This is a genomic window from Leclercia sp. (assembly GCF_036780805.1).
Lineage (GTDB): Bacteria > Pseudomonadota > Gammaproteobacteria > Enterobacterales > Enterobacteriaceae > Enterobacter.
The window spans coordinates 169,608-269,195 of record NZ_DAIQCE010000004.1 but is presented as its reverse complement, the minus strand read 5'-3'; the positions used below and the strand labels follow the sequence as shown (position 1 = coordinate 269,195).

The following is a 99,588-nucleotide window of genomic DNA, read 5'->3' as shown; positions in this document are numbered from 1 at the left end:
GAGGCGCATTATAGGGAGTTCTTCCGGGGCCGCAACCCTTAAATGACAGAAAAATAACTGACTGCTGCATTCCCCAGCAAAACCCCACCTTATACCTGATTACTCACAGACTTATCCACAACGCGACGAAAAAGTGAAAATGTGCGAGCGTTGCGCAAACGTTTTCGTTAAAATGCTCGCGCTAAATAAAGCGCCCCCGCCGGGTGTGTTAGTTGAGTTTTTATGTGGAAAATTCACCTAACGCTCTCTGTAATCGTCAAATCCAGGGGATTTACCATGCAACAACGTCGTCCAGTCCGCCGCGCTCTGCTCAGTGTTTCTGATAAAGCCGGTATCGTCGAATTCGCTCAGGCACTTTCTGCACGTGGTGTGGAGCTGCTGTCCACTGGCGGTACCGCTCGCCTGTTAGCAGAGAAAGGCCTGCCGGTAACCGAAGTGTCCGATTACACCGGTTTCCCGGAAATGATGGATGGACGCGTCAAAACCCTGCACCCGAAAGTCCATGGCGGCATTCTGGGTCGTCGCGGTCAGGATGACGGCATTATGGATCAGCACGGGATCGCGCCGATCGATATGGTTGTCGTTAACCTCTATCCGTTCGCCCAGACCGTTGCCCGTGAAAACTGCTCGCTGGAAGATGCGGTAGAGAATATCGATATCGGCGGCCCGACCATGGTGCGCTCCGCCGCCAAGAACCATAAAGATGTGGCCATCGTGGTAAAGAGCAGCGACTACGACGCCATTATTAAAGAGATGGATGCCAACGAAGGCTCACTGAATCTTGAGACCCGCTTCGACCTCGCCATTAAAGCGTTCGAACACACCGCCGCCTACGACAGCATGATCGCCAATTACTTCGGTAGCCTGGTGCCGGCTTACCACGGTGAAAGCAAAGATCCTTCCGGTCGCTTCTCTCGTACCTTAAACCTGAACTTCATTAAGAAGCAGGATATGCGCTACGGTGAAAACAGCCACCAGCAGGCTGCCTTCTATATAGAAGAAGAGGTAAAAGAAGCTTCCGTTGCCACCGCTCAGCAGGTTCAGGGCAAAGCGCTCTCCTATAACAACATCGCGGACACCGACGCGGCGCTGGAGTGCGTGAAAGAGTTCAGCGAGCCAGCCTGCGTGATCGTCAAGCACGCTAACCCATGCGGCGTAGCGGTCAGCACCTCGATTCTGGATGCCTACGATCGCGCGTACAAAACCGACCCGACCTCGGCGTTCGGCGGCATTATCGCCTTCAACCGTGAACTGGATGCCGAAACCGCTCAGGCGATCATCTCCCGTCAGTTCGTTGAAGTGATCATCGCCCCTTCTGCTACCGAAGAAGCCCTGAAAATCACCGCGGCGAAACAGAACGTTCGCGTACTGACCTGTGGCCAGTGGGCGGAACGCGTTCCGGGCCTGGACTTCAAACGTGTCAACGGCGGTCTGCTGGTTCAGGATCGCGATCTGGGTATGGTGACAGAAGCCGACCTGCGCGTGGTCAGCAAGCGTCAGCCGACCGAGCAGGAACTGCGTGATGCGCTGTTCTGCTGGAAAGTGGCGAAGTTCGTGAAATCCAACGCCATCGTCTATGCGAAAGAGAACATGACCATCGGGATAGGCGCAGGCCAGATGAGCCGCGTCTACTCCGCGAAAATTGCCGGTATCAAGGCAGGCGACGAAGGTCTGGAAGTAAAAGGCTCCGCCATGGCCTCTGACGCCTTCTTCCCGTTCCGTGACGGCATCGACGCGGCTGCGGCTGTGGGCATCACCTGCGTGATCCAGCCTGGCGGTTCTATCCGCGATGACGAAGTTATTGCCGCTGCCGACGAACACGGCATCGCGATGATCTTCACCGACATGCGTCATTTCCGCCATTAATTCCCGGAGCAGAGAATGAAAGTATTAGTGATTGGTAACGGCGGGCGTGAGCACGCCCTGGCGTGGAAAGCGGCGCAGTCACCGCAGGTGAAAACGGTCTTCGTGGCACCGGGCAATGCCGGTACCGCACTGGAACCCGCGCTGCAGAACGTCAACATCGGCGTGACCGATATTCCGGGGCTGCTGAGCTTTGCCCAGAACGAGAAGATCGACCTGACCATCGTCGGCCCGGAAGCGCCGCTGGTGATTGGCGTGGTCGATGCCTTCCGCGCGGCGGGCCTGACCATTTTCGGCCCGACCGAAGGTGCCGCCCAACTCGAAGGCTCTAAAGCCTTCACCAAAGATTTCCTCGCGCGTCACAACATTCCGACGGCGGAATACCAGAACTTCACCGACGTGGAGCCAGCCCTGGCGTATCTGCGTGAGAAAGGCGCGCCGATTGTAATCAAGGCCGACGGCCTGGCCGCCGGTAAAGGCGTGATCGTGGCGATGACCCTCGAAGAGGCGGAAGCCGCGGTTCAGGATATGCTGGCAGGTAACGCTTTTGGCGACGCCGGTCACCGAATCGTGATTGAGGAGTTCCTCGACGGGGAAGAAGCGAGCTTTATCGTGATGGTCGACGGCGAGCATGTCCTGCCGATGGCCACCAGCCAGGACCACAAGCGCGTTGGCGATGCGGATACCGGCCCGAACACCGGTGGGATGGGTGCCTACTCTCCTGCACCGGTGGTGACCGATGAAGTTCACCAGCGCACCATGGAACGCATCATCTGGCCAACCGTGAAAGGCATGGCGGCGGAAGGCAATACCTACACCGGTTTCCTCTATGCGGGCCTGATGATCGACAAGCAGGGCAACCCGAAGGTAATCGAGTTCAACTGCCGCTTTGGCGATCCGGAAACGCAACCGATCATGCTGCGCATGAAATCCGATCTGGTGGATCTTTGCCTGGCGGCCTGCGAAGGCAAGCTGGACACGAAAACCTCCGAGTGGGACGAGCGTGCGTCGCTGGGCGTGGTGATTGCGGCGGGCGGTTATCCGGGCAACTACAGCACCGGGGATGAGATCCATGGTTTGCCGCTGGAGCAGGTTGAAGGCGCGAAGGTGTTCCATGCCGGCACAACGCTGTCTGATGACGATCGCGTGCTGACTAACGGTGGCCGCGTTCTGTGCGCCACCGCGCTGGGTCATACCGTCGCACAAGCACAGCAGCGCGCCTATGCTCTGATGGCGGATATTCGCTGGAACGGCAGCTTCAGCCGTAACGATATTGGTTATCGTGCGATTGCGCGGGAGCAAGGGGAGTAACGGAGCAGTCTGTTCCCCCCTCACCCTGGCCCTCTCCCCATAGGGGAGAGGGGATCGTTCGTAGGCCGGATAAGCGTCAGCGCCATCCGGCTTAATCCACAGAACTTAAAAACTCTTCTCGGTCGGCTGCCAGGTGCAGAAATCTTCGTTAGCCACCAGCAGCAGCTGGGATCCTTCCGGCGCTTCCAGCCACGCTACGCTGACTTCCATGGATGAATGGCTCTGACGGCGTCCGATATGGCCCGTCGCCCAGCTATCAAGATCCGGTTTCAGAGTCTGGCCTTCGCAGGTGGTCACGGTGCCGTCGGCATGCCAGCGCCCCTGATGCAGTACCACCCGCCCCTGGCGTAGCGCGTCGCTGGTCTGACGAACCTGATCGGCACGGTAACGATAGAGGTCAATTTGATCGGTGGAGAGTTGCTGCTTAAGACCGCCGATTTCACGCTGCATAAAGCTCAGCTCACCGTGGTCGTCAAAACGCACCCGCACATGCTCGGGCACCTTGCTGTAGATATTCACATCGATAAGGGTAAGCGTATCACCCTGCCAGCTGTACTCGCTGGTAGTGGTACTGCCGCTGTGCCAGGGACTAAAGGCGGAGAGCAGATGGACTTCATCGTCCGTGTCTTTACGCCAGATTCGGACCGCGCCCTGATCGTCAGCGTAACCGCTGGCGGTAAACGGCGGCAGAGAGGAGTCATGGCTGCAGGCAGACAGCAAAAGTATGCCTGCCAGCGCCATTGCCTGGCGCCAGACAGACAAAAGGGGCGAAACCGCCCCCTCGATAAAACTGTTCACTGCTACGCGGCTTACTTAACTGCGTCTTTCAGTGCTTTGCCAGAAACAAATGCTGGCACGTTAGCTGCAGCGATTTTGATTTCGTTACCGGTCTGCGGGTTGCGGCCAGTACGCTCAGCGCGGTGGTTCACTTTGAAGGTACCGAAACCTACCAGTTGTACAGCATCGCCTTCTTTCAGAGACTCAGTAATAGCAGCCAGGGTGGATTCCAGAGCAGCTTTAGCCTGTACTTTAGACAGATCAGCCTTGTCCGCAATTACATCAATCAGTTGAGTCTTGTTCATAAGTTATCCTTTCAATGTGTTTATCGCTTGCTAAGCATCGAGTGCGACGAAAATGCCAAAAAAGCACTCTCCTGCATACACGCACCGATAGCCACTTTTTTTCGCCCCCCAAATGTAGACCAGACGGGGGGCAGAAGGGAAGAGTACAGGTATGACAAAACAGGCGTAAAATCACGTTTTATTGTTTCACTGGTGAAGATTTATACCAATGTTACTCTCGCCTGCCTCACGCAAGTCTGCACGCAGACCTTTAATCAGCTCGATATCGCGTTCTTCGCACTCTGCCAGCAAACGGAATATTTCCCACTGGATGTCCCATTCCTGCTCAACAGCCGGGTTTAAACGCAGCTCTTCATCGGTCATTTCACGACCTGCCTGGGTCATCTCCAGCATCGCCACGGAAGTAATGGAGGCCTTACTGACTTCGATGGCATGTTCCAGAGTTTCGCCACTCAGGCGCGAGTGAATCAGTTCACTTAGTGCCACACAGGCATCAATCGCCGGATAGACACCATAGACATCATAGTCATCAGCTGCGGGAATCGCCTCTTCCAGCTTATCGAGCTGAGAATCGAAGTTCACCTTCGCATCCTTGACCGTCAGCGTCTCCCACACCAGATCGAGAATACGGCGATACAGCTGGCCGTCACCAAATTCAGTCTGCTTGCAGAACATGGCGTAGTTCGGGTACATGCGTTCGCACAGGCAGGCCATAAAGGTGACATGCTGCCAGCTTTCCAGCTTCTCGAGGCGCAGGTGAATCGGGTTTTGTAACATGATGAAGTCTCGAATCGAAAATTAGCCGCAGTTTACCTGAATCAGCGCTGAATTTCCTGCCAACGAACAAAAGCCGGACGCCCGGAAGCCACCGCATCGGCCCAGCGGGTCGGCTCCGGTAATCGATAGCCCTTCATGCAGCGCTGCACCCACGCCAGTGCGGTGTCAGTACTGACGCGATGCCCGGTGGCGATGAATAGCGGATTGCAGCGCGCCTTACTGCGCCAGACCCACGCCAGCTGTTCGCCTTTGTCCATCAGCGGGGCCAGCGCGCCGGGCTCTGCCGACAGGGGTTCAAACTTACCGCAGAGGCGCTTCTTCGCCACTCCGATGGTCGGAACATCCACCAGCAGACCAAAATGGCTGGCCACACCGAGACGGCGCGGGTGGGAGATCCCGTGTCCATCGACGAACAGCAGGTCGGGTCTTTGCGAGAGCTGATCCCACGCCGCCAACAGCGCGGGATATTCACGAAAAGAGAGGAAGCCGGGGATGTAAGGCATGGTGGTGGCGATGCGCGCTACCTGGTACTCAACCAGCTCCAGCTCGGGCCAGGTCAGCAGTACTATCGCCGCCCGCGTCACCTCTCCGCCCTGCTCAAACCCGACATCCGCCCCGGCAATCAGCGTGGGTGGGTCTTTATCCAGCCGGTCTTCACGGGAAACCGACGCAGCAAGTTTAAGTTGTTGAGCGCGAAGTGACGCAAGATCCATAACGACTCCTTACAGGTGATACTGGGCAGAAAGTCGGTGCACCGCCTCCACAAACACGCCTGCATGTTCTGGCGGTACATCCTGATGAATACCGTGCCCCAGGTTAAACACATGGCCTTCGCCCTGACCGAAGCCCGCCAGAATGGTCGCGACTTCTTCTTCAATACGGGCGGCCGGAGCATACAGCATAGACGGATCCATGTTGCCCTGCAGGGCGACTTTGTCCCCTACGCGACGGCGCGCATCGGCAATATCGGTAGTCCAGTCAAGGCCCAGCGCATCACAGCCGGTCTCGGCCAGGGCTTCCAGCCACTGCCCGCCGCCTTTGGTGAAGAGGGTCACCGGCACGCGACGGCCTTCGTTTTCACGCAGCAGGCCATCGACGATTTTATGCATGTAGTAGAGCGAGAACTGCTGATAATCGCGGCCGGTCAGCACCCCACCCCAGGTGTCGAAGATCATTACCGACTGGGCACCCGCTTTGATCTGCGCGTTCAGGTACAGGGTGACGCTTTTCGCCAGCTTATCCAGCAGGGCGTGCAGCGCCAGCGGATCGGCGTACATCATCTTTTTGATCACGGTGAAGGCTTTGCTGCTGCCGCCTTCAACCATGTAGGTCGCCAGCGTCCACGGGCTGCCGGAGAAACCAATCAGCGGCACGTCGCCTTTCAGCTCGCGGCGAATGGTGCGCACCGCATTCATCACATAACCGAGCTCCTGCTCCGGATCCGGAATCGGCAGGTTGTCGATGTCCGCTTTGCTCTTAATCGGCGAGCTAAAGCGCGGGCCTTCGCCGGTTTCAAAGTACAGGCCAAGCCCCATCGCGTCCGGGATGGTCAGGATATCAGAGAAGAGGATCGCCGCGTCCAGCGGATAACGGCGCAGCGGCTGAAGCGTCACTTCGCAGGCCAGCTCCGCGTTTTTGCACAGCGACATAAAATCGCCCGCCTGCGCGCGCGTGGCTTTGTATTCCGGCAAATAGCGGCCCGCCTGGCGCATCATCCATACCGGGGTGACATCAACGGGTTGGCGCAGCAGCGCACGCAGATAACGATCGTTCTTCAGTTCGGTCATTTTTGCAGTTCCTTAAGCGTCTTATCTCCAGTGTAACATGTCTCACACATCGTCAGCCCGACACATTGCCACGGTATCTTCTATCAGGCGGCGCGCCACGGTGCCGGGCGGTGGCAGCAGTGGTAAATCGTCGTAGCGATACCAGTCGGCGGACAGCAGCTCTTTCTGATCGATAACGATCTCGCCGCTGTCGTACTCGGCCATAAAGGCGGTCATCAGCGACTGTGGGAACGGCCACGGCTGGGAGGTGACATAACGCAGGTTCTTCACCTTGATGCCGCTCTCCTCCATCACTTCCCGCGCCACGGCCTGCTCCAGGGTTTCACCCACTTCGACAAACCCGGCCAGTACGGTATGCACTCCGTTGCGATGACGGGTGTGTTGCGCCAGCAGGATGGCGTCATCCCGGCGGATGGCGACGATAATGCACGGCGCGATTTGCGGATAATAGCGTTCCCGACAGTGGCTGCAGAGCATCGCCCACTCGGTTTTGCTCGGGTGCATGGTGTGGCCGCAGTAGCCGCAGAACTTATGCGAGCGATAAAACTCGGCCAACTGCACAGCACGGCCCGCCAGCTGGAACAAGCCAACATCGAGATCGAGCACCTGGCGCACCGATCCCATGTCGTGACGGCGATTTTGCTGGATCAACCACACAGAATCGCCCTTCCACTCGCCGATATTTAGTGCGGGTTGTCCCGCAAGATCGAAATTATTTGCTTCGCCATAGGGTAATTCACCACCGGGCAACCATAATTTTTGTTCATGGCTGACTAACCACCAGCCGCGATCCGATTTTTCAATTATACGATCCATATCTATTGCACTACCTTTGCTTCACAGGCATGTTGGTAACAATACTATTACATTTTGGGTGGGCAGCTTTTAATCTTAACCTTGCGGAGTCAAACATGCTAAACCAGCTAGAAAACCTGACAGAGCGCGTTGGCGGAAGTAACAAACTGGTCGATCGCTGGCTGCACGTGCGGAAACATCTGCTTGTTGCCTATTACAATCTCGTTGGCATTAAGCCTGGCAAAGAGTCTTATATGCGCCTGAACGAAAAAGCGCTGGACGATTTCTGTCAGAGCCTGGTCGATTACCTTTCCAACGGTCATTTTAATATTTATGAACGCTTTATCCGTGAAATGGAAGGTAAGAGCCCGTATTTAGCGGCAACCAAACTCTATCCCCTGCTGGAAGCCAATACCCAGCAAATCATGGATTACTACGACTCGACGCTCGAAAACGCCATCGATCAGGATAACTACCTGGAATTTCAGCAGGCGCTTTCCGATATCGGCGAGGCGCTGGAGCAACGCTTTACGCTGGAAGACAACCTGATCGCCCTTGCGCTGGATCACAATCTGAAGGCAAGCAACGAAGATAACGTCGCCCGACCGGCTTGAGTTATTCCTCGTTAACGCGTAGTTTACATTCACTGCTCCCGCTGTAGGGGAGCCTATTCTTGTCGGAGTGCCCAGTGCGAAAGCCGGGCTGAGACCGTTAATTCGGGATCCGCGGAACCTGATCAGGTTAAGACCTGCGAAGGGAACAAGAGTCAATTTACTGTATCGCCTACGGGCGATCCTCTCTTGCTTCATCCGTCGTCTGACAAGCCACTTCCTGCACTTACTGGAACGAGCTATGTCTGCCACAAAAATGACCCGCCGCGAACAGCGCGCGCACGCCCAACACTTTATCGACACCCTGGAAGGCACCGCTTTCCCCAACTCGAAACGCATCTATCTGACCGGTTCGCAGGATGATATTCGCGTGCCGATGCGCGAGATCCAGCTCAGCCCGACATTAATCGGCGGCAGCAAAAACAACCCGCAGTTTGAAGAGAACGAAGCGGTGCCGGTCTACGACACCTCCGGGCCATACGGCGATCCGGATGTGGCGATTAACGTCCAGCAGGGTCTGGCGAAGCTGCGCCAGCCGTGGATTGCGGCCCGTAACGACTGCGAAGCCCTGAACGAACAAAGCTCGGCCTATACCCGGGAACGTCTGGCCGACGACGGTCTGGACGAGCTGCGCTTCACCGGTCTGCTGACGCCGAAGCGTGCCAGAGCGGGTAAATGCGTGACCCAGCTGCACTACGCCCGCCAGGGGATCGTGACGCCGGAGATGGAGTTTATCGCCATCCGCGAAAACATGGGCCGCGAGCGCATTCGTGGCGAAGTGCTGCGCCACCAGCATCCGGGCGAAGGCTTTGGCGCCCGCCTGCCGGAGAACATTACCCCGGAATTTGTGCGTGACGAGGTGGCCGCTGGTCGTGCCATTATCCCGGCCAACATCAACCACCCGGAATCCGAGCCGATGATCATCGGCCGTAATTTCCTGGTGAAGGTGAATGCCAACATCGGTAACTCGGCCGTCACCTCCTCCATCGAAGAAGAGGTAGAGAAACTGGTCTGGTCCACCCGCTGGGGCGCGGATACGGTGATGGACCTCTCCACCGGGCGCTATATTCACGAAACCCGCGAGTGGATCCTGCGTAACAGCCCAGTGCCGATTGGTACGGTGCCCATCTATCAGGCGCTGGAGAAGGTTAACGGCATTGCGGAAGATCTCACCTGGGAAGCGTTCCGCGATACGCTGCTGGAGCAGGCCGAGCAAGGGGTCGACTACTTCACCATCCACGCCGGGGTGCTGCTGCGCTACGTGCCGATGACCGCGAAACGCCTGACCGGCATCGTCTCCCGTGGCGGCTCGATCATGGCGAAATGGTGCCTGTCCCATCATCAGGAGAACTTCCTGTATGAGCATTTCCGCGAGATCTGCGAAATCTGCGCCGCGTACGACGTCTCCCTGTCGCTGGGCGATGGCCTGCGCCCGGGCTCCATCCGCGACGCCAACGACGAAGCGCAGTTTGCCGAGCTGCACACCCTGGGCGAGCTGACCAAAATTGCCTGGGAGTATGACGTCCAGGTGATGATTGAAGGCCCGGGCCACGTGCCGATGCAGATGATCCGCCGCAACATGACCGAGGAGCTGGAGCACTGCCACGAAGCACCGTTCTACACCCTGGGGCCGCTAACCACCGACATCGCGCCGGGCTATGACCACTTCACCTCCGGGATTGGCGCGGCAATGATCGGTTGGTTTGGCTGCGCCATGCTCTGCTACGTCACGCCGAAAGAGCACCTCGGCCTGCCGAACAAAGAAGACGTGAAGCAGGGGCTGATCACCTACAAGATTGCTGCCCATGCCGCCGACCTGGCGAAGGGCCACCCGGGCGCGCAGATCCGCGATAACGCCATGTCGAAAGCACGCTTCGAATTCCGCTGGGAAGATCAGTTCAATCTGGCACTCGACCCCTTCACCGCCCGCGCCTATCACGACGAAACCCTGCCGCAGGAATCCGGCAAAGTGGCGCACTTCTGCTCCATGTGCGGACCAAAATTCTGCTCGATGAAAATCAGCCAGGAGGTGCGCGACTACGCCGCGGCGCAGACCATCGAAGTGGGGATGGCCGACATGTCGGAAAGCTTCCGCGCTAAAGGCGGCGAGATCTACCTCAAAAAAGAGGAGGCGTAATGTATCAACCCAACTTCCCGCCGGTGCCCTTTCGTCTGGGACTCTATCCGGTCGTCGACAGCGTGGCCTGGATCGAACGTTTGCTGGCCGCGGGCGTAAAAACGATCCAGCTACGCATCAAAGATAAGCAGGATGACGAGGTCGAGGCCGATATCGTGGCGGCCATTGCCCTGGGGCGTCGCCACGATGCCCGCCTGTTCATCAATGACTACTGGCGGCTGGCGATTAAACATCAGGCTTACGGTGTGCATCTTGGTCAGGAAGACCTGGAGACCACCGACCTTGCGGCCATTCGTGCCGCCGGGTTACGCCTCGGCGTCTCGACCCACGACGACATGGAGATCGACGTGGCGCTGGCGGCGCATCCGTCCTATATCGCCCTCGGGCACGTATTTCCCACCCAGACCAAACAGATGCCTTCCGCGCCTCAGGGGCTGGAACAGCTGGCCCGGCATATCGAACGCCTTGCGGATTACCCTACCGTCGCCATCGGCGGTATCAGCCTCGAACGCGCCCCGTCGGTGCTGGCGACCGGCGTCGGCAGCATCGCGGTGGTGAGCGCCATCACCCAGGCCGCTGACTGGCAGGCGGCAACGGCACATCTGCTACAGCTGGCGGGGGCGGGCGATGAATGACCGTGACTTTATGCGCTACAGCCGCCAGATCCTGCTGGAGGATATCGCCATCGACGGGCAGCAGAAGCTGCTCGCCAGCCGGGTCCTGCTGGTCGGTCTCGGCGGCTTAGGCGCCCCGGCGGCGCTGTACCTGGCCGGGGCCGGGATCGGCACTCTGGTGCTGGCCGACGATGACGAGGTGCATCTGAGTAATTTGCAGCGGCAGATTATGTTTACCACCGACGATATCGCCCAGCCAAAAGCGCAGGTGACGCAGCGTCGGCTGCAACAGCTCAACCCGGACATTCAGCTGATTGCCCTGCAGACCCGTCTGGAAGGCAAAGCGCTGCAGGAGGAGATCGCCCGCGCCGACGTGGTGCTGGACTGCACCGATAACATGGCCACCCGCCAGGCGATCAACGCCGCCTGCGTGCTGCTCAACACGCCGCTCATCACCGCCAGCGCGGTGGGCTTTGGTGGCCAGATGATGGTGCTGACGCCGCCATGGGCGCAGGGCTGCTACCGCTGCCTGTGGCCGGAGGATGACGAGCCGCAACGCAACTGCCGCACCGCGGGTATCGTCGGGCCGGTGGTCGGGGTGATGGGAACCCTACAGGCGCTGGAGGCGATCAAGCTGCTCAGCAACATCGAGACCCCGCGCAACACGCTGCGCCTGTTCGATGCCCGGGCAGGAAGCTGGCGGCAGCTGGCCCTGCAGCGCGCCCGCGGCTGCGAAGTGTGTGGAGGGCAGCATGCGGATCCTGTTTAACGACGAACCGATGCAGTGCGTGGACGGCATAACCGTCGCCACCCTGCTCCACCAGCTGCGCCAGTTAAAACCCGGGGTCGCGCTGGCCCTTAATCAACAGATCCTGCCGCGCGAGCAGTGGGATAAACAGCAGGTCAGCGAAGGCGATCGGATCCTGCTCTTTCAGGTGATTGCCGGAGGCTGAGATGTTACGTATTGCTGATAAAATTTTTGATTCACATCTGTTTACCGGCACCGGGAAATTTGCCTCGCCGCAGCTGATGGTAGACGCCATTCGTGAGAGTGGCAGCCAGCTGGTGACGCTGGCGATGAAGCGGGTCGATCTGCGCAATCACAATGACGCTATTCTGGCCCCGCTGCTGGAGGCGGGCGTGAGCCTGCTGCCCAATACCTCCGGGGCGAAAACCGCGGAGGAAGCGGTGTTCGCCGCCCGGCTGGCACGCGAGGCGCTGGGGACGCACTGGCTGAAGCTGGAGATCCACCCCGATGCCCGCTGGCTGCTGCCCGATCCCATCGAGACGCTGAAAGCCGCGGAGATGCTGGTCAAAGAGGGGTTCACGGTGCTGCCCTACTGCGGCGCCGATCCGGTGCTGTGCAAACGGCTCGAAGAGGCGGGTTGCGCGGCGGTGATGCCGCTCGGCGCGCCGATCGGCTCCAACCAGGGGCTGGAAACCCGCGCGATGCTGGAGATTATCATTCAGCAGGCAACCGTGCCGGTGATCGTTGATGCCGGGATCGGCGTGCCCAGCCATGCCGCGCAGGCGCTGGAGATGGGTGCCGACGCGGTGCTGGTCAATACCGCCATTGCGGTTGCGGACGATCCGGTGAGGATGGCGCGGGCGTTTCGTCTGGCGGTGGAGGCGGATCCGGCAGCAAGGTCATGGGTTGGGTGTTCGTGGAGGCGGGCGTGCTGGCCCGCCAGTCTGGCCCCGGTTCGCGGCGCGCTGAAGCCCAGGCCACCAGCCCGTTAACCGGCTTTCTGGAGGCCTTCTGATGAACACCTTTACCGATCGCTGGCGCCAGCTCGACTGGGACGATATTCGTCTGCGTATCAACAGTAAAACCCCGGCGGACGTTGAGCGCGCTCTGACTGCCCGGCAGCCGACGCGCGAAGACATGATGGCCCTGCTCTCCCCCGCCGCCAGCGGCTATCTTGAGGCAATGGCGCAGCGGGCCCAGCGTCTGACCCGCCAGCGCTTTGGCAATACGGTGAGCTTTTATGTTCCGCTCTATCTCTCCAACCTGTGCGCCAATGACTGCACCTACTGCGGCTTCTCGATGAGCAACCACATCAAGCGCAAAACGCTGGATGAAAATGAGATAGCCCGGGAGTGTGCCGCCATCCGCGAGATGGGATTTGAGCATCTGCTGCTGGTCACCGGCGAGCATCAGACAAAGGTCGGGATGGACTATTTTCGCCGCCATCTCCCGGCCATTCGCCGCCGGTTCGCCTCATTACAGATGGAAGTGCAACCCCTGTCAGAAGCCGAGTATGGTGAGCTGAAAACGCTGGGGCTGGATGGCGTACTGGTCTATCAGGAGACCTACCACGAGGCGGTGTATGCCCAGCACCATCTGAAAGGTAAAAAGCAGGACTTCTTCTGGCGGCTGGAGACTCCGGATCGACTGGGCCGCGCCGGGATCGACAAGATCGGCCTCGGGGCATTAACCGGGCTTTCTGACAGCTGGCGAGTCGACAACTTTATGGTGGCGGAGCATCTGCTGTGGCTGCAGCAGCACTACTGGCAGAGCCGGTACTCGATCTCCTTCCCCCGGCTGCGCCCCTGCACTGGCGGCATCCAGCCCGCGTCGATCATGGATGAACGCCAGCTGGTGCAGACCATCTGCGCGTTTCGTCTGCTGGCACCGGAGGTGGAGCTATCCCTGTCGACCCGGGAATCTCCCGCGTTTCGCGATCGCGTCATTCCTCTGGCCATTAACAACGTCAGCGCCTTTTCAAAAACCCAGCCAGGCGGCTATGCCGACGATCATCCCGAGCTGGAGCAGTTTGCACCCCACGATAGCCGTCGCCCGGAAGAGGTTGCCGAAGCGCTCAGCCAGCAGGGATTGCAGCCGGTGTGGAAAGACTGGGACAGCTGGCTGGGACGCGCCTCGCAGCCAGGCTGAAAAAGAGTGTAACCCGATGAAGTTATTACGAGACGCCACGTAACTTCATCAACGGGCTATTGTCAGCCTGAGCATCTATTTTTTACGCTTATTACGTCAGCAGGGGATGCTGACCAGGGCGGAAAGCTTCTTCCTCGTTCCGCCCTGCCTTCCCCGTTCTGTAACAGTTGTAACCGGTTTCAGAAAATGCGGGTTTCTTTGTGATGCCTCACACACAATCGCGGTAACGCGGTTGTCGAAGCGGGCGGCGCGGGATAATTATCAATAAACACATGTACATTGGGGCTGACTATGAAGAACATCGTTTTATGCTGTGCAGCGGGAATGTCCACCAGCATGCTGGTTCAACGCATGAAAGACGCCGCGCAGAAAAAAGGGGTCGAAGTAACCATTAAAGCCGTACCGGTTGCTGAGTTTAAAGATGAAATTGCCGCAGCCGACATTGTGTTGCTTGGCCCGCAGGTCAAATACGAGCTCAATAATCTTCAGGCACAGGCAGAACCGCTGGGCAAAAAGGTCGCGGTTATCGACATGATGGATTACGGCATGATGAAAGGCGATGCCGTCCTCGAAAAAGCCCTCAAACTGCTGGAGTGACCCATGGCCGATTTAGAAACCATCATTATGGAGCTGCTGGTGAATGCCGGTGCAGCCCGCAGTTCAGCACTAACCGCCCTGCAGATGGCGCGCAAAGGCGATTTTGCCGATGCGGAAAAGGCGATGGAAGAGTCGCGTGAATTCGTTAAGCATGCGCATACCATCCAGACGAAGCTGATTGGTATGGATGAAGGCACCGGCAAGCTGCCGGTTAACCTGATTACCGTTCACTCTCAGGACCACCTGATGAACGCGATGGTGATTCAGGATCTGGCGGGAGATATGATCGAGCTCTATCGCCGGTTGCCGCTGGTGAACTAACCCGCCCGGTGGCGCTACGCTTACCGGGCCTACAACGACCCCGAACCGTAGGCCGGGTAAGCGCAGCGCCACCCGGCAACAGCCGCACCAGACACGCAAAAAAAAACCCGCCGAAGCGGGTTTTTTTATGGGCTGACGTCACGATTACTCGTTGTCAGAACCGCCCAGGCCTGCGTTCAGCAGCTCTGCCAGGCTGGCAGAGGCGTCTTCAGCAGTCACCTGTGGTGCAGCAGGGATTTCGCCCGCTGCGCGACGGCGCATACGATCCTGGTGGTACGCATAACCGGTACCGGCCGGGATCAGACGACCCACGATAACGTTCTCTTTCAGACCGCGCAGTTCGTCGCGTTTGCCCGCAACGGCTGCTTCGGTAAGCACACGAGTGGTCTCCTGGAACGATGCCGCGGAGATGAAGGACTCGGTTGCCAGAGACGCTTTGGTGATACCCAGCAGGTCACGTGCGAAGGTCGCACTGAGTTTGCCGTTCGCTTCAAGATCGCGGTTAGCAATCTTAACGCGGGAGTATTCAACCTGCTCACCTTCGAGGAAGTCGGAGCTACCGGCATTCACGATGGTGGCTTTACGCAGCATCTGACGAACGATAACTTCGATGTGCTTATCGTTGATCTTAACGCCTTGCAGACGGTAAACGTCCTGTACTTCGTTGGTGATGTAACGCGTTACCGCGTGGACGCCACGAAGACGCAGAATGTCGTGCGGTGCTTCCGGACCGTCGGAAACCACGTCACCACGTTCTACACGTTCACCTTCAAACACGTTGAGCTGACGCCATTTTGGAATCATCTCTTCGTACGGATCGCTGCCATCCAGCGGCGTGATCACCAGACGGCGCTTCCCTTTGGTCTCTTTACCGAAGGAAATGATACCGCTGATTTCAGCCAGGATTGCCGGCTCTTTCGGACGACGTGCTTCGAACAGGTCCGCAACGCGCGGCAGACCACCGGTAATATCTTTGGTACCGCTGGATTCCTGTGGAATACGCGCCAGAGCATCACCCGCACCGATCTGAACACCATCTTCCAGCTGGACAATCGCTTTACCTGGCAGGAAGTACTGAGCCGGCATGTCGGTGCCCGGGATCAGAACGTCGTTGCCGTTAGCATCAACGATTTTCAGTGCTGGACGCAGATCTTTACCACCCGCGGTACGTTCTGCAGAATCCAGAACCACCAGGGAAGAGAGACCGGTCAGGTCGTCGGTCTGACGAGTAATCGTCTGGCCGTCGATCATATCGGTGAAGCGAATGAAACCAGCCACTTCGGTGATTACCGGCATGGTGTGTGGATCCCAGTTCGCTACGGTTTCGCCGCCAGCAACCTGTTCGCCATCGCCTTTCGCCATAACAGCACCGTAAGGCACTTTATAGCTCTCTTTGGTACGACCGAATTCGTCGATCAGCTTCAGCTCGGTGTTACGAGAGGTCACAACCAGCTTACCGGAAGAGTTAACAACCGACTTCGCGTTGTTGAGCTTGATGCTACCTTTGTTTTTCACCTGGATGCTGGATTCAGCAGCCGCACGAGATGCCGCACCACCGATGTGGAACGTACGCATCGTCAGCTGTGTACCCGGCTCACCGATGGACTGTGCCGCGATAACACCGATCGCTTCACCTTTGTTGATGATGTGGCCACGCGCCAGGTCACGACCATAGCAGTGCGCACATACACCAAAGTCGGTGTCACAGGATACAACGGAACGGACTTTCACTGAGTCAACAGAGTTGGCTTCCAGCAGGTCACACCAGTGCTCGTGCAGCAGCGTGTTGCGTGGAACCAGGATGTCTGCTGTACCCGGCTTCAGAATGTCTTCCGCAGTCACACGACCCAGAACGCGATCGCGCAGTGGCTCTTTAACATCACCACCCTCGATAACCGGGGTCATGGTGATACCTTCGAGGGTGCCACAATCGTCTTCGGTAACAACCAGATCCTGTGCAACGTCAACCAGACGACGCGTCAGATAACCGGAGTTCGCAGTTTTCAGTGCGGTATCCGCCAGACCTTTACGCGCACCGTGCGTGGAGATGAAGTACTGGAGTACGTTCAGACCTTCACGGAAGTTCGCGGTGATTGGCGTTTCGATGATGGAGCCATCTGGCTTCGCCATCAGACCACGCATACCTGCCAACTGACGAATCTGTGCTGCAGAACCACGCGCACCGGAGTCGGCCATCATGTAGATGCTGTTGAAGGAAACCTGCTGCTCTTCGACGCCGTCACGGTTAATAACGGTTTCGGTCTGCAGGTTGTCCATCATCGCTTTGGATACACGATCGTTCGCCGCTGCCCAGATATCGATAACTTTGTTATAGCGTTCGCCCGCGGTAACCAGACCAGACTGGAACTGCTCCTGGATCTCAGCAACTTCGGCTTCCGCTTCAGAGATGATCTCGTGTTTCTTCTCTGGGATGACCATGTCATCGATACCAACAGAGGCACCTGAACGCGCTGCATAAGCAAAGCCGGTGTACATTGTCTGGTCAGCGAAGATAACGGTCGGCTTCAGGCCCAGGATGCGGTAACAGGTGTTCAGCATCTTGGAGATTGCTTTCTTGCCCAGCGCCTGGTTGACGATGGAGAAAGGCAGACCTTTCGGTACGATCATCCACAGAATGGCACGGCCAACGGTCGTGTCAATCAGGCTGGTTTTCGCAACGAGTTCGCCGTTTTCAGCTTTTTCATACTCGGTGATACGCACTTTTACACGCGCATGCAGAGAGGCCAGGCCAGCGCGATAAATACGCTCAGCTTCTTTCGGGCCAGTCAGCACCATGCCTTCGCCTTTGGCGTTAACACAGTCACGGGTCATGTAGTACAGACCCAGTACAACGTCCTGAGAAGGAACGATGATTGGTTCACCGTTCGCTGGAGACAGGATGTTGTTGGTAGACATCATCAGCGCACGCGCTTCGAGCTGGGCTTCCAGCGTCAGCGGTACGTGAACAGCCATCTGGTCACCATCGAAGTCGGCGTTATATGCCGCACAAACCAGCGGGTGCAGCTGGATAGCTTTACCTTCGATCAGTACTGGCTCAAAGGCCTGGATACCCAGACGGTGCAGGGTTGGCGCACGGTTCAGCAGTACCGGGTGTTCGCGGATAACTTCGTCCAGGATATCCCAAACGACAGCTTCTTCACGCTCAACCATCTTCTTAGCGGCTTTGATGGTGGTGGCAAGGCCACGCAGTTCCAGCTTGCCGTAGATGAACGGTTTGAACAGCTCCAGTGCCATTTTCTTCGGCAGACCGCACTGATGCAGACGCAGGTATGGACCTACGGTGATTACAGAACGACCGGAGTAGTCAACACGCTTACCGAGCAGGTTCTGACGGAAACGACCCTGCTTACCTTTGATCATGTCGGCCAAAGATTTCAGAGGACGCTTGTTAGAACCGGTGATCGCACGACCGCGACGACCGTTATCCAGCAGGGCATCTACCGCTTCCTGCAGCATACGTTTTTCGTTGCGTACGATGATATCTGGCGCAGCCAGATCCAGCAGACGTTTCAGACGGTTGTTACGGTTAATGACGCGACGATACAGATCGTTCAGGTCAGACGTCGCGAAACGACCACCATCCAGCGGTACCAGCGGACGCAGATCTGGCGGCAGAACCGGCAGAACGGTCAGGATCATCCACTCTGGTTTGTTACCAGACTGAACGAACGCTTCCAGCAGTTTGATACGCTTGGTCAGCTTTTTACGCTTGGTTTCGGAGTTGGTTTCGTTCAGCTCTTCACGCAGAGTTTCGCACTCTTGCTCCAGATCCATGCTCTTCAGCAGGGCCTGGATAGCTTCCGCACCCATCTTCGCGTCGAATTCGTCACCGAACTCTTCCAGCGCGTCCAGATACTGCTCTTCGGTCAGAATCTGGTTACGTTCCAGGTTCGTCATCCCGCCTTCGATAACCACATAAGATTCGAAGTACAGTACACGTTCGATATCGCGCAGCGGCATATCCAGCAGCAGGCCGATACGGGACGGCAGAGATTTCAGGAACCAGATGTGAGCAGTCGGAGACGCCAGCTCGATGTGGCCCATGCGCTCACGACGCACTTTAGTCTGGGTCACTTCAACGCCGCACTTCTCACAGATCACACCACGGTGTTTCAGGCGCTTGTACTTACCGCACAGGCACTCGTAATCTTTTACCGGCCCGAAAATACGCGCACAGAAAAGGCCGTCACGCTCAGGTTTGAACGTACGGTAGTTAATGGTTTCTGGCTTTTTAACTTCACCAAAAGACCATGAACGGATCATGTCTGGCGAGGCCAGAGCAATTTTGATCGCATCAAACTCTTCGGTTTTAGTTTGCGCTTTCAGAAACTTTAATAAGTCTTTCACGGATTTGCTCCCGTCGGAGTTAGCACAATCTGGTGCCGGAAACTACTCCGGCACCAGTGACCTGTTTGAGCGAGAGTTACTCGTCTTCCAGTTCGATGTTGATACCCAGCGAACGAATCTCTTTCAACAGTACGTTGAAGGACTCTGGCATGCCCGGTTCCATCTGATGGTTGCCGTCCACGATGTTTTTATACATCTTGGTACGACCGTTCACGTCATCAGACTTAACGGTGAGCATTTCCTGCAGGGTGTATGCCGCGCCGTATGCTTCAAGCGCCCACACTTCCATCTCCCCGAAGCGCTGACCACCGAACTGCGCCTTACCACCCAGCGGCTGCTGAGTAACCAGGCTGTAAGAACCGGTAGAACGCGCGTGCATCTTGTCATCAACCAGGTGGTTCAGTTTCAGCATGTACATGTAACCCACGGTTACCTGGCGCTCGAACTGCTCACCGGTACGACCGTCGAACAGTGTGATCTGGCCAGAACTTGGCAGGCCACCCAGCTGTAACAGTTCCTTGATTTCAGACTCTTTCGCACCATCGAAGACTGGCGTTGCGATTGGCATACCTTTTTTCAGGTTCTCAGCCAGACGCAGCACTTCTTCATCGCTGAAGGTGTTCAGGTCGACTTTCTGACGAACATCGGTACCCAGATCGTACGCACGCTGGATGAATTCGCGCAGTTTCGCGACTTCTTCCTGCTGCTTCAGCATGGCGTTGATCTTATCGCCGATACCTTTCGCAGCCATACCCAGGTGAGTTTCGAGGATCTGACCAATGTTCATACGAGACGGTACGCCCAGCGGGTTCAGTACGATATCTACCGGCGTACCGTTAGCATCGTGCGGCATATCTTCGATCGGGTTGATCTTAGAGATAACACCCTTGTTACCGTGACGACCTGCCATCTTATCACCAGGCTGGATCTGACGTTTAACGGCCAGATAAACCTTAACAATCTTCAGCACGCCTGGTGCCAGATCGTCGCCCTGAGTGATTTTACGGCGTTTCGCTTCGAGTTTTTTCTCGAACTCGTGTTTCAGTTCGTCATACTGCTCAGCCAGCTGTTCCAGCTGATTTTGTTTCTCTTCGTCGGCCAGGCCCAGTTCCAGCCAGCGGTCGCGTGGCAGCTTGTCGAGCTTCTCAGCTTCAACACCACCGGCAACCAGCACCGCGTAGATACGACTAAACAGGCCAGCTTCGAGGATCTGCAGCTCTTCAGACAGGTCTTTCTTAGCCTGCTTCAGCTGCATCTCTTCGATTTCCAGCGCACGTTTGTCTTTTTCTACGCCATCGCGAGTAAAGACCTGAACGTCGATAACCGTACCGGAAACACCGTTCGGTACACGCAGAGAAGAGTCTTTAACGTCAGACGCTTTCTCACCGAAGATCGCGCGCAGCAGTTTCTCTTCTGGCGTCAGCTGGGTTTCACCTTTCGGGGTAACCTTACCAACCAGAATGTCGCCGCCGGTCACTTCTGCACCGATGTAAACGATACCGGATTCATCCAGCTTGGAGAGCGCAGCTTCACCCACGTTAGGGATGTCAGCGGTGATCTCTTCTGGCCCCAGCTTGGTGTCACGAGACACACATGCCAGTTCCTGGATGTGAATAGTGGTGAAACGATCTTCCTGAACCACACGCTCGGAGACGAGGATGGAGTCTTCGAAGTTGTAACCATTCCACGGCATGAACGCTACGCGCATGTTCTGACCGAGCGCCAGTTCACCGAGGTCGGTGGACGGGCCGTCAGCCAGCACGTCGCCGCGCTCAATTGGCTCACCCAGAGACACACATGGCATCTGGTTGATACAGGTGTTCTGGTTAGAACGGGTGTACTTGGTCAGGTTGTAGATGTCGATACCTGCTTCGCCTGCATGCATCTCGTCTTCGTTAACTTTGATAACGATACGGGAAGCATCGACGTACTGAACAGTACCGCCACGTTTAGCAACTGCAGTAACACCGGAGTCAACGGCAACAGCACGTTCCATACCGGTACCAACCAGCGGCTTATCAGCACGCAGAGTTGGAACCGCCTGACGTTGCATGTTCGCACCCATCAATGCACGGTTGGCGTCATCGTGTTCCAGGAACGGGATCAGGGACGCACCGACGGATACCACCTGCTGGGTGGAAACGTCCATGTAGTCAACCTGGTCGCGGCTGAACAAGCTGGATTCGCCTTTGCTACGGCAAGTTACCAGGTCTTCTACAAAGTGGCCTTCGTCATCCAGGTTGGAGTTCGCCTGAGCGATGACGTAGTTACCTTCTTCGATAGCAGACAGGTAGTGAATTTCGTCGGTTACAACACCGTCAGTCACTTTACGATACGGGGTCTCGAGGAAACCGTATTCGTTTGTCTGTGCGTACACGGACAGGGAGTTGATCAGACCGATGTTTGGACCTTCAGGCGTTTCGATTGGACATACGCGACCGTAGTGGGTCGGGTGTACGTCTCGAACTTCAAAGCCTGCGCGCTCACGGGTCAGACCGCCCGGGCCGAGTGCAGAGATACGACGCTTGTGCGTGATCTCAGACAGCGGGTTGTTCTGGTCCATAAACTGAGACAGCTGGCTGGAACCAAAGAACTCTTTCACTGCTGCGGAGATCGGCTTGGCGTTGATCATATCCTGAGGCATCAGGGTATCCAGATCGCCCAGAGACAGACGCTCTTTCACCGCACGCTCAACACGTACCAGGCCAACGCGGAACTGGTTTTCCGCCATTTCGCCTACGGAACGGATACGACGGTTGCCGAGGTGGTCGATATCGTCCACTTCGCCTTTGCCGTTACGGATATCGATGAGCTTCTTCATCACTTCGATGATGTCTTCTTTGCTCAGGATACCGGAACCTTCGATCGCGTCACGCAGCAGAGAACGGTTGAACTTCATACGACCAACCGCGGACAGATCGTAGCGGTCTTCGGAGAAGAACAGGTTCTCGAACAGGCTTTCAGCCGCTTCACGAGTCGGTGGCTCACCCGGGCGCATCATGCGGTAGATTTCTACCAGCGCGCTCAGACGATCGGTGGTTGGGTCGACACGTACGGTTTCGGACATGTACGGACCGTGGTCCAGATCGTTGGTGAACAGCGTTTCGATACGCTTGTGGCCAGACTGGCTCAGCTTAGCCAGCAGATCCAGGCTCAACTCCATGTTAGCCGGGCAGATCAGCTCGCCAGTGGATGCATCAACGTAATCTTTTGCAGCTACTTTTCCAGCAATGTATTCAACCGGGACTTCGATGTGTTTGATATCATCTTTTTCCAGCTGACGGATGTGGCGCGCAGTAATACGGCGGCCTTTCTCTACATACACTTTACCGTCGGCTTCGATGTCGAACGATGCGGTATCACCACGCAGACGCTCAGGCACCAGCTCCATTTGCAGCTTGTTGTCGCGAATTTCAAAGACAACTTTCTCAAAGAACAGGTCAAGGATCTGCTCAGTGGTGTAGTTCAGTGCACGCAGAATGATGGTCGCAGGCAGTTTACGACGACGGTCGATACGGACAAACAGGTTGTCTTTCGGATCGAACTCGAAGTCCAGCCAGGAACCACGGTAAGGAATGATACGCGCGTTATACAGTACTTTACCGGAAGAGTGCGTTTTACCTTTATCGCTGTCGAAGAAGACGCCCGGGCTACGGTGCAGCTGGGAAACGATAACACGCTCAGTACCGTTGATAACGAAAGTACCGTTGTCGGTCATGAGCGGAATTTCGCCCATGTAGACTTCTTGTTCTTTAATGTCTTTAACGGTGCCTTCCGGCGCTTCGCGCTCGTAGATCACCAGACGCAGTTTAACGCGCAGCGGTGCCGAGTAGGTCACGCCACGGATTTGACATTCCTGAACGTCAAATACCGGTTCGCCAAGGCGGTAGCTGACGTATTGCAGCTCGGAATTACCGCTGTAGCTCTTAATCGGGAACACGGAACGGAAGGCTGCTTCCAGACCGTACTGCCCTTCAGGATCTTGCTCGATAAACTTCTGGAACGAGTCAAGCTGGATAGAAAGGAGATATGGAATGTCCAGAACTTGTGGACGTTTACCAAAATCCTTACGAATACGTTTTTTCTCGGTATAGGAGTAAACCATAGGGTTCCTCAGCTCGCTGACAAGTCGACCCATCTGTCCATTGGCGGACAGTTTGTGCAACACCATTTTGTTGATCGGAAAATCGAACACTTTCCGCAATGCCTGTTGCTATCACGCTTAAACCATTTCATTGCGATTTACCCAGAGCGAGCACCCTGTCGCAGTATATTAAGTCGTCGATAGAAACAAGCATTGTCAGGACAGCCAGCAGTCAAACAGTGTGAAACTCTACTGGCGCCTTACAGCGCAAAAAGGCTGGTGACTAAAAAGTCACCAGCCATCAGCCTAATTTCTCAGGCTGCAACCGGAAGGGTTGGCTTATTTAACTTCAACTTCAGCGCCAGCTTCTTCCAGAGATTTTTTCAGTGCTTCTGCGTCGTCTTTGCTCACGCCTTCTTTCAGCGCAGCTGGAGCAGATTCTACCAGGTCTTTAGCTTCTTTCAGACCCAGGCCAGTTGCAGCACGTACAGCTTTGATTACGGCAACTTTGTTAGCGCCAGCAGCTTTCAGAACTACGTCGAATTCAGTTTTTTCTTCAGCAGCTTCAGCCGGGCCAGCAGCTACAGCTACAGCAGCAGCAGCGGAAACACCGAATTTTTCTTCCATTGCAGTGATCAGTTCTACAACGTCCATTACGGACATAGCTGCAACTGCTTCAATGATTTGATCTTTAGTGATAGACATTTAAATTGTTCCTGAAAATCAGAATAAGTTTATACGTAAGCGAATACTTGATAAAGATGACTGCTATTAAGCAGCTTCTTTCGCATCGCGAACAGCAGCCAGAGTGCGAACCAGTTTGCCAGCCGAAGCTTCTTTCATGGTTGCCATCAGGCGTGCAATTGCTTCTTCGTAGGTCGGCAGGGTTGCCAGGCGATCGATTTGCGATGCCGGGATCAACTCACCTTCAAAGGCTGCAGCTTTAACCTCGAATTTTGCATTCGCTTTCGCGAACTCTTTGAACAGACGAGCAGCAGCGCCCGGGTGTTCCATAGAGTATGCAATCAAGGTTGGACCAACAAACGTGTCTTTCAGGCACTCGAACTGAGTACCTTCAACTACGCGGCGCAGCAGGGTGTTACGAACAACACGCATGTAAACGCCAGCTTCACGACCTGCTTTACGCAGTTCAGTCATTTTATCTACAGTAACGCCACGGGAATCCGCAACTACTGCAGACAGCGCGCCTTTGGCTACTTCGCTGACTTCAGCAACAATCGCTTGTTTGTCTTGAAGATTTAAAGCCATTAGCTTTGCTCCTGGATGTTTGCCGGGACTCATGTCCCGGAACTCACTTCACTCCTCCCAACGAGAGGAGCGTCTTAATACGGTGAGCAGAAACAAGCCAGAGTATCCAAAAATAATCTTAGCGTTCTGTCACCGTCTACGCAGGGCATTAAGTCTCTTGCGAAACACCTGCGGTCTTCGACGGAGGCCTGGATTAGGCCAGGCTCCAACGAACAAATCTTTTAGCCGCTAACTATTGTTAGCAAACGTGGGGGTAAGATTGTAGACAAATCCACCGCCCACGTAAAGGCATTAGTTTGCAGCAGCGCTCAGGCCAGCCTGGTCAACTGCAACACCTGCACCCATGGTGGTGGAGATGCTAACTTTCTTGATGTACACGCCTTTCGCCTGAGTTGGTTTTGCTTTTTTCAGCGCAACCAGCAGAGATTCCAGGTTTTCTTTCAGTTTGTCAGCGTCAAAGTCCACTTTACCGATGGTGGTGTGGATGATGCCGTTTTTGTCGTTACGATAACGAACCTGACCTGCTTTAGCGTTCTTAACCGCTTCAGCAACGTTAGGCGTTACAGTACCCACTTTCGGGTTTGGCATCAGGCCGCGTGGACCCAGAACCTGGCCGAGCTGGCCAACAACGCGCATTGCATCCGGGGAAGCAATAACAACGTCAAAGTTCATTTCGCCTTTCTTGATCTGATCAGCCAGATCTTCCATACCTACCAGTTCAGCGCCGGCAGCTTTAGCAGCTTCAGCGTTTGCACCCTGAGCAAATACAGCTACGCGTACGGAACGGCCAGTACCGTGTGGCAGTACAGTTGCGCCACGAACGTTCTGATCGGATTTACGAGCATCGATACCGAGGTTAACAGCAACGTCAACGCTTTCTACGAACTTAGCGGTAGCCAGTTCTTTCAGCAGAGCGATTGCTTCGTTGATGTCGTATTGTTTGGTCGCATCAACTTTGCCACGGATTACGGACATGCGCTTGGTCAGTTTAGCCATTTCTTAGTCCTCCACTACCAGGCCCATGGAACGTGCAGTACCTTCGATAGAGCGAGTCATCGCTTCAACGTCGGAACCAGTCATGTCGGCAGCTTTGGTCTGCGCGATTTCCTGCAGCTGAGCGCGGGAAATTTTACCTACTTTCTCTTTGTTCGGCTTGCCGGAACCAGACTTGATACCAGCCGCTTTTTTCAGCAGAACTGCTGCCGGCGGGGTCTTGGTAACGAAAGTGAAAGAACGGTCAGCGTAAACAGTGATTACGACTGGGATTGGCAGACCTTTTTCCAGGGATTCGGTTTTGGCGTTGAACGCTTTACAGAATTCCATGATGTTAACACCCTGCTGACCCAGAGCTGGACCAACTGGTGGACTTGGGTTTGCCATACCAGCTGCAACCTGCAGCTTGACATAGGCTTGTACTTTCTTAGCCATTGTAAAATCCTCTGATTGGGTTATAGCGCCTCAAGGAGGCTCCCCGTGATAAAATTCGTTTTACGGATGCAATCCATAAAAACAAAAGGCGCGAAATTGTAGTCCAATCTCGCGCCCTGTGCAACGATTAAATCGCCGCTTTTTTGATCGCTGCTTAGGCTTTTTCTACCTGGGCAAAGTCCAGCTCTACCGGGGTCGCACGACCGAAGATAGAAACGGAAACTTTGAGGCGGGACTTCTCGTAGTCCACTTCTTCAACCACGCCGTTAAAGTCAGCAAACGGACCGTCATTAACACGAACCATTTCACCCGGTTCAAACAGCGTTTTAGGACGCGGCTTATCACCAACCTGCTGCAGGCGGTTCATAATCGCATCAACTTCTTTGTCGCTGATTGGCGCCGGACGGTCAGACGTGCCGCCGATAAAGCCCATTACGCGCGGTACGCTGCGCACTAAGTGCCAGCTTGCATCGTTCATCACCATCTGAACAAGCACGTAACCCGGGAAGAATTTGCGTTCGCTTTTGCGACGCTGGCCGCCACGGATCTCGACCACTTCTTCGGTCGGAACCATAACTTCGCCAAACAACTCTTCCATATTGTGTAATTTGATATGCTCGCGCAGCGACGTTGCTACGCGGCCTTCAAAACCGGAAAACGCCTGAACGACGTACCAGCGCTTTTTAGGGGCTTCAGACATCTCAGAACCTCAGGCCAGTGATAAAGGATACCAGGCGAACCAGAATACCATCCAGTCCCCACAGGATCAGTGACATTACAGCGGTAACCGCAGCTACAATCAGCGTGGTGTGCAATGTTTCCTGGCGAGTCGGCCAAATGACCTTACGGACTTCGGTTCTCGCTTCGCGGGCAAAAGCGACGGTCGCTTTACCTTTGGTCGTCAACAGCGCGACACCACCCGCTGCAGCAATCAGAATTACCACTGCCAGCGCGCGTAGCGGCAGCATCATGTCGCGATAAAGGTAGTTGCCGACGATTGCTACAATCAACAATACGGCTACTACTACCCATTTCATCGCTTCCAGGCCGCGCCCGCTCCCTTGAGCTTCGGTATTCGCACTCATAAACCAACCTGTCAGAAGTATTCTACAAACATTTTCACCCCGCGATAGCGAGGCGAACCAAACCGAAATGCTCTGTTGCGTTTCGGACTAAAACGCCCTCTTCAGAGCCTGTCTCAGCAATGATTATGACAAATAAAATCACTGATGAGCCAGGTTCTGGTTCGAAAGCGTGCAAAAAGGGCATCAAATGATGCCCTTTTCATGCGCATTGCGTCAAATGTTATCAGCAATTAGCCGAGAACTTTAGCAACAACGCCCGCGCCAACAGTACGGCCGCCTTCACGGATTGCGAAACGCAGACCGTCATCCATCGCGATTGGGTGGATCAGGGTAACAACCATCTTGATATTGTCGCCTGGCATTACCATCTCAACGCCTTCTGGCAGTTCGATGGTACCGGTCACGTCAGTAGTACGGAAGTAGAACTGTGGACGGTAGCCTTTGAAGAACGGAGTATGACGGCCGCCTTCGTCTTTGGACAGGATGTACACTTCAGATTCGAACTTGGTGTGCGGCTTGATGGAGCCTGGCTTAGCCAGAACCTGACCACGTTCGATTTCTTCACGTTTGATACCACGCAGCAGAACACCAACGTTCTCACCGGCACGGCCTTCGTCCAGCAGTTTGCGGAACATTTCAACGCCGGTACAGGTAGACTTGGCAGTCTCTTTGATACCAACGATTTCAACTTCTTCGCCAACTTTAACGATACCGCGCTCTACACGACCGGTAACAACGGTACCACGGCCGGAGATGGAGAATACGTCTTCGATAGGCAGCAGGAACGGCTTGTCAATCGCACGCTCTGGCTCTGGGATGTAAGAATCCAGGTAGCCAGCCAGTTCGATGATTTTCTCTTCCCACTCTGCTTCGCCTTCCAGCGCTTTCAGCGCGGAACCGCGAACGATTGGGGTGTCGTCGCCCGGGAAGTCGTACTGAGACAGCAGCTCACGCACTTCCATCTCAACCAGTTCCAGCAGCTCTTCGTCATCAACCATGTCGCATTTGTTCAGGAACACGATGATGAAAGGAACGCCTACCTGACGACCCAGCAGGATGTGCTCACGGGTCTGAGGCATAGGGCCGTCAGTCGCAGCAACAACCAGGATCGCGCCGTCCATCTGCGCAGCACCGGTGATCATGTTTTTAACATAGTCGGCGTGGCCCGGGCAGTCTACGTGTGCGTAGTGGCGAGTCGGGGTGTCATATTCAACGTGGGAAGTGTTGATGGTGATACCACGAGCTTTTTCTTCTGGTGCGTTATCGATCTGGTCGAATGCACGAGCAGAACCACCGTAGGTTTTAGCCAGTACGGTAGTGATTGCAGCGGTCAGCGTTGTTTTACCATGGTCAACGTGGCCGATAGTACCGACGTTAACGTGCGGTTTTGTACGTTCAAACTTTTCTTTAGACATCGATTGTCCCTCTAAGACACGGATAAATCGGTGATATCACCACATCAACCAGGCGAAATGCCTGTACTGTTGAATACATTTAAATTGAAACAGAGAGAAACGGGAGGGAGAAGTGAAGTGGTGCTGATACCCAGAGTCGAACTGGGGACCTCACCCTTACCAAGGGTGCGCTCTACCAACTGAGCCATATCAGCACGTATTGGAGCGGGCAGCGGGAATCGAACCCGCATCATCAGCTTGGAAGGCTGAGGTAATAGCCATTATACGATGCCCGCATCCTGAAACTCGGCTACCCAGTTCTTTCTGTAACAAAAAAAGAGATTTCTCTCTTTTTAAGTTCGAGCTGGCTAATTTTTTCAACCAGCTCCGGCGGCGCTTAACGCTGCCAGAAAGTGGTGGTGGGGGAAGGATTCGAACCTTCGAAGTCTGTGACGGCAGATTTACAGTCTGCTCCCTTTGGCCGCTCGGGAACCCCACCGGACTTGATGGTGCCGACTACCGGAATCGAACTGGTGACCTACTGATTACAAGTCAGTTGCTCTACCTACTGAGCTAAGTCGGCATCAAGTAGCGCGCATTTTAGGGAGACCCGCGGGTTCATGCAACTAAAAATTTGCATAAATCGTTCTTTCGCTCACATTTTGTGCGAGGAGAGAGAATAACGCTGTAATTCCAGGCAAATGCGCGCAAATATCCATCATTTACCGACTGGAAAAGGGCTCAGACCCGGTCTGTGACGATTCGCGCTTAACGCAACACTGCGCCACTTTTTTTCTTATTATTCGGCCCATCTGGTGTTAACCTCCTGCGCATTGTCCAAAATTAACTATTATGTGATGTGCCCTACCCCGCACGGCTAGCCTCTACTGTGGGATGAGACGCCTCACTCAAGCATGCTTATGAGCAAAAAAGAGCAAACGTTAATGACGCCTTATCTCCAGTTTAGCCGCAGCCAGTGGGCTGCTCTGCGTGACTCCGTTCCCATGACCTTAACGGAAGGCGAAATCGCACGGTTAAAAGGGATAAACGAAGACCTGTCGCTTGAAGAAGTGGCTGAAATTTATTTGCCTCTATCGCGTTTGCTGAATTTCTATATCAGTTCTAACCTTCGTCGACAGGCCGTACTGGAGCAGTTCCTCGGTACGAACGGGCAGCGCATTCCTTATATCATCAGTATTGCCGGCAGCGTTGCCGTGGGTAAAAGCACCACCGCGCGTGTCCTGCAGGCATTGCTGAGCCGCTGGCCGGAACACCGCAGCGTGGAGCTGATCACCACTGACGGCTTCCTGCACCCTAACGAGGTGTTAAAAGAACGCGGGCTGATGAAGAAGAAGGGCTTCCCGCTCTCTTATGATATGCACCGTCTGGTGAAATTCGTGTCGGATCTGAAATCCGGTGTGCCAAACGTGACGGCGCCGGTCTATTCGCACCTGATTTACGACCGCATCCCTGACGGGGATAAAACGGTAGTTCAGCCGGACATCCTGATTCTGGAAGGGTTAAACGTACTGCAGAGCGGGATGGACTACCCTCACGATCCGCATCATGTCTTTGTCTCTGACTTCGTCGATTTCTCTATTTACGTCGATGCACCGGAAGATCTGCTGCAGAACTGGTATATCAACCGCTTCCTTAAGTTCCGTGAAGGGGCGTTCACCGATCCTGACTCCTACTTCCATAACTACGCCCAGCTCTCGAAAGAAGAGGCTGTTAATGTAGCCACCTCGCTGTGGAATGAGATCAACTACGTGAACCTGAAAGAGAACATTCTGCCGACGCGCGAACGCGCCAGCCTGATCCTCACCAAGAGTGAGAAGCACGCTGTCGACCAGATTCGTTTACGGAAATAACATTTCCCCCAATAAAAAAACCGGCTTATCGCCGGTTTTTTTATGACTTACGCCAGAGGCTTTTCGCCGTTTTCATCCTGATCCACGGCGAAGCAGGCCACCAGTTGACCGCCGTAGTCTTTTAACTGCGGTTGCAGCTGGGTGCAGGGCCCAAAACGACGGCGGCAGCGGGCGTTGAAGGCACAGCCCGGCGGCGGGTTAAGCGGACTCGGCAGCTCGCCGGTGAGCTTAATACGCTCCCGACGTTCATCCGGGTTGAGGCGCGGTGTCGCGGAGAGTAACGCCTGAGTATAAGGATGGCGCGGGTTATTAAAGATCTGATCTTTCGTTCCTTTCTCCACGCAGCGGCCCAGATACATCACCATCACTTCATCTGCAATGTGTTCCACCACCGACAGGTCGTGAGAGATGAAGACATACGACAGGCCCAAATCCTGCTGGAGATCCATCATCAGGTTCAGCACCTGCGCACGGACGGAAACGTCGAGGGCGGAGACCGGTTCATCGGCGATCACCACATCCGGGTCAAGCATCAGACCACGGGCGATAGCGATACGCTGACGCTGACCGCCGGAGAACATGTGCGGATAGCGATCGTAGTGCTCGGTCTTGAGTCCCACTTTCGCCATCATCGCCAGCGCCTTCTCACGACGCTGCTCTTTGCTCAACGTGGAGTTGATCTGCAGCGGCTCCTCCAGAATCTGTCCCACTTTTTTACGCGGGTTCAGCGAGCCATACGGGTTCTGGAACACAATCTGGATTTTCTGGCGACGCAGTTTCTGCGCATCGGGATCGTGCTTCAGCAGATCCTGCCCCTGATAGTACAGCTCGCCCCCGGTCGGGGTTTCAATCATGGTCAGCAGACGGCCGAGGGTGGATTTCCCACAGCCGGACTCCCCTACCACCGCCAGCGTTTTGCCGCGCTCGAGGGTAAAGGAGACGCCATCCAGCGCTTTCACCAGGCGTTCCGGGGCAAACAGCCCCTTCTTCACCGGGTAATGTTTTTTCAGATCGATAGCCTGCAACAACGGCTGTTGCAGGGTGGCCTCTTGCGAACTCATAGTGTGGGCCTCCCGGCGTCATCGAGTGGGTAGTGGCATTTAGACTGACGGCCGTCGCTCAGGGTATAGAGCTCCGGCTCATCAACGCGGCATTTGTCTGTGGCATACGGGCAGCGCGGGTTCAGCAGACAGCCGGTCGGGCGGTCGTATTTACCCGGAACCACACCCGGCAGTGACGCCAGACGCGCCTTGTCCTGGGCAAATTCCGGCAGCGCGCGCAGCAGCGCCTGGGTATAAGGGTGACGCGGCGCACGGAAGATATCCTGTGAGCTACCGGTTTCCACGACCTGCCCGGCGTACATCACGATAATTTTGTGCGCGGCTTCAGCCACTAACGCCAGGTCATGGGTGATCAGGATCAGCGCCATGTTCTCTTTCTGCTGTAGCTCCAGCAGCAGCTCAATGATCTGCGCCTGAATGGTCACGTCCAGCGCGGTTGTCGGTTCATCGGCAATCAGCAGCTTTGGACGACAGGCAATGGCCATGGCGATCATCACGCGCTGGCTCATCCCACCGGAAAGCTGGTGCGGATAGACATCCAGACGCGAGGCCGGGTCAGGAATACCGACCTGGGTCAGCAGATCGATCGCCCGCTGACGGCGGGTTTTCTTATTACCACCCTGATGCACCTTAATCGCTTCCATAATCTGGAAACCGACGGTATAGCACGGGTTAAGGCTGGTCATCGGGTCCTGGAAGATCATCGCCACTTCGGCGCCCACCAGGTTGCGGCGCTCTTTTTCAGAGATACGCTTAAGATCCTGGCCGTTGAACGCCAGGCTTTCCGCCATTACGCGGCCAGGAAAATCAATCAGTCCCATGATCGCCAGTGAGCTTACCGACTTACCGGAACCTGACTCACCCACGATGCCGACCACTTCACCCTGATTTACGCTGTAGCTGACCCGATCTACGGCACGAAACTCGGAGCCCACGTCACCGAAGTGCACCGATAATTTATCTACATTTAATAACGCCATCTCGTGCCTCTTACTGCTTCAGTTTGGGATCAAGTGCATCACGCAGACCATCACCCATCAGGTTAAATGCCAGCACCGTCAGGAGGATCGCCAGACCCGGGAAGGTCACGACCCACCAGGCGCTTTGCGCGAACTGCAACACGTCGGAGAGCATGGTGCCCCACTCCGGTGTTGGCGGCTGCGCACCCATGCCAAGGAAGCCAAGAGCGGCCATATCGAGAATGGCGTTAGAGAAACCAAGCGACGCCTGAACAATCAGCGGCGCAAGGCAGTTTGGAAGAATATTGACGAACATCTGGCGCATCGCGCCCGCACCCGCCACGCGCGACGCGGTAACGTAGTCGCGGTGCACTTCCACCAGCACCGCCGCGCGGGTTAATCGCACGTAGTGAGGAAGCGCCACGAACGTCAGGGCCAGGGCGGCGTTGCCGATCGACGGACCGAAGATCGCCACCAGCACCAGCGCCAGCAGCAGGCTCGGCAGGGCCAGCATGATGTCGACAATACGCATGATGGTGTTATCCACCAGCCCGCCGAAGTAACCCGCGACCAGACCGAGAACAACCCCAAGAACCAGCGAGAGTACGACCACCAGACAGCCAACCAGCAGGGACAGACGCGCGCCGTACATCAGACGGGACAGCACATCGCGGCCCACATCGTCGGTACCTAACAGGTGAGCGAATGTTCCGCCGTCCTGCCAGGCCGGCGGTGCCAGCAGCATGTCGCGGAACTGATCCGCCGGGTTATAGGGCGCTAACACGTTGGCGAACACGGCGATAAGGATCATGATGGTGACATACACCAGACCGACGACCGCGCCTTTGTTGCGTTTGAAGTAGTGCCAGAACTCCTGCAGCGGCGTCATTGGCACCGGCGCAGCAACCACTTTATTTTGAGTAACTTGTGACATGATGGCCCCTTACTTCTTATGACGAATACGCGGGTTCACCACGCCGTACAGCAAATCGACCAGCAGGTTGACGAGGATGATCATCGTCGCCACCAGCAGTACACCACCCTGCACCACCGGATAATCACGGCGTTGCAGGGCGTCAATCAGCCAGCGGCCCAGGCCCGGCCAGGAGAAGATGGTTTCGGTCAGGATCGCCCCTGCCAGCAACGTTCCCACCTGCAGGCCGATAACCGTGACGACCGGCAGCATGGCGTTACGCAAGGCATGAACGATGATGACCCGCATACGGGTCAGGCCTTTGGCGCGGGCGGTACGGATGTAATCCTCGCCCAGCACTTCCAGCATCGACGAACGGGTCATACGCACGATAACCGCCAGCGGGATCGTACCGAGCACCATGGCCGGCAGGATCATATGCGCCAGCGCATCGATAAAGTTGCCCTCTTCGCCCCAGATAGCCGTATCGATCAGCATAAAGCCGGTCAGCGGGTTGGAGTCATCAAGGAAGACCATATCACTGACGCGCCCGGAGACGGGAGTCAGGTTCCACTGTACCGATACCAGCATGATCAGCATCATGCCCCACCAGAAGATAGGCATGGAGTAGCCGGTCAGCGCCAGGCCAACGGCGGTATGATCGAAGATAGAGCCACGTTTCACCGCAGCCAGCACGCCCACCGGAATACCCACGGCGACGGCAAAAATCATGGCGCAGACACCGAGTTCCAGCGTTGCTTTAAATCGTGGTACGAACTCTTCCCACACCGGCAGACGGCTTTTCAGCGAAATACCCAAATCACCATGCATCACACCCCAGATATAGTGGAGATACTGCTGCCACATCGGCTTATCCAGCCCCAGTTCGGCTAACAGCTGCGCATGACGTTCAGGAGAAATTCCACGCTCGCCCGCCATAATCATGACCGGGTCACCGGGGATCATATGGACGAAGGCAAAGGTGAGAAGGGTGATACCGATAAACGTGGGGATAACAAGTCCCAGACGTCGGAGGATGAACTGCAACATAACCCGGATTCTCTCTAATGACGTACGCCTGGAGGCGCGACGTCTGTATTGCTCACAAATGTAAATTCCCTCTCCTGTGGGAGAGGGTTAGGGTGAGGGGATGCATGCACGCCCCTCACCCCTGCCCTCTCCCAGAGGGAGAGGGAGAACACCCTACTTATTATTCAACATACACGTTTTCGAAGTGGTGTTTGCCCAGTGGATCAACCACATAGCCTTTAACTTCTTTACGCACTGGTTCGTACACGGTTGAGTGAGCCACGATCAGCGCTGGCGCCTGGTCATGCATTACAACCTGAGCCTGTTTGTACAGTTCGATACGCTTGTTGTGATCCTCTGCAGCACGCGCTGGCTGAATCAGATCTTCAAACGGCTTGTAGCACCAGCGAGAGTAGTTAGAACCATCTTTCGCCGCAGCACAGCTGAACAGGGTGGCGAAGAAGTTATCCGGATCCCCATTGTCGCCGGTCCAGCCCATCATGACCGCCTGGTGCTCACCGGCTTTAGCACGCTTCAGGTATTCGCCCCACTCGTAGGTCACGATCTTGGCCTGAACGCCGATTTTCGCCCAGTCAGCCTGAACCATCTCGGCCATACGGCGCGCGTTCGGGTTGTAAGGACGCTGTACTGGCATCGCCCACAGCTCAACGGTAAAGCCTTTATCCTGACCCGCTTCTTTCAGCAGCGCTTTCGCTTTCTCAGGATCGTAGCTGTAGTCTTTCACATCGTCGTTGTAGCCCCACATGGTTGGTGGGATCAGGTTCTTCGCGGCAACGCCAGCGCCCTGATAAACGGCTTTGATGATCGCTTCTTTGTTCACTGCGTAGGTCAGCGCCTGACGCACTTTCACGTCATCAAACGGTTTCTTCTCGGTGTTGAAGGAGAGATAGCCGACGTTCAGACCCGCCTGCTCCAGCAGGTTGATGTTTTTGTCCTGCTTCATGCGCGCGATGTCAGCCGGGTTCGGGTACGGCATCACCTGGCACTCGTTCTTCTGCAGCTTGGCGTAACGCACGGAGGCGTCAGGCGTAATGGAGAAGACCAGACGGTCGATCTGCGGCTTGGTGCCCCAGAAACCTTCGAACGCTTTGTACAGAATACGGGAGTCTTTCTGATACTGCTGCAGCTGGAATGGACCGGTACCGATTGGGTTCAGGTCAACTTTCTCCGGCGTGCCGGCTTTCAGCATGTTGTCAGCATATTCTTTAGAGAGAATAGAGGCGAAGTCCATGGCCAGGTCAGCCAGGAACGGTGCTTCAGGACGCGTCAGCACGAACTGAACGGTGTTGTCGTCCACTTTTTTGATTTCGCTGATCAGGTCTGGCAGGCCCATCCCTTCGAAGTACTCATAGCTGCCGCCAGAGACTTTGTGGTACGGGTTCTGGGCATTCTTCTGACGATCGAAGGAGAACACCACGTCGTCTGCGTTCAGATCGCGCGTTGGTTTGAACTCTTTGCTGTCCTGCCACTTCACGCCCGGGCGCAGGTGGAAGGTATAGGTTTTACCGTCTTCGCTGATTTCCCACTTCTCTGCCAGGCCCGGAATCACTTCCGTGGTGCCGGTTTTGAATTCAACCAGACGGTTATAAATAGGTACAGAGCTTGCGTCGTACGTCGTACCAGAGGTAAAGAGCTGTGGGTTAAAGCCTTCCGGCGAGCCTTCAGAACAGTAGACCAGGGTTTTTGCCTGTACGCCTGCTGCGACGGTCATGGCCACCAGGCTCAGACCAAGCTTCAGCATCCCTGACTTCTTCAAGGAAATACTCATTGTTATTCTGCTCCAATGTGATGTTTTTGTTGTGTTACTCCGCCTGACCTTTAATTTATTTTTTACCCGGTCCGGTCGGTGTTGCCCTGAGGCGTTATAAGGGATGGAGATTCCTTTCAGAAGAGCGACTGAGTTGCAGCGCAGATCCTCCCTGAAGTGCCCCTCGTGCCCTACAATCTGTCAACAGAATGTGAAAACGTCAATACAGGTGACGGGGATTTACGCTAAGTGTGAGAATTGGCAAACAAAGATTAAAAAAACTGCCGGGGCCTATTTTCAGCAGGGAAATTTATGCTACCCGCCATGATGCAGCACAACTCTCTATTCATTCTGCTACAACCAGTGATTAACATTTATTCAACCGGGGTAAATTTTCTTTCAGAATGGCGATTATCTGCGCACTAAATGCCATGAACGTTAAAACGCACAGGGGAAAATGCTGAGGTTATCCATAAGCAACGCGAAAAAAGATCATTCCATATATAAAAAAATACAATGGAATATGTCACAAAATCGTTAGCAGGCAGGGGGAACGAGAGGTAGAGCGGATTTTAGTAAGTCTGAAAAGATAAAGCTTTAATGCGACAGATTTCTGCGGGTGATAAATGCAAAAAACCCCTGCTCAAAGAGCAGGGGTTTCGAATGTGGTCGGCGAGAGAGGATTACTCGTCACTTCGTGACTCGCCCTGCGGGCCGTTGCTGAAGCAACGTTCTCTCGCTTTGCTCGAGTCGAACCTCCTTCCCCGGAGGTCCTCATCCTTGCAACCTTCAGATGCAAAAAACCCCGCTCAAAGAGCGGGGTTTTCGAATGTGGTCGGCGAGAGAGGATTCGAACCTCCGACCCACTGGTCCCAAACCAGTTGCGCTACCAAGCTGCGCTACTCGCCGAATGCGGAGCGCATCTTACTGCTACGCTCTGCCTCCGTCAATCCCTTATTTTGCAAAAGCCTTTCGATCGGCTATAAAGTCGCCAGGCCTGCTACTTTGCGGCTTTCGCAGCGCCATCCGGCACTTTACACCAGTTGTTATTCTCGTTAATCCCGCCGTCTGGCGAGGTATAACCGAGGCAACCGAGGATCGTGTCGTACAGTTCCACATGACGATGCGCCACCTTCATGTCCGCCTGCTCTTTAAGATGAGCGAACATTTTGGCTTTATCCGGGTTCTCCAGATACTTGTCGGACATCCACACCATCATCGGCACGCGGAACTGCTCCGGCGGAGCCATCTTGCGCGGCGTACCGTGCAGGTGCTCTTTCTCGTTAATCGACTCACCATGGTCGGCGGCGTAGAAGACAATCGCCTTCTTATCGCGCACCTGGTCAATCACGCTGTCGATAAAGTGATCCACGTAGGTCACCGAGTTGTCGTAGGAGTTGATCAGCTGCGCTTTGCTGCAGTCTTTATCCACGCCCTTACACTCCGGCGTCCATTTAGCGAAGCTGCGCGGATAACGCTGGGTGTAATTAAAGTGCGATCCTTTGGTATGCAGGATAATTAAGTGCTTACCGTCCTGGTTGTCCTGCAGGGAGCGTTGCATCTCGTCGATCAGCAGCATGTCGTCCACGCTCTTGCCACGGTTACGCGGCTCGGCGCCAATCTGCTCGCGGTAGGCGATGTTGTTGGCCATGGTGTTGCTGTAGAACCACATCTCGCTCTGCATGGCGTAGAGATCGGAGCTAAAGCCCAGCTGACGCAGTACCGAGAAGACGTTCTGCTCTTTCAGCGTCCGCTGCGGGTTATCGCTCGCCCCACCCTCACGCACGAACATGCAGCGCAACGAGAGCTTGGTGGCGGTATCACAGGAGTAACCGCGGAAGGCGACGAGGTTTTTCTCCTGCGCCAGCTTCGGTGTGGTATCCCGCTCATAGCCCAGCATACCCATATGATCCCAGCGCGTCGTTTCGCCAATAATGAAGACCACATAGGTATCATCGATATCAGACGGTGCCTGATAGGTGAACTTTTTCGCCGGGTTCATCAGCGATTTATTATCGGAGGACTCATCCACCTGCGCCCAGGCATATAACCCCAGCGCGGAGATCCAGTTGGATGGCAGATAAGAGTTCGCCACCACGCCGCCGTAGCTCGGCATATCCACGCCAGAGGTACGTTCGTCGTTTTTCTGCTTAACTTCCAGCAGGCGAATCGGCCCCCAGACCATTAAGCCCGCCAGCAGCACCACCGCCACGCTTCGGATACGCAGACCCGGCGTACGCACCTGGCGCAGTAACGTATAGCGGCAGCGGTTGTTCCAGATAAGCAGCAGCGGCAGGATGCTGACGCAAACCAGCCAGAGAATGAAGTGCAGACCGACCACCTCTTTCGAGAGATCGATATCCGTGGTCATCACCGAGGCAATAATGCCGTAGCCAATCACCACGTTCATAAAGGTCATGTAATAACTGGCACCCGCCGAGCACAACACCACCAGCGAGGCGAGCACGCGCCAGATCCGCCGTCCAAACAGCGACAGCAGACGCAGCAAAAAGAAGGTGACCAGCACAGTGCCCACCAGTTCAACAACCGCAGCGACTCCTTTCCAGGCGGTAAAATCTTGCGCATAACCATCAAACCGACGGAAAAAAACCGCGCCATTCATAAACAGGCCGATGTACAACGCGAGCAAAAAACTGAGCTTTTGTTGCGTCATCGCTTTGATATATTTCATTAATGCAACCTGGAAAAAGGTAAAGTAGAGCCGCTTCACTTTTGGTCAAAAAGTGAACAGGATATTTCATTGCTCAGGGGACAGTTATCGGAAACGTCTTCAAGCGCGGTAAGTAGACCACAGGGAAAAGAAAAAGTGGCAGCAGAGAATGTGATCCCTGCAAATATTTACAAAAAAACAAGTCCGATGACATACCTGCGGCCTGTTCTTTACGGGTTGCAGAAACAAAAAAGGCCGGAATATCCGGCCCTTAGAGCGTATTTTACTCAGGCATGCGCCTCTTTAAATATTTCCCGCTGCGGTTGGCGAATAGTGGTTGAAAGCGCCAGAGAGAGGATTAATAAGGCGAATATCACGCAGAAGGTGACATAAAAACCACCGAACAGCGAAGCAATAAGCGAACCGCAAATACTGCCGATACCAAAGCCTAAATAAATAACGCCGTAGTTTTTCGCCAGGTTATTCAGACCGAAGAATTCACTTACCAGCGACGGGAAGACGGTAATAGTGCCGCCGAAGTTAAATGCAACGCAGGCGATGGCGGCAAAGAAGGTCACTTCGTTAAGCGGGGCGAATAACAGCGCCGCCATTCCCACCAGCGACACCACCTGGCCGATAGTAATTACGCGGATACGGGCGATCTTATCGGAGAGGATCCCCAGAACCAGACGACCAGAGAGGTTGGCGATGGAGATAATGGTGACCGCGTTGGCGGCCGTTGCGGCATCCAGTTTCACCATCCCCTGCGCAATATCTTTCGCCACGCCAATCACATACAGTCCACTCATGCAGGCGGTCAGGAACATCACCGCCAGCATCCAGTACTGCGGTTTACGCATGGACTGAGCCAGGGTGAAGTCGTTCTCAACCACACCGTTAACGGATTTCACTTCCTGCTGCGGCGCATCTTTCATCAGCGTGGCACCGAACAGAATCATCACCAGCACGATAACGCCCCAGATCATGAAGGTCTTTTCCAGGCCGACGGTAGCCAGCAGATGGCTGTCGATAAACTTAAAGCCGAGGCTGCCGAGGCCATAAGAGCCGATGGCGAAGGCGGAGATCAGCCCTTTACGCTCCGGGAACCACTTCACGCAGTTCGACAGGGTTAACAGGTAGCCCGCGCCATCCGCCAGCCCCACCAGCACCCCGGCGCTCAGCCACAGCATCATCAGGTTGCTGGAGTGGGCGGTCAGGAAGAAGCCGACCCCCAGCAAAATCCCGGAGGCCATGGTGACGCGTTTCACGCCGAAGCGTTCCTGTAATTTACCGGCGACGGACGATGAGAGCGCCAGGCCCAGGCTCAATAAGCCAAAGGAGAAAGCGACCTGGCTGACCGGGGCACCGAGTTTATCGGAAAGGGCGCTGTTAAACAGGCTCCAGGTATAGACAGAACCCAGAGCAAACTGGGTCACGATGGTACCGATAAGGGTCAGCCAGCGGGTGCGGTTGTAAGTTGAAGTGTTCATGGCAGTTGTCCTGCAGCAGAAAAAAGGGAAATTCACTGCTGACAACGATAACCAAAACCCTACATGAGCAGGGGTAAAACGGCATGAAATGCAGAGGCGCTGGAATGAAATGCCAAAAATCTGGAATGAATGACCTGGACTAACGTCTGAACCCGTCCCTGAGTAGGTCATTCATCCCCGGATTTCAGAACCTGGCGCTGACGCCGAGGGTATAGAGATAATCTTCTCCGGTGGACATGTTTTCGGCCTGCGACATCGAGGCATAGGCCGCCATATAGGGGTTGATCAGCATGTCGGCTCCGACGGTAACATCCATCCAGTTACCGTACTGCGTTGACGGCGCCAGGCGCCCCAGCCCGGACTGCATCTTCCATTGATTATCACCAAACTGCTGGTTATAGCTGATTTGCGCCCAGGGCCGCACATCGCCCAGCCGGGTATCAACGCGCCAGCCCAGGGTGCTGACGCTGGCATGCCATAGCGGGTCGGTCAGCGACTGCGTATTTACGCTGTCACCAAACTCGTTAACCATATTGGGCGTGGAGCCGTCATAATGCCAGGCGGCAACCGGTCCGGTGGTGAAACGGCGGGCAATGGGAATACTCCAGCCCACGCTCATCGTGCTGGTGGCTTCTGCCGGTGACGAATCGGGTAAATTCAGCGCCAGACCGGGCATATTCTGTGAAGAGATGATCCGCTCTTTGAGGATGTCCTCATAACGCGGTTGGTGATCGTCATCCCATGTATAACGCTCAGTAGTATTACTTTTTGTATCCGAAACGATATATTCCTGTTGCCAGGCATTTGCTGTGTTGCCTGTCAGCAGACAGGCCAAGAAACTCACCAGACCGGTTACGGCATGGCGGCCACTTATTTTTTTTATAATCATCAAAGCGACTCCAGAGAAGAGCCGAGTTCGGCGATATTTGTGATTGTTTATAGTGAGGCTACGCGGCTACATGAAGAATGTTGCGTATCAGCCTGTATTAACTATTGTCTCTTTAGATGACACGTCAAGCCGGGTCGATTGAAATTTTTGCAATTTCAGGAGCAACAAGGGAGAGAACCGATGCAACGTTGTGGCTGGGTTAGCCAGGACCCGCTCTACATCGCCTATCACGATAAAGAGTGGGGCGTGCCGGAAACTGACGGACAGAATTTGTTTGAGATGATCTGCCTTGAAGGCCAGCAGGCCGGATTGTCCTGGATCACCGTGCTGAAAAAGCGGGAAAACTACCGCCAGGCCTTCCACCGGTTCGATCCGGTTCTTGTCGCCGGGATGACCACCGCCGACGTCGACAGGTTAGTGCTGGATGCGGGGATTATTCGCCATCGCGGCAAAATCGAAGCCATCATCGGGAACGCCCGTGCGTACCTGGCGATGGAAGAGAACGGTGAGCGGTTTACCGATTTCGTCTGGTCTTTTGTTGATAACACGCCGCAGGTAACCCAGGCGGCAACGCTGGCGGAGATCCCCACCTCGACGCCTGCCTCAGATGCCCTGTCGAAGGCGCTGAAAAAGCGCGGCTTTAAGTTCGTCGGCACCACCATCTGTTACTCCTTTATGCAGGCCTGCGGGCTGGTTAACGATCACGTCACCGCCTGCCACTGTCATCCCGGAGGTCAACATGATCCGCAAATGGCTCAGTGACGATGTCGAGCCGCTGCTGACCCTCTGGCTGGAGAGCACCACCGTCGCCCACCCGTTTATCGATGCGCAGTACTGGCAGGAGAGCGAGGCGGTCGTGCGGGAGGTTTACCTGCCGTCGGCAGAGACCTGGGTATGGGAAGAGGAAGGTCAGCTTCGGGGCTTCATCAGCGTGATGCAGTCAGTCTATGTCGGGGCGCTGTTTGTCGACCCGGCGTATGCCGGACAGGGGATTGGGCATGCGCTGATCCACCATGTGCAGCAGCGCTACCCGTCGTTAAGCCTGGAGGTGTACCAGAAGAACAGTCGGGCGGTGAATTTCTACCATGCTCAGGGCTTTCGGATTGAAGACAGCGCCTGGCAGGAAGATACCCAACACCCGACCTGGCTTATGAGCTGGCAGGCGGATCAAACGCCGTCAGCGTAAGCGTCGGCCCCTGATATTTCTCCAGCCATGCCAGGGCTGTATTCCCCGCGCAGCCATTCCCCAGCTTCGAGCTGGGGAGATCCTTGGTCAGCACGTTGACCGCACCGTTTTTACAAATCCCACCATTTTCAGCATCCAGATCCGGCCACGCCCCCTGGTGAATGCAGATCACGCCCGGCTTAATGCCGTCGCTGACCACCGCTCCGGCCAGCACCTGACCGCGATGGTTCCAGACGCGCACCAGGTCGCCATCAGCAATGCCGCGCGCTTTGGCGTCATCCGGATGCAGCGTTACCGGTTCGCGTCCGGCCACTGCGTACTGTTCGCGCAGTGAAGAGTAATTCAACTGGCTGTGCAGACGGTGCGCCGGGTGAGCAGAGAGGATCTGCAGCTGCTCCGGCTCGGCATTGCCATGCCACTCGTCCGGCTCCAGCCACATCGGGTGCGGCGGACAGTCGGCATACTGGAAGCTGGCGATCCGCTCAGAGTGGATCACAATTTTGCCGCTCTCGGTTTTCAGCGGATGGCTCTCAGGATCGCGGCGGAAATCGGCGAAGCGCACGAACTTCGCGTTCTCGTCGGACTCCGGCATTTCAACGATGGCATTGGCTTCCCAGAACTCGGCAAAAGGCGCTAACGTCACCCCTTGCGCCGCCCCGCGCTGGCCGGCGATCTCATAGAAGGTTTCCAGCCACTCCAGATCGGTTTTACCTTCGGTAAAGCGCTCCCCGCCGCCCTGCTCCCAGCGCTCGCTCAGCTCGGCAAAAACCTCCAGGTCATCACGCGCTTCATCGCGCGGCGGCACGACCCGCTTCATCGGCACCATATGCTGGTTGCTGTAGTCGCCGGTCATGGTCATGTCGTTACGTTCAAACGAGGTGGTGGCCGGCAGGACGATATCGGCATGCTTCGCCGCTGCGGTCCAGAAGCACTCCGAGATCACCACCAGCTCCGGTTTTTGCCAGGCGCGGATCAGGCGGTTGGTGTCCTGGTGATGGGTAAAGTTGGCACCGCCCGCCCACCAGACAAAGCGAATGTCCGGGAAGTGGCGATCCAGTCCGTTGTGCTGATAGAAGCCGCCCGGGTTTTCCAGCGCCTCGACAATGCGGGCGACCGGGAATTTATCCACGGCGTCCGTCCCGCCCTTAACCGACCCCTGCATTGAGGCCAGTACCGCCGCGCGCCGTGTCGGGTTGCCACCGTTGGCGAAGTGGTACGAAAGACCAAAGCCGCCACCCGGGGTGCCAATCTGACCGAGCATCGCCGCGAGGGTGACCAGCATCCAGTGCTTCTGCTCGCCAAACTGCTGGCGCTGCATACCCCAGCCGGACATCAGCATGGTGGTGTTGTTGTGGAATAATGCCGCCAGTTCGCGAATTTTCGCCGCCGGAACGCCGCAGATGTCAGCAGCCCATTCGGAGGTTTTGGCGATACCGTCCGTCGCACCGAGAAGATAGTCGGCAAATTTTTCATAGCCGCTGGTACAGCGTGCGAGGAACGCCTCATCCTGCCAGCCGTTCTCCACCAGCGTATGGGCGATCCCGAGCATCATTGCCACATCGGTGCCCATATGTGGAGCAATCCACTCGGCACTCTCGCCAAAGAAGTCCATGGTTTCGGAACGCATTGGATCGATACAGATCAGGCGCTTGCCGCTTTTACGCAGCGCGTCAAAGTACGGGATCCCCTGTTCGTCGGTCGCGTTCCAGGCAATTTTCAGGGTGTTGAGCGGGTTGGCGCTCCACAGCACCACCACGTCGCTGTGCTCCAGCACCAGCGGCCAGCTGGTCTGTTGCTGGTACACCTCGTTGCCGCCCACCACATAAGGCATGATGGCCTGCGCTGCGCCGGTGGAGTAATCCCCCAGATGGCCGGTGTAGCCGCCCGCCAGGCTCATATAACGCTGAAGCAGGGTAGCCGCTTTGTGCAGCACGCCGTTCGATCGCCAGCCGTACGAACCGGCAAAAATCGACGACGGACCATAGCTCTCACGAATGCGTTTATGCTGCGCGTCGATAAGATCCAGCGCCTGATCCCAGCTGACGCGCACAAATTCATCCTGCCCGCGTACGCCCTGTGGGTTATCCGGCGACGCCAGAAAACCCTTACGGACCATCGGCCAGCGCACGCGGGTTTTGCTGTGCACCTGGTCACGCACCGCGGTTTGCAGGGAGTTAGGATGCTGCGTCGGCAACGCGCCACGGGACGAGATCACCGTGTCGCCGTCGGTTTCGACCAGCATGGGCCCCCAGTGGGCTGCCGTCAGAATGGTTTTTGTAGAAGTGGTCACAGCATGTGCTCCTGGATTGCCGGTTGCAGGTTTTCTCAGCCTTCATTGAGGCTGTTTATGATTAGTCACAAATTTAAGAGTTATCCCCGGAATTTTCTCCGTAACTGCACGTCATAATCAACCGCCACGTCCGTCGTGGCAAAGAATAAAAAAGCTTAAGGAAAGAAGATGAAAAAAAGCGCACTTATGATTGCCGCCGTAGTCAGCGGCGCACTGGTTGTTTCAGGCTGCACCACCAACCCTTACACCGGCGAACGCGAAGCGGGTAAATCAGGCATTGGCGCAGGTATCGGCTCCCTGGTAGGCGCAGGCGTTGGCGCCCTCTCCTCCTCGAAAAAAGATCGCGGCAAAGGCGCTCTGATTGGTGCCGCAGCAGGCGCAGCGCTGGGCGGCGGAGCCGGTTATTACATGGACGTGCAGGAAGCGAAGCTGCGCGAGAAAATGCAGGGTACCGGCGTGAGCGTCACCCGCAGCGGCGATAACATCATTCTGAACATGCCGAACAACGTCACCTTCGACAGCAACAGCGCGACGCTTAAACCGGCGGGTGCCAACACCCTGACCGGCGTGGCGATGGTGCTGAAAGAGTATGAAAAAACCGCGGTGAACGTGCTGGGCTACACCGACAGCACCGGCAGCCAGGATCTGAACATGCGCCTCTCCCAGCAGCGTGCTGACGCGGTTGCCAGCGCCCTGATCACCCAGAACGTCGCGGCGACCCGCATCCGCACCAGCGGCATGGGTCCGGCGAATCCGATCGCCAGCAACAGCACGGCGGAAGGCAAAGCGCAGAACCGTCGCGTTGAGATCACCTTAAGCCCGGTGCAGTAGGTAACAGCAAAACGGCAACCTGGTTGCCGTTTTTAGGGTTTGCCCCCTCTCCCCGTGGGAGAGGGCCGGGGTGAGGGCATCAGGCCGCACAAACCCCAGGCCCGGTAAGCGTAGCGCCACCGGGCATTTTCGCGCTAAGGTGTATGCACCAATAGCAAGGAAATCAGCGATGAGCAAATCAACACGGCCCACTATCAGCGACGTGGCGAAAGCCGCAAAAACCGGTAAAACCAGCATCTCACGTTACCTCAACGGCGAGAAACACCTGCTGTCCGACGCGCTGCTGGCCCGTATTGAACAGGCTATCGCCGAACTCGACTATCGCCCGAGCCTGATGGCCCGCGGTTTGAAGCATGGCAAAACGCGCCTGATCGGCCTGATCATCGCCGATATTACCAATCCCTACTCTGTTAACGTCCTCAGCGGCATCGAAGCCGCCTGTCGGGAAAAAGGCTTCACCCCGCTGGTGTGTAACACCAACAACGAAGTCGACCAGGAGCTGCACTACCTCGATCTGCTGCGCAGCTATCAGGTGGAGGGCATCGTGGTTAACGCCGTGGGTATGCGCGAGGAGGGGCTGAACCGCCTGCAGCAGTCGTCCCTGCCGATGGTGCTGATTGACCGCAAAATCCCCGATTTCGCCTGCGATGTAGTGGGGCTGGATAACACCCAGGCCGCCACCACCGCCACCGAACACCTTATCGAGCAAGGCTTTGAAGCGATCCTGTTCCTGAGCGAACCGCTGGGGATGGTCAATACCCGCCGCGAGCGCCTGAGCGCCTTTCGTTCCACCCTCGCCCGCTATGCAGGCGTGGTTGCCGAAAACGTCGAAATTCCGCTTCACGAGTCTGAGCAGCTGGACAACGCCCTGCGCCAGTTCCACACCCGCCATCGCGGGATGCGCAAGGCGGTCATCTCCGCTAACGGCGCGTTAACGCTACAGGTTGCCCGGTCGCTGAAGCGCATTGGCCTGCACTGGGGCAGTGACATCGGTCTGCTGGGCTTTGACGAGCTGGAGTGGGCCGAGCTGGCAGGCGTCGGTATTACCACCCTCAAACAACCCACCTGGCAGATTGGCTTTGCCGCCGTCGAGCAGGTTGTCCGCCGGATCAACGGTGCCGATGAGGCCGTGCGCGAGCAGGTCTTTTCCGGCGAGCTGATCGTGCGCGGTTCCACGGCGCGTTAAGCCCCCTTCGTGATGGCGATCATAAATCCAGCATCCTGAACTTTTCTTTGGAACCGGTTCCATCTAGCGTAAAGAGTATCAGCTACGTGATGGAGTCCGCCAATGGGCAGAAAAATTATTGTTGTCACCGCCGCGTATGGCGCTGACAAGGTACGTGAAGCAGGTGGCCAGCGCGCCATGCTGCACGTGATCGCCGGCGCGGGTGCCGACGGGGTCGAGATCCGCCGGGAGTTATTCAGCGACGCCGAACTGGCGTCCTTACCCACGCTGGCCGGGTCCATTGAACTGCTCGGCCTGCTGGCCTGCTACTCCGCCCCCGATGCCCTGTTTACCCCGGACGGCACCCTCAATCCTGAGCTGCCCCGCTACCTGGCCGAAGCCGCGACGCTCAACGCCCTGTGGCTGAAAGTCTCCCTCGGCCATTTCAGCGATAAACAGCAGCTCGATGCGCTGCGCGCCCTGCTCAATGAGACCGGCATGACGCTGGTGGTGGAAAACGACCAGACGCGCTGTGGCCAGCTGGCCCCGATGCAGCGTTTCAAGGCGGCCTGCCGGGTGATGAACCTCCCGGTCACGCTGACCTTTGATATGGGCAACTGGCTGTGGGTGGGTGAATCTCCGGAGGAGGCCGCGAAACATCTGGCACCGGCGGTGAGCTATATTCATGTCAAAGCCGCCGTTCCCCATCAGCAGCAATTTCGCGCCGTACCGCCGGACAACGACAGTGCCCGCTGGCAGGCGCTGCTGGATCAGCTCCCCTCCGACGCCCCGCGCGGCATCGAGTTCCCGCTGGAAGGGCCAGACCTGACGGCTGTCACCCGTCACTACGTCAATTTACTGCGCGAGGAGTAACGACATGCCGAACGCTCTGGATGTCATCACCATTGGCGAAGCCATGGCCATGTTTGTCGCCACGAAGACCGGCGAACTCAGTGCCGTCGACCAGTTTATCAAGCGCGTTGCCGGAGCTGAGCTGAATGTCGCCACCGGGCTGGCGCGCCTTGGCCTGAAGGTGGGCTGGGTAAGCCGCGTCGGCAATGACAGCTTCGGCCAGTTTGTGCTCGACACCCTGAAAAAAGAGGGGATCGAGACCGCAGGCGTGACCCTGGACGGCCGTTATCCGACGGGCTTTCAGCTGAAATCGAAAGTTACCGATGGAACCGATCCCATTGTGGAATATTTCCGCAAAGGCTCGGCGGCCAGCCACTTGTCCGAAGAAGATTTCAACCCGATCTGGTTTACCACCGCAAGGCATCTGCATCTGAGCGGCGTGGCGGCGGCGTTGTCCGCCAGCTCGTATGCTCTGCTCGATCGCGCTGCGGGCGCAATGAAAGCCGCGGGCAAGACCATTTCGTTCGATCCGAACCTGCGCCCGGTGCTGTGGAAGAGCGAAGCGGATATGGTCGAGAAGCTGAACCACCTCGCCTTCCAGGCTGACTGGGTATTACCCGGCGTGAAAGAGGGCCAGATCCTGACCGGAGAAAAAACGCCGGAAGGGATCGCTGATTTTTACCTGAACCGGGGCGTGAAGGCGGTGATCCTGAAAACCGGGGCCGACGGCGCCTGGTTTAAAACCGCCGACGGTGAGCAAGGCGCCGTGGCGGCGGTGAAGGTTGAAAACGTCGTTGATACCGTCGGCGCGGGAGATGGCTTTGCCGTTGGCGTGGTCAGCGCCCTGCTGGAGGGAAAAACGCTCCAGCAGGCCATCACCCGCGGCAATATCATCGGCTCGCTGGCGATCCAGGTTCAGGGCGACAGCGAAGGATTGCCGACGCGGGAACAGCTCGAAGCATAACGTCCCTCTCCCCAAAGGGGAGAAGGAATAACAAACAGACTACCCTGTACCCTACAGACAGCGGCGGTCATCTCCTCAACCACAGAGGCAAGCTTATGAACAATGCAACAAATGCAGTAAAACGCTGGTGGTACATCATGCCTGTCGTGTTCATCACGTACAGCCTGGCGTATCTCGACCGCGCAAACTTCAGCTTCGCATCTGCCGCAGGCATCACCGAAGATCTCGGGATCACCAAAGGCGTCTCCTCGCTGCTGGGCGCCCTGTTCTTCCTCGGCTATTTCTTCTTCCAGATCCCCGGCGCGATCTACGCCGAACGCCGCAGCGTGCGCAAGCTGATCTTCATCTGCCTGATCCTCTGGGGCGCCTGTGCCTCCCTGACCGGGGTGGTGAATAACATCCCGGCGCTGGCGGCTATTCGCTTTGTTCTCGGCGTGGTGGAAGCGGCGGTTATGCCCGCGATGCTGATCTACATCAGCAACTGGTTTACCAAATCCGAACGCTCGCGCGCCAATACCTTCCTTATTCTCGGCAACCCGGTCACGGTACTGTGGATGTCGGTGGTCTCCGGATATCTGATTCAGTCTTTCGGCTGGCGCGAAATGTTCATTATTGAGGGCGTTCCGGCGGTGATCTGGGCCTTCTGCTGGTGGGTGCTGGCAAAAGACAAACCGGCGCAGGCCAAATGGCTCTCTGAAGATGAAAAAACGGCCCTGCAGGCGCAGCTGGATAAAGAGCAGCAGGGGCTGAAAGCGGTGCGTAACTATGGCGAAGCCTTCCGGTCGCGCAATGTGGTGCTGCTGTGCATGCAGTACTTCACCTGGAGCATCGGGGTTTACGGTTTTGTCCTGTGGCTGCCGTCCATCATCCGTAGCGCGGGCGATAACCTCGGCATGGTCGAGGTGGGCTGGCTGTCATCGGTGCCGTATCTGGCGGCAACCATCGCCATGATTGTGGTCTCCTGGGCATCGGATAAACTGCAAAACCGTAAGCTGTTCGTCTGGCCACTGCTGTTGATTGCTGCCTGTGCCTTTATCGGCTCGTGGGCGGTGGGCGCAAACCACTTCTGGGTTTCCTATACGCTGCTGGTGATCGCCGGTGCCGCCATGTACGCCCCGTATGGTCCGTTCTTTGCCATCATCCCGGAAATGCTGCCACGTAACGTGGCGGGCGGCGCGATGGCGCTGATCAACAGCATGGGTGCGCTGGGCTCGTTCTGTGGTTCGTGGTTCGTGGGGTATCTGAATGGCGCAACCGGCAGCCCGGCAGCCTCGTACATCTTTATGGGGGTGGCGCTTTTCGCCTCGGTGTGGCTTACTTTAATTGTTAAGCCTGCTAATAATCAGAACCTTCCCGTCGGCGCACGCCACGCCTGAACCCTTTTAAAATCAACGGAGATTAGCATGAAGCCGTCCGTCATTTTGTATAAAGCCCTGCCTGATGCGTTACAGCAGCGCCTTGAAGATCATTTCACCGTGACCCGGGTCAACAACCTGAGCCCGGAGACGGTGCAGCAGCACGCTGACGCGTTCGCCGGTGCCGTCGGGCTACTCGGCTCCAGCGAAAAAGTGGATGCCGCGCTGCTGGAGAAGATGCCGGCGCTGCGTGCAACCTCCACCATTTCGGTGGGCTATGACAACTTCGACGTCGATGCGCTGAATGCCCGTAACGTCCTGCTGATGCACACCCCAACCGTGCTGACCGAAACCGTGGCCGATACGCTGATGGCGCTGGTGCTCAGCAGCGCGCGTCGGGTGGTGGAAGTGGCCGAGCGCGTTAAGGCCGGAGAATGGACCAAAAGCATCGGCCCGGACTGGTTCGGCACTGACGTGCACGGCAAAACGCTGGGTATCGTCGGGATGGGCCGCATCGGCCTGGCGCTGGCGCAGCGCGCCCACTTCGGTTTCAACATGCCGATCCTCTACAACGCACGCCGCCAGCATAAAGAAGCCGAAGAGCGTTTCAACGCCCGCCACTGCGACCTGGACACCCTGTTGCAGGAAGCGGACTTCGTCTGCCTGATCCTGCCTCTGACCGATGAGACGCATCATCTGATGGGCAAAGCGCAGTTTGCGAAGATGAAGAAGTCCGCCATCTTTATTAATGCGGGTCGTGGGCCAGTGGTGGATGAGCAGGCGCTGATTGCGGCGTTGAAAAACGGTGAGATCCATGCGGCAGGGCTGGACGTATTCGAGCAGGAGCCGCTGCCGGCCAGCTCAGAGTTACTGAAGCTGCCTAACGTAGTGGCGCTGCCTCACATTGGCTCTGCGACGCACGAGACGCGCTACAACATGGCGGCCTGTGCGGTGGACAACCTGATCGACGCCCTTCAGGGCAAGGTCGATAAAAACTGCGTTAATCCCCAGGCCAAGCCCTAAACGAAAAAAACCCGCCAGAGGCGGGTTTTTAAATTCTTTTAGCTGAGTTGGAAGCTTACAGGCTTACAACGTTACCAGCTGCTGGGCCTTTAGCGCCGCTTTCGATGGTGAAGGAAACTTTCTGACCTTCGTCCAGAGATTTGTAGCCATCGTTCTGGATAGCAGAGAAGTGTACGAACACGTCTTTTGAGCCATCGTCAGGAGTGATGAAGCCGAAACCTTTATCAGCGTTGAACCATTTTACCAGACCAGTCATTTTACCAGACATAGATATTACCTTTTTAAAAATTTGTTTTGCCTTCCGGCGCGATGATGGAATGTGTTACAGATTTTTAAGCGATGAAGGAAGGGTCACTACGAAGGGTATCTAAGGATAACGCATCTGGACTGCTTAACTAAACTGCTTTAGGTCTGTGTAACAAACCGACGAGGACTATTAAACATAGTTACGACATCAAAGACAAGCTTTATTTTCTGATGGAATAAAAAACCCGCTTTTCAGCGGGGTTTTTTATGGTGCATTCGCCCGGCGGCGCTTCGCTTGCGCGGGCCTACAGATTTTGTAGGCCGGGTAAGCGCAGCGTCACCCGGCAAAAAGGCGAGCACGGTGTCTGACGTTATTCCGTTGCGGCCGTTGCCGCGGCCCAGGCCTGGCTAAACGCCTGGTGCTGTGCTGCCAGCGGCCCAATCAGCGTATTGTACTGGCTGGCCTGCTGCGAGGTCGGGAACTGGATGCCGTTAGAGACAAAGCTCACCTGAGTGCCCTGCTGCGAGATAAAGTCCGCCACCTGTACCAGTTGCTGAGTAAAGATCTGCGCGGCCGGAATGAGCGGCTGCAGCGCATCGGCAGGCTTGGTCACCACCTTTTCATACGCTTTGTCGAACACAGGTTTCAGGTCTTCACCCTGTTTCAACGCTGAGCGCGCGCCATCGGCCTGCATTTTAGCGTTCTGCAGCTGCTGGCCCAGCACACCCAGCGCACCGTTTGACTGGCTCAGCGGCTCACGCTGGGTCACATAGTCCTGCGGGACGCGAATCGCATTCACGCTGTCCACTACCGGACGCAAACCCGCGTCCATCGCTTGATTCACCTGCTGTGAATAGCCATACAAAATGGCATAGTCGGAAACGAAGGGACCAAACTGTTTTTTCTGATCCGCAGTCAGCGTTGGCAAACGCTCGCCACTGCGCATCGCAGTATTTTGCAGGAAATCGATAAACGCTTTGCGCTGATCGCCTTCCTTATCGAAACATCCACTCAGGCTAACTACCATTAACAACGCCGCAAGCGGCGCAAACCAGCGAGAGCAGAGCTTTCCTGTCGCCATTGTTATTACTCCTTTCACCCAAAAAAGCGCACACCGGCACACGCGTGCCCGACGCTGCCAAGAATAGTCCAGGTCAGGCCTGCAAGATACTCTTTTCATGTAAAACGGCTATTGCCATATAAATTCTTACCATTTACAAAAAAATACCTGATGCTATTGCGCTACTGAATAATCAAGTCATTAGCATAAGTAATCAGGCCAAAAACAGACGAGCGAAACGTCTCTCCAGAAATTAATCACGCACGTTACGATCTCCTGTCAGTTTTACCGACTATTCTTAAATTGCTCTCTATGTTCACGATCCCGCAGTGTGATTTAAGAGGAGTTCTCAATGGAATTAAAAGATCCTATGTTCGATCTGCTAAGTAGTCTGGAACAGATTGTTTTTAAAGATGTACCGCAGACGGTGACCCGTTCGCAAAAGTCTAACCCCTTTACGGAATTTGAGCGCTTACGCAAAGGGACAGGGATGAAAACCGATGATTTCGCCCGAGCAATGGGTGTCAGCGTGGCAATGGTTCAGGAGTGGGAATCGAAAAGAGTGAAGCCCTCCATGACCGAGCTGAAGCTGATGAGCCTGATTCAGGCTAACCCGGCACTCCGCAAGCAGTTGACTGAATAAAGTTGTTTTTGCCCCCGCATTTGCGGGGGTTTATGTTTTTATCACCGCCGTTCACCGCGCCACTCTCCGTCCAGCCACACCAGTTCATGCGTCAGGTTCAGCCCCTCCAGAAAATGCTCGTCATGCGACACCACCAGCAGTGCCCCTGTAAAGCCCGCCAGCGCCGCCTCGATGGCCTGCGTTGAGGCCAGATCAAGGTGATTGGTCGGTTCATCGAGCAGCAACAGCTGCGTCGCCTCTTCCCGCCACAACACGCAGGCCAGCGCCGCTTTTAACCGCTCGCCGCCGCTCAGCTCGGCCAACGGCAGCGTCACTTTATCGGCACCCAGCTGCAGCTGTGCCAGACGGCTGCGCAGCACGCCCTCCTCCAGCGGCGTGTTATGCAGATTGAGATGGCTGATGACCGACTGGGTCAGATCCAGCTGCGACAGATGCTGGTCGAGATAGGCCATATTGACCGACACACGGCAGGTACCGGCGACGGGCGTGCACTCTCCGAGGATCGCTTTCAACAAGGTGGATTTCCCGCAGCCGTTTGGCCCCCGCAGGGCCACCCGCATGGGTCCGTCCATGCGCCAGGTGAGCGGCGGCATCGCGACATACGGCAGCACCAGCTCGTCCAGCACCAGCACCTGTTTGCCCTCCGCAATCTGGCTGCCCGGCAGGGTAAACATCACCGGATTGTCCTCTTCGACCCGCTCCCGCGCCTGGCTGACCGCCGCGTTCAACGCATCCTGTTGCTCTTGATGCTGTTTGCGCCATGCGCCCGGACGCTCCTTTGCCGCCCCTTTATATTTCACGCGCTCAAACGAGGCGATATTAAGGGTATCCACCGTACGCAGGGTTTTCGCCGAGCGGCGCAGGCTGTCATCGTGCTCTTTCTGCATGCGGACGCGGGTGCGTTTGCGCTCGTTAGCGGCATGCTCCAGCGCCGCGCGGGCGGCCTGCTGTTCCGCACCCCGCTGCCGCTGATAGTCGGCGTAATTTCCGCCGTAACTGTGCAAACCGGAAGCGCTGAGTTCCAGAATGCGCGGCACCTGCGCCAACAGCTCACGATCGTGGGACGCGACCAGCACGCCACCGGAATGCCGGGCCAGCTGAGCGTAAAACCACTCCCGCGCCTGCCGGTCGAGGTGGTTGGTGGGCTCATCCAGCAGCAAATAGTCCGCATTCGCCGTAAACGCGCCGCACAGCAGGGCACGGACCCGCTCGCCGCCGCTTAGCTCGGCGGCCAGCCTGTCGGGCGCAAAGGCCGGAAGCTGCGCGCCTCTGAACGCCTCGCTCAGCCGTTCGTCGATATCCCAGAACCCCTCGAGGCGCTCCAGGTCTTCAGGTTGATATTCACCGCTGTCGATCCGCGCCCGGGCCGCGAAGAGTTCCTGATAGCCAAGCAGCTGGGCCAGGGTGGTCTGGGGAGAAATATCGTGCTGTTGCGCAACATAGCTGTGGGTGCCGAAACGTTCAATATGGCCGCTGGCGGGCTCGTCCAGCCCGGCCAGCAGGCGCAGAAATCGGGTCTTGCCGCTGCCGTTGCGGCCAACCAGCGCACAGAGCGAAGGTTCCAGCGAGACATTCAGCGGACCAAAAAGGGTATCGCCCGTCGCAAACTGACAGGTGACCTGATGCAAAATAAATGAAGGGGATTGCGCAAAATGAGCCATAAGCACTCCTGAATGAAATCAAAACATCCCCTGCCGACGCGGTGGCGTTTAGCAAGGATCGAAATTCATCAGTCGTGTTTGTTCATTTTTGGGGGGCGCTCCAGGGGGAGAAAGTTAACGGGGGTAAGGATAACGGTAATTTGTTGACCGTTTCAAGGTTAAATTTTCAACGGCGCGACATAAAAAAACCCGCCGAAGCGGGTTTTTTTATCATTGTGAACCTTACTGCAGCAGCGAAATGTCCGCCACGCGCAGGAACAGCTCGCGCAGTTTTTCGAGCATGGAGAGACGGTTGATACGCAGCTCTTTATCTTCTACGTTCACCATCACTTTCTCGAAGAAGGCGTCGATGACTTCACGCAGTTCCGCCAGTTCAACCAGCGCTTCCTGGTAGCGACCTTCCGCAAAGACCGGCTCCAGCTTGTCGCGCAGAACAACAACCTGCATCGCCAGGGCGATCTCTTCCGGTTCTTTCAGCGTCGCGGCGTTGACACGCTCGTTCAGCTTCTCATCGGATTTCGCCAGAATGTTGGAGACACGCTTGTTAGCCGCAGCCAGCGCAGATGCCGCTTCCAGGGTACGGAAGTGCGAAACCGCCTTCATACGGGCATCGAAATCGGCCGGACGGGTCGGACGACGCGCCAGCACCGCCTGAATGGTATCGACGGTGTAACCTTCGTCCTGATACCAGGCGCGGAAACGACCCAGCATAAAGTCGATAACCTCATCCACCACGTTGGCGTTGGTCAGCTTGTCGCCGTACAGACGCACCGCTTCTTCCGTCAGGGTCTGCAGATCGAGGTTGAGGTTCTTCTCAACGATGATACGCAGCACGCCCAGCGCAGCACGACGCAACGCAAACGGGTCTTTATCGCCTTTTGGATGCTGACCGATACCGAAGATACCCGCCAGGGTGTCCATCTTGTCGGCAATCGCTACAGCACAGGCCACCGGATTAGACGGCAGATCGTCACCGGCAAAGCGCGGCTGATACTGTTCGTTCAGGGCCACGGCCACATCTTCCGCTTCGCCATCGTGACGCGCGTAGTGCATGCCCATCACGCCCTGGGTGTCGGTAAATTCGAACACCATGTTGGTCATCAGGTCGCACTTGGAGAGCAGGCCTGCGCGGGTAGCGTGGTTAACGTCGGCACCAATTTCACGGGCGATCCAGCCGGACAGCTCCGCGATACGGTCGGTCTTGTCGCGCAGCGTACCCAGCTGCTGTTGGAACAGCACGGTCTGCAGGCGCGGGAGGTGATCTTCCAGACGCTTTTTACGGTCGGTATTAAAGAAGAACTCCGCATCCGCCAGACGCGGGCGCACCACTTTCTCGTTACCGGAGATAATCTGGATCGGATCTTTCGATTCGATGTTGGCCACGAAGATGAAGTTCGGCAGCAGTTTGCCGTCGTTGGCATAGACCGGGAAGTACTTCTGGTCGCCCTTCATGGTGTGTACCAGCGCTTCTGCCGGTACCGCGAGGAATTTCTCTTCAAACTTCGCGGTCAGCACAACTGGCCATTCGACCAGAGAGGTCACCTCTTCCAGCAGGCTTTCGCTCAAATCAGCGTTACCGCCAATCTGACGTGCCGCTTCTTCCGCGTCTGCTTTGATACGAGCTTTACGCTGTTCGTAGTCAGCAATGACTTTACCGCGCTCGAGCAGAATTTCCGGGTACTGATCGGCATTGTCGATGGTGAACTCCGGCTCGCCCATAAAGCGGTGGCCGCGGATCACGCGATCGGACGCCACGCCCAGAATGGTGGCAGGGATTACGGTGTCGCCCAGCAGCAGGGTTACGGTGTGAACCGGACGCACGAAGTGCACGTCGCTTGCACCCCAGCGCATCAGTTTTGGGATCGGCAGCTTAGCCAGCGAGGTGGCGATCATGTTCGGCAGCAGCGCTTCTGCGCTCTCGCCTTTCACATGGGCGCGATAGAGCAGCCATTCGCCTTTGTCGGTGGTCAGACGCTCGGCCTGATCAACGGTGATCCCGCAGCCACGCGCCCAGCCTTCTGCCGCTTTGCTCGGCTTGCCTTCCGCGTCGAACGCCTGGGCAATTGCCGGGCCACGTTTTTCAACTTCACGATCGGGCTGGGACGCGGCCAGATTTGCCACTTTCAGCGCCAGACGACGCGGGGCAGCAAACCATTCAATTTTACCGTGTGCGAGGCCAGCGTTATCCAGCTCGGCAGTCACGTTCGCAGCAAAGGACTCCGCCAGGCTGCGCAGGGCTTTTGGTGGCAGCTCTTCGGTGCCGATTTCCACCAGGAAAGTTTTCTCAGACATGGCCGCCTCTTATTTGTTTCGGTTGCACATCGGGAAGCCAAGGGCTTCACGGGACGCATAGTAAGCTTCTGCAACGGCTTTGGTCAGGGTACGAATACGCAGAATGTAGCGCTGACGTTCAGTCACGGAGATCGCTTTACGGGCGTCCAGCAGGTTGAAGCTGTGGGCGGCCTTCAGAATACGCTCGTAGGCTGGCAGCGGCAGCGGAGTCTCCAGCGCCAGCAGCTGCTGGGCTTCTTTCTCGTACTGCTCGAAGCAGGTGAACAGGAAGTCCACGTCCGCGTATTCGAAGTTATAGGTGGATTGCTCCACTTCGTTCTGATGGAACACGTCGCCGTAGGTGGTTTTACCCAGCGGGCCGTCGCTCCAGACCAGGTCGTAAACGCTGTCTACGCCCTGAATGTACATGGCCAGACGTTCCAGACCGTAGGTGATTTCACCGGTGATCGGCTTACACTCCAGCCCGCCAACCTGCTGGAAGTAAGTGAACTGCGTCACTTCCATGCCGTTCAGCCACACTTCCCAACCCAGACCCCAGGCACCCAGCGTCGGGTTTTCCCAGTTATCTTCCACGAAACGAATGTCGTGAATGGTCGGATCCATACCCAGCTCTTTCAGCGACCCGAGGTACAGCTCCTGGATGTTGTCCGGAGAGGGCTTAATGACCACCTGGAACTGATAGTAGTGCTGTAAGCGGTTCGGGTTTTCCCCGTAGCGACCATCGGTCGGACGACGGGATGGCTGCACATAGGCGGTCGCCATTGGCTCAGGCCCCAGCGCGCGCAGGCTGGTCATCGGGTGTGAGGTGCCGGCGCCGACTTCCATGTCCAGTGGTTGAACAATGGTGCAGCCCTGGCGAGCCCAGTAATCCTGTAAGGTCAGGATCAGGCCCTGGAAGGTCTTAGTATCAAACTTTTGCATAGTATTTCGTGCTGGATACGTGTGGTTTTAAATGGAAGGGATCAGTATACCCGTCGGATGCAAGATATACAGTACGAAACGGGGTTGTTTAGGGAAAATTGGGAAATAAGCAGGGCTGACAACGCCCTCGAGGCGCAGCCAGCTCGTTACGCGGCGGCCTTAACGCATCGAAAGATGTAAAAAATGGCCTTCTGCATCAAAAGAACAGATGAAACTCTCGTTGCGGGCAGTGAAACCCTGCATTTCATAGCTACCCTGAAACTGTTCGAATGCAGTGACGTCGATTTTTTGCGCACCGGTATTGTAGCGCTGAGCCGCCCGATCCTTACACAGCTGTTCCATGTCCAGCGAACGCACCGGACTGACTCTCTTCGTTTGCGCTTTTTGCGCCGGGGTTGTCTCCTGAGCCGCGCAGCCGGCCAGTAACGCGGGAAGCAGGATCCACATTGCACGCATCATCATTTTTATTACCGCCCTGTGCTGTGGCTGTTATTTTTAAACTCTAAACTTTATAGATTATGGCCCGGCATTCTGCGAATCTCACCGCCCCGACACAAGCAGGGGGATGCAAACTCAGAATTTTCCACGGAGCGTCTGTAGCAATACCACAGTCAGACTCTTTTTAATGCCTAAACAGAGGGATGGATGCAGGAAAAAATTAACTGGATTGATAATCTGCGGGGAATTGCCTGTTTGATGGTGGTAATGATCCATACCACGACCTGGTATATTACCAATGCCGCAAGCGTCAGCCTTGTTAACTGGGATGTCGCCAACGTTCTTAACTCCGCCTCGCGCGTGAGCGTGCCGCTGTTTTTCATGATCTCGGGTTATCTCTTTTTTGGCGAGCGCAGCGCGCAACCGCGCCACTTTTTACGCATCGGGTTATGCCTGCTGTTTTACAGCGCCGTGGCATTCCTCTACATCGTGCTGTTTACCTCGATCAACAGCGAGCTTTCCCTGAAATACCTGCTGCAAAAGCCGGTGTTCTATCACCTGTGGTTTTTCTTCGCCATTATCGTTATTTACCTGCTCTCGCCTCTGCTGCAGGTGAAAAGCGCAAACGGCAAAATGCTGCTGGCGCTAATGATCGTGATTGGCATTGTGGCCAACCCCAACACCGTCTCGCAAAAAATTGGCGGATTTGAATGGCTGCCGATCAACCTCTATATCAACGGCGACACCTTCTATTACGTGCTGTACGGCATGTTGGGCCGCGCCCTGGGGATGATGGATAATCGCAAACGCTGGCTGAACGGTATTTGCGCCGCGCTGTTTATTGCTGCGGTTGCCGTTATCTCACGCGGAACGCTGCACGAGCTGCAGTGGCGCGGCACCTTCGCCGATACCTGGTACCTCTACTGCGGCCCGATGGTCTTTATCTGCGCGGTTTCATTATTTACCCTGGTGAAAAACACGCTGAATACACGCCCCCTGCCGCTGCTGGGGTTAATTTCACGTAACTCGCTGGGGATCTATGGTTTTCACGCGCTGGTGATCCACGCCCTGCGCACGCGTGGCGTGGAGTTAAAGAGCTGGCCGCTGCTGGATATCGTCTGGATTTTCTCGGCCACGCTGGTGGTCAGTCTGCTGCTATCAATGCTGTTGCAGCGCATTGATACGCGCAGGTTCGTCAGTTAAGTACGGCTTGCTTGCCCGGCGGCGCTTCGCTTGCCGGGCCTACGAGTTTGTACAAATGAAGCCGCCACCCGGCACTGTTTTACGACATCAGCGGCAGAAGCTGCTGATAGATCTTGCGGAACACTTCGCGTCGCTCGGCATAGCGGGCATGACGGACGGCATCCGGGGTGTGCTGCTGTTCCAGTGCCAGCTGTGGCAGCAGCGTCGACAGCGGTTTGCCCGGATTCATCGCGATCTGCGCCAGCCGCGCCGCGCCCAGCGCAGGCCCGACATCCCCGCCGGTACGGTAATCCAGCTGCTGCCCGCTGATATCCGCCAGCATCTGACGCCAGTACGGGCTGCGCGCCCCGCCGCCGATCAGCGTAATGCTGGTTGGTTTGAGCCCGCACTCATGCACCACATCCATGCCATCGGCCAGGGCATAGCCCACTCCTTCCAGCACCGCACGCGCCAGTTCGGCCGGACCGTGCTGATGGGTTAAGCCAAAGAACACCCCTTTCGCCTGCGGGTTGTTATGCGGCGTGCGCTCGCCGGAAAGATAGGGCAGGAACCACAGGGTGCCCGCGTTTTCGTCGGCCTGCTGCGCGGCATCGAGTAGGGCCGGAACGCTGGCTAATCCGGTCAGTTTGGCAGCCCAGTCAAGGCAGGACGCCGCGCTGAGCATCACCGACATCAGGTGCCATTTGCCGGGTAATGCATGGCAGAAGCTGTGCACCGCGCCGTCTGGGTTACTACGATAGCCGTCGCTCACGGCAAAGTAGACGCCGGAGGTCCCCAGCGACAGCATCGCCTGCCCCGCATCGGCCATCCCTACGCCAACCGCCCCCGCGGCGTTATCCCCGCCCCCTGCTACGACCGGAACGGCCGGCATATTCCACTGCTGTGCGACCGACGGCAGCAGCGTGCCGGTCTGCTCACAGCCTTCGAACAGGGCGGGCATGTGGTCGCGGGTGAGATGGCAGGCGTCGAGCATCGTCTCGCTCCAGTCGCGTTTAGCGACGTCGAGCCACATGGTGCCTGCCGCATCGGACATATCGCTGGCGTACTCGCCGGTCATCCGCAGACGCAAATAATCTTTTGGCAGCAGTACCTTCGCCACCTGGCTAAAAATCTCGGGTTCATGGCGCTGGACCCACAGTAGTTTTGGTGCGGTAAAGCCCGGCATCATCAGGTTACCGGTGATCTCCCGCGATGTCGGCACGCGTGCTTCCAGCAGGGCGCACTCTTCACCGCAGCGGCCATCGTTCCATAAAATGGCCGGGCGCAGCACGCGATTGTCCTTATCCAGCAGCGTGGCGCCATGCATCTGTCCGGCAATCCCCAGGGCTTTGACCTCCCTCAGCGAGTGCTGCTCGCCAAGTGCCTTCAGGGCGCGATCCGTCGCCAGCCACCAGGCTTCAGGATCCTGTTCAGACCAGAGCGGGTGTGGTCGTGAAACCTGCAGTTTCTCTGTTTGCGTTGCCAGCACCTCGCCCTGTTCATTTAACAGAATGGCTTTCACACCCGATGTGCCAAGATCGATCCCGATATACATACCCTGGGCTCCTTAAAAATTGTAGGCCGGGCAAGCGCAGCGCCGCCCGGTGGTACCCGTTATTTGTCGAACAGGTAATGATTCACCAGGTTTTCCAGCAGCTCCTGATGACCACTCTGGTGCTGCGGCGCCAGGTTATGCTGTTCAGCGTACTTCGCCAGTTCCGTCAGCGATAACTGGCCTTTCAAAATTTGCTGACCCAGCTCACTGTTCCAGCCGCCATAGCGTTTCGCCACGCGCTTATCCAGCTCACCGTCCTCAATCATGCGGGCAGCCACTTTCAGCGACAGCGCCATGGTGTCCATCGCCCCAATATGACCATAGAAGAGATCGTATTTATCGGTACTCTGGCGGCGCACTTTGGCGTCAAAGTTCAGGCCGCCGGTAGTGAACCCACCCGCTTTGATGATTTCGTACATCACCAGCGCGTTCTCTTCCACGCTGACCGGGAACTGATCGGTATCCCAGCCCAGCTGCGGATCGCCGCGGTTGGCATCCACGGAGCCGAAAATGCCCAGCGCGATAGCGGAGGCGATCTCGTGGTGGAACGAGTGGCCAGCCAGGGTCGCATGGTTGGCTTCGATATTCACTTTGATCTCTTTTTCCAGCCCGAACTGTTTGAGGAAGCCGTACACCGTCGCCACGTCGTAATCGTACTGGTGCTTGGTCGGCTCCTGCGGTTTTGGCTCGATCAGCAGCGTGCCCTGGAAGCCGATTTTGTGTTTATGCTCCACCACCATCTGCATGAAGCGGCCAATCTGCTCGCGCTCCTGGCGCAAATCGGTGTTGAGCAGCGTTTCGTAGCCTTCACGTCCGCCCCACAGTACGTAGTTTTCACCGCCCAGCTGATGAGTCGCGTTCATCGCCGTGACGACCTGAGTGGCCGCCCAACTGAACACTTCTGGATCCGGGTTGGTAGCAGCCCCTGCGCCATAGCGCGGGTGGGTAAAGCAGTTGGCAGTGCCCCACAGCAGCTTCACGCCGCTCTGCTGCTGTTTTTCGGCCAGCACGTCAACCATCTGCGCGAAGTTATTCAGGTACTCTTTCAGCGAAGCGCCTTCCGGGGAGACATCGACATCGTGGAAGCAGTAGTAAGGCACGTTCAGCTTGTGGAAGAACTCAAAGGCGACGTCCGCTTTGCGCTTCGCCAGCTCCAGCGCCTCGCCCGGCTGCTGCCACGGACGATCGAACGAGCCCACGCCAAACATATCGGCCCCGTTCCAGCAGAAGGTATGCCAGTAGCAGGCGGCGAAACGCAGGTGATCTTCCATGCGCTTACCCAGCACCAGCTCGTCAGGATTGTAATGACGAAACGCTAAAGGATTAGAAGATTTCGGGCCTTCATAACGAACGCGATCGAGTTGATCGAAATAAGCTTGCATATTGAGCTCCATAATCAGGGGTGCGGCGAAAAGTTGATTCTGGAGTAATACTGAATAGTGATCGCAGGTTGCTCAATTACGTTATTTCACACTGCTATTGAGAGAATGCACAAACGTGCGCTGGCTCGCAAAAACAATTTGCAGCCGAACGAATTTCACAGCGTAAATTCCAGATTCATGTGTAATTAATAAGTTATGTAATTTAAAATCAGATCGCGGTCATAAATTCGAAAATAAACCAAATATCATAACGAGAAGATAAAAATCTGTAATTGCTTGTCTGCCGTTCCCCGTTAAGAATTTGCTACGTCTCTTGCAATGATTGTTTCTTTTATCTCAGCAACCTAACCCTACAAAAGGCAATACAATTATGAAGATAAAGAACCTGTGCCTCACTCTTTGTGCATCGCTGCTGCTGGCGAGTACGGCGAGTCATGCAAAAGAAGTCAAAATCGGCATGGCGATTGATGACCTCCGTCTGGAGCGCTGGCAAAAAGATCGCGATATTTTTGTCAATAAGGCAGAAGCATTGGGTGCAAAAGTTTTTGTACAATCTGCTAATGGCAATGAAGAAACCCAAATGTCGCAAATCGAAAATATGATAAACCGCGGCGTCGACGTGCTGGTTATTATTCCTTATAACGGCCAAGTTTTAAGTAACGTGGTAAAAGAAGCCAAACGCGAAGGCATAAAAGTGCTGGCCTATGACCGCATGATTAATAACGCCGACATCGATTATTATATTTCTTTCGACAATGAAAAAGTCGGTGAATTACAGGCGCAAAGCCTGGTCGCGAAAGTGCCGCAGGGCAACTATTTCCTGATGGGCGGCTCGCCGGTAGATAACAACGCCAAATTATTCCGCGCCGGGCAGATGAAGGTGCTGAAGCCGTATATCGACGAAGGCAAAATCAAGGTGGTAGGCGATCAGTGGGCGGACGGCTGGTTGCCAGAAAACGCGCTGAAAATTATGGAAAACGCCTTAACCGCCAACAATAACAAAATTGACGCCGTGGTCGCTTCCAACGATGCCACCGCAGGCGGCGCTATCCAGGCGCTCAGCGCCCAGGGGCTGGCCGGAAAAGTGGCGATCTCCGGGCAGGATGCGGATCTTGCCGGGGTGAAACGTATTGTGGCCGGAACCCAGACCATGACGGTCTATAAACCGATCACCGAGCTGGCCACCACCGCCGCGGAAATTGCCGTTGAGCTGGGCAATGGCCAGCAGCCTAAAGCGGACGCCAGCTTAAACAACGGCCTGAAAGACGTGCCGTCCCGACTGCTGACCCCTATCGAAGTCAATAAAGAGAACATTGACGCCACCGTTGTGAAAGACGGTTTCCATAAAAAGAGCGAACTTTAATCCATCATCGCCCCTGCCTTGCAGGGGCGCATCGACTTGCACTATTTTCCTTCGGGTCATGTGGGGCAGTTATGTCTTATCTCCTTGAAATGAAAAGTATCACTAAGGCGTTTGGCGCGGTAAAGGCCGTAGATAACGTCAGCCTGCGCTTAAACCCCGGCGAGATCGTCTCACTGTGCGGCGAAAATGGCTCGGGCAAATCCACGTTGATGAAGGTGCTGTGCGGCATTTATCCCCATGGCAGCTATGACGGTGAAATCGTATTTGCCGGTGAAACTCTGCAGGCTACGCACATCCGTGACACCGAGCGCAAAGGTATCGCCATCATTCACCAGGAGCTGGCGCTGGTGAAGCACCTCACCGTGCTGGAGAACATCTTCCTCGGCGCTGAGATCACCCGTCACGGGGTGCTGGATTACGACACCATGACCCTGCGCTGCGAAAAGCTGCTGGCGCAGGTGAGCCTCGCAATCTCCCCTGATACCCGGGTGGGCGATCTCGGTCTGGGGCAGCAGCAGCTGGTGGAGATCGCCAAAGCGCTCAACAAACAGGTGCGGCTGCTGATCCTCGATGAACCGACCGCCTCCCTGACGGAACAGGAAACCGCGGTATTGCTGGACATCATTCGTGACCTGCAACACCACGGTATTGCCTGCATTTACATCTCTCATAAGCTCAACGAAGTGAAAGCCATTTCGGACACGGTCTGCGTCATTCGTGACGGGCAGCATATCGGCACCCGTGAAGCGCAGGGGATGAGCGAGGACGACATCATTACCATGATGGTGGGCCGTGAGCTGACCGCGCTCTACCCTAATGAGCCGCATACCCTGGGGGAAGAGGTGCTGCGCGTGGAGCATCTCACCGCCTGGCATCCGGTCAATCGCCATATCAAACGGGTGAACGACGTCTCCTTCTCTCTGCATCGCGGTGAAATTCTTGGCGTGGCCGGACTGGTCGGCGCCGGGCGTACCGAGGCAGTGCAGTGCCTGTTCGGGGTCTGGCCCGGGCGCTGGGAAGGTAACATCTTTATTGACGGGCAGCCGGTCGACATCAAAAACTGCCAGCAGGCCATTTCCCACGGCATTGCGATGGTGCCGGAAGATCGAAAAAAAGACGGCATCGTGCCGGTGATGGCGGTAGGTAAAAACATCACCCTCGCCGCGTTAGATCAGTTCAGCGGCACGCTGAGCAGCCTGGACGACGCCGCCGAGCAGCACTGCATTTTGCAGTCCCTGCAGCGGCTGAAGGTCAAAACGTCTTCACCGGACCTCGCCATTGGTCGTCTCAGCGGTGGCAACCAGCAGAAGGCGATCCTCGCCCGCTGCCTGTTGCTCAATCCGCGCATCCTGATCCTCGATGAACCCACCCGCGGGATCGACATCGGTGCGAAATACGAAATCTACAAGCTGATCAACCAGCTGGTTCAGCAGGGTATCGCAGTGATTGTGATCTCCTCGGAACTGCCTGAAGTGCTGGGTCTGAGCGACCGGGTGCTGGTGATGCACGAAGGAAAACTGAAAGCCAACCTGAACAACCAGAACCTGACGCAGGAGCAGGTGATGGAAGCCGCATTAAGGAGCGAACGCCATGTCGAAAAGCAACCCCTCTGAGTTAAAAGCCACGGCGCCCGCACCGGGTCTGTTTTCAGGGTTGAAAGCGCTTAATCTGCAGGTCTTTGTCATGATTGCCGCCATTGTGGCGATCATGCTGTTCTTCACCTGGACCACTGACGGCTCATACCTCAGCGCCCGTAACGTCTCCAACCTGCTGCGACAGACCGCCATTACCGGCATTCTGGCGGTGGGGATGGTGTTCGTGATTATCTCAGCGGAGATCGACCTCTCCGTGGGCTCGATGATGGGCCTGCTCGGCGGGCTGGCGGCGATTTTCGACGTCTGGCTGGGCTGGCCGCTGCCGCTGACTATTGTGGTGACTCTGGTGCTCGGCTTGCTGCTCGGGACCTGGAACGGCTGGTGGGTGGCCTACCGCAAAGTGCCGTCGTTTATTGTCACCCTGGCGGGGATGCTGGCTTTCCGCGGTATCCTGATTGGCGTGACCAACGGCACCACCGTCTCCCCCACCAGCGCCTCGATGTCGCAGATTGGGCAGAGCTATCTCTCCAGCGGAGTCGGTTTTAGCCTCGGCGCGATTGGCCTGATGGCGTTTGTTGCCTGGCAGTGGCGAAGCAGAATGCGTCGTCAGAGCTTAGGGTTAGCCACGGCACCGTCCACCTCGGTTGTCGGACGCCAGGCACTGACGGCAGTGATTGTCCTCGGGGCGATCTGGCTGCTGAACGACTACCGCGGCGTGCCGACGCCGGTGCTGCTGCTGGTTCTGCTGCTGCTGGCCGGGATGTTTATGGCCACCCGCACCGCCTTTGGTCGCCGCATTTATGCCATTGGCGGCAACCTCGAAGCCGCTCGCCTGTCCGGTATCAACGTTGAGCGCACCAAGCTGGCAGTATTTGCCATCAACGGCCTGATGGTTGCCGTCGCCGGGCTGATCTTAAGCTCGCGTCTCGGGGCGGGCTCGCCGTCGGCAGGGAATATTGCGGAACTCGACGCCATCGCCGCCTGCGTCATTGGCGGCACCAGTCTGGCGGGGGGGATCGGCAGCGTTGCCGGGGCGGTGATGGGGGCCTTTATTATGGCGTCGCTGGATAACGGAATGAGTATGATGGACGTCCCGACATTCTGGCAGTATATCGTTAAGGGTGCCATTCTGTTGCTGGCGGTATGGATGGATTCCGCGACTAAACGGCGCGCCTGAGGATGCTTTATCATCTATCACTGATTCTGGAAAAAGAGCGCCATGTTTGAGAAGCGTCACCGCATTACGTTGTTGTTCAATGCCAATAAAGCCTATGACCGCCAGGTCGTAGAGGGTGTAGGTGAATACTTGCAGGCGTCGCAGTCCGAGTGGGATATCTTCATCGAAGAGGATTTCCGCACGCGTACCGATAATATTAAAGAGTGGCTGGGTGACGGCGTCATCGCGGATTTTGACGATGCCGTTATCCAACAGCTGCTGGTCGATGTCGACGTCCCCATCGTCGGCGTTGGCGGCTCCTTCCATAAGCCGGAAAACTACCCCCCCGTTCACTACATCGCGACCGACAACCGCGCCCTGGTAGAGAGCGCGTTTTTGCATCTGAAGGAAAAAGGGGTGCACCGCTTCGCCTTTTATGGCCTGCCCGTTTCCAGCGGCAAGGGCTGGGCGGCGGAACGTGAGTACGCCTTCTGTCAGCTGGTGGCAAAAGAGAAGTATCGCGGCGTTGTCTATCAGGGGCTGGAAACGGCCCCGGAAAACTGGCAGCACGCGCAGAATCGCCTCGCCGACTGGCTGCAAACCCTGCCGCCGCAAACCGGGATAATTGCCGTAACCGATGCCCGCGCCCGGCACGTGCTGCAGGTGTGCGAACATCTGCACATTCCGGTGCCGGAAAAGCTGTGCGTGATTGGCATCGATAATGAAGAGCTTACGCGCTACCTGTCACGCGTGGCACTCTCTTCCGTGGCGCAGGGAACCCGTCAGATGGGCTATCAGGCCGCCAAACTGCTGCACCGTCTGCTGGATAACGAAAACCTGCCCCTGCAGCGCCTGCTGGTTCCGCCGGTGCGCGTTGTGGAGCGGCGCTCAACGGATTACCGCTCGCTGAACGATCCGGCGGTGATTCAGGCTATGCACTACATTCGTAATCATGCCTGCAAAGGCATCAAAGTGGATCAGGTGCTGGATGCGGTAGGGATTTCGCGTTCAAATCTGGAGAAGCGTTTTAAAGAAGAGGTGGGCGAGACGATCCATGCGGTTATTCACGCCGAGAAGCTGGAGAAAGCCCGCAGCTTGCTGATTTCGACCTCGCTTTCCATTCACGAGATCTCGCAGATGTGCGGTTATCCGTCGCTGCAGTATTTCTATTCGGTATTTAAAAAAGAGTACGACACCACGCCAAAAGAGTATCGCGATCGCTACAGTGAAGTGCTGATTTAAATAAAAAAGCCTTCCGTAAGGAAGGCTTTTTTTACTATTACATATGGGCGGCGATTAAGCGCTGGTTATCCTGGTACATCGCGAACAGATAGTTGTTATAGCTCTGTCCCTGGGTGGAATAACCTTTCAACTTGTGAATCATCGTGCTGGCCGTCACTTCCTGATCCGCTTTACGCAGCTGAGCGCGTGACTTACGGAACGAAGAGTAGGCCGGGTGCGTGTTCAGGTTCACAACATACGCATTCACTGAATCTTTGACCGATTCAAACTGTGAGTAGCCTTTCACTTTGCCCGGTGCATTGTTACAACGCCCTTTCGCACATTTCATGCCGAAGAGGTTGTTGTTACTGCGCGCAAGCTTCGAGGTACCCCAGCCACTTTCGGCTGCAGCCATTGTTGCGACCATGCTGCCTGGAATAATATCTACGCGCTCTAACAGCGAGTTCCACGGCACACGTCGCGTGTTTCCGTTCCAGCTCACCTTATAGCGTTTTGAAATTTCTTTCAGACGCGTGCGTTCTGACGGCGACCAGCGGCTGTCGTACTGCTTAGAAATAAGCCAGTTACGATCTGCCGTAATCGCGGCATTTTGACTTGTAATATAAGGCATTACCGTCCGGAGAAACGCTTTTTTCCTTGGTGTCCCGGAAGGGTATTTTCGCAAATCAGGAAGTGAACTACTCTTTGCACTATTGCGAGAATACTCTTGTTTACTGCTAACCTTACTACTTGTCGTCTTTATGACGTGGGCCTTTTTACTCGTTGTATCCGTGTGCGTCTTCGCAAGCACCTCACCAGAAATTGCCATGGTGAGTAACATGAGTATCGCGGCCCCATATCGTCGAATGGGAGTCGATATCATTAGGTCTCCTGGTCGGATAGAAACATTCCAACACCTTATTTTTTTCGTAAAATGAGAGGCGAATCTCAGATCCTAGCAAAAATAGACGAGAAGAGCATTCAAAGAAATAGTCTAAATCCGAAACCCTGTCATCCGGAAATCGTTCGCTTAAGCATCATTTTCACCAAAATGTGCTCAATATCGCAGTTAATACGCCCGTTTAGCGTGAGATCACTCACCCTCACTGCTCCTCCCTGCGCGTTAGCGCCAGGGGATGAGGTCGCTTTCTACAATAGAGAGCAAACTGAGCAAAACGCTGTGACAGGAAACCGGTATGAAACGTTCCGCTCTCGCTCTTCTCCTCTTGCCTGCCATGGCCAGCGCCGACTGGTCAGCACCGGGTTTTCCGACCTTTACCGCTGAAGGCTCGGGGGTCTTCACGGCACAGGCAAAGCTGACGAAGGGTACCCGTCCGCTCACGCTGAATCTTGACAAGACGTGCTGGCAGCCGACAAACGCGATAAAACTCAATGAGATGATGTCACTCAAGCCGTGCGAAGGCGATCCGGTGCAGTGGCGACTGTTCCGCGACGGCGATTATCAGGCACGGATTGATACCCGCTCCGGCACGCCAACCCTGATGCTGACCGTCGCCAGCGAGAGCGAAAAGGCGGTGACCCGCGTGGTGCGCCAGTGCCCGAAATGGGACGGCAACGCCCTGACGCTCGACGTCAGCAGCACCTTCCCGGAAGGGAGCGTGGTACGTGATTTTTACAGTAAACAGACCGCCACCGTGCAGCAGGGCAAAATCACCCTGCAACCTGCGCCGGGCAGCAACGGCCTGCTGTTACTGGAACGCGCAGAGACGGACAAGCCCGCCCCGTTCAGCTGGCAAAACGCCACCGTCTATTTTGTCCTGACTGACCGGTTTGAGAATGGCGATCCGGCCAACGACAACAGCTATGGGCGCCACAAAGATGGCATGCAGGAGATCGGCACCTTCCACGGCGGCGACCTGAAAGGGCTCACCAGCAAACTGGATTACCTGCAACAGCTCGGCGTCAACGCCCTGTGGATCAGCTCACCGCTGGAGCAGATCCACGGCTGGGTCGGCGGCGGCACCAAAGGCGATTTCCCCCATTACGCCTATCACGGTTACTACACTCAGGACTGGACCCGGCTCGATGCCAACATGGGCACGGAAGAGGATTTACGCCAGCTGGTGGACGAGGCCCATCGCCGGGGGATCCGCATCCTGTTTGACGTAGTGATGAATCACACCGGTTACGCGACGCTGGCTGACATGCAGGAGTACCAGTTCGGTGCCCTCTATCTGCAGGGTGATGAGCTGAAGAAAACCCTCGGCGAGCGCTGGACCGACTGGAAGCCTGGCGCCGGGCAGAGCTGGCACAGCTTTAACGACTACATCAATTTCAGCGATAAAGCCGCATGGGAAAACTGGTGGGGTAAAAAGTGGGTACGCACCGATATTGGCGACTACGACAACCCTGGTTTTGACGATCTGACCATGTCGCTGGCCTTCCTGCCGGATCTAAAAACCGAATCCACCACTCCCTCGGGCCTGCCGAATTTTTATCGCCATAAACCTGATACCGGGGCCAAAGCCATCGATGGCTACACGCCCCGGGACTATCTTACTCACTGGCTGAGCCAGTGGGTACGGGAATACGGGATCGACGGTTTTCGCGTTGATACCGCCAAGCACGTGGAGCTGGCGGGCTGGCAGCAGCTGAAAGACCAGGCCAATGACGCGTTGAAAGCCTGGAAAGCGGCCAACCCGGAGAAAAAACTCGACGATGCGCCCTTCTGGATGACCGGTGAATCCTGGGGGCACGGGGTGATGCAGAGCGATTACTACCGTCATGGCTTCGATGCGATGATCAACTTTGATTATCAGGAGCAGGCAGCCAAAGCGGTGGATTGTCTGGCCGACATCGACCTGACCTGGCAGCAGATGGCAGAAAAGCTGCAGGGCTTTAACGTCCTGAGCTACCTCTCTTCCCACGATACCCGCCTGTTCCGCGAGGGCGACCAGCGTGCAGCAGAGCTGCTGTTACTGGCCCCGGGCAGCGTGCAGATATTTTACGGTGATGAATCCGCGCGGCCGTTCGGCCCGACGGGCTCCGACCCGCTACAGGGCACGCGCTCGGACATGAACTGGCAGGATATCAGCGGCGCGCAGGCCGCCACCGTCGCCCACTGGCAGCTGCTCGGGCAGTTCCGCGCCCGCCATCCGGCGGTGGGTGAAGGGACGCAAACCACGCTGACGATGCCTCAGGGCTACGGCTTTGTGCGTGAGCATCAGGGTGACAAGGTGATGGTGGTCTGGGCGGGAAATCGCTGATCGCTACGCGCAGAATCCCTCTCCCGTCGGGAGAGGGAAAGCGCAGGATAATTTGCTGCCTGATGGCAAACTAGCAATACAAAACAGCCCTTCCCCGTTTCCACGCTGATTTGCACCCGCGCAGTTGTAGCGTTATGGTGACCCACACTTAGAACAAGCCCGACAGAACACCTGCTATGACTTTTTCACTTTTCGGCGACAAATTCACCCGCCATTCAGGCATTACCCGCCTGATGGAGGATCTCAACGACGGGCTGCGCACACCGGGCGCCATCATGCTCGGCGGCGGTAACCCGGCACAAATTCCGGAGATGAACGCCTATTTTCAGACGCTCCTCGCGGACATGCTGGAAAATGGCAAAGCCACTGATGCGCTGTGCAATTATGACGGTCCGCAGGGGAAAACCGAGCTACTCGCCGCCCTGGCGGAGATGCTGCGCGACACCCTGGGTTGGGAGATCGAACCACAGAATATTGCACTGACAAACGGCAGCCAGAGCGCGTTTTTCTACTTATTTAACCTCTTCGCGGGCCGACGTGCCGACGGCACCACCAAAAAGGTGCTCTTCCCGCTGACGCCGGAATATATCGGTTACGCCGATTCCGGCCTTGAGGATGACCTTTTCGTCTCTGCACGTCCGAACATTGAGCTGCTGCCGGAAGGCCAGTTCAAGTATCACGTCGATTTTGAGCACCTGCATATTGGCGAAGAGACCGGGATGATCTGCGTCTCGCGTCCCACCAACCCGACCGGGAACGTGATCACTGACGAAGAGCTGATGAAGCTGGATGCGCTGGCGAACCAGCACGGCATTCCGCTGGTGATTGATAACGCCTATGGCGTGCCCTTCCCTGGCATCATTTTCAGCGAAGCACGCCCGCTGTGGAACCCAAACATTGTCCTGTGCATGAGCCTGTCCAAGCTGGGCCTGCCGGGCAGCCGCTGCGGGATCATCATCGCCAATGAGAAAATCATCACCGCCATCACCAATATGAACGGCATTATCAGCCTGTCACCGGGCGGGATTGGGCCAGCGATGATGTGCGAGATGATTAAGCGCAACGATCTGCTGCGCCTGTCTAATGAGGTGATTAAGCCGTTCTATTATCAGCGCGTACAAGAGACGATCGCCACAATTCGCCGCTATTTACCGGAAAATCGCTGCCTGATCCACAAACCCGAAGGGGCGATTTTCCTCTGGCTATGGTTTAAGGATCTGCCGATCACCACCGAGCTGCTGTATCAGCGTCTGAAAAAGCGTGGCGTGTTGATGGTACCAGGAGACTACTTCTTCCCGGGGCTGGATAAACCCTGGCCGCACACCCACCAGTGCATGCGCATGAACTACGTGCCGGACCCGGAAAAAATCGAAGCCGGGGTGAAGATCCTGGCCGAAGAGGTTGAGCTGGCCTGGCGGGAAAACGGCCAGTAACGGTTTACGCCAGATAACGCAGCCGTTCGACGCGTAATCTGGCGGGATCGGCACAGCTTAACGCGTGAGTGGGACAGGCCGCCACACAGGCCGGTCCTGCTTCGCGATGCGCGCAGCGATCGCACTTCAGAGCCTGAACCAGTCCCGCACCCGCCGTTACCTGCATCGCGCCAAACGGACAGGCGACCATACAGCTTTTACAGCCGATACAGCGTGCCTGCTCCACCCGCCACACCCCCGCCTGACGCTGAATAGCCTGTGTTGGGCAGACGTTGGCGCAGGGCGCATCTTCACACTGATGACAGGTAACCGCTGTGGTAAACGTGCCGCCCTTCACCACCCGAATGCGGGAGATAAAGGTGCGTGGCGTTACGGCCGCACAATTCTGATCGTCCTGATGCGAGACTACGCAGGCCACCTCGCAGGTGCGACAGCCAATACATTTCGCCGGGTCGGCAACAATAAAGGGGTTCATCGCCTGCTCCATCCTTGCTGAAAAAAGTCAGGTTGCCAGAGTGATCGGGGCGAGCGCTTTGATCAGACAGGGTAAAAGACCCGATTTGTGCGCTCTGCCGTGAAAACTGGCCATCTGCCCCAAAAAAGACGAAGACCAAAATGAAAGCCGGGCGAGGCTACACATACCCACCCTGTCTGCCAGGTCAGGTATGGACAGCGCCGCCCGGGTGCATTCGGGAAGCCCTCGTCACCGAGGGCAACTTTCTGAAGAATTAAAACTTCCAGGAGAGGCCGGTCATCAGCGCGAAGCTGTCGTCACGGTCGATCATCGGGCTGTTTTTCACCTCGTCAGGCAGCACGGTATAGACTGCGCTGGCGTTCAGATACAGGTTCTGCGTCAGCTGATACTTCGCCGCCAGGCCGATATAGGGGGTTACGGTTTCGCCGGCGGTGTACTGCTGCAGACCGCTGCGACGCGACTCCTTCTCAGAGACGCCGTAGTAGTAATCGTTGAAGCTTTCGTCATAGTAGAACACGCCCAGTGACGGCGTCAGGGTCAGACTTTCCATGCGGATCGGACGGAAGTAAGACATCTCGCCCGCCACCCCGCCGCTTTCGTCCATTGCATCGGCTGCCAGCGCAAACTTCAGGCTGCCCCAGCTTTCGTGACGGTAATACGCCCCGCCCAGCATCGCGGAGGCTTTACGGTCATCCAGCTGCTTCATCGCGTGGTCATCGTTATCTTCCGGGTCGAAATGCAGCGGCATCCAGGAGGCGGTCAGGCTGAGTTCGTTTTTACCCTCTTTCCAGATAATCCAGCCGCCGGTGGTCTGACGTACGTAGAAGTGCTCGCCTTCGTAGCTCATTAACGGGACAGCGGAGACGTTCTCGTTATAGCCTTTATAGGGTGATTCATTAAATACTGCGCCAGCGCCAACTGAAAAGTCATCGGCCATTGCGGAAGTCGCCGTAAATAAAGCGGCCGCGATGAGTAAATTCTTTTTAAACTTCATTGTTTGCAATCCATTAAATGTCATACGACCCGGCGCATAATAATGGTTACAAAAATCGCGATGCAATGCGGTTATTTGTATAATATTATATATAAATTCATATAGATGGACGTCAGGCAATGCATAAGATGCAAATCAAACCGCGAGAATTAAAAATTATTTCCGTCATTGCCGCGACCCACAGCATTGGCGATGCTGCTGCATTGCTGGGAATGGCTCAGGCCAACGTCAGTAAATATCTCGCTGATTTCGAAACCCGCGTCGGACTGAAGGTTTTTGAGCGCACCACCCGCCATCTGGCGCTGACCCAGTTCGGTGAATCCTTACTGCCGTTCATCAACGTGTCGCTGGAAAAAAACGAGCAACTGATTAATTTCATTGCAGATTACAAACACGAGAAACGCGGCAAGGTCACTATTTATGCTCCGTCGGGGATCGTCACTTACCTGGCCCGCCACGTGGTTCATGAGATCGAAAATATTGGCGATATCCGTATCAGCCTGAAAACCTACAACCTGGATCGGAATGAGTTTTTTGAAGGCGTCACCTTTCCCGACGATGGCGATATTTTAATTACCTATGCCCAACCGAAAGATGAAAACCTGGTTGCCAGTACTTTAACAAAATATTCTGTTACCGCTTTCGCTACCCCTGAATATATTAAAAAGCACCCTATTAATCATCCTGACGATTTAATTAATCACTCCTGCATTCTTATCGACTCAATGATTATTGATGACGCCAACATCTGGCGTTTTCGCGTGAATAATAGCGAGCAGGTGCTCGATTATAAAGTCACGGGTAACTATATTTGCGACAACACCCAGACGGCGCTTGAGCTGGCCCGCAATCATCTGGGGATCGTCTTTGCGCCAAAAGAGAGTCTGCTCCGGGAGATCGAACAGGGCTCAATGGTGCCCTGTTTTACCCATCAGGAGGAGTGGTGGCTGGATCTGGTGGCGATCTTCCGCAAACGTGACTATCAACCCTGGCGGGTGCAGTTTGTGCTGGATGGGGTGCTGAATACCCTGCGGAAACAGATTGAGCAGACCCCCCTGGGGCGGCCTGCTCTCAGAGGTTAGAACAAGCCCAACGGTTTGTCGGAGTAGCTGACCAGCAGGCATTTGGTCTGCTGGTAATGCTCCAGCATCATCTTGTGGGTCTCACGGCCAATGCCCGACTGTTTGTAGCCGCCAAACGCGGCATGGGCCGGGTAAGCGTGATAACAGTTGGTCCATACGCGCCCGGCCTGGATCCCGCGTCCCATCTGATACGCCAGATTGCCGTTACGGCTCCAGACGCCCGCCCCCAGGCCATACTGCGAATCGTTGGCCAGCTCCAGCGCCTCCTCCATGGTTTTGAAGGTCGTTACCGCCAGCACCGGGCCGAAGATCTCCTCCTGGAAGACACGCATGTTGTTCTTGCCGGACAGGATCGTCGGCTCAAGGTAGTACCCCTCTTTCAGCTCACCGTCCAGCTGCTTGCGCCGTCCGCCGGTTAAGAGCTCGGCCCCCTCTTTCTTACCGATATCGATATAGTTGAGGATGGTCTCCAGCTGTCCGTGGGATACCTGGGCTCCCATCTGGGTGACGCTGTCCAGCGGGTTGCCGCTGCGGATCGACTCCACGCGACGAATGGCGCGCTCCATAAAGCGCTCGTAGATCGACTCCTGCACCAGCGCCCGGCTTGGGCAGGTGCAGACTTCGCCCTGGTTAAAGGCGAAGAGAGCAAATCCTTCCAGCGCCTTATCAAAGAAGGCATCCTCTTCGTCCATCACGTCGGCAAAGAAGATGTTCGGGGATTTGCCGCCCAGCTCCAGCGTCACCGGAATGATGTTCTGGGTGGCGTACTGCATGATCTGCTGGCCCACTTCGGTGGAGCCGGTAAAGGCCACTTTGGCGATCCGTTTGGAGGTCGCCAGATATTCACCGATTTCCCCCCCGGCACCGTTGACCACGTTCACCACCCCCGGCGGGAGCAGATCGCCCACCACTTCCATCAGCAGCAGTATCGACAGCGGCGTTAAGCGCGCCGGTTTCAGTATCACGCAGTTCCCGGCGGCCAGCGCGGGCGCCATTTTCCAGGCAGCCATCAGCAGGGGGAAGTTCCACGGGATGATCTGCCCGACCACGCCCAGCGGCTCATGGAAGTGATAGGCGACGGTGTCTTTATCCACCTCGCTGATGCCGCCCTCCTGGGCGCGAATACAGGAGGCGAAATAGCGGAAGTGGTCGATCGCCAGCGGCACGTCGGCGGCCAGGGTTTCGCGGATCGGTTTACCGTTGTCCCAGGTCTCTGCCGTGGCCAGCAGCTCCAGGTTCTGCTCCATACGATCGGCGATTTTAAACAGGATCGCCGCGCGATCCTGCACCGAGGTATGGGCCCATTTATCTTTGATCTTGTGGGCGGCATCCAGCGCCAGATCGATATCGCGCTTGCCGGAGCTGGCAATTTCGCACAGCGGCTGGCCGGTCACCGGGGTGAGGTTCTGGTAGTAATCGCCGTCGGCCGGGGGAACCCAGTCGCCGCCGATAAAGTTGTCATAACGGGCTTTCAGTTTGAGGGGGAAACCATATTCGCCGGGCAGGATACGTGCTGAGGGAGGGTTATTCGTCATGACTGTCTCCTTGCGTGAAGTGTCCTTCAAAGGTAGACCGCGGCGGTGAAAATATCGCCAGTCGTCGCCTGCTTTGCGAGCCCCTTCACGCATTACCTTACTTTACGTTTGGTTTCCCGCCCTGAGCCATACTTAAAGCGCACAACTCTGGCAGAGGGAAGGATAAATGCGGCTTTTTATCGGCTTCGACGTGGGCGGAACCCACATTAAACACGGCGTGATTGACGAGGACGGAAACGAACTCACCACCGATCAATTTGATACGCCGGAGGATGAGGAGAGCTTTAAGCAGCAGTGGCGCGAGGTGGTCGAGGCGTACCAGAACGAGCATGAGATTACGGCGATCGGCGTGAGCATCCCTGGCCATATTAATACCCATACCGGCGAGGCCGCAAAGGCGGGCGCGCTGGCGTACCTCGATAACGTCAACCTGTACCAGCTTTTCGCGGAGCTAACCGACCTGCCGCTGGTGGCCGACAATGACGCCAGCTGTGCCGCTCTGGGCGAACGCTGGCGCGGCGCAGGACGTGACTATGAGAATTTTGTCTGCATGACGCTCGGCACCGGGATCGGTGGCGGGATTGTGCTCGGGGGCGATCTTTATCGCGGCTCGCACTACCGCGCCGGGGAGTTCGGGGTCATCCCGGTCGGCAAACACGGCGAAGGGATGCATGAGGTGGCCTCGGCCAAAGGGCTGATGGAAACCTGTCGCCGGGCGCTGGGGGTCTCAGGGGATAACATGCCGGAAGGCGAAGAGCTGTTCGAGCGGATGGAAAACGATCTGCACCTGCGCGAAGCGGTGGAAGAGTGGGCCCTGTTTCTGGCTCGTGGGGTCTATAGCGTCATCTCGATGTTCGACCCGCAGGTGGTGTTGATTGGCGGCGGCATCAGCGAGCAGGAGAAAATCTATACCCTGCTCGACAGACACCTGCAAACCTTTGAAGAGTGGGAATCGCTGCAGGTGCCCATCCTGCCCTGCCAGCTGGGTAACCAGGCGGGCAGGCTGGGTGCCGTATGGCTGGCGAAACAGAAGTTCGCCAGCAAAAAGGATTAACGCTGCTGCCCCTCGTCGGCAAAAAGCTGGGCATCCCGCAGGAGGTGATCGTTACCGCGGCGGCGGGTAAAGCCAATGCGGTTGAAGTACTCCAGGATCTGGATCGCCAGCTTACGTCCGACGTTCAGCCGGTCGCGGAAATCGGCCGCGCAGGTGGAGCCGCGCTCGTGGTCCAGCGCGCGGATCAGGTTGGCAAAGGTGACGATCCGGTGGTGCCGGTAGTAGCGGTCTTTGACGATCGCGGTGATCAGCCCCTGCTGCGCCGCATGCTTCAGCACCTGACGCATGGTCTGCTCGTCGGTGGCCGTTTCACGGGCCAGGTCGCGCACCCACCAGGGGTCATCGCCAAACAGCGCGTCCACTTTTTCCCAGATGGCCTGCTGTGCCGGGGTAAAGCCCGCTTTGTGATCCGGCAGATGCAGCCAGCCGTGGTAGCTGTGTAGCTCCCCGCTCTCACGCATCCGCTCGATCAGCAGCAGGACCAGGGCCTCATCTTCCATCGGCAGCGCCATGCGCCGCAGGCGCTCGCGCCCCGGACCGGGTTCATCCTGATGCTGCAGATGATAGGTCGCCAGCACCTCCAGAAGCTTACGCTGCCAGCGCGCCGCGACAGCGGTGTTTAACAGGCTCGAACCGGCCTGGATAAACTCAGGCTGTTGGGTCAGCTGACGCAGCCCTTCCCGGCTGAGCTGGCGTGCCCAACCGAACGCATCCAGGTTCACCGCCCCGCGCTCCAGATGCGCCAGCAGGGCGGCGTGGTCATCCGCCGCCGGTGCCAGCGTTGCCAGCCAGTGCAGGTACTCCGGCTTGCGCTTCCCGCGGCGCGGCGGGTTAAGGGTAACGACTCGCGCCCCGGCGAGGGTGACGCGGGCAGAGATATCGCGCAACACCAGCCGATCGTTGTCGGCCAGCCACAGCGGAGCATCAAAGACCAGCTCCGCCAGCGCTCCCTCCAGCAGCGAGACGCGGCCGGTGACATGGCTGGCGGCATGGTGAATATGCAGCGGCTGCCACTGTGCCAGCGGCACGTCACCTTGCAGAGTGACGATAACCCGCGTGGTCGGTTCCGGCGGCGCGTCGGCCAGCAGCCAGTCGCCGCGGTTCAGCTCTGCTTTTTCCGTGTCGCCCACCAGGTTGAGGGCAATGCGCTGTCCGGCGTGAGCCTGTTCAACCGGCTGGTTTTGCGCGTGCAGGCCACGAATACGCACCGGCTTATTGACCCCGGTCAGCCACAGGCTGTCGCCTACCCGCACTTCGCCCGACAGCGCCGTGCCGGTAACTACCAGACCTGCCCCTTTTACGGTAAAGGCCCGGTCGATGGCCAGACGGAAGCGGTGGTGATCCGCATGGGCGCGGGCCGGGAGCTGTTGCAGATGGGCGCGCAGGGCATCAATTCCCCGCCCTTCGGTGGCAACGGTGACAAACAGCGTCGCATCGGCAAAGCCAAAGTCGCGCAGGGTGGCGAGCACTTCTTCGCGCACTGCCTCCACCCGGGCTTCGTCGACGCGATCGGCTTTAGTCAGGGCCACCGTCAGCTGCGGATTGCCGGTCAGCTGGAGGATCTGCAGGTGCTCGCGCGTCTGCGCCATTACGCCGTCATCACAGGCCACCACCAGCAGGGCGTGGTCGATCCCGCCGACACCGGCCAGCATGTTGGACAAAAACTTTTCGTGCCCCGGCACGTCGATAAATCCCAGCACCCGGCCATCCGGCTGCGGCCAGTAGGCATAACCCAAATCGATGGTCATGCCGCGCTTCTTCTCTTCCGGCAGGCGGTCGGCGTTGACGCCGGTGATCGCCTGCAGCAGGGTGGTTTTGCCGTGGTCAACATGACCGGCGGTGGCAATAATCATTTCAACAACATCTCCAGAAACTGTGCTTCATCTTCCAGACAGCGTAAATCCAGCCACAGACGCCCGTCCTTTATCCGGCCAAGCACCGGCACCGGCAGGGATCGCCAGCGTAACGCCAGCGCCTCCAGCTGCGCGCCGCGCCCGTCGCGCGGGATAAAGGTCAGGGCAGCGCCCGGCAGGCGATCCACCGGCAGCGATCCGCTGCCCGGCTGTGACAGGCAATCTTCCACGCGAACTTCAAAATCAGGGTAGTGCGGCGCGACCTCGGCCAGCAGCCTCTCCCCCTGATGATGGATCGCGGCGGCGTCGCGGCTCAACAGGCGCAACGTCGGCAGGCGTTCGGCCAGCGTCTCCGGGTGGAGATAGAGGCGTAAAGTGGCCTCCAGCGCGGCGAGGGTCATTTTATCCGCGCGCAGGGCGCGTTTCAGTGGGTGCTGTTGCAATCTGGCGATCAGGTCGCGCTTGCCGACGATAATCCCGGCCTGCGGCCCGCCCAGCAGCTTATCACCCGAGAAGCTCACCAGGCTGACGCCAGCGGCAATTAACGCCTGCGGCATCGGCTCTTTCGGCAGGCCATAGCGGCTGAGATCCACCAGCGAACCGCTGCCCAGATCGACGACCACAGGCACGTCTCTCTCCTGCCCGATGCGCACCAGCCCGGCCTCGTCAACGGCATGGGTAAAACCTTCAATATGGTAGTTGCTGGTATGGACCTTCATCAGCAGGGCGGTGTTGTCATTGATCGCCCCGGCGTAATCCCGCTCGTGGGTGCGGTTAGTAGTGCCCACTTCCCGCAGCTGGCACCCGGCCTGGGCCATCACGTCCGGAATGCGAAACGCCCCGCCGATCTCCACCAGCTCGCCGCGGGAGACCACCACCTCTTTACCGCTGGCGGTCGCGGCCAGCATCAGCAGCACCGCCGCGGCGTTGTTATTCACAATGCAGGCATCTTCCGCACCGGTGAGCTGGCACAGCAGCGCCGCCAGCGGTCGGTCGCGATGGCCGCGTCCGGCGCCGTCGAGATCGTACTCCAGCGTGACCGGCATCTGCATCGCCTGGGTGACTGCGGCTACCGCCTCCTGGGCCAGCAGCGCGCGCCCCAGATTGGTGTGCAGCACCGTGCCCGTCAGGTTGATGACCGGGCGCAGACCCGGGGCGTCATCCCTCGCCAGCCGCTTTTCGGTCTCCTGCGCCCAGTCGTCACACCACGCCGGGAGGCAGTTGTCGGCGCGGATCCCGGCGCGGGCTTCGTCCTGCAACAGGCGTAAGGTTTCGACCGTTCGGCTGTGACCAAACCGGGCAATAACGGCAGTAAGACGGGCGTCGCGAAGCAGACGATCGGTCGCGGGAAGTTGGCTATAGAGAGCGTGCTGAGTAGTCATGAAAGCGCCTGACGGTTGGGTATCTTCCCCCCTCCCGACGGGAGAGGGAGTCAATGTCAGGGCGATTGTACCGCGTCCGGCATGGAAGTGTTATCGACCACATCAAGCCTTTGGCGGTTCGGTGCGGGCGAAGCTCTCACGCTGGAACAGGGTTTCCGCCAGTTTGACCAGCAGCGGGCGATCCACGCACCAGCCCGGCGAGACGCGACGGAAATTGAGGTAGCCGATGGCGCAGGCAATGGCGATGGTCGCCAGGTTAACGCTGTCGGGGGCAATTTTTCCTTCGCGAATCAGCTGCTCACAGTGATCCAGACTGCGGATGATTTTCTCCCGCTGACGCAACAGCTCGGTCTCGGACTGCTGTGCCGCCGGACGCGCCTGTTCGCGCACCGAGGCCAGGGCCGCATCCATGATCCCGTCCGCCAGCGCCTCGATTTGTCGGATAGCCAGCGCGGCCTTTGGGTCACGAGGGATCATCGCCGGGGCGATATCCAGCAGCTCGATATAGCTGGCAATGATTGGCGAGTCGAACCAGTGCTCCCCATCATCGGTCACCAGCGCCGGGACTTTCCCCAGCGGATTGTACTGGGCGGCACCGCTGTCGGCCTGATAGGGCTGTTCATTCACAAATTCGAAGGTGATGCCTTTCTCCAGCAGGAGAATGGAGATTTTACGCACGAAGGGACTGGTATAACTGCCGATGAGTTTCATTGCCTGCTCCTTTTTCGCCAACAAAAGGATAAGTATGGCTCAGGCAAGGAAAAAAGGCAGGCCTTGCGTATCGCAAGCCTGCCCGGAAAGGAATTAATGGTCGAGATAGAGGTAGTGCATCCAGCTGGTCATACGCAGCAGGACTTTACGCATCACCGAGACGTGCGAGAAGTGGTCGGAGTAAACCGCTACCTGGGCGTAAATACCGTCCGGCAGCGCGTCCACGTCGGCATTCGGATCCAGCTCAATGGTGCCAATCACGCCATCGGTACCCGGGATCACCGTCAGGGACTGCAGTGCGCCCTGCGCCTGGTAGGAGCCGCCCGGCACCACCGGCAGAATGCTGGTGAGCTTACCGGAGAAGACCTGGCCCGGCAGGGCGTTGAATACCACTTCCGCTTCATCGCCCGGTTTCAGACGCAGTAAAGAGTTCTGGCGGAACTGGGCCACGATCTGACGTTTCTGTTCAGGAATAAACACCATCACCGGACGCAGCGGCAGCGAGGCGGCGTAGGTCCCCGGGCGAATCAGCACCTGGGTGACATAGCCGTTGCTTGGCGCACGAATGGTAGTCTGCTCAAGATTGTATTTGGCTTCTGCAAGTTGAGCGCGGAGGGATGCCACCTGCGATTGCTCACCGTTGACCATGCTGTCTAACTGGCTCTGAATCTGCGTCTGTTCAGCAACGGAGCCTTTCACCAGGGCATCCTGTGCCAGATAGTTCTGGCGCGCGTTGTCGATATCGCTTTCAGAGAACGGATTCACCTTCGCCTGGCTGCCTTTCAGGTAACGCTGATAATCTTTATACAGCCGGTCGCGCTCAGCGGACACACGGGTGGTATTGGCGACGGCTTCAGAAAGCTGCGCCTTCATATTGTCAATATTGTGCGTGGCTGTCACCAGGTCCGCCTGCACTCTGTCGACGCGGGCCTGATAGCGGGTTGGATCAATTTTAAATAACACTTCGCCCTTTTTAATGAGCTGGTTATTTTTTTCGGTAACTTCGCTAACTACCCCTGTAACTTGCGGCGTGATCGGAATAGAAATAACCGCTTTCTGCGCCGTAAAGGTATAAGGGTGGTTATAGTTCATTAATAAAATAAGGCCAGCCACGATAAATACGCCGCCTAAGGTCGCGGTCGCTAATGTCCACTGGTTTACCGGAATACGAAATATTTTAAAGATGGCCCATGCAAACGCGACATAGGTCAAGATGATCAGCAGATCCATGATTAGTGCTCCGGCGTGTTCTTATCAGCAGTGGGTTGCACTGCGGCCAGTTTTAGTTCCAGCTCGGCGACGCGCTTTGCCAGCGCATCAACGTCGGGGTTGCGTTCCGGCGGCGGCATGTGGTTCTGCATCCCCCATCCGCGCTCTGGCTGGTAGAGCGTGGCCCAGATCCACAGAAACGGCCAGATGGCATGCAGCGTAAACAGGCTTATCCATCCCGCCGTATGGATCGCATCGGCATGAGGATGGTTGCGTTTTTTGGCCATGTTATAGGGAATGTCATGAATCGCGATGATTCCATAAAAAAGAACCAGGAAGACGAAAATCAACACACCCAGCGCAAAATAGTTGAGAAACATATTTGCCTCACTAATTAAAACGTAAACTCATTAAAATAATTAAATGGTAAGCAACCAAATTAATTTATTGATAAGCACAGGGGCTTGTACTTATTAATTTCAGAGCCGGGGAGTATGATTTTTTATTATATCTCCATGCAAGTTTAATAGCGTGACAAAATATATCCTGAATAATAATAGACTTAAGTTTACAGTATCAGCGTAAACCAGATTTTTGCTTTTCGCCATAACACATTGCTGGCTACAGGTTTTAGCTAAAAATGTTACTTGCTTACATCCTGGCTGAGCCAGGTCAAGTCGTATTTGTCGGCGATCACATCCCGGAAAAATCACACGGCGATATTTTGTGATGCTCATCACACTACAGAAACAAACACCTCAACCGAAAATGTGATCAACCTCACAGATAAGGGGTATTTTAGCTGCTTTCTTGCCCATTGTATTTTTTTTACACTTCATATTTGTGACACACATCACCTCAATAATATCTCTACCCCCTACATTTACGTGATTTAGATCACACAAATTTTACCCGTCTGGACAGTTAAACAATTAAGTGCCAGATTTCACGTCATCAGAACAGGGCTGGGCAACCTCTGCCACCGCATTAACAACAAACCTCGGGCTTAAGGCCTGCGTAAACAGAAGAAGGGGTGTTTTATGTCATCCGATTTTAAGATCAAAGTACAAAGCTTTGGTCGATTCCTCAGCAATATGGTGATGCCAAATATCGGCGCGTTTATCGCGTGGGGTATCATCACTGCGTTATTTATTCCGACAGGGTGGTTGCCTAACGAAACGCTGGCGAAACTTGTTGGCCCAATGATCACCTATCTGCTGCCGCTGCTCATCGGTTATACCGGCGGTCGTCTGGTGGGCGGAGACCGCGGTGGCGTGGTCGGTGCGATTACCACTATGGGCGTGATCGTCGGTGCAGATATGCCGATGTTCCTCGGCGCAATGATTGCAGGCCCACTGGGCGGCTGGGCCATTAAGAAGTTCGACGTCTGGGTTGATGGTAAGATCAAATCCGGCTTCGAAATGCTGGTGAACAACTTCTCTGCCGGCATCATCGGGATGATCCTGGCGATTCTGGCGTTCCTCGGCATTGGCCCGGCAGTTGAAGTGCTCTCCAAAATTCTGGCGGCGGGCGTTAACTTCATGGTTGCCCACGACATGCTGCCGCTGGCGTCCATCTTTGTTGAACCGGCGAAAATCCTGTTCCTCAACAACGCCATCAACCACGGTATCTTCTCACCGCTGGGTATTCAGCAGTCTCACGACCTCGGCAAATCTATCTTCTTCCTGATTGAAGCTAACCCAGGTCCGGGTATGGGCGTCCTGCTGGCGTACATGTTCTTCGGTCGCGGTAGCGCGAAACAGTCTGCTGGCGGCGCGGCGATCATCCACTTCCTGGGGGGTATCCACGAAATTTACTTCCCGTACGTGCTGATGAATCCACGTCTGATCCTCGCCGTTATCCTCGGCGGTATGACCGGCGTGTTCACCCTGAGCGTGCTGAACGGTGGTCTGGTTTCTCCGGCGTCTCCAGGTTCTATCCTGGCGGTACTGGCGATGACCCCGAAAGGTGCCTACTTCGCGAACCTGGCCGCTATCTTCGCCGCCATGGCCGTCTCCTTCGTGGTCTCCGCTATCCTGCTGAAAACCAGCAAAGTGAAAGAAGAAGACGATATCGAAGCGGCTACCCGTCGTATGCAGGACATGAAATCCCAGTCTAAAGGTGTTGCTGCAACGCCGCTGGCCGCAGGCGATGTCTCTAACGACCTGAGCCACGTGCGTAAAATCATCGTTGCCTGCGACGCCGGTATGGGTTCCAGCGCCATGGGTGCAGGCGTACTGCGCAAGAAAGTGGCGGATGCCGGTCTGACGCAGATCTCCGTGACCAACAGCGCCATTAACAGCCTGCCGCCGGATGTTGACCTGGTCATCACCCACCGCGACCTGACCGAGCGTGCGATGCGCCAGGTTCCGCAGGCGCAGCACATTTCGCTGACCAACTTCCTCGACAGTGGTCTGTACACCAGCCTGACCGAACGTCTGGTGGCGGCGCAGCGTCACGAAAGCAACGAAGTGAAAGTGCGTACCAGCCTGCAGGACAGCTTTGACGAGAGCAATGCGCATCTGTTCAAACTGGGCGCGGAGAACATCTTCCTCGGTCGTACCGCGACTCATAAAGAAGAAGCGATTCGCTTTGCCGGTGAGCAGCTGGTGAAAGGCGGCTACGTGCAGCCGGAATATGTTGAAGCGATGCTGGAACGTGAAAAACTGACCCCGACCTACCTGGGCGAATCCATTGCGGTGCCGCACGGTACGGTTGAAGCGAAAGATCGCGTCCTGAAAACCGGCGTGGTGTTCTGTCAGTACCCGGCAGGCGTGCGCTTCGGTGAAGAAGAGGACGACATCGCCCGTCTGGTGATTGGTATCGCGGCCCGTAACAACGAGCACATCCAGGTGATTACCAGCCTGACCAATGCCCTGGACGATGAGACCGTTATCGAACGTCTGGCAAACACCACCAGCGTCGAAGAAGTCCTGGCGCTGTTGAACAAGTAATTTTTGCCCTTCCCTCTCCCTTTGGGAGAGGGTTAGGGTGAGGGAAAAGCCTCACCCCAGCCCTCTCGGGTCACAACATTGATGAAGGTTAATACAATGAAAGCATTACATTTCGGCGCAGGTAATATCGGTCGTGGTTTTATCGGCAAACTGCTGGCAGACGCGGGCATTACGCTGACATTCGCGGATGTGAATCAGACGGTACTGGATGCCCTGAATGCCCGTCATAGCTATCAGGTGCATGTGGTCGGTGAAAACGAGCAGGTCGAAACCGTGACCGGCGTGAATGCCGTCAGCAGCATTGGCGACGAGGTTATCGACCTGATTGCCAGCGTTGACCTGGTGACCACTGCGGTAGGTCCAGTGGTGCTGGAGCGTATCGCCCCGGCCATCGCCAAAGGGCTGGCAAAACGTAAGGCCCAGGGTAACGACGCCCCGCTGAACATCATCGCCTGCGAGAACATGGTGCGCGGCACCACCCAGCTGAAAGGCCATGTGATGGCCGCCGTGGCTGACGACGATAAAGCCTGGGTGGAAGAGCACGTAGGCTTTGTCGATTCCGCCGTAGACCGCATCGTTCCGCCATCTGCCTCCGCTACCCACGACCCGCTGGAAGTGACCGTGGAAACCTTCAGCGAGTGGATCGTCGACAAAACCCAGTTCAAAGGCGCGCTGCCTGAGATCGCCGGGATGGAATTAACTGATAACCTGATGGCATTTGTCGAACGTAAGCTCTTCACGCTGAACACCGGGCATGCTATAACCGCCTACCTCGGTAAATTAGCCGGTCATCAGACCATTCGTGACGCCATTCTCGATGAGAACGTTCGCGCCGTGGTAAAAGGTGCAATGGACGAGAGCGGCGCGGTCCTGATTAAACGCTACGGTTTTGATGCCGACAAACATGCGGCATATATTCAGAAAATCCTCGGTCGTTTTGAAAACCCGTATCTGAAAGATGACGTTGAGCGCGTGGGCCGTCAGCCGCTGCGCAAGCTGAGTGCGGGCGATCGCCTGATCAAGCCGCTGCTCGGCACGCTGGAATACGGTCTGCCGCACACCAGCCTGGTCAAAGGCATTGCCGCCGCGATGCACTACCGCAGCGAAGAAGATCCGCAGGCGCAGGAGCTGGCGCAGCTGATTGACGAGCAGGGTCCACAGGCCGCGCTGGCGCAGGTATCCGGTCTGGATGCCAATAGCGACGTGGTTCTGGAGGCGGTGACCGACTATAACGCAACCAAATGATGCAGGAACTGGCGCAGGTCATCCTGCGCCCGGAAGATAGATTGTCAGATATGCAGGCAATAATGGAACAAACCCAGGCCTTTGAAAACCGTGTGCTGGAGCGTCTGAATGCTGGCAAAACCGTTCGAAGTTTCCTGATATCTGCCGTCGAGTTATTAACCGAGGCGGTGAATATCCTGGTGCTTCAGGTGTTTCGCAAAGACGACTACGCGGTGAAATACGCAGTTGAACCGTTACTCGACGGCGACGGCCCCTTGGGCGATTTATCCGTGCGTCTGAAACTGATCTATGGCCTGGGCGTTATCAGCCGTCACGAGTATGAAGATGCCGAGCTGCTGATGGCGCTACGCGAAGAGCTGAATCACGACGGCAACGAGTATGCGTTCACCGACGACGAGATCCTCGGCCCGCTGGGCGAGCTGCACTGCGTGACCGCCCTGCCCCCGACGCCGCATTTTGATACCAGCGACCCGGAGCTGTACGCGATGCAGAAGCAGCGTTACCAGCAGATCGTCCGCTCCACCATGGTCCTCTCCCTGACTGAGCTGATTTCCCGAATCAGCTTAAAAAAAGCGTTTCAGAAGTAAGCCTGCGCACATTGGTGTATCCTTCCCTGTAATCTCCCCTGTTTTTAGAGCTATTTGTGATGAAAGAAGTCGAAAAGAACGAAATTAAACGCCTGAGCGACCGCCTGGATCTGATCCGCCACCAGCAGGCCAGCCTCTCACTGGTTGAAGCCGCCGATAAATACGCCGAGCTGGAAAAAGAGAAAGCGACGCTGGAAACGGAAATCGAACGCCTGCGTGGCGTTAAAGAGCAGAAGCTGAGCAAAGAAGCGCAGAAGCTGTCAAACATGCCGTTCCGCCGTGCGATCACCAAGAAAGAACAGGCCGACATGGGCAAGCTGAAGAAAAGCGTGCGCGGCCTGGTGGTTGTTCACCCGATGACCGAGCTGGGCCGTGAAATGGGTCTGAAAGAGATGACCGGCTTTAGCAAGACCGAGTTCTGATTTTTTGCCGGGTGGCGCGACGCTAACCCGGCCTACTTTCCCCTCCCTCTCATAATTGGCCCAACCAATTCCGCAACCAACCCTCCCTTGGTTCACATTTCCATAATCTTTGCTCACAAACACGTTGCTGACCAATAACATTTGGTTAACCATTTATTGTCATTAACCCTACATCACACTATTGGCAGGACCACTTTTACACTGAATGTGACGCCGAGATGAGCACAGACTCACCGCGTTGCAGACTCTGTGGTCCTCGGGAGACCTGCAATGAGCCTCTGGCAACAAAACTACGATCCGGCAGGCAATATCTGGCTATCGAGCCTGATTGCCTCGCTGCCTATCCTGTTCTTCTTCTTTGCGCTGATTAAGCTCAAGCTGAAGGGATACCTTGCCGCGACGTACACCGTGGCCATCGCCCTGATGGTGGCGCTGTTCTTCTACAAAATGCCGGTGGATCGTGCCCTGGCCTCGGTCATCTATGGCTTCTTCTACGGCTTGTGGCCGATCGCGTGGATCATCATTGCCGCGGTCTTCGTCTATAAAATCTCGGTGAAAACCGGGCAGTTCGACATCATTCGCTCGTCGATCCTCTCTATTACCCCTGACCAGCGCCTGCAGATGCTGATCGTCGGCTTCTCCTTCGGGGCATTCCTCGAAGGGGCAGCCGGATTCGGTGCGCCGGTGGCGATCACCGCCGCGCTGCTGGTCGGGCTGGGCTTTAACCCGCTGTATGCCGCCGGTCTGTGTCTGATCGTTAACACCGCACCGGTGGCCTTTGGCGCGATGGGTATTCCGATTCTGGTGGCCGGGCAGGTGACCGGGCTGGACAGCTTTGAGATCGGCCAGATGGTGGGCCGTCAGCTGCCGTTCCTGACCATTATCGTCCTGTTCTGGATCATGGCGATTATGGACGGCTGGCGCGGCGTGAAGGAGACCTGGCCTGCGGTAATGGTGGCGGGAGGCTCGTTTGCTATCGCCCAGTACCTGAGCTCTAACTTCCTTGGCCCGGAACTGCCGGACATTATCTCCTCTCTGGTCTCGCTGGTCTGCCTGACGCTGTTCCTCAGACGCTGGCAGCCGGTGCGTATTTTCCGCTTTGCCGATATGGGTGCCTCGCAGGTTGATATGACCCTGGCCCGCACCCGCTATACACCCGGACAGATTGTGCGCGCCTGGTCGCCGTTCCTGTTCCTTACCGCCACGGTAACCCTGTGGAGCGTGCCGCCGTTCAAAGCCCTGTTTGCCCCGAACGGCGCGCTGTACGACATGGTGGTCAATATCTCCGTGCCGTTCCTCGACAAGATGGTCGCCCGCATGCCGCCAGTGGTGCACGATGCCACGCCGTATGCAGCGGTGTTCAAGTTCGACTGGTTCTCGGCAACCGGCACCGCCATCCTGTTTGCCGCTATCCTTTCCGTAGTGTGGCTGCGCATGAAGCCTGCGGCAGCGGTACAGACGTTTGCTGCGACCATTAAAGAGCTGATGCTGCCGATCTACTCTATCGGCATGGTGCTGGCCTTCGCGTTTATCTCGAACTACTCCGGCCTGTCGTCAACCCTGGCGCTGGCCCTGGCGCATACCGGCCACGCGTTCACCTTCTTCTCGCCGTTCCTCGGCTGGCTGGGGGTATTCCTGACCGGGTCAGATACCTCATCGAACGCCCTGTTTGCGGCCCTGCAGGCAACGGCCGCCCAGCAGATTGGCGTGTCGGATGTGCTGCTCGTGGCGGCGAACACCACCGGCGGCGTAACCGGGAAGATGATCTCCCCGCAGTCCATCGCCATTGCCTGTGCGGCGGTAGGTCTGGTGGGCAAAGAGTCGGATCTGTTCCGCTTTACCGTGAAGCACAGCCTGATATTTACCTGCATGGTCGGGATCATCACCACCCTGCAGGCCTACGTCTTAACCTGGATGATCCCATGATAGTGATGCCCAGACGCCTGTCCGACGAGATAGCCTCTCGCGTGCGGGCGCTGATTGAAGAACAGCAGCTGGAGGCGGGCATGAGGTTGCCCGCCGAGCGCCAGCTTGCCGCCCAGCTTGGCGTCTCGCGTAACTCATTGCGCGAAGCCTTAGCGACCCTGGTCAGCGAAGGGGTGCTGCTGAGCCGTCGCGGCGGCGGGACCTTCGTGCGCTGGCAGCACGAGGAGTGGTCGGAACAGGCGATTGTTCAGCCGCTGAAAACCCTGATGGCCAACGACCCGGACTATAGCTTCGATATTCTCGAAGCCCGTCACGCCATCGAAGCCAGCACCGCATGGCATGCCGCCATGCGCGCCACGCCGGCCGATAAAGAGAAGCTGAAGGCCTGCTTTGAGGCAACCCACAGCAGCGATCCGGATATCGCCTCGCAGGCCGACGTGCGTTTTCATCTGGCGATTGCCGAAGCCTCGCACAACGTGGTGCTGCTCCAGACCATGCGCGGATTCTTCGATCTGCTGCAAACCTCCGTCAAGCAGAGCCGCCAGCGCATGTATCAGGTGCCGCCTGTTTTTGCACAGCTGACCGAGCAGCACCAGGCCGTTCTTGAGGCCATTCTGGCTGGCGATGCCGAGGCTGCCCGTCAGGCGATGATGGCGCATCTGGGCTTTGTGCATACCACCATTAAACAATTCGATGAAGATCAGGCCCGACAGGCGCGCATTACCCGTCTGCCTGGCGACAACGATATTTCCAGGGAGAACAAAGCATGATCATTTCCGCAGCCAGTGACTATCGCGCCGCCGCGCAGCGCATCCTGCCTCCGTTTTTGTTCCACTACATCGACGGCGGGGCCTATTCCGAATACACCCTGCGTCGCAATGTGGAAGATCTGTCCCAGGTAGCCCTGCGCCAGCGCGTGCTGAAGAATATGTCCGACCTGAGTCTTGAGACCAGGCTGTTCAACGAAACGCTCTCCATGCCGGTGGCGCTCGCCCCTGTCGGCCTTTGCGGCATGTACGCCCGCCGGGGTGAAGTGCAGGCGGCCGCGGCCGCGGATGCCAAAGGCATTCCCTTTACCCTCTCCACCGTCTCGGTCTGCCCGATCGAAGAGGTCGCCCCGACCATCAAGCGCCCAATGTGGTTCCAGCTGTACGTCCTGCGCGATCGCGGCTTTATGCGTAACGCGCTGGAGCGCGCCAAAGCGGCGGGCTGCTCCACGCTGGTCTTTACCGTCGATATGCCCACCCCCGGCGCACGCTATCGTGATGCGCATTCCGGGATGAGCGGCGCGAATGCGGCGATGCGCCGCTACTGGCAGGCGGTGACCCATCCGCAGTGGGCGTGGGATGTGGGCCTCAACGGTCGTCCGCACGATCTGGGAAATATCTCTGCTTACCTGGGTAAGCCAACTGGGCTGGAAGATTATATTGGCTGGCTGGCAAACAACTTCGATCCGTCGATCTCGTGGAAAGACCTGGAGTGGATCCGTGAGTTCTGGGATGGCCCGATGGTGATCAAAGGGATCCTCGATCCGGAAGATGCCCGCGATGCGGTGCGTTTTGGTGCCGATGGCATTGTGGTGTCGAACCACGGTGGTCGCCAGCTGGACGGGGTGCTCTCCTCTGCCCGCGCCCTGCCCGCCATTGCCGATGCGGTGAAGGGCGATATCGCGATTCTGGCGGACTCCGGGATCCGCAACGGTCTCGACGTGGTGCGCATGATTGCCCTCGGTGCCGACACCGTCCTGCTGGGCCGGGCGTATCTCTATGCGCTGGCGACCCACGGCCAGGCGGGGGTCGCGAATCTGCTCAATCTGATCGAGAAAGAGATGAAGGTGGCAATGACGCTGACCGGCGCAAAATCCATCCGCGAGATCAGCAAGGAGATGCTGGTGCAGGAGCTGAGTAAGATCCCTGCCGGGCTGGCCCCGCTGACCCAGGGGGACGCGGCTTAGGTTGGTGCGGTCTGAGCCCCTCACCCCGGCCCTCTCCCGAAGGGAGAGGGAGAAAAGAAAGTTCCCTCTCCCTCTGGGAGAGGGTTAGGGTGAGGGAAAAATTCTGCTATTCTGCCCGCGAAATTAAGGGGGCAGCATGCTTAACATCGTTTTATTCGAACCAGAAATTCCACCTAATACCGGCAATATCATCCGCCTGTGCGCCAATACCGGTTTTCGTCTGCATATCATCGAGCCGATGGGCTTTACGTGGGACGACAAGCGCCTGCGCCGCGCCGGGCTGGACTATCACGAATTCACCGCCGTGGTGCGCCATAAGGATCAGGCGGCGTTTCTGGAAACGGAAAAACCGGGACGGATCTTTGCCCTGACCACCAAAGGTACGCCTGCGCACAGCGCGGTGAGCTATCAGGAAGGCGATTATCTGCTGTTTGGCCCGGAAACGCGCGGCCTGCCGGCCACCATTCTCGATGCCCTGCCTGCTGAACAAAAAATTCGGATTCCGATGATGCCGGACAGCCGCAGCATGAACCTGTCAAACGCGGTGTCGGTGGTGGTGTATGAAGCCTGGCGCCAGCTGGGGTATGCGGGCGCGATATTACGGTAGAGCCAGGCCCGGTAAGCGTAGCGCCACCGGGCGTTTACTCAAATTCCGTCGCCATACTCAAAGGTATGGTGGCCGTTAAAGAACTGATCCATATCCATCGCCGGCTTATCGCTGTCCGGCTTGCCTACGATACGCGCCGGAACGCCTGCGGCGGTGGTATGCGGCGGCACAGGTTGCAGCACCACCGACCCGGCGCCGATTTTCGCGCCGCGCCCGACTTCGATATTGCCGAGGATCTTCGCCCCTGCGCCAATCATCACCCCTTCACGGATTTTCGGGTGGCGATCGCCGCTGGTCTTCCCGGTCCCGCCGAGGGTTACGGACTGCAGGATCGAGACGTCGTTTTCAATCACCGCCGTTTCACCCACCACAATACCGGTGGCGTGGTCGAGCATGATCCCGCGGCCAATCTTCGCCGCCGGGTGGATATCCACCTGGAAGCTCACAGACACCTGATTTTGCAGAAAGATTGCCAGTGCGCGACGGCCTTCGTTCCACAGCCAGTGGCCGATACGGTACGACTGCAGGGCATGGAAACCTTTCAGATAGAGCAGCGGCGTGGAGTATTTATCCACCGCCGGGTCACGATTGCGGACCGCCTGAATATCATAGGCCGCGGAGGCGATCATCTCCGGGTCGGCGGCATAGGCCTCTTCCACCACTTCACGAATGGCGATGGCCGGCATGATCGGGGAAGCCAGTTTGTTGGCAAGCATATAGCTCAGGGCGCTGCCGAGATTTTCGTGCTTGAGTAGCGTCGCATGGTAGAAACTGGCGAGCATCGGCTCACAGTCGGCCAGAGCCCGGGCTTCGGCTTTAATATTGTTCCAGACGATATCCAGTTCTTCACACGGCATTGCTTACTCCAGACGTAATGTAATGACCGGCCAGTTCTTTGCCAGCCGGGTCATTCAGGTGATAACGCTTTCCTGCAGTTAACTGCTGCTACGCTCGTCCTTGCGTGCGCGACCTAATAAGGTCAATGCTGCCTCGCGCGCATTTTTTCCGCAATACAATACCTGATAAATTTCCTCGGTTATTGGCATTTCGACACCAAAGCGGTGTGCCAACTCGCGGACTTCCTTGGTATTGCGGTAGCCTTCTACCACCTGGCCGATCTTCTCCTGCGCGCCGATCACATCCATGCCCTGGCCGAGCATCATGCCAAAACGACGGTTGCGCGACTGATTGTCGGTACAGGTCAACACCAGATCGCCTAACCCTGCCATCCCCATAAAGGTGGCCGGATCGGCACCGAGCGCCGCGCCCAGACGGGACATTTCGGTCAGTCCGCGGGTGATCAGCGCCGTACGCGCGTTCGCGCCAAAGCCGATACCGTCAGACATGCCCGCACCGATCGCGATAACGTTCTTCACCGCGCCGCCCAGCTGGACGCCGATAAAATCGGGGTTGCTGTAGACGCGGAAGCTTTTACCGCAGTGCAGAAGCTGCTGCAGATCGTCAGCGAAGGTCTCATCGGTTGAGGCCAGCGAAATGGCCGTTGGCAGCCCTGCCGCCAGCTCTTTCGCAAAGGTCGGGCCGGAGATCACCGCCAGCGGAATGGCATCGCCCAGCGCTTCGCGGGCAACATCCTGCAGCAGGCGGCCGGTCTCGGCTTCCAGCCCTTTGGTTGCCCAGACCACGCGCGCATCATCACGCATCAGCGGTTTAATCTGTCGCAGCACCTGACCAAACACGTGGCTCGGCACAACAATCAGAATATTGCGGCTCGCGGCCAGCGCGGTCGCCAGGTCGCTTTCGAGGTGCAGTGAGTCAGGGAAAGGCACATCGGGGAGGAACGCAACGTTGCAGCGATCGGCTTCTAACGTCGCGATATGTTTAGGATCGTGGCCCCAGAGAACCACTTCGTGACCATTTCTTGCCAGCGTGATAGCAAGAGCGGTGCCGTAAGAGCCGGCACCGATCACAGTCATTGACGCATTGACAGTACTCATCAGGCATCCTGATGTTGTTCAGTACCTTCGCCAGCTTGCTGCTGCAGATAGTTCATGAACAGCGCATCGAAGTTCACCGGCGCAAGGTTCAGTTGCGGGAACGTACCACGGGAAACCAGGCTGGTGATGCATTCGCGGGCATACGGGAACAGGATGTTCGGGCAGTATGCACCCAGGCAATGCGCCATCTGGTTACCTTCGATACCGCCGATGGAGAAGATGCCGCCCTGCTGTACTTCACACAGGAACGCAGTCTCTTCGCCCAGAGAGGCGGTTACGGTAACACGCAGTACGACTTCATACACATCATCCGCCAGCTGGGTGGATGCGGTATCCAGATCAAGTTTAACCTCTGGCTGCCAGTCTTTCTGGAAAACATGCGGCGCATTTGGTGCTTCGTAGGAGACGTCTTTGGTGTAAATGCGCTGGATCTGGAAAGTCATCTCGGTGTTGTTTTGTTCTGACATGGAAATACCCTTTTTTTATTGTCCTAAAACGCCTTAGCGCAGCAGGGGATCAAGTCCACCACGCGCATCAAGCGCATACAAGTCATCACAGCCGCCAATGTGCTGCGCATCGATAAAAATCTGCGGAACCGTCGTACGGCCACTACGTTTAATCATCTCTTCGCGCTTCGCAGCATCGCCATCAATAGGCAGTTCCTGGAAGGTAACGCCTTTGCTGTCCAGCAGCGCTTTCGCACGATGGCAGAACGGGCAGGTCGCTTTGGTGTAGATCTCGATATTGGCCATGACTTGACTCCTGTTTATTTACCGCGAACCAGAGGCAGATTCTCGCCGCTCCAGCCAGAGATGCCGTCTTTCAGGACAGTGACGTTTGCAAAGCCTGCTTTGACGAGGTTATTTGCGGGCTCCTGAGCCTGCATACCGGTGCCATCAACGACAATAACGGGTTTGTCTTTATGCTTTTCCAGTTCGCCAAGGTTATTGGCTTTGATTTCGGTCGGCAGCAGGTTAATGGCACCTGCAATATGGCCTTTACGGAAATCGTCACGCTGACGCAGATCGACAACCACTGCCTCTTCTTTATTGATAAGGCGCGTGGCTTCGCCGCGGGTGATCACCTTCACTTTAGAGGTGAGGCCTTTGAACGTGGTGAAAAGTACGGCTGCCAGTAGACCAATCCACGCGATACAAAGTATGGGGTGGCGGCTGACAAATTGCATAATTTCTTGCATGGGGGGTAACGACTCCCGACTGAGTGAATAAAAAACCAGGACAGGAGTATACCTGTGCGTTGTGGCAAATACAGCCAGCGACAATAAGCTAATCCATTTTCTGCGTGCTGCCACGAAAAAAAAGACCAAAATTCCCTTCACCGTACCCTTACCACGGTGGTTTCTTTGATCTTCTGCGGCTATTTGATCGATTCAGCTGTAGTAAAATTACGCAAATTTTTTGTCTTTTGAGCAAAGAGGTTGTCGCAATGTCGGTTTCTAAAAAACCTATGGTACTGATGATTCTGGATGGTTATGGCTATCGTGAAGATCAGCAGGATAACGCCATTTTCAACGCTAAAACCCCGGTCATGGATGCACTGTGGGCACAACGTCCTCATACATTGATTGATGCGTCCGGCCTGGAAGTGGGTCTGCCCGATCGCCAGATGGGCAACTCCGAAGTTGGACACGTCAACCTGGGCGCAGGACGCATTGTTTATCAGGACCTGACCCGTCTGGATGTTGAAATTAAAGAACGCACCTTCTTTGCGAACCCGGTGCTGACCGGCGCGGTTGAGAAAGCCACCGCCGCAGGCAAAGCGGTGCACATTATGGGTCTGCTCTCCGCCGGTGGCGTTCACAGCCACGAAGATCACATCATGGCGATGGTCGAGCTGGCCGCGGAAAAAGGGGCAGACAAAATCTATCTGCACGCCTTCCTCGATGGCCGCGACACCCCACCGCGCAGCGCTAAATCTTCCCTGCAAGCCTTTGAAGACAAGTTTGCCGCTCTCGGCAAAGGCCGCGTGGCGTCCATCATTGGCCGCTACTATGCCATGGACCGCGACAACCGTTGGGATCGCGTAGAGCAGGCCTACAATCTGCTGGTAGAAGCCAAAGGCGAGTTCCAGGCCAACAGCGCCGTTGCCGCGCTGGAAGCCGCTTACGCCCGCGATGAAAACGATGAATTCGTGAAAGCGACCGTGATCCGCGCCGAAGGTCAGGCCGATGCCGCGATGGAAGACGGCGACGCGCTGATCTTCATGAACTTCCGTGCTGACCGCGCCCGCGAAATCACCCGCGCCTTCGTCAACGCTGACTTCGACGGCTTCGCCCGTAAAAAAGAGGTCAAGCTGGGCGATTTCGTGATGCTGACCGAATATGCCGCCGACATTAAAGCGCCATGCGCCTATCCGCCGTCATCGCTGGCGAATACCTTCGGTGAGTGGATGGCCAAGCACGACAAGACCCAGCTGCGCATCTCCGAAACCGAAAAATACGCCCACGTCACCTTCTTCTTTAACGGCGGCGTGGAAGAGTCGTTCAAAGGCGAAGATCGTATTCTGATCAACTCCCCGAAAGTCGCCACCTACGATCTGCAGCCGGAGATGAGCTCTGCCGAGCTGACCGAAAAGCTGATCGCAGCTATCGAAAGCGGCAAATACGACACCATCATCTGTAACTACCCGAACGGCGATATGGTTGGCCATACCGGGGTGATGGAAGCGGCGATTAAAGCGATTGAAGCCCTGGATGCGTGCATTGACCAGGTGACCAAAGCCGTTGTCGCCGCGGGCGGTCAGATGCTGATCACCGCAGACCACGGCAACGCCGAACAGATGCGCGATCCGGCCACCGGTCAGGCGCACACCGCGCATACCAACCTGCCGGTTCCGATGATTTATGTCGGTGATAAATCAGTTAAAGCAGTGGATGGCGGCAAGCTTTCAGACGTTGCGCCGACCATGCTGACCCTGATGGGTATGGAAATCCCGCAAGAGATGACTGGCAAGCCGCTGTTCATCGTGGAATAATCCTTCCCCATGAGGGGAAAGGCGATTGTTTCAATCACATGGGTCGTGAAGCCGTTACGGTTATCAGTCAGGCCTTTACTTTACGCCAGCGTGCTCAGCGCTGGCGTATTGTTGTGCGCGGCATCCGCCCAGGCGGACGAGCGCGATCAGCTCAAAACCATTCAGGCCGATATCGCAGCCAAAGAGCGGGCGGTACGCCAGCAACAGCAGCAACGTTCTTCCCTGCTTGAGCAGCTTAAAAAGCAGGAAGAGGCGATCTCCGCGGCGGCACGCAAGCTGCGGGAAACCCAGAACACCCTCAGCGTATTGAATAAACAAATAGACGAGATGAATGCGTCTATCGCCAAACTTGAGCTTCAGCGTGCGGCTCAGGAGCGCAACCTCGCCGCGCAATTAGATGCTGCCTTTCGCCAGGGTGAACACACCGGCGTTCAGCTGATCCTCAGCGGCGAAGAGAGCCAGCGCGGCCAGCGCCTGCAGGCCTATTTCGGCTATCTCAACCAGTCCCGCCAGGAGACCATCGCCCAGTTGAAGCAGACGCGGGAAGAGGTCACCACGCAAAAAGCGGAGCTGGAAGAGAAGCAGAGCCAGCAGCAGACCCTCCTTTACGATCAGCAGGCCCAGCAGGCCAAGCTGGAGCAGGCGCGCAACGAGCGTAAGAAAACCCTTTCCGGTCTTGAATCCTCTATTCAGGAAGGGCAGAGCCAGCTGAGCGAAATGCGCGCCAACGAATCCAAACTGCGTAACAGCATCGCCCGCGCGGAAGCGGCCGCCAAAGCGCGTGCCGAGAAAGAAGCACGTGAAGCGCAGGCTGTTCGCGATCGCCAGCAGGAAGCTTCCCGCAAAGGCACCACCTACAAGCCAACAGAAAACGAACGCTCGCTGATGTCGCGCACCGGCGGTCTGGGCTCGCCGCGCGGCCAGGCCTACTGGCCGGTACGGGGCTCAATTCTGCATCGCTATGGCGAACAGCTGCAGGGTGAGCTACGTTGGAAGGGGATTGTTATCGGTGCATCGGAAGGTAGCGAAGTCAAAGCTATCGCCGATGGCCGGGTGATCCTCGCTGACTGGCTGCAGGGTTATGGCCTGGTGGTGGTGGTTGAGCACGGGAAAGGCGACATGAGTCTTTACGGCTACAACCAGAGCGCTCTGGTCAGCGTCGGCACCCAGGTACGCGCCGGTCAGGCTATCGCCCTCGTGGGCAGCAGTGGCGGTCAGGGCCGCCCGTCACTCTATTTCGAAATTCGTCGCCAGGGTCAGGCGGTCAATCCACAGCCGTGGTTGGGAAGATAAGTTTTGCTTCAATTTCGTCGTATGGTTCTCCCCTTCGTCAGCGCACTGGCGCTGGCGATGCCGGTTTACGCAGGTAAACTTGCTATCGTCATCGATGACTTCGGTTATCGTCCTCAAACAGAAAATCAGGTGCTGGCGATGCCATCCGCCATCTCCGTCGCCGTGCTGCCGAACGCGCCTCACGCCCATGAAATGGCCACCAAAGCCCACAACAGCGGACATGAAGTGTTGATCCATCTGCCGATGGCGCCGCTCAGTAAACAGCCGCTGGAAAAAGATACCCTGCGCCCGGAGATGAGCAGCGAAGAGATCGAGCGCATCATCCGCGAGGCGTATGGCAAAGTGCCTTACGCCGTGGGGCTGAATAACCATATGGGCAGCGCCATGACCTCCAGCCTGTTTGGTATGCAGAAGGTGATGCAGTCCCTGGCGCGCTACAACCTCTACTTCCTCGACAGCATGACCATCGGCAACAGCCAGGCGATGCGCGCCGCGCAGGGCACCGGCGTGAAGGTGATTAAGCGCAAAGTGTTCCTCGATGACACGCAGAACGAAGCCGATATCCGCTTCCAGTTTAACCGTGCCGTGCAGGTGGCCCGCCGCTCAGGTTGGGCTATCGCCATTGGTCACCCTCATCCGTCCACCGTTCGCGTGCTACAGCAGATGCTGCCCACACTGCCTGCGGATATCACTCTGGTGCCGGCGAGCAGCCTGCTCAATGAGCCGCAGGTGGATACCTCCCGTCCGGTCAGCCCGCCACCCGCCGGGACTGCGCCTGGCACAAAACCGCGCAATCCGTTCCGCGGCGTAACGCTCTGTAAGCCTAAGCAGCCGCCAGAGCCGGTCTATATGACCCGCTACTTCTCGGTGATTGGGGAGAGCATCAGCCAGAGTACGCTGGTGAAATATGTTCAGCTGCAGTGGCAGGGCTGGGGTAAGAAAAGCTAAACCCCGCCCTGAGGCGGGATCGCTTACTCAACGACATGAGAGTCTGCGTGCTTTTTGCCCGCAGACTCTTTTTTTTCCTGGTGCTGATACCAGGCTTTGAAGTATTTCAGGAAGCTGTAAGAGGTGGCGTAGAGGCCGGTTACTACCCCCACTCTCCCCTGACGCCACGCACCGCTGAACAGATACCACTTGAAGAATGCGCCAATAGCGCTAATCACGCCGCGCACAAGTGAAGGGCGCACGGTCTGGTACTTCACCAGACGGCTGGTGTAGCTGTTCAGCTTGTTAAAGACCTC

General features: G+C 56.7%; 87 protein-coding genes, 5 tRNA genes, 1 other RNA gene, 1 pseudogene and 1 riboswitch (1 of these 95 cut by a window edge). Of the genes and pseudogenes, 41 read left to right on the top strand and 53 right to left on the bottom strand.

From position 1 onward, the window contains the following. Positions 1-276 precede the first annotated feature (276 nt). Entirely contained in the window at positions 277-1,866 is a 1,590-nt protein-coding gene (gene purH / locus V7Q49_RS14105; protein WP_333852858.1) for a bifunctional phosphoribosylaminoimidazolecarboxamide formyltransferase/IMP cyclohydrolase, read from the top strand. A 15-nt stretch (positions 1,867-1,881) separates the two neighbouring features. Continuing rightward, a complete protein-coding gene (gene purD, locus V7Q49_RS14100; RefSeq protein ID WP_333852857.1) occupies positions 1,882-3,174 on the top strand; it encodes a phosphoribosylamine--glycine ligase in 1,293 nt (430 codons plus the stop codon). A gap of 105 nt (positions 3,175-3,279) precedes the next feature. Here the strand turns inward: purD and V7Q49_RS14095 are convergent, their stop codons facing one another. From V7Q49_RS14095 to nudC, 6 genes are all read right to left on the bottom strand, one after another. Beyond that, on the bottom strand, positions 3,280-3,972 hold the full coding sequence (locus V7Q49_RS14095) for a DUF1481 domain-containing protein (RefSeq protein ID WP_333852856.1): 693 nt from the start codon (positions 3,970-3,972) through the stop codon (positions 3,280-3,282). A gap of 11 nt (positions 3,973-3,983) precedes the next feature. After that, a complete protein-coding gene (gene hupA / locus V7Q49_RS14090) occupies positions 3,984-4,256 on the bottom strand; it encodes a nucleoid-associated protein HU-alpha (RefSeq protein ID WP_032615913.1) in 273 nt (90 codons plus the stop codon). A gap of 186 nt (positions 4,257-4,442) precedes the next feature. Further along, positions 4,443-5,033 carry a YjaG family protein gene (locus tag V7Q49_RS14085; RefSeq protein ID WP_333852852.1) on the bottom strand — a complete coding sequence of 197 codons (591 nt, stop codon included), beginning with the start codon at positions 5,031-5,033 and terminating at the stop codon, positions 4,443-4,445. A gap of 41 nt (positions 5,034-5,074) precedes the next feature. Further along, positions 5,075-5,746: a deoxyribonuclease V gene (nfi, locus tag V7Q49_RS14080; protein ID WP_333852850.1), complete on the bottom strand. Its 672-nt coding sequence runs from the start codon at positions 5,744-5,746 to the stop codon at positions 5,075-5,077. A gap of 9 nt (positions 5,747-5,755) precedes the next feature. Next, positions 5,756-6,820 carry a uroporphyrinogen decarboxylase gene (gene hemE / locus V7Q49_RS14075; protein WP_333852848.1) on the bottom strand — a complete coding sequence of 355 codons (1,065 nt, stop codon included), beginning with the start codon at positions 6,818-6,820 and terminating at the stop codon, positions 5,756-5,758. Between the two features lie 42 nt (positions 6,821-6,862). Then, positions 6,863-7,636 (bottom strand): NAD(+) diphosphatase, encoded by a 774-nt coding sequence (nudC, locus tag V7Q49_RS14070; protein ID WP_333852846.1) that lies wholly within the window; start codon positions 7,634-7,636, stop codon positions 6,863-6,865. 95 nt (positions 7,637-7,731) lie between these two features. Here nudC and rsd point away from each other — a divergent pair, with 95 nt between their 5' ends. From rsd to V7Q49_RS14025, 9 genes and pseudogenes are all read left to right on the top strand, one after another. Beyond that, the gene (gene rsd, locus V7Q49_RS14065) at positions 7,732-8,229 is read left to right on the top strand and encodes a sigma D regulator (protein ID WP_333852844.1); all 498 of its coding nucleotides are present in this window, start codon (positions 7,732-7,734) and stop codon (positions 8,227-8,229) included. A 53-nt stretch (positions 8,230-8,282) separates the two neighbouring features. Continuing rightward, positions 8,283-8,391, top strand: a riboswitch (TPP riboswitch). Positions 8,392-8,467: 76 nt separating this feature from the next. Next, positions 8,468-10,363, top strand: coding sequence for a phosphomethylpyrimidine synthase ThiC (gene thiC / locus V7Q49_RS14060; RefSeq protein WP_333852842.1), 1,896 nt, complete (start codon positions 8,468-8,470; stop codon positions 10,361-10,363). Next, a complete protein-coding gene (gene thiE / locus V7Q49_RS14055) occupies positions 10,363-10,998 on the top strand; it encodes a thiamine phosphate synthase (RefSeq protein ID WP_333852840.1) in 636 nt (211 codons plus the stop codon). The genes thiC and thiE overlap by 1 nt, the downstream gene beginning before the upstream one ends. Further along, on the top strand, positions 10,991-11,746 hold the full coding sequence (locus V7Q49_RS14050) for a HesA/MoeB/ThiF family protein (protein ID WP_333852838.1): 756 nt from the start codon (positions 10,991-10,993) through the stop codon (positions 11,744-11,746). Before thiE ends, V7Q49_RS14050 begins: the two co-directional genes overlap by 8 nt. Then, positions 11,730-11,930, top strand: a complete 201-nt coding sequence (thiS, locus tag V7Q49_RS14045) for a sulfur carrier protein ThiS (RefSeq protein WP_333852836.1) — start codon at positions 11,730-11,732, stop codon at positions 11,928-11,930. The genes V7Q49_RS14050 and thiS overlap by 17 nt, the downstream gene beginning before the upstream one ends. A gap of 1 nt (position 11,931) precedes the next feature. Then, positions 11,932-12,740: pseudogene (gene thiG / locus V7Q49_RS14040) on the top strand (thiazole synthase). Then, a complete protein-coding gene (gene thiH, locus V7Q49_RS14035) occupies positions 12,740-13,873 on the top strand; it encodes a 2-iminoacetate synthase ThiH (protein ID WP_333852834.1) in 1,134 nt (377 codons plus the stop codon). Before thiG ends, thiH begins: the two are co-directional and overlap by 1 nt. Before the next feature lie 291 nt (positions 13,874-14,164). Further along, positions 14,165-14,470: a PTS sugar transporter subunit IIB gene (locus V7Q49_RS14030; protein ID WP_039028885.1), complete on the top strand. Its 306-nt coding sequence runs from the start codon at positions 14,165-14,167 to the stop codon at positions 14,468-14,470. A gap of 3 nt (positions 14,471-14,473) precedes the next feature. Continuing rightward, positions 14,474-14,791: a PTS lactose/cellobiose transporter subunit IIA gene (locus V7Q49_RS14025; RefSeq protein ID WP_333852830.1), complete on the top strand. Its 318-nt coding sequence runs from the start codon at positions 14,474-14,476 to the stop codon at positions 14,789-14,791. Positions 14,792-14,935: 144 nt separating this feature from the next. Here V7Q49_RS14025 and rpoC read toward each other — a convergent pair whose 3' ends face one another. The 13 genes from rpoC to V7Q49_RS13960 all read right to left on the bottom strand — a co-directional run bounded on the left by rpoC (position 14,936) and on the right by V7Q49_RS13960 (position 29,002). Continuing rightward, on the bottom strand, positions 14,936-19,159 hold the full coding sequence (gene rpoC / locus V7Q49_RS14020) for a DNA-directed RNA polymerase subunit beta' (RefSeq protein WP_333852828.1): 4,224 nt from the start codon (positions 19,157-19,159) through the stop codon (positions 14,936-14,938). A 76-nt stretch (positions 19,160-19,235) separates the two neighbouring features. Then, a complete protein-coding gene (rpoB, locus tag V7Q49_RS14015) occupies positions 19,236-23,264 on the bottom strand; it encodes a DNA-directed RNA polymerase subunit beta (RefSeq protein ID WP_333852826.1) in 4,029 nt (1,342 codons plus the stop codon). 318 nt (positions 23,265-23,582) lie between these two features. Beyond that, on the bottom strand, positions 23,583-23,948 hold the full coding sequence (rplL, locus tag V7Q49_RS14010; RefSeq protein WP_142487805.1) for a 50S ribosomal protein L7/L12: 366 nt from the start codon (positions 23,946-23,948) through the stop codon (positions 23,583-23,585). Positions 23,949-24,014: 66 nt separating this feature from the next. Further along, positions 24,015-24,512, bottom strand: a complete 498-nt coding sequence (gene rplJ, locus V7Q49_RS14005) for a 50S ribosomal protein L10 (RefSeq protein WP_001207203.1) — start codon at positions 24,510-24,512, stop codon at positions 24,015-24,017. Between the two features lie 291 nt (positions 24,513-24,803). Beyond that, on the bottom strand, positions 24,804-25,508 hold the full coding sequence (rplA, locus tag V7Q49_RS14000; RefSeq protein ID WP_142487804.1) for a 50S ribosomal protein L1: 705 nt from the start codon (positions 25,506-25,508) through the stop codon (positions 24,804-24,806). Positions 25,509-25,511: 3 nt separating this feature from the next. Further along, the gene (gene rplK, locus V7Q49_RS13995) at positions 25,512-25,940 is read right to left on the bottom strand and encodes a 50S ribosomal protein L11 (protein ID WP_333852819.1); all 429 of its coding nucleotides are present in this window, start codon (positions 25,938-25,940) and stop codon (positions 25,512-25,514) included. A 154-nt stretch (positions 25,941-26,094) separates the two neighbouring features. Next, positions 26,095-26,640: a transcription termination/antitermination protein NusG gene (nusG, locus tag V7Q49_RS13990; RefSeq protein ID WP_003862341.1), complete on the bottom strand. Its 546-nt coding sequence runs from the start codon at positions 26,638-26,640 to the stop codon at positions 26,095-26,097. Between the two features lies 1 nt (position 26,641). After that, positions 26,642-27,025 carry a preprotein translocase subunit SecE gene (gene secE, locus V7Q49_RS13985; RefSeq protein ID WP_003862342.1) on the bottom strand — a complete coding sequence of 128 codons (384 nt, stop codon included), beginning with the start codon at positions 27,023-27,025 and terminating at the stop codon, positions 26,642-26,644. A gap of 230 nt (positions 27,026-27,255) precedes the next feature. Next, positions 27,256-28,440, bottom strand: coding sequence for an elongation factor Tu (gene tuf, locus V7Q49_RS13980; protein ID WP_142487803.1), 1,185 nt, complete (start codon positions 28,438-28,440; stop codon positions 27,256-27,258). Positions 28,441-28,558: 118 nt separating this feature from the next. Next, a tRNA-Thr gene (locus V7Q49_RS13975) sits at positions 28,559-28,634 on the bottom strand. Positions 28,635-28,640: 6 nt separating this feature from the next. Then, positions 28,641-28,715, bottom strand: a tRNA-Gly gene (locus tag V7Q49_RS13970). A 118-nt stretch (positions 28,716-28,833) separates the two neighbouring features. Continuing rightward, positions 28,834-28,918, bottom strand: a tRNA-Tyr gene (locus V7Q49_RS13965). Between the two features lie 8 nt (positions 28,919-28,926). Then, positions 28,927-29,002: transfer RNA gene (locus tag V7Q49_RS13960), tRNA-Thr, on the bottom strand. Positions 29,003-29,339: 337 nt separating this feature from the next. Between V7Q49_RS13960 and coaA the strand changes: the two genes are divergently transcribed. Then, positions 29,340-30,290, top strand: a complete 951-nt coding sequence (gene coaA, locus V7Q49_RS13955; protein ID WP_333852816.1) for a type I pantothenate kinase — start codon at positions 29,340-29,342, stop codon at positions 30,288-30,290. Between the two features lie 47 nt (positions 30,291-30,337). Here coaA and dppF read toward each other — a convergent pair whose 3' ends face one another. From dppF to V7Q49_RS13905, 10 genes are all read right to left on the bottom strand, one after another. After that, entirely contained in the window at positions 30,338-31,351 is a 1,014-nt protein-coding gene (gene dppF, locus V7Q49_RS13950) for a dipeptide ABC transporter ATP-binding subunit DppF (protein ID WP_333852814.1), read from the bottom strand. After that, positions 31,348-32,331, bottom strand: a complete 984-nt coding sequence (gene dppD / locus V7Q49_RS13945; RefSeq protein WP_333852812.1) for a dipeptide ABC transporter ATP-binding protein — start codon at positions 32,329-32,331, stop codon at positions 31,348-31,350. Before dppD ends, dppF begins: the two co-directional genes overlap by 4 nt. Before the next feature lie 10 nt (positions 32,332-32,341). Then, on the bottom strand, positions 32,342-33,244 hold the full coding sequence (dppC, locus tag V7Q49_RS13940; protein ID WP_333852809.1) for a dipeptide ABC transporter permease DppC: 903 nt from the start codon (positions 33,242-33,244) through the stop codon (positions 32,342-32,344). A 9-nt stretch (positions 33,245-33,253) separates the two neighbouring features. Beyond that, on the bottom strand, positions 33,254-34,273 hold the full coding sequence (dppB, locus tag V7Q49_RS13935; protein ID WP_333852808.1) for a dipeptide ABC transporter permease DppB: 1,020 nt from the start codon (positions 34,271-34,273) through the stop codon (positions 33,254-33,256). Between the two features lie 160 nt (positions 34,274-34,433). Then, complete coding sequence (gene dppA / locus V7Q49_RS13930; RefSeq protein ID WP_333852806.1) at positions 34,434-36,041, bottom strand: dipeptide ABC transporter periplasmic-binding protein DppA; 1,608 nt, start codon at positions 36,039-36,041, stop codon at positions 34,434-34,436. Between the two features lie 645 nt (positions 36,042-36,686). Then, positions 36,687-36,819, bottom strand: a non-coding RNA gene (locus V7Q49_RS13925) — RtT sRNA. A 33-nt stretch (positions 36,820-36,852) separates the two neighbouring features. After that, a tRNA-Pro gene (locus tag V7Q49_RS13920) sits at positions 36,853-36,929 on the bottom strand. Positions 36,930-37,020: 91 nt separating this feature from the next. Continuing rightward, a complete protein-coding gene (gene eptB / locus V7Q49_RS13915; protein ID WP_333852804.1) occupies positions 37,021-38,712 on the bottom strand; it encodes a kdo(2)-lipid A phosphoethanolamine 7''-transferase in 1,692 nt (563 codons plus the stop codon). 266 nt (positions 38,713-38,978) lie between these two features. Next, positions 38,979-40,181: an L-lactate MFS transporter gene (locus tag V7Q49_RS13910; protein ID WP_333852802.1), complete on the bottom strand. Its 1,203-nt coding sequence runs from the start codon at positions 40,179-40,181 to the stop codon at positions 38,979-38,981. A 184-nt stretch (positions 40,182-40,365) separates the two neighbouring features. Next, entirely contained in the window at positions 40,366-41,070 is a 705-nt protein-coding gene (locus V7Q49_RS13905; RefSeq protein ID WP_333852800.1) for an autotransporter domain-containing protein, read from the bottom strand. Positions 41,071-41,250: 180 nt separating this feature from the next. On the opposite strand from V7Q49_RS13905, the gene tag reads away from it, so the two are divergent. Together tag and V7Q49_RS13895 are read left to right on the top strand one after the other, a co-directional pair. Then, positions 41,251-41,832: a DNA-3-methyladenine glycosylase I gene (gene tag / locus V7Q49_RS13900; RefSeq protein WP_333852798.1), complete on the top strand. Its 582-nt coding sequence runs from the start codon at positions 41,251-41,253 to the stop codon at positions 41,830-41,832. After that, entirely contained in the window at positions 41,810-42,256 is a 447-nt protein-coding gene (locus V7Q49_RS13895; protein ID WP_333852796.1) for an N-acetyltransferase, read from the top strand. The genes tag and V7Q49_RS13895 overlap by 23 nt, the downstream gene beginning before the upstream one ends. On the opposite strand, the gene V7Q49_RS13890 is transcribed toward V7Q49_RS13895, so the two are convergent. Beyond that, complete coding sequence (locus tag V7Q49_RS13890) at positions 42,219-44,546, bottom strand: molybdopterin guanine dinucleotide-containing S/N-oxide reductase (protein ID WP_442913068.1); 2,328 nt, start codon at positions 44,544-44,546, stop codon at positions 42,219-42,221. The two genes, V7Q49_RS13895 and V7Q49_RS13890, sit on opposite strands and share 38 nt — an antisense overlap. A 168-nt stretch (positions 44,547-44,714) precedes the next feature. On the opposite strand from V7Q49_RS13890, the gene V7Q49_RS13885 reads away from it, so the two are divergent. From V7Q49_RS13885 to ghrB, 6 genes are all read left to right on the top strand, one after another. Further along, entirely contained in the window at positions 44,715-45,377 is a 663-nt protein-coding gene (locus V7Q49_RS13885; RefSeq protein ID WP_333852794.1) for an OmpA family lipoprotein, read from the top strand. Positions 45,378-45,546: 169 nt separating this feature from the next. Beyond that, a complete protein-coding gene (locus V7Q49_RS13880; protein WP_333852792.1) occupies positions 45,547-46,563 on the top strand; it encodes a LacI family DNA-binding transcriptional regulator in 1,017 nt (338 codons plus the stop codon). Between the two features lie 102 nt (positions 46,564-46,665). Beyond that, entirely contained in the window at positions 46,666-47,415 is a 750-nt protein-coding gene (locus V7Q49_RS13875; protein WP_333852790.1) for a sugar phosphate isomerase/epimerase family protein, read from the top strand. Positions 47,416-47,419: 4 nt separating this feature from the next. Continuing rightward, complete coding sequence (locus V7Q49_RS13870; RefSeq protein WP_333852787.1) at positions 47,420-48,358, top strand: sugar kinase; 939 nt, start codon at positions 47,420-47,422, stop codon at positions 48,356-48,358. A gap of 95 nt (positions 48,359-48,453) precedes the next feature. Continuing rightward, positions 48,454-49,734, top strand: a complete 1,281-nt coding sequence (locus V7Q49_RS13865) for an MFS transporter (protein ID WP_333852785.1) — start codon at positions 48,454-48,456, stop codon at positions 49,732-49,734. 27 nt (positions 49,735-49,761) lie between these two features. After that, positions 49,762-50,736 carry a glyoxylate/hydroxypyruvate reductase GhrB gene (gene ghrB, locus V7Q49_RS13860; protein ID WP_333852783.1) on the top strand — a complete coding sequence of 325 codons (975 nt, stop codon included), beginning with the start codon at positions 49,762-49,764 and terminating at the stop codon, positions 50,734-50,736. Positions 50,737-50,791: 55 nt separating this feature from the next. Here ghrB and cspE read toward each other — a convergent pair whose 3' ends face one another. Together cspE and V7Q49_RS13850 are read right to left on the bottom strand one after the other, a co-directional pair. Beyond that, positions 50,792-51,004 carry a transcription antiterminator/RNA stability regulator CspE gene (gene cspE, locus V7Q49_RS13855; protein ID WP_032615822.1) on the bottom strand — a complete coding sequence of 71 codons (213 nt, stop codon included), beginning with the start codon at positions 51,002-51,004 and terminating at the stop codon, positions 50,792-50,794. A 349-nt stretch (positions 51,005-51,353) separates the two neighbouring features. After that, positions 51,354-52,064: a DUF3053 domain-containing protein gene (locus V7Q49_RS13850; protein WP_333852781.1), complete on the bottom strand. Its 711-nt coding sequence runs from the start codon at positions 52,062-52,064 to the stop codon at positions 51,354-51,356. Between the two features lie 331 nt (positions 52,065-52,395). On the opposite strand from V7Q49_RS13850, the gene V7Q49_RS13845 reads away from it, so the two are divergent. Then, on the top strand, positions 52,396-52,686 hold the full coding sequence (locus tag V7Q49_RS13845; protein WP_142487783.1) for an HTH-type transcriptional regulator: 291 nt from the start codon (positions 52,396-52,398) through the stop codon (positions 52,684-52,686). Between the two features lie 41 nt (positions 52,687-52,727). Here the strand turns inward: V7Q49_RS13845 and V7Q49_RS13840 are convergent, their stop codons facing one another. From V7Q49_RS13840 to V7Q49_RS13825, 4 genes are all read right to left on the bottom strand, one after another. After that, a complete protein-coding gene (locus tag V7Q49_RS13840) occupies positions 52,728-54,347 on the bottom strand; it encodes an ABC-F family ATP-binding cassette domain-containing protein (RefSeq protein WP_333852780.1) in 1,620 nt (539 codons plus the stop codon). A gap of 222 nt (positions 54,348-54,569) precedes the next feature. After that, positions 54,570-56,639, bottom strand: a complete 2,070-nt coding sequence (gene glyS, locus V7Q49_RS13835) for a glycine--tRNA ligase subunit beta (protein ID WP_333852778.1) — start codon at positions 56,637-56,639, stop codon at positions 54,570-54,572. A gap of 9 nt (positions 56,640-56,648) precedes the next feature. Next, entirely contained in the window at positions 56,649-57,560 is a 912-nt protein-coding gene (gene glyQ, locus V7Q49_RS13830) for a glycine--tRNA ligase subunit alpha (RefSeq protein WP_003860141.1), read from the bottom strand. 159 nt (positions 57,561-57,719) lie between these two features. Then, entirely contained in the window at positions 57,720-58,007 is a 288-nt protein-coding gene (locus tag V7Q49_RS13825; RefSeq protein WP_442913069.1) for a YsaB family lipoprotein, read from the bottom strand. Positions 58,008-58,205: 198 nt separating this feature from the next. Here V7Q49_RS13825 and V7Q49_RS13820 point away from each other — a divergent pair, with 198 nt between their 5' ends. Next, complete coding sequence (locus V7Q49_RS13820) at positions 58,206-59,201, top strand: acyltransferase (protein ID WP_333852773.1); 996 nt, start codon at positions 58,206-58,208, stop codon at positions 59,199-59,201. Positions 59,202-59,280: 79 nt separating this feature from the next. Here V7Q49_RS13820 and xylB read toward each other — a convergent pair whose 3' ends face one another. Next, positions 59,281-60,735, bottom strand: a complete 1,455-nt coding sequence (gene xylB, locus V7Q49_RS13815) for a xylulokinase (protein ID WP_333852771.1) — start codon at positions 60,733-60,735, stop codon at positions 59,281-59,283. 59 nt (positions 60,736-60,794) lie between these two features. Continuing rightward, positions 60,795-62,117 carry a xylose isomerase gene (xylA, locus tag V7Q49_RS13810; protein WP_106995493.1) on the bottom strand — a complete coding sequence of 441 codons (1,323 nt, stop codon included), beginning with the start codon at positions 62,115-62,117 and terminating at the stop codon, positions 60,795-60,797. A 370-nt stretch (positions 62,118-62,487) separates the two neighbouring features. Here xylA and xylF point away from each other — a divergent pair, with 370 nt between their 5' ends. The 4 genes from xylF to xylR all read left to right on the top strand — a co-directional run bounded on the left by xylF (position 62,488) and on the right by xylR (position 67,473). Beyond that, a complete protein-coding gene (gene xylF / locus V7Q49_RS13805) occupies positions 62,488-63,480 on the top strand; it encodes a D-xylose ABC transporter substrate-binding protein (protein ID WP_333852768.1) in 993 nt (330 codons plus the stop codon). A 71-nt stretch (positions 63,481-63,551) separates the two neighbouring features. Then, entirely contained in the window at positions 63,552-65,093 is a 1,542-nt protein-coding gene (locus V7Q49_RS13800) for a xylose ABC transporter ATP-binding protein (protein WP_333852766.1), read from the top strand. Continuing rightward, the gene (xylH, locus tag V7Q49_RS13795) at positions 65,071-66,252 is read left to right on the top strand and encodes a xylose ABC transporter permease XylH (RefSeq protein WP_333852764.1); all 1,182 of its coding nucleotides are present in this window, start codon (positions 65,071-65,073) and stop codon (positions 66,250-66,252) included. Before V7Q49_RS13800 ends, xylH begins: the two co-directional genes overlap by 23 nt. A 42-nt stretch (positions 66,253-66,294) precedes the next feature. Beyond that, positions 66,295-67,473, top strand: a complete 1,179-nt coding sequence (gene xylR, locus V7Q49_RS13790; protein WP_333852762.1) for a D-xylose utilization transcriptional activator XylR — start codon at positions 66,295-66,297, stop codon at positions 67,471-67,473. Between the two features lie 37 nt (positions 67,474-67,510). On the opposite strand, the gene V7Q49_RS13785 is transcribed toward xylR, so the two are convergent. Beyond that, positions 67,511-68,335: a protein bax gene (locus V7Q49_RS13785; protein ID WP_333852760.1), complete on the bottom strand. Its 825-nt coding sequence runs from the start codon at positions 68,333-68,335 to the stop codon at positions 67,511-67,513. A gap of 313 nt (positions 68,336-68,648) precedes the next feature. On the opposite strand from V7Q49_RS13785, the gene V7Q49_RS13780 reads away from it, so the two are divergent. Further along, positions 68,649-70,679, top strand: a complete 2,031-nt coding sequence (locus V7Q49_RS13780) for an alpha-amylase (protein ID WP_333852758.1) — start codon at positions 68,649-68,651, stop codon at positions 70,677-70,679. A gap of 176 nt (positions 70,680-70,855) precedes the next feature. Continuing rightward, positions 70,856-72,112, top strand: a complete 1,257-nt coding sequence (gene avtA, locus V7Q49_RS13775; protein ID WP_142487770.1) for a valine--pyruvate transaminase — start codon at positions 70,856-70,858, stop codon at positions 72,110-72,112. A 4-nt stretch (positions 72,113-72,116) separates the two neighbouring features. Here avtA and V7Q49_RS13770 read toward each other — a convergent pair whose 3' ends face one another. Beyond that, positions 72,117-72,587 carry a 4Fe-4S binding protein gene (locus tag V7Q49_RS13770; protein ID WP_333852756.1) on the bottom strand — a complete coding sequence of 157 codons (471 nt, stop codon included), beginning with the start codon at positions 72,585-72,587 and terminating at the stop codon, positions 72,117-72,119. A 253-nt stretch (positions 72,588-72,840) separates the two neighbouring features. Then, the gene (locus tag V7Q49_RS13765) at positions 72,841-73,581 is read right to left on the bottom strand and encodes a MipA/OmpV family protein (RefSeq protein ID WP_333852754.1); all 741 of its coding nucleotides are present in this window, start codon (positions 73,579-73,581) and stop codon (positions 72,841-72,843) included. 119 nt (positions 73,582-73,700) lie between these two features. On the opposite strand from V7Q49_RS13765, the gene V7Q49_RS13760 reads away from it, so the two are divergent. Next, positions 73,701-74,663, top strand: a complete 963-nt coding sequence (locus V7Q49_RS13760) for a LysR family transcriptional regulator (protein ID WP_333852752.1) — start codon at positions 73,701-73,703, stop codon at positions 74,661-74,663. Here V7Q49_RS13760 and aldB read toward each other — a convergent pair. Continuing rightward, the gene (gene aldB / locus V7Q49_RS13755; RefSeq protein WP_333852750.1) at positions 74,660-76,198 is read right to left on the bottom strand and encodes an aldehyde dehydrogenase AldB; all 1,539 of its coding nucleotides are present in this window, start codon (positions 76,196-76,198) and stop codon (positions 74,660-74,662) included. The genes V7Q49_RS13760 and aldB overlap by 4 nt on opposite strands. A gap of 166 nt (positions 76,199-76,364) precedes the next feature. Between aldB and V7Q49_RS13750 the strand changes: the two genes are divergently transcribed. Beyond that, positions 76,365-77,252, top strand: coding sequence for an ROK family protein (locus V7Q49_RS13750; RefSeq protein WP_333852748.1), 888 nt, complete (start codon positions 76,365-76,367; stop codon positions 77,250-77,252). Here the strand turns inward: V7Q49_RS13750 and selB are convergent. The 5 genes from selB to V7Q49_RS13725 all read right to left on the bottom strand — a co-directional run bounded on the left by selB (position 77,249) and on the right by V7Q49_RS13725 (position 82,787). Then, a complete protein-coding gene (selB, locus tag V7Q49_RS13745; RefSeq protein ID WP_333852746.1) occupies positions 77,249-79,105 on the bottom strand; it encodes a selenocysteine-specific translation elongation factor in 1,857 nt (618 codons plus the stop codon). The two genes, V7Q49_RS13750 and selB, sit on opposite strands and share 4 nt — an antisense overlap. Beyond that, on the bottom strand, positions 79,102-80,487 hold the full coding sequence (selA, locus tag V7Q49_RS13740) for an L-seryl-tRNA(Sec) selenium transferase (protein ID WP_333852744.1): 1,386 nt from the start codon (positions 80,485-80,487) through the stop codon (positions 79,102-79,104). Before selA ends, selB begins: the two co-directional genes overlap by 4 nt. 102 nt (positions 80,488-80,589) lie before the next feature. After that, entirely contained in the window at positions 80,590-81,198 is a 609-nt protein-coding gene (locus V7Q49_RS13735) for a glutathione S-transferase (protein ID WP_333852741.1), read from the bottom strand. 93 nt (positions 81,199-81,291) lie between these two features. Next, a complete protein-coding gene (locus V7Q49_RS13730; RefSeq protein ID WP_333852739.1) occupies positions 81,292-82,428 on the bottom strand; it encodes an HlyD family secretion protein in 1,137 nt (378 codons plus the stop codon). Between the two features lie 2 nt (positions 82,429-82,430). After that, complete coding sequence (locus V7Q49_RS13725) at positions 82,431-82,787, bottom strand: DUF3302 domain-containing protein (protein WP_333852738.1); 357 nt, start codon at positions 82,785-82,787, stop codon at positions 82,431-82,433. 660 nt (positions 82,788-83,447) lie between these two features. On the opposite strand from V7Q49_RS13725, the gene V7Q49_RS13720 reads away from it, so the two are divergent. The 8 genes from V7Q49_RS13720 (at position 83,448) to trmL (ending at position 92,102) form a co-directional block, all read left to right on the top strand. After that, positions 83,448-85,361, top strand: a complete 1,914-nt coding sequence (locus V7Q49_RS13720; RefSeq protein ID WP_333852735.1) for a PTS mannitol transporter subunit IICBA — start codon at positions 83,448-83,450, stop codon at positions 85,359-85,361. A gap of 96 nt (positions 85,362-85,457) precedes the next feature. After that, positions 85,458-86,606, top strand: a complete 1,149-nt coding sequence (mtlD, locus tag V7Q49_RS13715; RefSeq protein ID WP_333852733.1) for a mannitol-1-phosphate 5-dehydrogenase — start codon at positions 85,458-85,460, stop codon at positions 86,604-86,606. Further along, on the top strand, positions 86,603-87,193 hold the full coding sequence (gene mtlR, locus V7Q49_RS13710; protein WP_142487755.1) for a mannitol operon repressor MtlR: 591 nt from the start codon (positions 86,603-86,605) through the stop codon (positions 87,191-87,193). The genes mtlD and mtlR overlap by 4 nt, the downstream gene beginning before the upstream one ends. 59 nt (positions 87,194-87,252) lie before the next feature. Then, a complete protein-coding gene (locus V7Q49_RS13705) occupies positions 87,253-87,615 on the top strand; it encodes a YibL family ribosome-associated protein (RefSeq protein ID WP_333852730.1) in 363 nt (120 codons plus the stop codon). Positions 87,616-87,885: 270 nt separating this feature from the next. Then, on the top strand, positions 87,886-89,541 hold the full coding sequence (gene lldP, locus V7Q49_RS13700; protein WP_333852728.1) for an L-lactate permease: 1,656 nt from the start codon (positions 87,886-87,888) through the stop codon (positions 89,539-89,541). Next, a complete protein-coding gene (gene lldR / locus V7Q49_RS13695; protein WP_333852726.1) occupies positions 89,538-90,311 on the top strand; it encodes a transcriptional regulator LldR in 774 nt (257 codons plus the stop codon). Before lldP ends, lldR begins: the two co-directional genes overlap by 4 nt. After that, positions 90,308-91,495 carry an FMN-dependent L-lactate dehydrogenase LldD gene (lldD, locus tag V7Q49_RS13690; protein ID WP_333852724.1) on the top strand — a complete coding sequence of 396 codons (1,188 nt, stop codon included), beginning with the start codon at positions 90,308-90,310 and terminating at the stop codon, positions 91,493-91,495. The genes lldR and lldD overlap by 4 nt, the downstream gene beginning before the upstream one ends. A 136-nt stretch (positions 91,496-91,631) precedes the next feature. Then, on the top strand, positions 91,632-92,102 hold the full coding sequence (gene trmL / locus V7Q49_RS13685; protein WP_333852722.1) for a tRNA (uridine(34)/cytosine(34)/5-carboxymethylaminomethyluridine(34)-2'-O)-methyltransferase TrmL: 471 nt from the start codon (positions 91,632-91,634) through the stop codon (positions 92,100-92,102). A gap of 38 nt (positions 92,103-92,140) precedes the next feature. Here the strand turns inward: trmL and cysE are convergent, their stop codons facing one another. The 5 genes from cysE to V7Q49_RS13660 form a co-directional block, all read right to left on the bottom strand. Further along, positions 92,141-92,959, bottom strand: coding sequence for a serine O-acetyltransferase (gene cysE / locus V7Q49_RS13680; RefSeq protein ID WP_333852720.1), 819 nt, complete (start codon positions 92,957-92,959; stop codon positions 92,141-92,143). A gap of 78 nt (positions 92,960-93,037) precedes the next feature. Continuing rightward, positions 93,038-94,057: an NAD(P)H-dependent glycerol-3-phosphate dehydrogenase gene (gpsA, locus tag V7Q49_RS13675; protein WP_333852717.1), complete on the bottom strand. Its 1,020-nt coding sequence runs from the start codon at positions 94,055-94,057 to the stop codon at positions 93,038-93,040. After that, positions 94,057-94,524 carry a protein-export chaperone SecB gene (secB, locus tag V7Q49_RS13670; protein ID WP_106995460.1) on the bottom strand — a complete coding sequence of 156 codons (468 nt, stop codon included), beginning with the start codon at positions 94,522-94,524 and terminating at the stop codon, positions 94,057-94,059. The genes gpsA and secB overlap by 1 nt, the downstream gene beginning before the upstream one ends. 33 nt (positions 94,525-94,557) lie before the next feature. Then, complete coding sequence (gene grxC, locus V7Q49_RS13665; protein ID WP_103177738.1) at positions 94,558-94,809, bottom strand: glutaredoxin 3; 252 nt, start codon at positions 94,807-94,809, stop codon at positions 94,558-94,560. 14 nt (positions 94,810-94,823) lie between these two features. Beyond that, entirely contained in the window at positions 94,824-95,255 is a 432-nt protein-coding gene (locus V7Q49_RS13660) for a rhodanese-like domain-containing protein (RefSeq protein WP_333852713.1), read from the bottom strand. A 248-nt stretch (positions 95,256-95,503) separates the two neighbouring features. Here V7Q49_RS13660 and gpmM point away from each other — a divergent pair, with 248 nt between their 5' ends. Genes gpmM through V7Q49_RS13645 form a run of 3 tightly spaced genes read left to right on the top strand, consistent with a single transcriptional unit; the run spans position 95,504 to position 99,292 of the window. After that, positions 95,504-97,051 (top strand): 2,3-bisphosphoglycerate-independent phosphoglycerate mutase, encoded by a 1,548-nt coding sequence (gene gpmM / locus V7Q49_RS13655; RefSeq protein WP_333852710.1) that lies wholly within the window; start codon positions 95,504-95,506, stop codon positions 97,049-97,051. Positions 97,052-97,084: 33 nt separating this feature from the next. Next, positions 97,085-98,344 carry a murein hydrolase activator EnvC gene (envC, locus tag V7Q49_RS13650; RefSeq protein ID WP_333852871.1) on the top strand — a complete coding sequence of 420 codons (1,260 nt, stop codon included), beginning with the start codon at positions 97,085-97,087 and terminating at the stop codon, positions 98,342-98,344. A gap of 3 nt (positions 98,345-98,347) precedes the next feature. After that, positions 98,348-99,292 (top strand): divergent polysaccharide deacetylase family protein, encoded by a 945-nt coding sequence (locus tag V7Q49_RS13645; protein WP_333852708.1) that lies wholly within the window; start codon positions 98,348-98,350, stop codon positions 99,290-99,292. 23 nt (positions 99,293-99,315) lie between these two features. Here the strand turns inward: V7Q49_RS13645 and V7Q49_RS13640 are convergent, their stop codons facing one another. Beyond that, positions 99,316-99,588: the final stretch of a glycosyltransferase family 2 protein gene (locus tag V7Q49_RS13640; RefSeq protein ID WP_333852706.1), read on the bottom strand. Its footprint extends 528 nt past the window's final position; 273 of the gene's 801 nt are visible here — the last part of the coding sequence; its start codon lies off the right edge, out of view; its stop codon occupies positions 99,316-99,318.

Excerpts from the sequence above, each read along its gene's own strand:
- V7Q49_RS13730 (WP_333852739.1), bottom strand. The coding sequence starts at position 82,428 with ATGGATCTGCTGATCATCTTGACCTATGTCGCGTTTGCATGGGCCATC.
- selA (WP_333852744.1), bottom strand. The coding sequence starts at position 80,487 with ATGACTACTCAGCACGCTCTCTATAGCCAACTTCCCGCGACCGATCGT.
- dppB (WP_333852808.1), bottom strand. The coding sequence starts at position 34,273 with ATGTTGCAGTTCATCCTCCGACGTCTGGGACTTGTTATCCCCACGTTT.
- gpmM (WP_333852710.1), top strand. The coding sequence starts at position 95,504 with ATGTCGGTTTCTAAAAAACCTATGGTACTGATGATTCTGGATGGTTAT.
- nudC (WP_333852846.1), bottom strand. The coding sequence starts at position 7,636 with ATGGATCGTATAATTGAAAAATCGGATCGCGGCTGGTGGTTAGTCAGC.
- aldB (WP_333852750.1), bottom strand. The coding sequence starts at position 76,198 with ATGACGAATAACCCTCCCTCAGCACGTATCCTGCCCGGCGAATATGGT.
- V7Q49_RS14050 (WP_333852838.1), top strand. The coding sequence starts at position 10,991 with ATGAATGACCGTGACTTTATGCGCTACAGCCGCCAGATCCTGCTGGAG.
- dppC (WP_333852809.1), bottom strand. The coding sequence starts at position 33,244 with ATGTCACAAGTTACTCAAAATAAAGTGGTTGCTGCGCCGGTGCCAATG.
- hupA (WP_032615913.1), bottom strand. The coding sequence starts at position 4,256 with ATGAACAAGACTCAACTGATTGATGTAATTGCGGACAAGGCTGATCTG.
- V7Q49_RS13870 (WP_333852787.1), top strand. The coding sequence starts at position 47,420 with ATGCCGAACGCTCTGGATGTCATCACCATTGGCGAAGCCATGGCCATG.
- ghrB (WP_333852783.1), top strand. The coding sequence starts at position 49,762 with ATGAAGCCGTCCGTCATTTTGTATAAAGCCCTGCCTGATGCGTTACAG.
- glyQ (WP_003860141.1), bottom strand. The coding sequence starts at position 57,560 with ATGCAAAAGTTTGATACTAAGACCTTCCAGGGCCTGATCCTGACCTTA.
- rplK (WP_333852819.1), bottom strand. The coding sequence starts at position 25,940 with ATGGCTAAGAAAGTACAAGCCTATGTCAAGCTGCAGGTTGCAGCTGGT.
- V7Q49_RS13725 (WP_333852738.1), bottom strand. The coding sequence starts at position 82,787 with ATGTTTCTCAACTATTTTGCGCTGGGTGTGTTGATTTTCGTCTTCCTG.
- V7Q49_RS13785 (WP_333852760.1), bottom strand. The coding sequence starts at position 68,335 with ATGATATCGACTCCCATTCGACGATATGGGGCCGCGATACTCATGTTA.
- tuf (WP_142487803.1), bottom strand. The coding sequence starts at position 28,440 with ATGTCTAAAGAAAAGTTTGAACGTACAAAACCGCACGTTAACGTCGGT.
- tag (WP_333852798.1), top strand. The coding sequence starts at position 41,251 with ATGCAACGTTGTGGCTGGGTTAGCCAGGACCCGCTCTACATCGCCTAT.
- thiC (WP_333852842.1), top strand. The coding sequence starts at position 8,468 with ATGTCTGCCACAAAAATGACCCGCCGCGAACAGCGCGCGCACGCCCAA.
- lldP (WP_333852728.1), top strand. The coding sequence starts at position 87,886 with ATGAGCCTCTGGCAACAAAACTACGATCCGGCAGGCAATATCTGGCTA.
- V7Q49_RS13840 (WP_333852780.1), bottom strand. The coding sequence starts at position 54,347 with ATGGCTCATTTTGCGCAATCCCCTTCATTTATTTTGCATCAGGTCACC.
- grxC (WP_103177738.1), bottom strand. The coding sequence starts at position 94,809 with ATGGCCAATATCGAGATCTACACCAAAGCGACCTGCCCGTTCTGCCAT.
- cysE (WP_333852720.1), bottom strand. The coding sequence starts at position 92,959 with ATGCCGTGTGAAGAACTGGATATCGTCTGGAACAATATTAAAGCCGAA.
- gpsA (WP_333852717.1), bottom strand. The coding sequence starts at position 94,057 with ATGAGTACTGTCAATGCGTCAATGACTGTGATCGGTGCCGGCTCTTAC.
- V7Q49_RS13865 (WP_333852785.1), top strand. The coding sequence starts at position 48,454 with ATGAACAATGCAACAAATGCAGTAAAACGCTGGTGGTACATCATGCCT.
- V7Q49_RS13910 (WP_333852802.1), bottom strand. The coding sequence starts at position 40,181 with ATGAACACTTCAACTTACAACCGCACCCGCTGGCTGACCCTTATCGGT.
- lldR (WP_333852726.1), top strand. The coding sequence starts at position 89,538 with ATGATAGTGATGCCCAGACGCCTGTCCGACGAGATAGCCTCTCGCGTG.
- V7Q49_RS13875 (WP_333852790.1), top strand. The coding sequence starts at position 46,666 with ATGGGCAGAAAAATTATTGTTGTCACCGCCGCGTATGGCGCTGACAAG.
- V7Q49_RS13720 (WP_333852735.1), top strand. The coding sequence starts at position 83,448 with ATGTCATCCGATTTTAAGATCAAAGTACAAAGCTTTGGTCGATTCCTC.
- thiS (WP_333852836.1), top strand. The coding sequence starts at position 11,730 with ATGCGGATCCTGTTTAACGACGAACCGATGCAGTGCGTGGACGGCATA.
- xylH (WP_333852764.1), top strand. The coding sequence starts at position 65,071 with ATGTCGAAAAGCAACCCCTCTGAGTTAAAAGCCACGGCGCCCGCACCG.
- lldD (WP_333852724.1), top strand. The coding sequence starts at position 90,308 with ATGATCATTTCCGCAGCCAGTGACTATCGCGCCGCCGCGCAGCGCATC.
- mtlD (WP_333852733.1), top strand. The coding sequence starts at position 85,458 with ATGAAAGCATTACATTTCGGCGCAGGTAATATCGGTCGTGGTTTTATC.
- nusG (WP_003862341.1), bottom strand. The coding sequence starts at position 26,640 with ATGTCTGAAGCCCCTAAAAAGCGCTGGTACGTCGTTCAGGCGTTTTCC.
- eptB (WP_333852804.1), bottom strand. The coding sequence starts at position 38,712 with ATGAAATATATCAAAGCGATGACGCAACAAAAGCTCAGTTTTTTGCTC.
- rplL (WP_142487805.1), bottom strand. The coding sequence starts at position 23,948 with ATGTCTATCACTAAAGATCAAATCATTGAAGCAGTTGCAGCTATGTCC.
- V7Q49_RS13770 (WP_333852756.1), bottom strand. The coding sequence starts at position 72,587 with ATGAACCCCTTTATTGTTGCCGACCCGGCGAAATGTATTGGCTGTCGC.
- V7Q49_RS14025 (WP_333852830.1), top strand. The coding sequence starts at position 14,474 with ATGGCCGATTTAGAAACCATCATTATGGAGCTGCTGGTGAATGCCGGT.
- V7Q49_RS13905 (WP_333852800.1), bottom strand. The coding sequence starts at position 41,070 with ATGATTATAAAAAAAATAAGTGGCCGCCATGCCGTAACCGGTCTGGTG.
- rplJ (WP_001207203.1), bottom strand. The coding sequence starts at position 24,512 with ATGGCTTTAAATCTTCAAGACAAACAAGCGATTGTTGCTGAAGTCAGC.
- secE (WP_003862342.1), bottom strand. The coding sequence starts at position 27,025 with ATGAGTGCGAATACCGAAGCTCAAGGGAGCGGGCGCGGCCTGGAAGCG.
- avtA (WP_142487770.1), top strand. The coding sequence starts at position 70,856 with ATGACTTTTTCACTTTTCGGCGACAAATTCACCCGCCATTCAGGCATT.
- purH (WP_333852858.1), top strand. The coding sequence starts at position 277 with ATGCAACAACGTCGTCCAGTCCGCCGCGCTCTGCTCAGTGTTTCTGAT.
- V7Q49_RS13705 (WP_333852730.1), top strand. The coding sequence starts at position 87,253 with ATGAAAGAAGTCGAAAAGAACGAAATTAAACGCCTGAGCGACCGCCTG.
- xylF (WP_333852768.1), top strand. The coding sequence starts at position 62,488 with ATGAAGATAAAGAACCTGTGCCTCACTCTTTGTGCATCGCTGCTGCTG.
- V7Q49_RS13845 (WP_142487783.1), top strand. The coding sequence starts at position 52,396 with ATGGAATTAAAAGATCCTATGTTCGATCTGCTAAGTAGTCTGGAACAG.
- V7Q49_RS13885 (WP_333852794.1), top strand. The coding sequence starts at position 44,715 with ATGAAAAAAAGCGCACTTATGATTGCCGCCGTAGTCAGCGGCGCACTG.
- rsd (WP_333852844.1), top strand. The coding sequence starts at position 7,732 with ATGCTAAACCAGCTAGAAAACCTGACAGAGCGCGTTGGCGGAAGTAAC.
- xylR (WP_333852762.1), top strand. The coding sequence starts at position 66,295 with ATGTTTGAGAAGCGTCACCGCATTACGTTGTTGTTCAATGCCAATAAA.
- V7Q49_RS13765 (WP_333852754.1), bottom strand. The coding sequence starts at position 73,581 with ATGAAGTTTAAAAAGAATTTACTCATCGCGGCCGCTTTATTTACGGCG.
- trmL (WP_333852722.1), top strand. The coding sequence starts at position 91,632 with ATGCTTAACATCGTTTTATTCGAACCAGAAATTCCACCTAATACCGGC.
- mtlR (WP_142487755.1), top strand. The coding sequence starts at position 86,603 with ATGATGCAGGAACTGGCGCAGGTCATCCTGCGCCCGGAAGATAGATTG.
- dppA (WP_333852806.1), bottom strand. The coding sequence starts at position 36,041 with ATGAGTATTTCCTTGAAGAAGTCAGGGATGCTGAAGCTTGGTCTGAGC.
- secB (WP_106995460.1), bottom strand. The coding sequence starts at position 94,524 with ATGTCAGAACAAAACAACACCGAGATGACTTTCCAGATCCAGCGCATT.
- dppD (WP_333852812.1), bottom strand. The coding sequence starts at position 32,331 with ATGGCGTTATTAAATGTAGATAAATTATCGGTGCACTTCGGTGACGTG.
- V7Q49_RS14085 (WP_333852852.1), bottom strand. The coding sequence starts at position 5,033 with ATGTTACAAAACCCGATTCACCTGCGCCTCGAGAAGCTGGAAAGCTGG.
- coaA (WP_333852816.1), top strand. The coding sequence starts at position 29,340 with ATGAGCAAAAAAGAGCAAACGTTAATGACGCCTTATCTCCAGTTTAGC.
- cspE (WP_032615822.1), bottom strand. The coding sequence starts at position 51,004 with ATGTCTGGTAAAATGACTGGTCTGGTAAAATGGTTCAACGCTGATAAA.
- V7Q49_RS13735 (WP_333852741.1), bottom strand. The coding sequence starts at position 81,198 with ATGAAACTCATCGGCAGTTATACCAGTCCCTTCGTGCGTAAAATCTCC.
- selB (WP_333852746.1), bottom strand. The coding sequence starts at position 79,105 with ATGATTATTGCCACCGCCGGTCATGTTGACCACGGCAAAACCACCCTG.
- hemE (WP_333852848.1), bottom strand. The coding sequence starts at position 6,820 with ATGACCGAACTGAAGAACGATCGTTATCTGCGTGCGCTGCTGCGCCAA.
- V7Q49_RS13750 (WP_333852748.1), top strand. The coding sequence starts at position 76,365 with ATGCGGCTTTTTATCGGCTTCGACGTGGGCGGAACCCACATTAAACAC.
- xylB (WP_333852771.1), bottom strand. The coding sequence starts at position 60,735 with ATGTATATCGGGATCGATCTTGGCACATCGGGTGTGAAAGCCATTCTG.
- V7Q49_RS13660 (WP_333852713.1), bottom strand. The coding sequence starts at position 95,255 with ATGCAAGAAATTATGCAATTTGTCAGCCGCCACCCCATACTTTGTATC.
- V7Q49_RS13825 (WP_442913069.1), bottom strand. The coding sequence starts at position 58,007 with ATGTGGATCCTGCTTCCCGCGTTACTGGCCGGCTGCGCGGCTCAGGAG.
- V7Q49_RS13850 (WP_333852781.1), bottom strand. The coding sequence starts at position 52,064 with ATGGCGACAGGAAAGCTCTGCTCTCGCTGGTTTGCGCCGCTTGCGGCG.
- glyS (WP_333852778.1), bottom strand. The coding sequence starts at position 56,639 with ATGTCTGAGAAAACTTTCCTGGTGGAAATCGGCACCGAAGAGCTGCCA.
- rplA (WP_142487804.1), bottom strand. The coding sequence starts at position 25,508 with ATGGCTAAACTGACCAAGCGCATGTCCGTAATCCGTGGCAAAGTTGAT.
- purD (WP_333852857.1), top strand. The coding sequence starts at position 1,882 with ATGAAAGTATTAGTGATTGGTAACGGCGGGCGTGAGCACGCCCTGGCG.
- dppF (WP_333852814.1), bottom strand. The coding sequence starts at position 31,351 with ATGAGTTCGCAAGAGGCCACCCTGCAACAGCCGTTGTTGCAGGCTATC.
- thiE (WP_333852840.1), top strand. The coding sequence starts at position 10,363 with ATGTATCAACCCAACTTCCCGCCGGTGCCCTTTCGTCTGGGACTCTAT.
- V7Q49_RS13780 (WP_333852758.1), top strand. The coding sequence starts at position 68,649 with ATGAAACGTTCCGCTCTCGCTCTTCTCCTCTTGCCTGCCATGGCCAGC.
- V7Q49_RS14030 (WP_039028885.1), top strand. The coding sequence starts at position 14,165 with ATGAAGAACATCGTTTTATGCTGTGCAGCGGGAATGTCCACCAGCATG.
- V7Q49_RS13800 (WP_333852766.1), top strand. The coding sequence starts at position 63,552 with ATGTCTTATCTCCTTGAAATGAAAAGTATCACTAAGGCGTTTGGCGCG.
- nfi (WP_333852850.1), bottom strand. The coding sequence starts at position 5,746 with ATGGATCTTGCGTCACTTCGCGCTCAACAACTTAAACTTGCTGCGTCG.
- xylA (WP_106995493.1), bottom strand. The coding sequence starts at position 62,117 with ATGCAAGCTTATTTCGATCAACTCGATCGCGTTCGTTATGAAGGCCCG.
- rpoB (WP_333852826.1), bottom strand. The coding sequence starts at position 23,264 with ATGGTTTACTCCTATACCGAGAAAAAACGTATTCGTAAGGATTTTGGT.
- V7Q49_RS13760 (WP_333852752.1), top strand. The coding sequence starts at position 73,701 with ATGCATAAGATGCAAATCAAACCGCGAGAATTAAAAATTATTTCCGTC.
- V7Q49_RS13820 (WP_333852773.1), top strand. The coding sequence starts at position 58,206 with ATGCAGGAAAAAATTAACTGGATTGATAATCTGCGGGGAATTGCCTGT.
- V7Q49_RS13895 (WP_333852796.1), top strand. The coding sequence starts at position 41,810 with ATGATCCGCAAATGGCTCAGTGACGATGTCGAGCCGCTGCTGACCCTC.
- V7Q49_RS13880 (WP_333852792.1), top strand. The coding sequence starts at position 45,547 with ATGAGCAAATCAACACGGCCCACTATCAGCGACGTGGCGAAAGCCGCA.
- thiH (WP_333852834.1), top strand. The coding sequence starts at position 12,740 with ATGAACACCTTTACCGATCGCTGGCGCCAGCTCGACTGGGACGATATT.